This is a genomic window from Hoylesella oralis ATCC 33269, assembly GCF_000185145.2.
GTDB classification, from domain to species: Bacteria; Bacteroidota; Bacteroidia; order Bacteroidales; family Bacteroidaceae; genus Prevotella; species Prevotella phocaeensis.
Window position 1 is genome coordinate 173,015 of record NZ_GL833119.1, and the last position, 115,343, is coordinate 288,357.

General features: G+C 44.7%; 78 protein-coding genes, 1 tRNA gene and 2 pseudogenes (1 of these 81 cut by a window edge). 45 read left to right on the top strand and 36 right to left on the bottom strand.

The features are described 5' to 3' along the window. Positions 1 to 539 carry the 3' end of an alpha/beta hydrolase family protein gene (locus tag HMPREF0663_RS03490; protein ID WP_004368801.1) on the top strand. 697 nt of this gene lie to the left of the window's left edge, so 539 of the gene's 1,236 nt are visible here — the last part of the coding sequence; its start codon lies beyond the left edge, outside the window; its stop codon occupies positions 537 to 539. Positions 540 to 711: 172 nt separating this feature from the next. Here the strand turns inward: HMPREF0663_RS03490 and HMPREF0663_RS03495 are convergent, their stop codons facing one another. Then, on the bottom strand, positions 712 to 987 hold the full coding sequence (locus HMPREF0663_RS03495) for a hypothetical protein (protein WP_004368802.1): 276 nt from the start codon (positions 985 to 987) through the stop codon (positions 712 to 714). A gap of 191 nt (positions 988 to 1,178) precedes the next feature. Beyond that, positions 1,179 to 2,366, bottom strand: coding sequence for an acyltransferase family protein (locus HMPREF0663_RS03500; RefSeq protein WP_004368803.1), 1,188 nt, complete (start codon positions 2,364 to 2,366; stop codon positions 1,179 to 1,181). A gap of 187 nt (positions 2,367 to 2,553) precedes the next feature. Between HMPREF0663_RS03500 and gpmA the strand changes: the two genes are divergently transcribed. Then, on the top strand, positions 2,554 to 3,300 hold the full coding sequence (gene gpmA / locus HMPREF0663_RS03505; RefSeq protein WP_004368804.1) for a 2,3-diphosphoglycerate-dependent phosphoglycerate mutase: 747 nt from the start codon (positions 2,554 to 2,556) through the stop codon (positions 3,298 to 3,300). Between the two features lie 140 nt (positions 3,301 to 3,440). On the opposite strand, the gene HMPREF0663_RS03510 is transcribed toward gpmA, so the two are convergent. Further along, a complete protein-coding gene (locus tag HMPREF0663_RS03510) occupies positions 3,441 to 4,091 on the bottom strand; it encodes an NAD(P)-dependent oxidoreductase (RefSeq protein ID WP_004368805.1) in 651 nt (216 codons plus the stop codon). 272 nt (positions 4,092 to 4,363) lie between these two features. Here HMPREF0663_RS03510 and HMPREF0663_RS03515 point away from each other — a divergent pair, with 272 nt between their 5' ends. The 3 genes from HMPREF0663_RS03515 (at position 4,364) to HMPREF0663_RS03525 (ending at position 8,139) form a co-directional block, all read left to right on the top strand. Beyond that, positions 4,364 to 4,720 (top strand): winged helix-turn-helix transcriptional regulator, encoded by a 357-nt coding sequence (locus HMPREF0663_RS03515; RefSeq protein WP_004368806.1) that lies wholly within the window; start codon positions 4,364 to 4,366, stop codon positions 4,718 to 4,720. Between the two features lie 10 nt (positions 4,721 to 4,730). Beyond that, positions 4,731 to 5,696: a transporter gene (locus HMPREF0663_RS03520; RefSeq protein WP_004368807.1), complete on the top strand. Its 966-nt coding sequence runs from the start codon at positions 4,731 to 4,733 to the stop codon at positions 5,694 to 5,696. A gap of 253 nt (positions 5,697 to 5,949) precedes the next feature. Continuing rightward, positions 5,950 to 8,139, top strand: a complete 2,190-nt coding sequence (locus HMPREF0663_RS03525) for a glutamine synthetase III family protein (RefSeq protein ID WP_016665373.1) — start codon at positions 5,950 to 5,952, stop codon at positions 8,137 to 8,139. Between the two features lie 227 nt (positions 8,140 to 8,366). On the opposite strand, the gene HMPREF0663_RS03530 is transcribed toward HMPREF0663_RS03525, so the two are convergent. After that, positions 8,367 to 8,765, bottom strand: coding sequence for an HU family DNA-binding protein (locus HMPREF0663_RS03530; RefSeq protein ID WP_004368809.1), 399 nt, complete (start codon positions 8,763 to 8,765; stop codon positions 8,367 to 8,369). A 341-nt stretch (positions 8,766 to 9,106) separates the two neighbouring features. Between HMPREF0663_RS03530 and HMPREF0663_RS03540 the strand changes: the two genes are divergently transcribed. The 4 genes from HMPREF0663_RS03540 to HMPREF0663_RS03555 all read left to right on the top strand — a co-directional run bounded on the left by HMPREF0663_RS03540 (position 9,107) and on the right by HMPREF0663_RS03555 (position 15,417). Continuing rightward, the gene (locus HMPREF0663_RS03540) at positions 9,107 to 9,742 is read left to right on the top strand and encodes an HdeD family acid-resistance protein (RefSeq protein WP_004368811.1); all 636 of its coding nucleotides are present in this window, start codon (positions 9,107 to 9,109) and stop codon (positions 9,740 to 9,742) included. 202 nt (positions 9,743 to 9,944) lie between these two features. After that, positions 9,945 to 12,764, top strand: coding sequence for a TonB-dependent receptor domain-containing protein (locus HMPREF0663_RS03545; RefSeq protein ID WP_143150385.1), 2,820 nt, complete (start codon positions 9,945 to 9,947; stop codon positions 12,762 to 12,764). A 17-nt stretch (positions 12,765 to 12,781) separates the two neighbouring features. Next, on the top strand, positions 12,782 to 14,215 hold the full coding sequence (locus HMPREF0663_RS03550; RefSeq protein WP_016665375.1) for a tetratricopeptide repeat protein: 1,434 nt from the start codon (positions 12,782 to 12,784) through the stop codon (positions 14,213 to 14,215). Positions 14,216 to 14,421: 206 nt separating this feature from the next. Then, positions 14,422 to 15,417 carry a YqiA/YcfP family alpha/beta fold hydrolase gene (locus HMPREF0663_RS03555; RefSeq protein ID WP_004368814.1) on the top strand — a complete coding sequence of 332 codons (996 nt, stop codon included), beginning with the start codon at positions 14,422 to 14,424 and terminating at the stop codon, positions 15,415 to 15,417. Positions 15,418 to 15,580: 163 nt separating this feature from the next. On the opposite strand, the gene HMPREF0663_RS03560 is transcribed toward HMPREF0663_RS03555, so the two are convergent. Continuing rightward, a complete protein-coding gene (locus tag HMPREF0663_RS03560) occupies positions 15,581 to 16,885 on the bottom strand; it encodes an MATE family efflux transporter (protein ID WP_004368815.1) in 1,305 nt (434 codons plus the stop codon). Between the two features lie 418 nt (positions 16,886 to 17,303). On the opposite strand from HMPREF0663_RS03560, the gene HMPREF0663_RS03565 reads away from it, so the two are divergent. After that, positions 17,304 to 19,067, top strand: a complete 1,764-nt coding sequence (locus HMPREF0663_RS03565; RefSeq protein ID WP_004368818.1) for a 1-deoxy-D-xylulose-5-phosphate synthase — start codon at positions 17,304 to 17,306, stop codon at positions 19,065 to 19,067. 239 nt (positions 19,068 to 19,306) lie between these two features. Here the strand turns inward: HMPREF0663_RS03565 and HMPREF0663_RS03570 are convergent, their stop codons facing one another. The 9 genes from HMPREF0663_RS03570 to HMPREF0663_RS03610 form a co-directional block, all read right to left on the bottom strand. Next, positions 19,307 to 20,191, bottom strand: coding sequence for a carbohydrate kinase family protein (locus HMPREF0663_RS03570; protein ID WP_004368820.1), 885 nt, complete (start codon positions 20,189 to 20,191; stop codon positions 19,307 to 19,309). A 77-nt stretch (positions 20,192 to 20,268) separates the two neighbouring features. Beyond that, the gene (locus HMPREF0663_RS03575; RefSeq protein WP_004368821.1) at positions 20,269 to 21,426 is read right to left on the bottom strand and encodes an MFS transporter; all 1,158 of its coding nucleotides are present in this window, start codon (positions 21,424 to 21,426) and stop codon (positions 20,269 to 20,271) included. A gap of 13 nt (positions 21,427 to 21,439) precedes the next feature. Further along, positions 21,440 to 23,239 carry a glycoside hydrolase family 32 protein gene (locus HMPREF0663_RS03580; protein ID WP_004368822.1) on the bottom strand — a complete coding sequence of 600 codons (1,800 nt, stop codon included), beginning with the start codon at positions 23,237 to 23,239 and terminating at the stop codon, positions 21,440 to 21,442. Positions 23,240 to 23,425: 186 nt separating this feature from the next. Next, the gene (locus HMPREF0663_RS03585; protein ID WP_004368823.1) at positions 23,426 to 25,021 is read right to left on the bottom strand and encodes a glycoside hydrolase domain-containing protein; all 1,596 of its coding nucleotides are present in this window, start codon (positions 25,019 to 25,021) and stop codon (positions 23,426 to 23,428) included. Positions 25,022 to 25,038: 17 nt separating this feature from the next. Next, the gene (locus HMPREF0663_RS03590) at positions 25,039 to 26,433 is read right to left on the bottom strand and encodes a DUF4960 domain-containing protein (protein ID WP_004368824.1); all 1,395 of its coding nucleotides are present in this window, start codon (positions 26,431 to 26,433) and stop codon (positions 25,039 to 25,041) included. Next, a complete protein-coding gene (locus HMPREF0663_RS03595; RefSeq protein ID WP_004368825.1) occupies positions 26,427 to 28,160 on the bottom strand; it encodes a RagB/SusD family nutrient uptake outer membrane protein in 1,734 nt (577 codons plus the stop codon). Before HMPREF0663_RS03595 ends, HMPREF0663_RS03590 begins: the two co-directional genes overlap by 7 nt. A 15-nt stretch (positions 28,161 to 28,175) precedes the next feature. Continuing rightward, positions 28,176 to 31,280, bottom strand: coding sequence for a SusC/RagA family TonB-linked outer membrane protein (locus tag HMPREF0663_RS03600; RefSeq protein ID WP_016665377.1), 3,105 nt, complete (start codon positions 31,278 to 31,280; stop codon positions 28,176 to 28,178). A gap of 163 nt (positions 31,281 to 31,443) precedes the next feature. Beyond that, positions 31,444 to 34,086: a hybrid sensor histidine kinase/response regulator transcription factor gene (locus HMPREF0663_RS03605; protein ID WP_004368829.1), complete on the bottom strand. Its 2,643-nt coding sequence runs from the start codon at positions 34,084 to 34,086 to the stop codon at positions 31,444 to 31,446. A gap of 172 nt (positions 34,087 to 34,258) precedes the next feature. Next, positions 34,259 to 34,957 carry an alpha/beta hydrolase-fold protein gene (locus HMPREF0663_RS03610; RefSeq protein WP_004368831.1) on the bottom strand — a complete coding sequence of 233 codons (699 nt, stop codon included), beginning with the start codon at positions 34,955 to 34,957 and terminating at the stop codon, positions 34,259 to 34,261. A gap of 262 nt (positions 34,958 to 35,219) precedes the next feature. On the opposite strand from HMPREF0663_RS03610, the gene HMPREF0663_RS03615 reads away from it, so the two are divergent. The 10 genes and pseudogenes from HMPREF0663_RS03615 to HMPREF0663_RS03655 all read left to right on the top strand — a co-directional run bounded on the left by HMPREF0663_RS03615 (position 35,220) and on the right by HMPREF0663_RS03655 (position 58,915). Continuing rightward, a complete protein-coding gene (locus HMPREF0663_RS03615) occupies positions 35,220 to 38,780 on the top strand; it encodes a glycosyl hydrolase 2 galactose-binding domain-containing protein (RefSeq protein WP_016665379.1) in 3,561 nt (1,186 codons plus the stop codon). A 74-nt stretch (positions 38,781 to 38,854) separates the two neighbouring features. Beyond that, a complete protein-coding gene (locus HMPREF0663_RS03620) occupies positions 38,855 to 41,071 on the top strand; it encodes a CotH kinase family protein (RefSeq protein ID WP_231375163.1) in 2,217 nt (738 codons plus the stop codon). A gap of 19 nt (positions 41,072 to 41,090) precedes the next feature. Beyond that, positions 41,091 to 41,340 (top strand): annotated as a pseudogene (locus HMPREF0663_RS11900) (phage integrase SAM-like domain-containing protein); the annotation flags it as partial. Between the two features lie 512 nt (positions 41,341 to 41,852). Further along, positions 41,853 to 45,089 carry a SusC/RagA family TonB-linked outer membrane protein gene (locus HMPREF0663_RS03625; RefSeq protein ID WP_004368843.1) on the top strand — a complete coding sequence of 1,079 codons (3,237 nt, stop codon included), beginning with the start codon at positions 41,853 to 41,855 and terminating at the stop codon, positions 45,087 to 45,089. A 9-nt stretch (positions 45,090 to 45,098) separates the two neighbouring features. Then, on the top strand, positions 45,099 to 46,928 hold the full coding sequence (locus HMPREF0663_RS03630; RefSeq protein WP_004368845.1) for a RagB/SusD family nutrient uptake outer membrane protein: 1,830 nt from the start codon (positions 45,099 to 45,101) through the stop codon (positions 46,926 to 46,928). Between the two features lie 19 nt (positions 46,929 to 46,947). After that, positions 46,948 to 49,989: a SusC/RagA family TonB-linked outer membrane protein gene (locus HMPREF0663_RS03635; RefSeq protein WP_004368846.1), complete on the top strand. Its 3,042-nt coding sequence runs from the start codon at positions 46,948 to 46,950 to the stop codon at positions 49,987 to 49,989. Positions 49,990 to 49,994: 5 nt separating this feature from the next. Then, positions 49,995 to 51,749, top strand: a complete 1,755-nt coding sequence (locus HMPREF0663_RS03640; protein ID WP_004368847.1) for a RagB/SusD family nutrient uptake outer membrane protein — start codon at positions 49,995 to 49,997, stop codon at positions 51,747 to 51,749. Between the two features lie 145 nt (positions 51,750 to 51,894). Further along, a complete protein-coding gene (locus HMPREF0663_RS03645; protein WP_143150384.1) occupies positions 51,895 to 53,910 on the top strand; it encodes a glycoside hydrolase family 71/99 protein in 2,016 nt (671 codons plus the stop codon). 160 nt (positions 53,911 to 54,070) lie between these two features. Further along, positions 54,071 to 55,615: a T9SS type A sorting domain-containing protein gene (locus HMPREF0663_RS03650; protein ID WP_004368849.1), complete on the top strand. Its 1,545-nt coding sequence runs from the start codon at positions 54,071 to 54,073 to the stop codon at positions 55,613 to 55,615. Positions 55,616 to 55,777: 162 nt separating this feature from the next. Continuing rightward, positions 55,778 to 58,915: a glycosyl hydrolase gene (locus tag HMPREF0663_RS03655; protein ID WP_231375165.1), complete on the top strand. Its 3,138-nt coding sequence runs from the start codon at positions 55,778 to 55,780 to the stop codon at positions 58,913 to 58,915. A gap of 181 nt (positions 58,916 to 59,096) precedes the next feature. Here HMPREF0663_RS03655 and HMPREF0663_RS03660 read toward each other — a convergent pair whose 3' ends face one another. After that, positions 59,097 to 63,143: a hybrid sensor histidine kinase/response regulator transcription factor gene (locus HMPREF0663_RS03660; RefSeq protein WP_004368851.1), complete on the bottom strand. Its 4,047-nt coding sequence runs from the start codon at positions 63,141 to 63,143 to the stop codon at positions 59,097 to 59,099. 232 nt (positions 63,144 to 63,375) lie between these two features. Between HMPREF0663_RS03660 and HMPREF0663_RS03665 the strand changes: the two genes are divergently transcribed. Next, positions 63,376 to 65,172 carry an alpha-L-rhamnosidase-related protein gene (locus tag HMPREF0663_RS03665; RefSeq protein ID WP_231375166.1) on the top strand — a complete coding sequence of 599 codons (1,797 nt, stop codon included), beginning with the start codon at positions 63,376 to 63,378 and terminating at the stop codon, positions 65,170 to 65,172. A 1,307-nt stretch (positions 65,173 to 66,479) separates the two neighbouring features. On the opposite strand, the pseudogene HMPREF0663_RS12165 reads toward HMPREF0663_RS03665, so the two are convergent. From HMPREF0663_RS12165 to HMPREF0663_RS12115, 3 genes and pseudogenes are all read right to left on the bottom strand, one after another. Beyond that, positions 66,480 to 66,846, bottom strand: a pseudogene (locus tag HMPREF0663_RS12165) (IS982 family transposase); the annotation flags it as partial. Between the two features lie 203 nt (positions 66,847 to 67,049). Beyond that, on the bottom strand, positions 67,050 to 67,283 hold the full coding sequence (locus HMPREF0663_RS12170) for a hypothetical protein (protein WP_234955547.1): 234 nt from the start codon (positions 67,281 to 67,283) through the stop codon (positions 67,050 to 67,052). Between the two features lie 160 nt (positions 67,284 to 67,443). Further along, complete coding sequence (locus HMPREF0663_RS12115; RefSeq protein WP_200795439.1) at positions 67,444 to 67,611, bottom strand: hypothetical protein; 168 nt, start codon at positions 67,609 to 67,611, stop codon at positions 67,444 to 67,446. Between the two features lie 346 nt (positions 67,612 to 67,957). Between HMPREF0663_RS12115 and HMPREF0663_RS12335 the strand changes: the two genes are divergently transcribed. From HMPREF0663_RS12335 to HMPREF0663_RS03750, 15 genes are all read left to right on the top strand, one after another. Next, the gene (locus HMPREF0663_RS12335; protein ID WP_374188042.1) at positions 67,958 to 68,161 is read left to right on the top strand and encodes a DUF5131 family protein; all 204 of its coding nucleotides are present in this window, start codon (positions 67,958 to 67,960) and stop codon (positions 68,159 to 68,161) included. A gap of 287 nt (positions 68,162 to 68,448) precedes the next feature. Beyond that, entirely contained in the window at positions 68,449 to 68,628 is a 180-nt protein-coding gene (locus HMPREF0663_RS12175; protein WP_374188043.1) for a hypothetical protein, read from the top strand. Positions 68,629 to 68,739: 111 nt separating this feature from the next. Further along, positions 68,740 to 69,042, top strand: a complete 303-nt coding sequence (locus HMPREF0663_RS12180; protein WP_261794061.1) for a transposase — start codon at positions 68,740 to 68,742, stop codon at positions 69,040 to 69,042. Between the two features lie 807 nt (positions 69,043 to 69,849). Beyond that, positions 69,850 to 71,073 (top strand): site-specific integrase, encoded by a 1,224-nt coding sequence (locus HMPREF0663_RS03695; protein WP_004368859.1) that lies wholly within the window; start codon positions 69,850 to 69,852, stop codon positions 71,071 to 71,073. 170 nt (positions 71,074 to 71,243) lie between these two features. Continuing rightward, a complete protein-coding gene (locus tag HMPREF0663_RS03700) occupies positions 71,244 to 71,459 on the top strand; it encodes a helix-turn-helix transcriptional regulator (protein WP_004368860.1) in 216 nt (71 codons plus the stop codon). A 1-nt stretch (position 71,460) separates the two neighbouring features. Beyond that, a complete protein-coding gene (locus tag HMPREF0663_RS03705; RefSeq protein WP_004368861.1) occupies positions 71,461 to 72,333 on the top strand; it encodes a DUF4007 family protein in 873 nt (290 codons plus the stop codon). Further along, positions 72,317 to 75,544, top strand: coding sequence for a hypothetical protein (locus HMPREF0663_RS03710; protein ID WP_004368862.1), 3,228 nt, complete (start codon positions 72,317 to 72,319; stop codon positions 75,542 to 75,544). The genes HMPREF0663_RS03705 and HMPREF0663_RS03710 overlap by 17 nt, the downstream gene beginning before the upstream one ends. Then, positions 75,541 to 76,644 carry an adenine nucleotide alpha hydrolase family protein gene (locus tag HMPREF0663_RS03715; RefSeq protein ID WP_004368863.1) on the top strand — a complete coding sequence of 368 codons (1,104 nt, stop codon included), beginning with the start codon at positions 75,541 to 75,543 and terminating at the stop codon, positions 76,642 to 76,644. Before HMPREF0663_RS03710 ends, HMPREF0663_RS03715 begins: the two co-directional genes overlap by 4 nt. Before the next feature lie 10 nt (positions 76,645 to 76,654). Then, positions 76,655 to 78,931, top strand: coding sequence for a DEAD/DEAH box helicase family protein (locus HMPREF0663_RS03720; protein WP_004368864.1), 2,277 nt, complete (start codon positions 76,655 to 76,657; stop codon positions 78,929 to 78,931). Positions 78,932 to 78,933: 2 nt separating this feature from the next. Continuing rightward, positions 78,934 to 79,161, top strand: a complete 228-nt coding sequence (locus HMPREF0663_RS03725) for a hypothetical protein (protein WP_004368865.1) — start codon at positions 78,934 to 78,936, stop codon at positions 79,159 to 79,161. Further along, a complete protein-coding gene (locus HMPREF0663_RS03730) occupies positions 79,158 to 81,326 on the top strand; it encodes an AAA family ATPase (protein ID WP_004368866.1) in 2,169 nt (722 codons plus the stop codon). Before HMPREF0663_RS03725 ends, HMPREF0663_RS03730 begins: the two co-directional genes overlap by 4 nt. A 1-nt stretch (position 81,327) precedes the next feature. Then, on the top strand, positions 81,328 to 81,900 hold the full coding sequence (locus HMPREF0663_RS03735; RefSeq protein ID WP_004368867.1) for a hypothetical protein: 573 nt from the start codon (positions 81,328 to 81,330) through the stop codon (positions 81,898 to 81,900). Between the two features lie 23 nt (positions 81,901 to 81,923). After that, a complete protein-coding gene (locus tag HMPREF0663_RS03740) occupies positions 81,924 to 82,919 on the top strand; it encodes a DUF262 domain-containing protein (RefSeq protein ID WP_004368868.1) in 996 nt (331 codons plus the stop codon). 102 nt (positions 82,920 to 83,021) lie between these two features. Beyond that, positions 83,022 to 84,008: a protein kinase domain-containing protein gene (locus HMPREF0663_RS03745; protein WP_004368869.1), complete on the top strand. Its 987-nt coding sequence runs from the start codon at positions 83,022 to 83,024 to the stop codon at positions 84,006 to 84,008. 168 nt (positions 84,009 to 84,176) lie between these two features. Beyond that, positions 84,177 to 85,721, top strand: coding sequence for an RNA-binding domain-containing protein (locus HMPREF0663_RS03750; protein WP_004368870.1), 1,545 nt, complete (start codon positions 84,177 to 84,179; stop codon positions 85,719 to 85,721). Positions 85,722 to 85,779: 58 nt separating this feature from the next. On the opposite strand, the gene HMPREF0663_RS03755 is transcribed toward HMPREF0663_RS03750, so the two are convergent. The 8 genes from HMPREF0663_RS03755 to HMPREF0663_RS03790 form a co-directional block, all read right to left on the bottom strand. Continuing rightward, the gene (locus HMPREF0663_RS03755) at positions 85,780 to 86,427 is read right to left on the bottom strand and encodes a hypothetical protein (RefSeq protein ID WP_004368871.1); all 648 of its coding nucleotides are present in this window, start codon (positions 86,425 to 86,427) and stop codon (positions 85,780 to 85,782) included. Positions 86,428 to 86,429: 2 nt separating this feature from the next. Then, on the bottom strand, positions 86,430 to 87,350 hold the full coding sequence (locus HMPREF0663_RS03760) for a relaxase/mobilization nuclease domain-containing protein (protein WP_004368872.1): 921 nt from the start codon (positions 87,348 to 87,350) through the stop codon (positions 86,430 to 86,432). Next, complete coding sequence (locus HMPREF0663_RS03765) at positions 87,347 to 87,700, bottom strand: plasmid mobilization protein (RefSeq protein WP_016665387.1); 354 nt, start codon at positions 87,698 to 87,700, stop codon at positions 87,347 to 87,349. The genes HMPREF0663_RS03760 and HMPREF0663_RS03765 overlap by 4 nt, the downstream gene beginning before the upstream one ends. Before the next feature lie 143 nt (positions 87,701 to 87,843). Continuing rightward, positions 87,844 to 88,755, bottom strand: a complete 912-nt coding sequence (locus HMPREF0663_RS03770) for a toprim domain-containing protein (RefSeq protein ID WP_004368874.1) — start codon at positions 88,753 to 88,755, stop codon at positions 87,844 to 87,846. 258 nt (positions 88,756 to 89,013) lie between these two features. Beyond that, entirely contained in the window at positions 89,014 to 90,204 is a 1,191-nt protein-coding gene (locus HMPREF0663_RS03775) for a primase-helicase family protein (protein WP_004368876.1), read from the bottom strand. 3 nt (positions 90,205 to 90,207) lie between these two features. Further along, on the bottom strand, positions 90,208 to 90,501 hold the full coding sequence (locus HMPREF0663_RS03780) for a helix-turn-helix domain-containing protein (protein ID WP_004368877.1): 294 nt from the start codon (positions 90,499 to 90,501) through the stop codon (positions 90,208 to 90,210). Positions 90,502 to 90,625: 124 nt separating this feature from the next. After that, complete coding sequence (locus HMPREF0663_RS03785) at positions 90,626 to 91,546, bottom strand: hypothetical protein (RefSeq protein WP_004368878.1); 921 nt, start codon at positions 91,544 to 91,546, stop codon at positions 90,626 to 90,628. A 237-nt stretch (positions 91,547 to 91,783) separates the two neighbouring features. Continuing rightward, positions 91,784 to 91,865 (bottom strand) — tRNA-Leu (locus tag HMPREF0663_RS03790). A 203-nt stretch (positions 91,866 to 92,068) separates the two neighbouring features. On the opposite strand from HMPREF0663_RS03790, the gene HMPREF0663_RS03795 reads away from it, so the two are divergent. Then, complete coding sequence (locus HMPREF0663_RS03795) at positions 92,069 to 93,154, top strand: mannose-1-phosphate guanylyltransferase (RefSeq protein ID WP_004368879.1); 1,086 nt, start codon at positions 92,069 to 92,071, stop codon at positions 93,152 to 93,154. 142 nt (positions 93,155 to 93,296) lie between these two features. Here the strand turns inward: HMPREF0663_RS03795 and HMPREF0663_RS03800 are convergent, their stop codons facing one another. From HMPREF0663_RS03800 to HMPREF0663_RS03810, 3 genes are all read right to left on the bottom strand, one after another. Beyond that, the gene (locus HMPREF0663_RS03800; protein WP_016665388.1) at positions 93,297 to 93,689 is read right to left on the bottom strand and encodes an HIT family protein; all 393 of its coding nucleotides are present in this window, start codon (positions 93,687 to 93,689) and stop codon (positions 93,297 to 93,299) included. Between the two features lie 12 nt (positions 93,690 to 93,701). Beyond that, positions 93,702 to 94,169 carry a transcription elongation factor GreA gene (gene greA, locus HMPREF0663_RS03805; RefSeq protein ID WP_004368881.1) on the bottom strand — a complete coding sequence of 156 codons (468 nt, stop codon included), beginning with the start codon at positions 94,167 to 94,169 and terminating at the stop codon, positions 93,702 to 93,704. Between the two features lie 368 nt (positions 94,170 to 94,537). After that, a complete protein-coding gene (locus HMPREF0663_RS03810; RefSeq protein ID WP_004368882.1) occupies positions 94,538 to 96,625 on the bottom strand; it encodes a glycoside hydrolase family 36 protein in 2,088 nt (695 codons plus the stop codon). Positions 96,626 to 97,769: 1,144 nt separating this feature from the next. Here HMPREF0663_RS03810 and HMPREF0663_RS03815 point away from each other — a divergent pair. Beyond that, the gene (locus tag HMPREF0663_RS03815; RefSeq protein WP_004368886.1) at positions 97,770 to 100,121 is read left to right on the top strand and encodes a GH92 family glycosyl hydrolase; all 2,352 of its coding nucleotides are present in this window, start codon (positions 97,770 to 97,772) and stop codon (positions 100,119 to 100,121) included. Between the two features lie 117 nt (positions 100,122 to 100,238). Here the strand turns inward: HMPREF0663_RS03815 and sucD are convergent, their stop codons facing one another. Together sucD and sucC are read right to left on the bottom strand one after the other, a co-directional pair. After that, positions 100,239 to 101,120 carry a succinate--CoA ligase subunit alpha gene (gene sucD / locus HMPREF0663_RS03820; protein WP_004368887.1) on the bottom strand — a complete coding sequence of 294 codons (882 nt, stop codon included), beginning with the start codon at positions 101,118 to 101,120 and terminating at the stop codon, positions 100,239 to 100,241. A gap of 38 nt (positions 101,121 to 101,158) precedes the next feature. Next, entirely contained in the window at positions 101,159 to 102,301 is a 1,143-nt protein-coding gene (gene sucC, locus HMPREF0663_RS03825; RefSeq protein ID WP_004368888.1) for an ADP-forming succinate--CoA ligase subunit beta, read from the bottom strand. Between the two features lie 586 nt (positions 102,302 to 102,887). On the opposite strand from sucC, the gene HMPREF0663_RS03835 reads away from it, so the two are divergent. Both HMPREF0663_RS03835 and HMPREF0663_RS03840 read left to right on the top strand, forming a co-directional pair. Next, positions 102,888 to 103,586, top strand: a complete 699-nt coding sequence (locus tag HMPREF0663_RS03835) for a DUF6563 family protein (RefSeq protein WP_004368894.1) — start codon at positions 102,888 to 102,890, stop codon at positions 103,584 to 103,586. A 142-nt stretch (positions 103,587 to 103,728) separates the two neighbouring features. Then, positions 103,729 to 104,196, top strand: a complete 468-nt coding sequence (locus tag HMPREF0663_RS03840) for a nucleoside deaminase (protein ID WP_016665390.1) — start codon at positions 103,729 to 103,731, stop codon at positions 104,194 to 104,196. Between the two features lie 22 nt (positions 104,197 to 104,218). On the opposite strand, the gene HMPREF0663_RS03845 is transcribed toward HMPREF0663_RS03840, so the two are convergent. Next, complete coding sequence (locus tag HMPREF0663_RS03845) at positions 104,219 to 104,719, bottom strand: hypothetical protein (protein WP_004368903.1); 501 nt, start codon at positions 104,717 to 104,719, stop codon at positions 104,219 to 104,221. A gap of 3 nt (positions 104,720 to 104,722) precedes the next feature. Next, complete coding sequence (locus tag HMPREF0663_RS03850; RefSeq protein ID WP_004368904.1) at positions 104,723 to 105,400, bottom strand: hypothetical protein; 678 nt, start codon at positions 105,398 to 105,400, stop codon at positions 104,723 to 104,725. Between the two features lie 130 nt (positions 105,401 to 105,530). Between HMPREF0663_RS03850 and HMPREF0663_RS03855 the strand changes: the two genes are divergently transcribed. Together HMPREF0663_RS03855 and HMPREF0663_RS03860 are read left to right on the top strand one after the other, a co-directional pair. Continuing rightward, positions 105,531 to 107,015, top strand: coding sequence for an alkaline phosphatase family protein (locus tag HMPREF0663_RS03855; RefSeq protein ID WP_004368906.1), 1,485 nt, complete (start codon positions 105,531 to 105,533; stop codon positions 107,013 to 107,015). 210 nt (positions 107,016 to 107,225) lie between these two features. Then, entirely contained in the window at positions 107,226 to 108,254 is a 1,029-nt protein-coding gene (locus tag HMPREF0663_RS03860; protein ID WP_231375167.1) for a carboxymuconolactone decarboxylase family protein, read from the top strand. Between the two features lie 109 nt (positions 108,255 to 108,363). Here HMPREF0663_RS03860 and HMPREF0663_RS03865 read toward each other — a convergent pair whose 3' ends face one another. Then, a complete protein-coding gene (locus tag HMPREF0663_RS03865; RefSeq protein WP_004368908.1) occupies positions 108,364 to 108,882 on the bottom strand; it encodes an isoprenylcysteine carboxyl methyltransferase family protein in 519 nt (172 codons plus the stop codon). Between the two features lie 565 nt (positions 108,883 to 109,447). Here HMPREF0663_RS03865 and eno point away from each other — a divergent pair. Then, positions 109,448 to 110,755, top strand: a complete 1,308-nt coding sequence (gene eno, locus HMPREF0663_RS03870) for a phosphopyruvate hydratase (protein WP_004368910.1) — start codon at positions 109,448 to 109,450, stop codon at positions 110,753 to 110,755. Between the two features lie 76 nt (positions 110,756 to 110,831). Here the strand turns inward: eno and HMPREF0663_RS03875 are convergent, their stop codons facing one another. Together HMPREF0663_RS03875 and HMPREF0663_RS03880 are read right to left on the bottom strand one after the other, a co-directional pair. Further along, the gene (locus HMPREF0663_RS03875) at positions 110,832 to 111,734 is read right to left on the bottom strand and encodes a YitT family protein (protein ID WP_004368911.1); all 903 of its coding nucleotides are present in this window, start codon (positions 111,732 to 111,734) and stop codon (positions 110,832 to 110,834) included. Between the two features lie 271 nt (positions 111,735 to 112,005). Beyond that, entirely contained in the window at positions 112,006 to 112,332 is a 327-nt protein-coding gene (locus HMPREF0663_RS03880) for a cupin domain-containing protein (protein ID WP_004368912.1), read from the bottom strand. Between the two features lie 132 nt (positions 112,333 to 112,464). Here HMPREF0663_RS03880 and HMPREF0663_RS03885 point away from each other — a divergent pair, with 132 nt between their 5' ends. Continuing rightward, positions 112,465 to 113,133: a Crp/Fnr family transcriptional regulator gene (locus HMPREF0663_RS03885; RefSeq protein WP_004368913.1), complete on the top strand. Its 669-nt coding sequence runs from the start codon at positions 112,465 to 112,467 to the stop codon at positions 113,131 to 113,133. Then, positions 113,130 to 114,851: an RluA family pseudouridine synthase gene (locus HMPREF0663_RS03890; RefSeq protein WP_004368914.1), complete on the top strand. Its 1,722-nt coding sequence runs from the start codon at positions 113,130 to 113,132 to the stop codon at positions 114,849 to 114,851. Before HMPREF0663_RS03885 ends, HMPREF0663_RS03890 begins: the two co-directional genes overlap by 4 nt. Positions 114,852 to 115,343: the final 492 nt, after the last annotated feature.

Here is a 115,343-nt window from a genome sequence, read left to right on the forward strand (position 1 = left end):
GAATGGCCGTTACAGGCAAGGAACTTCTGCTGAAACAGCATCACGACCTGTTGCTCTTACAGGGCACGCCCGAGGAGATAACGAAAGAATACATTGCTCGTCTCGGGCGAATATACAACTATCTCGCGGTCAATCCTCCATGTCAGAACGACAAAGCGGCTATTGCCGACATACTGAAAGGTACCACCTTACCGCCCGACATTGTAGGAAGACTCACGCCGTGGGCCGATGCCAATGTGGGAATACGTGCTTTTATCGCTCTCGATCCTAAGGTTTTTATCGAGAAAACCGCATGCCCTGTGATGGCTATCAATGGCGAGAAAGACACGCAGGTAAACGCTGCGGATAATCTGAACATTATTCGCAGTGCGCTCAAACCCGACAAACGTAATCTGATTAAAGCCTATCCGGAGCTTAATCACATGCAACAGCACTGCACTACAGGCAACATACAGGAGTACGCCACCATAGATGAAACCGTGGCGCCCGAAGTGCTTGCCGATATTGCCACATGGATCAATAGCCTTAAAAACAAATAACCGACAGGCGTACACTCAAGATACACCTGCCGGAAAAACACTAATTGAGCTCGAATAAGGCAGGCTGCACCTCGACAATACGAAACATGTTTCATTGTTTTCGGCCTGCACTGTCTTTATCAGGTACGACCGACGGATGCACCCTGCGTAACATCCGTCGGTCATGCCTTTATTACTCTGTACCGAAATAACGCTGCGCCATCCGTCTGATAGCCTTCATGGAAGGCTTCGAAAAACCGCTGCTATCTTTCATAATAAACATATTCAAATCGTAAAACTCGCACCCGTTGCAATTATCGGGCATATCGATAACGGTCTCGTTGATACCGGGCAACACTGCCAGCTTCACGCCCTTTGGGAAACTGTCGCGGTAAGTAATGTAATTCCATATCAACTCTGTCACGTTTACGATATACGCCTTGATGTCCTGAAATCTTCTTTGTACCATAACATTTATCCTTTTGGTTACGACAAATGTACGGCATTATTCCCGACAGACCAAAGGGGGAACCTATCTTTTCAGATAGTTTTCAAGTCGTTAAGATAAAAAATATAACAGTTCTTAATTATGTTTATCACCTCGCCCTATCGCATCCGAAAGACTTCGGTACGCCATATCGCGCGCATACATTCAGCAAATTACGGCTGTATCTGCTCTCCGTTCTTCTTCGAAACGACAAACAATCTGTTCTTGAGCCACTCGCGCACGGGAACATCGTACAGTTTGTAGGCCGCATAGGCTATGGACACGGACACGACAAACAGTCCTACACCGATTATTATATGTTGCCCCAACGGAGCATTCTCGTGCCCCTGAAGCCACACCAGCTGCAGATAGATCAACGGATAATGGATAATGTAAAGCGGATAGGAGATTTCTCCGAGCAGCTTACAAGCCTTTGCAGTGCGCTTATCCGTAATGTTACTGCCCGCTCCAATGGCCACTATCAGCGGGAACATCGCCAAAATACAGAAACATTCATACAGTCCGTTCAGCCAAGACGTGTCGCCTGTTCCTACATGAGGTATCGCCAAGAGCAGCGAAACGAGACCTGCACACCACCAAAAGCCGCCGCGCAAACTGATTAGCCTGTTCATCCGTGCCAGCAACAAGCCCATAAAGAAGGGATAGAGCAAACGGGTAGCGCCCACAAACAGATGCACCCCATCGAGTCCCCAGCCCCCAATCACGGTATAAGCAGCCCATTCGTGAGGCTTCAGAATACCGAAAACATCGATATTCAGACATAAATTAACCGTAAGAAAGGCAAAGAAAGCCACACAAACTGCAAGACCTATCTTCGACAAACGGCGTATGAACAGGGCGTAGAGCAAGTTCGCAACATACTCATACATCAGCGACCATGCCGGCCCGTCGAGGCTGTATGTCTCTCCCCATCCGCGTATATCCATAGAAGGTGCAGCAGGTATCATCAAACACCCCAAAACATACATCAGCAACACCGTGTACCAAGGCGTTTCGGAGATAAGCGGGAACTTGTCTCCCGCACCTAAATAGAAGCAGAAGAGCCCCAACGTCATGCCGAAAACCACCATGGGATGCAGGCGTACAAGGCGCCTCTTGCAGAAATTCCACACCGACATGCTGCCCCAACGGTCGTCGTATGCGTAGCCTACAACAAAGCCCGAAAGGACGAAAAAGAAATCTACAGCCAGATAACCGTGGTTCACTACGTACTCTTCAACGCCCGAAGCGTAGCCTTCGAAGATATGAAATACAACGACAAGCATTGCAGCAACGCCGCGAAGACCGTCCAATATCTCGTAACGAGGCTTGGATTTTAAATAGATATTGTTCTTGTTCATAGCGGTTACAAAGATAATCAAAAAAACCGGAAACGGTCCGATAGCGTAATAAAAACATACACCTATCCACCACAGGCCGCATACCTGTTCGGGATATCCATATCGTGTAAATGAAACAAAAATACGTTGCAGGTTCTCAAAAAATGATTACCTTTGCAGACAGATATATTTAAAACGCAAATTAAACATGAAAAGAATCGTATTGGTACGTCACGGTGAAAGCCAGTGGAACAAGGAAAATCGTTTTACAGGTTGGACGAATGTAGACCTGAGTGATAAGGGTGTAGAGGAAGCAAGCAATGCCGGTAAGTTGCTCAAAGAGCAGGGCTTTACCTTCCAGATAGCCTACACATCATACCTGAAACGCGCCATCAAGACGCTCAACGGCGTGCTCGACAGCATGGACTTAGACTGGATACCGGTTAAAAAGTCGTGGCGTTTGAACGAAAAGCATTACGGAAATCTGCAAGGTTTGAATAAAAGTGAGACGGCAGCCAAGTTCGGTGATGAGCAAGTTCTTATCTGGCGTCGCAGCTTCGACGTTGCTCCGAACCCGTTAGACGATGCCGATCCCAACAGTGCAACGCGAGATAAGCGCTATGCACAGGTGCCCGACGCCTACATTCCGCGCACGGAATCGCTGAAAGATGCCATCGCTCGCGTGATGCCTTATTGGGAATGTGAGATATTCCCCAGCCTTAAAGAGTACGATAGCATTATCGTTACCGCTCACGGAAACAGTCTCCGTGGCATCGTGAAGCACCTGAAAGGTATCTCGGATAAAGATATAGTGGCACTGAACATACCTACTGCCACGCCTTACGTATTCGAATTCGACGATAACCTGAACCTTGTAAAAGACTATTACCTCGGCGATCAGGATGAAATCCGCCGCAAACAAGAGGCCGTAGCCAAGCAGGGAAGTGCCAAATAAGCACCCGCAAAAAATGCTGCATCGTGTGCCCGTCAACCGCGGAACACCGATGCAGCATTCTTTTTTACCGTATGTCTTTACAGTACAGACATCAAATATTCTTTATTTTTCTTCCGCTCTTCATCCAAGGATAAGCCGGTTTAATAGCCTATGGTAAACCTTTCTTTATGATGGGCGGGCTTTTCGAGTTCGTCGACCATTGCCACCGCATAGTCTTGAACCGAGATATGGCTACGGCCGTCGGCATCTGTAATCAAGTCATCCTTACCCAATCGGAACACTTTCGTACGCTTTCCGTCTTCATCGAAAGCACCTGCAGGCGAGAAGAATACCCAGTCTATTACATTTTCTTTCATCAGATCGTTCAGATAGAAGTCTCCGAGAGGGCGCACGCCATCCATAATTTCCGCAGGTATAGCTCCCGAGTCGACTACACGCAAGCCCGGTTTTACAAACAAAGTTCCGGCACCTCCTACGATCAGAATGCGGGGAACACCGCTCTTCTTCGCTGCATCCAATATCTTCGGATAGTTATTGCGTATCAGTTCGGCAATATTAGGATTGGTCCAACCCGGATTATATGCGCTGATAACAGCATCTTTACCGCGGGCGATATCGGCAATTCTATCCACGTCGGCCACATCGGCTTCTACAGCAATCAGATGTTCGTGTTTCGGCAATTTAGCCACGTTGCGAACTACAGCCGTTACCTGATGTCCGCGTTCAAGCAACTCATTGAGCACCGCAGAACCCACAAAACCGGTGGCACCTATTAGAACTACATTCTTCATAACTTATTTCCTTTCTTTTTATGTTTGTTGTTTATTCCTTTTGTCGAGTACAAAGATAGTACAAAAACATAACTTCTGCAAGAACGAACCGGTAGGTTACATAGTTACCGAACGGTAGGATTTGCCTTGAAAAGAGCATTCCTTGAAAAGAAGTTTAACGCAGATTAACATGGTATCTATTGGTAACTAAGTTCAAAAATGCTACTTTTGCTGTCAACAACTCTAAAAGACGGTGCCGCAAACCGGTGCCTATAATATAATAAGGTGTAGATATGGAACAGATTACAGATACGAGTATAGACTTTCGGGCATGCCCTGTACGCAACGTATTAGGGCGTTTCAGCGACAAATGGTCGATGCTTGTATTGATGGGAATACATGAGAGTAAGACCGGTATTCTGCGGTTCAGCGACCTTAAACGCAGGATACCCGACTGCTCGCAGAAGATGTTGTCGCAAACGTTGAAGAACCTTGAGCGCAATCATCTGGTCAACCGCCGGCAATATCCCGAGGTTCCGCCCCGTGTGGAATATAGTCTTACCGACACAGGGAAGAGCCTCATGCCTCCCGTGAATGCCCTTGTGGAATGGGCATTAGACCATTTCAACGACGTTGTGGGTAACTCCTAACCCCGCCGCCATGAGCATCTCCCGCCTGATCAAGAACTGGACGTTGCCGTTGTCTATGGCTACGGGCGCCATAGTTTACCTCGTCTTTGCCGGCACACCGGCGCTTGCAGGGGCGGCGAGCGCATTGTCTCCCATCCTCGACGCCATCCTTCCGCTGTTTATGTTCTTGGTGCTGTTCGTCACGTTCTGCAAGGTCGACTTTCGCAGACTGATCCCTGTGCGCTGGCATCTGTGGGCTGGAGTGTTCCAAGTGCTGTTCATCGTAATTCTTACAGCCCTCATACTGGGGTTCAACATGCAGGGGCAAAGTCTCATACTTGCCGAAGCAATGCTCACATGCATCATCTCTCCCTGTGCTTCGGCCGCCGCCGTGGTGACACAGAAGCTCGGTGGAAACCTCGAAGAGATGACTACTTACACTTTCATTTCTAACTTTATCACCGCTATCTTTATTCCCATCTGCTTCCCGATGATAGACAAAGCGGCCGACATCAGCTTCATAAGCGCCTTCATGAGCATACTCTACGAGGTGGCTGTGGTGCTGCTGGCGCCCATGCTGCTGGCGTTCATCGTGAAACACTGCATGAAGCGTTTCCATCGTTGGGTAGTAGGAGTGAAAGACCTTTCATACTATTTGTGGGGTTGTTCGCTCGTGCTGGTCACAGGGGCCACGGTGAGAAACATCGTACATGCCGACACCACCGCCGCTTTTCTCATCGTCATCGCCGTGTTGAGCCTGCTGCTGTGCATCATGCAGTTCGCCGTAGGCCGCCGTATAGGGCGCTACTTCGACAGCACGATCAATGCCGGACAGGCGTTAGGGCAAAAGAATACGGCCTTCGCCATCTGGATAGCCTACACATATCTGAACCCGCTATCGTCGGTAGGTCCGGGCTGTTACATTCTTTGGCAGAACTGCATCAACAGCATAGAACTGTGGATATGCCGCCGCAAGGGGCTCGAACGGAGCTCATAGACATGCAGTCTATACCCGTTAAGCGTGCCGTCTACCGGCACTATGCGATGTGTCTGTCGCCGACAGGCATATCACCTGCAATTTGCCGGCCATACCGATATGCGGAATAAAAAATCTGCCCGCAACGGCTCATCTGTTGCCGAAATGTTGTAATTTTGCAAAGGAGCCGCCCGCAGGCATGGTGCACAGCCGCGCAAGGCGTAACCGCAAGGAGAAGAACAATAACACGTTAACGATAAAAGAACCCAAAACAATGGCAAACCTAAGATTTGAAGTAGTGGCCGAAGCATTCAGAAAAAAACCGCTCGAGATAACGGCACCGAGCGAAAGACCGTCGGAATATTTCGGCAAGTACGTATTCAACCGCGCCAAGATGTACAAGTATCTGCCCGTCGGAGTATATGAAAAGCTCACCGATGTGATAGACAACGGCGCCCGACTCGACCGCTCCATAGCCGACGCGGTGGCCGAGGGAATGAAACGCTGGGCCGAAGAAAACGGCGTCACCCACTACACACACTGGTTTCAACCGCTCACCGAAGGCACCGCCGAGAAGCATGATGCCTTCGTAGAGCACGACGGCAAGGGCGGTATGATAGAAGAGTTCTCGGGCAAGCTGCTCGTACAACAGGAACCCGATGCCAGTTCTTTTCCCAGCGGAGGCATACGCAACACCTTCGAGGCCCGCGGCTACTCGGCATGGGATCCCACTTCGCCCGTGTTCATCATCGACGATACGCTCTGCATCCCCACCATCTTCATTTCATACACCGGCGAGGCGCTCGATTACAAAGCCCCTCTGTTGCGCTCGCTCCACGCCGTGGGCAAGGCTGCTGCCGAGGTATGCCGCTATTTTTATCCCGACGTAAAGAAAGTTACCACCAATCTCGGCTGGGAACAAGAATACTTCCTCGTAGACGAGAGTCTCTATTCGGCCCGCCCCGACCTCATGCTGACGGGGCGCACACTGATGGGCCACGATTCCGCAAAGAACCAACAAATGGACGACCATTACTTCGGCACCATCCCCGACCGCGTACAGGCGTTCATGAAAGACCTTGAAGTGCAGGCGCTCGAACTCGGTATACCCTGCAAGACAAGGCACAACGAGGTGGCTCCCAACCAGTTCGAGCTGGCCCCCATCTTTGAAGAATGCAACCTTGCCGTAGACCATAACATGCTTCTCATGTCGCTCATGAAGCGTGTTGCCCGCAAACATGGCTTCCGAGTGCTGCTCCACGAGAAACCTTTCGCTGGTGTCAACGGTTCCGGAAAGCACAACAACTGGTCGCTCTCCACCGACACGGGCATCCTGCTCCACGGTGCCGGCAAAACCGCCGAAGACAACCTGCGTTTTGTGGTCTTCATCGTAGAAACGCTGATGGGTGTGTATCGCCACAACGGCCTGCTCAAAGCCTCCATCATGAGTGCCACCAATGCTCACCGGCTCGGGGCCAACGAGGCGCCTCCCGCCATCATCTCAGCCTTTCTCGGTAAGCATCTGAGCGATCTGCTCGAGCATATCGAGAACAGCCACAAGGCCGACCTCTTCGTATTGCAGGGCAAAAAAGGAATGCAGCTCGATATCCCGCAAATTCCCGAACTTATGATCGACAACACCGACCGTAACCGCACCTCGCCTTTCGCCTTTACCGGCAACCGCTTCGAATTCCGCGCCGTAGGCTCCGAGGCCAACTGCGCATCGGCCATCATCGTGCTCAACGCCGCCGTTGCCGAAGCGCTCGCCGATTTCAAGAAACGCGTAGACGCATTGATAAAGAAAGGAGAAGACAAAGTGTCGGCCATCGTCGACATCGTGCGCGAAGACATAAAAACCTGCAAACCCATCCATTTCGACGGCAACGGATACTCCGACGAATGGATCGAGGAAGCCCGCCGCCGCGGCTTAGATTGCGAAACCAGCTGCCCCCTCGTCTTCGACCGCTATCTCGACGCCGACAGTGTAAGAATGTTTGAAACCGCTAACGTCATGCATCGCAACGAGCTCGAGGCCCGCAACGAAGTGAAATGGGAAACCTATACCAAGAAAATACAGATCGAAGCCCGCGTCATGGGCGACCTCTCCATGAACCACATTATCCCCGTGGCCACCCACTACCAGAGCCGGCTTGCCAAAAACGTGCAGAACATGTATGCCATCTTCGACCAAGCCGAAGCCGCACGCCTCACCGCACGCAACGTAAAAATCATCAAAGAAATCGCCCGCCGCACGCAAACCATAGAAACCGGCGTAGAAGAACTCGTCGACGCACGCAAGGTGGCCAACAAAATCAGCGACGAGCGCGCCAAGGCCATCGCCTACCACGACACTGTGGAGCCCAAGATGAAAGAAATACGCTACCAGATAGACAAGCTCGAACTCCTCGTGGCCGACGAGCTCTGGACACTCCCCAAATACCGCGAACTCCTCTTCATCCGGTAGTTCCGCCCCGTGGCCTCTGCCGCCGGCCGCACCCAAAAAGAAACGGGCAGGCGGTTGCAGACTAAAAAACGGCCGGCGTTTTTCAAAAGATCACCCGATTAATTCTGAAAAAATTCCGAATGCAATTTAAAAAAGCAGGCGACATCTTGAAAAACGGCGGCCGATTTCGCATGTTCCCCGTATCGATAAGAAAAACACGGACGGGGAACAAGAAACAGCGCTCCCCTCTATGCGATGGGCGTGAACTCCTCGAACCCGGTCGAGCGGAGCGAATTTTTGAAGGCGGGCTTGGGCGTGAAGATGATTTTGGCCGGCCGGATGTCCGTCACATTGAACGACTTGACATTCTCCACCGACTTGCTGCCGAACGAGGCGCGGAACGTGCCCAGTTCGCCGCACTCCACGGAAAAACCGCGCTCGGTAAGCCGCGAAATCACCGTGTGCAGCCGGCTCAGAACAGCCTTCACATCGGCCGCGTCTACCGTCGAACCGTCAGACATCTCTTTTACAAAATCCTCGAACCCGATTTTGCCGAGGTTCACGGGCTGTGCAATGTAAACCTCCTTGCCTTTCTGCGCACCAATGTTGAGCTTGCGCTTCACCAGTTTGTACTTTAATTTTGCCATACTCTCAATTATTTAATAATCAAACAATTATCTTTGCAGCAAAGATAGTAAATTTTTCTTGGCGAACAAAATAATTTTTCATCGCGAAGAAAATAAAAATCCTTCGCCAAGAAAATATTTTTTCTTCGCGAAAATCTATAGAAAAGACAAGAATAGCGCTTATTTTCTTGTTTACCCTTAAATCTCTTGCTAACAACATAAGAATGTGAATATCCAACAACTCTCCTATATTAACAACCCTGCGAAATGCAACAAAAGTTAAAATATCGGTCTGCGGAGACAGACTGCATAAAATTTATTGTATATTTGCTTCTATCAATCACCTTATAATAATTTTCATTATGGAGTATTTACTTAAATCATTTACGAAAACCGTAAAACATTGGTACTTCCCGCTGATTTTGGGAGTGTTGTTCATCATCTGCGGACTTTACGTATTTGTCTCGCCTGCGGAAACATATCTTACACTTGCGCTGCTGTTCGCCCTGTCGTTTTTGGTATGGGGACTGTCCGACATGTTCTTTTCCATCGACAACCGTAAGTCGTTGCGCAGCTGGGGATGGTATTTTGTAGGGGGCCTTGTTTCACTTTTGATGGGTTTTTATCTGCTCATCCACCCTGTAGTATCAATGGAAGTGCTGCCATTTGTGGTAGGATTCATGCTGCTTTTCCGCTCATTCGAACTGCTTGGCTTCGCTTTCGAGGTAAAAGAGGCGGGTGTACTAAATTGGGGCAATCTGGCTATCGCGAGCGTATTGGGCATTATTGTTTCGTTCGTACTCCTTGCATGGCCCGTATTTACGGGCGTATGGCTGGTGGTGCTTACGGGGTTGGCGTTCATCTTTACAGGCATAGCATCTATCATACTTTCGCTCAACCTAAAGAAGTTGAAAGCATGGGGCGACAAGCTGTCGGGTGATCTGAAAGATAGAATCGAGAAACTGAATAGCGAAATCAAGGAAGCATTGGGCAAATAATCCTGCAAACCGATGAAGAATATACTCCTCTCCCATAAATGGGAGGGGAGTTTTTGCTACTGCCGAACACAATGAAAAACACGGAACTTTATTTGGCGGTTCCATTTTAAATACCTACATTTGCCCCGCAAAAAGAGAACATTAACGGTAATTATTCACTTATATTAATTGCCCCAATGGGGGTAAAAAGATTGTTATAAACATGAAAATCAAATTATTTTGCTGCATGTGCATCGTGCCATGCGCATCATTGGCTATGTCCGGATTAGGAAAAGGCCATGACGTTATCGCAAAAAGCACACTTACAAAAACGAAAGAAAAGAGTATCCACCTTGAAAAGCCAGACGGCCTAAGCATGGAACTCGATAGTTTCAACCTCGACGAAGTGGTTGTTACGGGGCAGGGAAGTGCCATTCAAAGAAGACGATTGTCATCGAACATCACAAAGATTTCTGCCAAGGAACTGCAGAAGATGCCTTCTTATCGTATCGATCAGATGCTGCAGACGGCACTCCCGAACGTACAGATCACACTTTCGGGCGGACAACCGGGAACAACATCCATCATTAAATCCCGCGGGTTGTCGTCGGCTTTCTCTAATTCTACGCCCGTCATCTACATAGATGGCGTAAGGGTTGACAACCTCAACACGGGCTCCATCCTTAACTATTCCAAAAACGGATACGGTGCAAATCCTCACACTCTGGGCGACATGCCTATGGGCGAAACGGCCGCGTCGGGCTCTATCAGCGATATTCCTCTCGAGAATATCGATCATATAGAGTACGTAACGGGTGGTGCGGCGACTACTCTCTACGGTTCCGATGCTGCAAACGGCGTCATCCAAATATTCACCAAAAAAGGCGGCACGGGCGGTTTTCACGCATCGTTCAGCACACAGTTGGGTATTGATGTGGCCACCACGCAGTTTTATCACTTCCGCAGAACCAAAGATTTGCTCAATCAAACCGGTTTCGAACAGCGCTACCGCATCGGTTTCGACGGCGGTAACGAGAAGTTCGGTTACAGCTTTGGCGCCAGTATGAGCAACAATACGGGCATTGTTATCCATAATACAAACGAGAACAAAAAGTACGACTTGCGCTTCGGCTCCCACATGCGCATCAACAAGATGCTGGAGTATCAAAATTCATTCGGCATGGTTATTGAAGATTTCCGCCGCAGCCGTAACGGAAACCAAGGCTTTTACACTGGCTTATGGTTTACAGAAGGCGCTGCTGCAACCAATTTCAAATACACCGCAGCCGACGGTTCAAGAAAGAACTTCGGTGCCGATATCGATGCAGCCGACGACTATTCGTACAATCAGATGAAAGCTTTTGTCGACAAAGCCGAGGCGCTTCAAAACTACAAAGAGAATATCAAACGCTTTCAGACATCGCAGATGCTGCTCTTCACCCCCATGAACAATCTTACGTTCAAAGGTACTCTGGGCGTAGACTACCGTGCAAACAATAACAAGGAGATTGTTACCAACGCTTATCTCATCCATACACAGGTGAAGCCCGAAGGAACATCCGACGCCGGAAGAATCAACAATTTCGACCGCAACTACTTCGGTCTGACGATCGATCTGAACGGACAATACAAGTATTATTATAAGGAGTGGCTGAGTAATATCCTCACAGCGGGCTTCCAATACTTCAATACAAGAGATCATCAAGCCATATACAACGGCATGAACGTGCGCGATGGAGCGCAGATAATGAGCGGAGCAGGCAAGCAAACAGCCGACGAATGGCTCGGCTATTTGCATAACTACGGCTTCTATGCGCAGAACAATGTCGGCTTTCTGAACCGTTATTATCTCGATTTGGGCCTGCGCATAGATTACAATACAGCTTTCGGCGACAATGTCGGCTGGCAGCTCTATCCTAAGGTAGGCTTATCTTACGTACTCACAGAAGAGCCTTTCATGCAACCTGTTGTACGTAAGGGCACCGTCGACAATCTACGCCTGTTGGCCAATTACGGCGTAGCGGGCAGCTATCCTCCACCCTTCGAATATCAAAAGACCATAGATATACTCTCGTTCCAAGGCAAACAGGCAGCGGCATTCGGTAAATACGGTAACCCCAACCTCGGCCCCGAAAAGAAACACTCGTTCGAAGCAAGTTTCGAAGGCTCATTCTTCAACAATCTCATTTCGCTGGGGTTCACCTATTATTATGCCCGTACGAAGGGCGCACTTTTCAGTGTACCCACACTACCATCATCGGGGCAGTCGTCTTCCTATCTCGCCAATATCGGCAGCATAGAGAACAAAGGGGTGGAAATCACAGTGGGTATCACACCCGTCTGCACGAAGGACTGGACCGTGAGTGCCCGTGCATCGTGCAATACTAACCGCAACAAAGTGCTCAGTACCGGCGGAACGCTACCTTTCAGCATAGGAGGATTTGGCCCGAGCACCATACAAAACGTTGTCGAACAAGGCAAGCCGGTAGGTTTTCTGCGCGGAAATAAAGCCATACTTAACGAAGACGGTACACTCAAAGAGGTGCTCCGTATGCAAGACCTCGGCACAACAATCCCCACGTTCTACGGCAATTTCTCCGTTCAGGCGCGCTACAAGGCATGGCAGTTGTATGCAAGTGGCGATTATCAGGCGGGTTCTTACGTACATTCTTTCGACAGGCAGTTCCGTTTCATGAAGGGGTTAAAAGACACAGCCATACCGGAGACGGCACTTAAAGAGCTGAAACAGAAAAAAGCATGGCTCAACTTTACCAACTATTTTGTAGAGAAAGCCGACTTTCTCAAGGTGCGAAACATCGGTATAGATTATACCCATGCCTTCAACTCCAAGCGTTTTCCAGTGAAAAGTCTGCAAGTAGGCCTCAACGTATATAATCCTTTCTGTCTTACAAAGGCTTCCGTAGATCCGGAAGCCACCATTTCAGGAGCGCACTCGCAGGGTGCTGTCGCCGCCGGAGGGCTGAACTATTCCACCTATTCCTTACCGCGACAGTACGTAATGTCATTAAAATTTGATTTCTAACCGAAAGTTTGCAAACAATGAAAATAATAAATACCATCTTCGCAGCATGTATCTGCGTCTCGTTGTTCTCATGCGATCTCATGAAACCCGAGGGAATTGTCAACCCTAACGTAGACGAAGACGCCTATTTAAATACACCCAATGCCATGGAAACATGGGTAAACGGCACCGAAAAGTCGTTCGCGCAAGCCATCGGCACCTTCTGTCTACACACGGAAATCATGACAGACAACTACTTCAACAACTACACCCGCGAGAGTAAGGTGTTCGATATTCCGCAGCTACTCTATACCGATCCCGACATCGCCACGCTGCAACGTTACGTGGGGAACCTGCGCGAATCGGCCGATTACGGTATCGACAAGGTGCAGAAACACGATACCAACACCACTCGAGCACAGCTTTTCAAGCTGTATTATATCAAGGCTTACTCGTATATTCTTGCCGGAGAAAACTTTCGTGCACTGCCCGTAACCACGGGAGGCGAGCCGAAAACATGGCATGAACAGTTGCAATTGGCGCTGCAAACACTCGACAAAGCGCTCGAATACGCCGTAAGCAACACCGGCAAGGCGTTCATACATACGCTCAAGGCACGTTCCTATTACCGTTTGGGAGATGCAGACAAAGCCATCGAAGAGGCACAATCGTCGCTCAATCTATCGGATAATTTCATCGTACAAGTTACTTTCGACGGCGATAACGGTATATCCAATGCCATGCAAGAAGACATCTGGGGCACCATGTACCAGCCACTACCGCGCTTAGACTTCCTTGATCCCAAGTATTTTCAGCTCACTTCTACCGACCAGAAGCCCATCTGCATCGCCAAGGCAGAAGAAAATTACCTGATACTTGCCGAGGCCGACCTCGCTAAAAGTCGATTGAGCGATGCTAAAAGTCGATTGGTGAAACTTATTTCTTTGGTCAAGACGCGCCCGATACAGCATAATCTGAACGATCAGCTCGAGGGCAGATACAACGGAGGCTTCAAACATTACCCTAACAGTGCCGATTATGTGGTGGCAGCATCTAAGGATGACGCCTATAGAACGGGCCTTGTGCTCGACAGGCGTGCCCCCAACCTTATCAGCGTGCCCACGGTATCGGGCACATCGGTAACGGAAGACATGGTCAGGGCATGTACCACGGTCGATTCCGCACTCGAACTAACGTACCTGATGCGGCAGGAAATATTCATTGCAGAGGGCAGGCGTCTGGCCGATCTCGGCATCCGACTGCCGATAAGCGAGGTAGAAGCGGCCGGTAAACCGTCGTCTGCTCCTTATACACAGGCACTCATTCCTGCCTTCATCCCCTTGGAACAGAGCATGGATGCCTTTGATATGGACGATACAACGCACCGCGTTACCATCAGATATAACATGAACCGAGTGATTGTAGAGAACAAAGCAACGGAATACGTGGCACCGTTCTTTAACAAACCATAAGAGTAAGACCGATAGATCATTGCTCTATGCGGCTTATCAGGCATGCCTAATCGCCGTAGACCTGCTAAATAAGCCGCATAAATATTTTGTATTGTCGGCTATATATGTTACCTTTGCAAAACACAGGCAGAACCTCAACGAATTGAAGCACATTGCTTTGTGTTCGTTTGGCACCGTCTTTGCAACACACAAGCGGCAAGATTTCAATGGAAAACCAGTATATCAAGCAGTATTCCGACATCATGTCGGGCAAGACGATACTATATGTTCACGGCTTCGGATCGTCGGCGCAATCGGGAACGGTAAAGCGCATACAAGACACGCTCCCGCAGTCTAAGGTCGTTGCCTACGACCTGCCGTTGCATCCCGAAGAGGCCATGTCGCTGCTCCGCCGTGTGTGCAGCGAACAAAATCCCGGCCTTATCATCGGCACTTCGATGGGAGGAATGTACACGGAAATGCTCTACGGCTACGACAGAATTATCGTTAATCCGGCTTTCAGAATGGGAGAAACGATGCACGAACACGGTATGATGGGCAAACAGACGTATCAAAATCCACGACAAGACGGCATACAGGAGTTCATCGTGACCAAGGCCTTGGTGAAAGAGTACAAGGAGATAACGGAGCAATGTTTTGCCCATGTAACCGCTGAAGAGCGAAATCGCGTGTACGGACTGTTCGGCGATCAAGACCAAGTGGTGCATACGTTCGACTTGTTTCACGAACATTATCCCAATGCTATCCGCTTTCACGGCGAACACCGCCTGACGGATAAATCGTTCTTCCACAGTGTTATGCCCGTTATCCGCTGGATAGACGACCGGCAGGAAGGCCGCGAGCGTCCCATAGTCTACATACACGACAACACTTTACGCGATGCATACGGCAAACCGAAGTCGAGTTTAAACAAGGCGTATGAGTTCCTGATAGAGAAATACGATGTATATATCGTGGTTCCGGCACCCACCAACAACCACCCGATGATAGATGCGGCGCAGACGTGGACGGAAAATATCCTCGGCACACCGGCCTACGACCGCGTAATCTTCTGCAACCAACGCCGGTTGCTCTATGGCGATTATTTCATCGATGCAGCGCCCTGTAAAGAGTTTATGGGCACTACGATAACCTTCGGTAGCGACGATTTCAAGACTTGGGAAGATGTTATCGTCTTTTTCGAGCGCCTCGGAGGCCAGTAAAAAGACATATAAGAAAAAGACAAACCTTTTATTTAATTATTCAAAACACGCAGGAGTCCGGTTATCACAGCATGGTAATCGGACGCTTTTTTATATCTTTTCTTCTCTCATATATAATGTCCCGCTACAACGTATTTATCGCCTGTTCGGCATGCATGCCCCATCAAGCAGCCCCGCTGCCGCGAACAATGCGGCGCAGATAGCGGCGGTAATAGTAATAATAGAGCACACCGGCAGTGGTAAGACCGAAGGGGAAAGCCGACCAGATGCCCAGAAGTCCCCAACGAAACGTGATGCCGAAGAGATAACCCAGCGGAAGCGAGATGATGAAATAGGCCACGAAAGCCACATACATCAATGGTTTTACATGCGATATACCGCGCAAGGCGTTGGCATAGGTACACTGAAGACCGTCGCCGAACTGGTAAACTACAAGCGGTATGATAACCTGCGACACCATCAAGCAGACCTCGCTGCTGTCGGTAAACCAACTGCCTATGGCTCCTCGCAGCAGCATCACAGGCACCGAAACGGCAAAGGCAATGAGTAAAATCAGATGAAATCCCGCCACCGTAGAGCGGTTCAACGCTTCGTAGTCGCGCTGTCCGGCGAAGTAACTCACGCGGATTGCCACCGCTGCAGCCATGCCGTAATAGACCATATAGAAGAACTGAGACACGGTAAGCATCACCTGATGGGCCGCTAAAGCTGCGGTACCGATCCATCCTACTATCACTGAACTGAGGCTGAACGCCGCCGCTTCCATCCCCATCTGCAATCCCAATGGCACACCGAGCCCGCACAGATGGCGCATATCTCCGCGGTTTATCTGTCCTGCAGCGAAACCTTGGCGGTATATACGGTATCTCTTCGAGCAAAAAACGATAACGGCGAATGCCACAGCCATGAGCATTCGCGACAACATAGTAGATAATCCGGCCCCCAAGAGGCCCATTTCGGGCAGCCCGCACTTGCCGTATATGAGCAGGTAATTGCCGATTATGTTCAACAGGTTGCCGCCCAAGAGTATCCACATGGCCGTTTTAGTATCGGTGGTTCCGTCGGCAAGCTGCTTAAATGTATTGAAACAAGCTACGAAAGGTATCGAAACAAGGTTGACGATGAAGTAAGGCTTCATCAGCGGAAGCAGTTCTTCGGGTTGCCCGAGATGGGCGATATTCAGGTAAAGCAATGCCATTATACCCATCAACACCACCGACAAGAACAGATTGGCCGCCAGACTGTTCTTCAACATAATGCCTATCTTGCCCTTTTCACCCTGCCCGTAAAGGCTCCCCACGATGGGGGTAAGCCCGTAAGAGAAGCCCATCGAAAACAACAGAACCAACACGAACATATTGTTGACGAACGCTGCAGCGGCGAGTTCCGGCATACTATGCCGCCCTATCATCAATGTGTCGGCAAATCCGAGGATAATTGTTCCGAGCTGACCTACTATAATCGGCACACCTAAAGAGGCAAGTGCGCGGTAATGGGTGTAGTATTATTTCATTGAAAATCGTATATCGTATTATAATAAACAATGTGAACTCCGCAAATATTGCTTACAACAGAGAGCGGCAGAAGTAAAACTCCCCGTGCCTGTTGTTATTAACGGATAAATGTATAATTATTGTCTAAAGATTTCGGAACTGCTGTATATTTGCCTCTGAACAGACAGACAAGACTGCCGTTTCCACTACCTCTGCCAAATTCAGAAGCAGTAAAAAAACAATAAAGAACTTACGGAAACGCCATAAATTCAAGGATAACGCAATATTTAAATATTGGTATTCGTGTAAATTGTATTCATCTATCCGTAAAATGTTTAATATGTTTTACGAACAATCGTTCTACCTTTGCACCCAAGATATAACGAATGTATTATGTATATAGAGAAAATTCAGTCACCAAAAGACTTAAAAAAGCTGACGATAGAGCAGCTTAACGTTGTTGCAGATGAGGTTCGTGCCGGAGTGTTGAACCGTGTAAGCCATCATGGAGGGCATGTCGGCCCTAATCTTGGGTTCACCGAAGCCACCGTGGCATTACATTATGTGTTCGATGCGCCCGAAGATAAGATCGTTTTCGATGTGTCGCATCAGAGTTATCCCCATAAGATATTGACGGGAAGAGCCAAAGGTTTCCTCGACGACAACAGCATGGATGCCATTTCGGGCTACAGTTCACCATCGGAATCTCCCGTTTACGATAACTTCGAAATAGGGCACACGTCGACTTCCATCGCGCTTGCATCGGGATTACAGAAAGCCCGCGATATCCTTGGAGGCAAGGAAAACGTGATTGCGGTCATAGGTGACGGCTCGTTAAGTGGCGGAGAAGCCTTCGAAGGACTTGATACCTCAGCGGAATTGGGTACCAATATAATTATCGTTGTCAATGACAACGAGATGAGTATTGCCGAGCCCCACGGCGGCATTTACAGGAATCTGAAACTCCTGCGCGATACGAACGGCAAGGCTGAACTGAACTACTTCAAGGCTTTCGGGTTCGAATATCATTACTTAGAGAACGGGCATGACGTGGCTGCACTCGTAGAAATGTTCCGCAAGGTGAAGGATACGCCGCGCCCGATCGTGGTGCATATCCATACCGAAAAGGGGCACGGTTACAAATATGCCGTAGAAAATAAGGAGGCATGGCACTACAATATGCCTTTCGACCTGCAGACCGGTGAACGGAAGAACCAAGGTACAGGCGGGGAATATATGCCGGTGTTGCTCGGTAAATTCCTACTCGAAGAGATGAAGAACGATCCTAAACTGGTAGCAATTACCGCAGGTGTGCCTATGGCAGTAGGCTTCGGACCTGAACAGAGACGCCAAGCAGGGCGCCAATTTGTCGATGTAGGAATAGCAGAGGAGGAGGCTGTCGCGCTTGCATCGGGCATGGCGAAACGCGGAGCGCACCCCGTATTCAGCACATATGCCACGTTCTTGCAGCGTACATACGACCAAATGGCGCAAGACTTATGCGTTAACGGCAATCCGGCTGTTATCAATGTGCTCGGTGCATCTATTTTCGGAATGAACGATTTCACGCATATATGTTTCTTCGACATACCGATGTTCAGTCATATACCTAACTTGGTTTACCTCGCCCCGACTACTTTCGAGGAGATGATCGCCATGGAGAAATGGGCAATACGGCAAGACAAGTATTCCGTGGCAGTGCGCATACCTGAATGGAACGTGGCGCACAGTGATGAAAAGTACGACGAGGATTACTCGAATTTGAATACTTTCAAGGTGGCACATCGCGGAAGCAAGGTAGCTATTATCGCTGTGGGCGACTTCTATCAGAAAGGTGAAAACGTGCAGAAAGCACTGGCTGCCGACGGTATAGATGCTACGCTGATCAATCCCCGTTACCTTACAGGCACAGACGAAGCACTGCTCAACGACCTTAAACGCGACCACAACCTCGTGGTTACCATAGAAGACGGAAGCCTCGACGGCGGCTTCGGCGAACGCATCGCCCGCTTCTACGGCCCTTCTGCAGTGCGCGTAATGAACTTCGGTGTAAGGAAAGCCCTCTACGACCGCTACGATGTGAACGAATTGATGCGCGAAAATCATCTGACAGACGAGCAGATTACCGCCGACATCAAACGCGAATTGGTTTCGTAAATACGGAGAATTGGATTGTAAGGCTGCAGATATCTCTCTGCAAGTTCGGCAGAACCATGTTCTTGGAAATACCCTATAAAACAGATACACCTGCGGTTCATAGCCGATGGACAGTAGATGTAAGCGTCTTAGGCAGTATGCTTGGGGATAATGGTACTGCCGAATATTTATTATAGGCGAAATAAATGTATAAAGAAAGCGCGGTTTCTATGCATGTAAACCGCGCTTTCTTTCGTCTCTCAACCCTTGATGCGTTCGATAAATTCTTTAGGCAAAACAGGCATAGCCCCGTTCTGTGTGCATACAAAAGCACTCACATCTACCGCCAATCTATGGGCTTCGGCAATAGGAAGTCCGGCAAGTATGGCTGCTGTAAACGAGCCCGTAAACGAGTCGCCCGCCCCTACAGTATCGGCAACCTCTATCTTTGGCGTCTCTCTAAACGACATGCTGCCGGGCGCAAACACATAACTACCGTTCACACCGCACGTAAGTACGAGCATATCCAGATTGTATTTGCCGAGGATGAGCCAACATTTATTCTCGATATCCAATCCGGGATAGCCGAACATACGGCCGATTGTAACAAGTTCTTCATCGTTGATCTTAAGCACATTGCAAAGGCGTAGCGAGCTTTGAATAATCTCCTTGGTGTAAAAGTTCTGCCTCAGATTGATGTCAAATATCTTCAGACAACCTTTCGGAGTACTCTTCAAAAATTTGTTGATGGTATTCTGAGAAACCTCATTCCGTTGTGCCAACGATCCCCAACATACGGCACGACAGTGCTCGGCCGCCTCTTTAATATCGCCGGTAAACGGAATATTGTCCCATGCTACGCCTTCCTTGATGTCGTAGGTGGGCACCCCCTCAACATCGAGTACCACCTGTACCGTTCCTGTAGGGAAATCTACACGCGGCATAATGTACTTCAACCGCTTTCGATCGAACGCTTTTAAGGTCTCGTTTCCCAATTCATCGTTCCCTACAGCGCTGATTGCAAGCGATGGAAGGCCGAACTGTCCGACGTGATAAGCAAAGTTTGCCGGCGCACCTCCTAATTTCTTTCCTTCGGGGAGGCAGTCCCAAAGAGCCTCTCCCAATCCGATAATCAATTGTTCCATATCTTTCGGTTTTAATAGATGTTATTGTTGTAGCAGCCGTTTTTATGCTGTTGCTGCGGCAGAACGGCCGGTTTATTTTATTGCGCCACGCGCTTGATGTAGGTAAAGAGGTAAACCACCCCCACCGCCATTACCGCCACAGCTCCTGCCTGATTGGTTATATCGCTGGCAAAGCCCATGAGCAATGGGAATATCGTACCTCCGAAAAGGCCCATAATCATCAGTCCGGACACTTCGTTCTGCTTGTCGGGTACCGATAACAATGCCTGCGAATAGACGATGGAGAATATATTAGAATTGCCATAGCCTACGAGTGCGATCGATGCATAGAGTACGAATTTCGACGTATCTAAAAACATACCGATCATACTCAGTGCCATCATCGTTACACTGATGATGAAGAAAGTACGGTGCTTCATAACTCTAAGGAAGAAAGAACCCGTAAGACAGCCTATCGTACGGAAGATAAAGTAGAGACTTGTGGCAAAGGCAGCATCGTTGAGCGACATGTGCAACCGTTCTATAAGGAGCTTCGGCGCCGTTGTGTTCGTACCTACGTCGATGCCCACATGGCACATAATGCCGATAAACGACAGGAGTACGATCGGTTTGCCAAGGAGCTTGAAGCATTCAGCGAACGTTGAAGGCTTGCTTTCTGCCTTTTCGTTCTCGATCGGCGTGCCCAACAAAAGCAATGAGGCTATGATTCCGATAATCATATATATGGGAAACAGCACCCGCCAACCGAGCCCGAACGAGGGTATGGCCGACATTGCACCCCACATGGCAATATAGGGTGCCATGAACGAAGCTATGGCCTTGACGAATTGTCCGAAAGTTAGAGTAGAGGCTAAGTTATTGCCTTTGATAACTGAAGATACGAGCGGATTGAGCGATGTCTGCATAAGAGCGTTGCCGATTCCCAGAAGTGAGAAAGACACAAGCATGATGCCGAAGCTCTCACCCAATAAAGGAAGGAATAAAGATACAATGGTTACGACAAGCGAAAGGAGCACTGTATTCTTACGTCCGATCTTGTTCATCAGCATACCCGTAGGAACTGAGAATATCAGGAACCAGAAGAATACGAGCGAAGGGAATATATTTGCCGTGGAATCGTTTAGGGATAAGTCTTTTTTGACGAAGTTCGAAGCAATGCCGACAAGGTCTACAAAGCCCATGGCAAAGAAACATAACATCACTGGGATGAGTGTTAATTTAACGGATTTGCTCATAATTAATTTATTATTATTTCGTTATATTATAGATTGTTGCGGCTGTTTTATTGCCTTTCTCGTTATCAATAATAAGCACGTTGTAAGGCTCCGAGGGGAATACTGTGTTCGTAATGGCAAGACGCCCCTCTGCATCGAGCACCTCAATGCTACTCTTATCGACAAATATACGCAGTGTGGAAAGCTTTCCGCGAACCGGTGCAACCGTAACGGAACTAAAAGATTCATTAAACGAAGTGTCGCCGCTCTTCGTACGGTCTACGGCAAAAGTGCCCGCTTTTACATCATATGTCATAGAAACAGCTTCGCCTTTCCCGTTCTGCAGGGTAATAATGCTTCTCCCATTGATAGCAGATTTTATCTCCACTACTATCTCGTATGCACCGTTACCGGCATTGAAAGTTTTCTTTCCTCTGCCTAAATTCTTGGCTATTGCCTTGCCTCGTAATGCCAAAAGCTCAGGAGAAGGGATGATACCTACGTAAGTTTCGCCTTGATATTCATAGAGGTATAAATCACGGGGCAGAGTATTAGCATTGCGATATTGCTTGGTCGGCACCTGATTAGCGTATTGCCAATTGCTCATCCATGCCATTATGATACGGCGATTATTAGGTGCATTGTCAAACGTAACGGCAGCGTAATGGTCTTTACCGTAATCCATCCACTTCGTAACCTGCGGTTTTGACTCGCATACAAAGCGGTGCCCGTCGAAATATCCAGTAAAATATTGAGTGGCATTTCCACCGAACGGACCTCCCGGATTGATATTGCAAATCAGCATCCATTTCTGTTTATCGGTGTTACGTACCGGCAATTGCATCAGATCAGGGCACTCCCATACCCCCTCATGATTACCGTATTCCTGCCCGAAACTACTCTCGTAAGTCCAGTCTTTTAGATTGGCAGACGAATATAAGCGCATCTCTTGTCCTGCTGCAAGGATAACAATCCACCGTTTGGTGGGCTCATACCAGAACATATGCGGATCGCGGAAGTCCGGTACATCTGCGGTAATGACAGGATTTCTATCGTATTTAACGAACGTTTTTCCATCGTCTGTGCTGTATGCAAGGCTTTGTGTCTGGCTTTCACCGGCCGAAGTGTACATGGCAACAATGGCACCTGCACCAAATCCGGCGGTATTGTTCTTGTCTACAACGGCACTTCCGCTGAACACAGTTCCCAAGGCATCGGGCGATATAGCTATGCCCTCGTCGGTCCAGTCTATCAGATTACGGCTCGTAGAGTGCCCCCAATGCATGTTTTCCCATTGGGATCCGTACGGATTGAATTGGTAATAAAGGTGATAAATGCCATCTTTATAAAACATACCATTAGGATCATTCATCCATCCATAGGCCGGCGAATGATGATAGACGGGGCGAAGACGTTCACGATTTGCCTTGTCAAAGACGTTTGACACCTTGATTTCCTTCCAACATATGAACCCCTTTATGGCACCTTCGTTACGTATATTGCCGTTCACATGTATGTCTAACACCGCACTTTTACCTTGATAAGCCGACAAGTCCAACGGAACGTAATAGTCTACATAGTCGGTTGCCAAGCGTACATTGAGTGTCTGTGTCGCATAGCTGTCGATCAGAACCTTGATATTGCTCATTTCAGCACGCTCTTCTACGGGAAGTAACAGGTACTTTCCGTCCAAAGAAACCCGTAACATGCAATGGTTATTGCTAAGAAACATCATGTCAACAGGCTTCTGACCATGCACAAACAGCGGATTCATTGCCAATAATCCCAGCGCAACCCGACGGAAAATGCGGCTTAAAATCTTGGTCGGTTTCATATTTTTCGATTGTTTATTATGTAGCACCGAACGTTATATACCATTCATCTACAAGGTTATTGTCTGATGCAAATATAGTTTATTTTTTCTATTTTACAGGTTGGGAATATTTATTTTTTTCTTCTGTTTTCGTTATCTTGCGGCACAACACGCATATTATGCCGCAAGAAAACCATTTATGTCATCTTAATATTGGCTCACTTTAATATTGCTAACGGTAATCGAACCACTATAACAGTTGATACTCCAGCAGTTCTTTTGGATACCGTAGATACGATTAGTATAGTTACATATATCGTTGATGTACATTACACATACGCTGTTGTCCGTATAAATCGTTACATTGTAAGTGTTATCCGCAGGGCGCGAGAATATATAACCGTCGATGCCATCGATGAAACCCTTACCGGCTGTTCCCTCTTCTTCGAAGTTTATCTTGCGGTTGGCATCACTTTCAGGGTTGACGACCAATGAATAAAATTTGTTCGAATCCGATCCGCGTACCAGCGATATGCCGAACTTATCTTCATTACCATTGGTTTTTACGGTAAACGTTATCTTATTATGTCTGCCCAAACGATTAAACAATACATGGCTATTACCCGATAAACTATAGCCGTTTTCGTTCTCAGTAACACCGGTATTGCTTTTATCCATCAGCTTTACATCTTGCGAAGAGTCGTATTTTTTGGCTATTCCGCCCACTTCACCCAGCGTAAGAGTGCCGTCGGCATGTTGTATTACGCGCTGTACAACGAGGTTCCCGCCCCATTCGGGCTCATTGGGATATGCCCCGACTGCCGTGTTATCTTCTCCCGAACGCGTGGGACACCACCCCCAGATGTATCTGTCGGTACCGTCGGATGCCGTCTTTCCCGCATAAAAACCGCGGCTGTCGAGGAAACCTTCATGGTTGTCGGGCCACTTACCTGCATCGTTTGCGGTACATGCCTTTAGCTCATCGAGCGTTTTCCCCTTAAAATATTGCACCTTACGTATGGCAGCATGCTTCTCGCTATATACCAAATACCACCAGTCGCCCATCTTGAAAACATCGGTACATTCATAAAATCGGTCCCACATCATGGTCATAAACGTTCCTGCACTGTTCCATGTTTTCAGATCGTTCGATGTAAACTCTGCCAATGTTCCTTTGTTATTTTTCTGCGTAGAAACAAGCATGTGATACACGCCAGCATCGTCTTTGAACACAAAAGGATCGCGGAAATCGTCTTTGCTATAGCCATAATCGATACCTTTCAGGAAGAACGTGCGACTTTTATGCCATGTCTTGAAGTCGGAGGATGTAGCCATCATCACCACTTCCGTACACTCCGAAGAAGACGGTTGATACCTGTGCCCGGTATAAAAAGTATAATAAAGTTTATCGCTCTCCGAATATACGGTAGATCCGGTACCGAGTGCAGCGTCTTGTTCTGCCAGTCCTCCGCAGCTGATGAGTTCTCCTAACGAGGTATAGTCGGCCACATTCTTCGTACAAACACCCCATATAGGGTGATACGTACCCGACGGATTAGGGCGATAGTCTTGCAGATAAAGTATCTTAAAGTCCTTTGCTATGGGATCATAAAACGGCATAGGATCGCCTACATATCCGCTATAAGGCTTATAATAAGTTGTCTGCTGTTGCTCGTCTGCAGAATGGAAATAAGTCGTAGTGTTCCAGTCTTTCTGCTCTGCAACCTCGTCCTCGCTGCTGCAACCGGCAAGAGGAACTGCCATACATGCTACGAATGCTATTGTATTGATCATCTGTTTCATGATGTATATCTTTCGTTTTACTTGTTTTTTAGATAGTTGAACGCATTGAGCGTCATCTTTGCAACATTCTTATGATAGTTCTCCGTTACATCGGCTATGCTGTACCAATCGTAACATCCAGAGCCTATACAAAGAATGGTTCCCTTGTTTGCAGTCGATGGGAACTCCCATACAACGATTGCACCATCGCCTCCGTAAGCCAAATCCTGTGCGCCCGTTTCGTTTCGCCACGTAGCATAATCGGCATAGCCTCCCCAGTCGGTACCGATATGCCACTGCGCTGTAGAATTCGTAATGCGGTAACCGGCATCGCAGGTATATACGTTATTAGGCTCGCTGCTGTTCATGATGAGATTTTGGAATAACGGATGTGCAGTATGTCCTTGTATGGAGAAGCTCCAAGGCGAGCTTACTGTTTCGGCACTGTTTTCTGCCTGTCCCCAGCAGTTGTTAGGACAAGCATCGTTCTTCACGGCTCCTATTTCTGCCGGCATATTGGTTGCGAAGCGGGTAAAGAGGAAAGAACCGCCGTTATCATAATAATCTTTCAGCCTTAGAGCGGCAGCCAAAGCCTCGGGGGCGGCGTTCTCGAAGGCCGATTTGCCGTCTATACCGCCGTCTTTATGGTAATGCCACCATATTACCTTGCACTCACTGAGGTCTACCGTGCCGTTCTTAATATCGGTAAACGAAGCGTAGATGGAGTTCGGAACATTCTCTAACATCCATTTGCAAGCCGTTTGTTCTTCGATGTTCAGTTGATCCATCGTGCTTGCCAGTCCCACATAAACGGCCGAAGGTTTACCTATGGGCGTAACGGTTACGGTATATTCGGCCGATGCCGTATTGTTTTCCACCTTGAATGTTACAGGTCTGCTGAAATCCATGGGCACGCCTGTAGTTGGCGTAATAGTTGCATTGTCGCTGATTTCTACCGTCGGAGTGAGGTTAGAGAGGTCTAATCCTTCGGGTACATATACCGCAATGGCCTTGTTGTTTTCGTCTATGATACCGGTATAGGTATCGTTGATTTTAAACGATTTTATCTTGGCCTCGTCGTGTTTTATAGATATAGTCCAATCAGAGTACACATCTACGTTGGTTACATGTATGGTATGCGGGGCATACATATTAAGTTTGTCGCCGCTCTTTATATCGCTTTGGGCTCCTTCACTGAGACTTAATGCCGTAACTTTCATACTGTCGGTCGCGTAGGTTTCCGGTATACGTACCGTAATAGTGCGGTTCGTGGCATCGATGGTGCCCTCGTAGTTGTCTAAGGCGAAAGCCGTAACCTCGCAGTTGCCGCCGAGTTGCATGTCTGAAACGTCGCTATTGTTGCACGAAGCAGTAGCAAATACGGCAAACAGAGCAAGCATAATGTTCGATACGATTGTCTTCATAATTACCATTCTCCTATGTTTTGTGTGTAATGCCCGTTCGATGCAGCTATCTGTGCATACGGTATCGGTAGGTATTCGTTCTTATTTTTAGTAAATCTGGCCGCACTGTATATGGAGCAGTCATTGGCCTCCTCGGCGTAATATTTGTTGATAACACTGTCGGCTTCTCCCCAACGTACGAGGTCGAAAAAGCGCTCACTCTCCATACCGAGCTCTATTCTACGTTCCATTTTTACTATTTTCAGTGCCTGTGCTTGGTTGTAAGTGCCGGCATAGGTGCTCACATTCATCCTCACGCCATACCTGTTTTCATAGTCTGAAATGACGCTAAGACTCTGTTTGGCCCTTGTGCGAAGCCTGTTAACTATGGCAATGGCCTCTGCTATACGGCCGTCGTTGAGCTGTACAAGTGCCTCCGCACGCTCTAACATAACGTCTGCATAACGGAAAACGATACGGTTCATCGGTGTTCCCCACCACGAACCTTTAATCAGATAGCCGCTTGCAGGATCGACGTTCTGCTTCAACGTTACATAATAACCGTACAAACCATTGGAACGGCTCCACGTTGCACTCTCGTCCATCATATAGTCTTTGTTGAATTCATAGGGCAACCCGGGCAGACCTACCGTAAGGAAAAGGCGCGGATCGGCATAGTCTGTCGACTTGTCATAGTCGTTCTGATTGAACGTATCGATATAAGGAAGTCCGTTCCTATCGGTACGGAAAGCGTTTACAAGGTTCTGACTGGGCTTGTAGAAGTCGCATCCGCCGTCGGTAACTCCCGGGATATTCGGTACAATCAAGCCATAACTCCAATTCAGGTTGCCGTAGGTAGTTCCGTCGTTCATAGAATATTGCATGGCCCAAAGGCTTTCCTTACCGTTCTCGTATTGCGGTTCGGGGCGGAAGTTGTTATGGAAATCGGTCTCCAAACCATATCCCCCTGCGGTGTAAATGGCTTCCTCGGTGTATTCTACCACCTTTTTAAGATCGTCGTTCGATATGCTTGTTACCTCATTAGTGCTTGCATTATCCTGATGATACGCCTTATAGAGGTACACTTTAGCAAGGAATGCGGCGGCAGCAGCCTTGGATGGGCGGCCTACTTCGGCCTGCTTCACGGGCAACACCTTATATGCAGCTTCAAGATCATTAATGATTTGCTGCCATCCCTCGTCGTTCGAATACTCCGTGTTCGACAGGTTATTGTACTCTTGCGTAGTAAGATTTTCGTTCATAATGAAGGGGATGTGCTTATAGAGCCGCTTCAAAAGGAAGTGACCGTAGGCACGTAAGAATTTCATCTCTGCCAAACGCTCTTCTTTCAGCGTATAAGTGGAACCGTCGGTCTGGTCGAGCAGAGCTATTGCAGTATTCACACGTGATATGCAGTTGTACAAACGTTGCCACATATCGCTGATGTTCCAGTTGGTAGTTAGTATGCCTTGCGAGATTTCAAGTTGGTGGAACACGTCTCCGTCGCTCGTTCCGTTTCCGCCTTTATAGGCATCATCGCTTCGTACATCGAAGTTCCACATCGAGAAAGAGGAATTGATGTCTTCGGCAGAAATCCATACGGCGTAGGCAGATATAACGAGATTGTCTACATATTTGGCATCCTTCACCTGATCGTCGCTAAGTGTTCCTTGAGGAACCTGCCTGTCGAGGAAGTCTGAACAGCTGCTGAACGACAGGAGCAATATAGCTGTACATATATATATTATCTTTTTCATATTGGTTTGCAGTTATTAGAATGTAACATTAATTCCGAATGTAACGTTAAGAGGAATAGGATATCCGTAGTTCGGGTTTTCCGGATCTACACCCGTAAAGTTACTGCTATGTATCGTAAACAGGTTTTGTGCGCTTACATACATGCGCAGTCGCTCCATAAAGAGTTTACTTGCAATGCTCTTAGGGAAGTTGTATCCCAGCTGAATAGTACGCAGTTTCAGGTACGATCCGTTCTCTACCCAATAGGTAGATACGCGCTTTTCGTTGTTATTATCAGACAATGTAAGTGCCGGAATGTTGCTTCCTGTGTTCGTCGGACTCCATGCATCGAGCAGACGCGTGCCCTTGTTGAGGAAGCCGATATTAAGACCTGCCCAAAGATCAGTTTCTTTCTTAAGGTCGGAAATGATATCTACACCTTGAACACCTTGCCAAAACATGGTAAAATCAAAGTTCTTGTACTCCAAGTAGATGTTGAAACCGTAAGTAAAATCCGGCACCGGATTGTATATCCAATCTTGATCTGCTTCGGTTATCTTGCCATCATGATTAAGGTCTTTCCAACGAATACGTCCGAGACCTGCACCTTCTTGTGTGGCATGATTGTCTATCTCGTCCTGACTTTTAAATATACCATCGGCAACATAACCTACCTGTGCGCCCATCGGATGGCCGATCACGCTCTTTACACCGTTACCTCCGAATGTGCCGTTAGCAGCTACCGTGTCGGGGAGTTTTGTTATCTTGTTGCGGTATGTACCGATGTTACCGGTAATATCGTATTTAAGTCCGAAGCGTGTAGAGCCCCTATAACCTATGTTAAACTCCAGACCTCGGTTCTCCATCTCGCCTGCATTAATCCATTGAGTACTGCCTTCACCCATCGCGGCAATACCTGCCATCTGCACTAAAATGTCTTTTGTCTTCTTAAAATACCAGTCGAAACTGCCGTAGAGTGTGTTGTTAAGGAAAGCATAATCTAATCCTAAGTTCGTTTGAGTGGTTGTCTCCCACTTGATGTTGTCGTTTCCGATCTGGTTACGTTTAAATCCCGAGCTCAATGTTTTTCCGCCATTGGTGCCTCCGATATCGTAGGAAGTACCGTAACTTTGCCCGCCATTTTCGTTTACACCATAGTTACTCACGTAAATAGTATAGCGTGCAATGTTGGAAATCTCTTGGTTTCCCGTCTGTCCCCATGATGCCCGAAGCTTCAAATCGTCGATCCATGAGGCTTGTTTGAGGAAGTTTTCATGGTTAAGGCGCCATCCTATCGATACGGAAGGGAAGGTGGCATAGCGGTTGTTCTTACCGAAACGCGAAGAACCATCATGGCGTACTGTCAACGATGCCATGTATTTGTCGTCGTAGTTGTAGTTTAGTTTCCCGAAATAGGAAACAAGCGAGTAGCCCGAACCCGTTCCATAGCTCTGCGCAATGCCTACTCCGGCATCGGGCCACATATAGTTCGGGTTAAGTATAATGAAGCCCTCTTTGTAACCGGAGAAGTTTGTATCGTCTTCACGGTTAAGCTCTATACCTAACATGGCATCGGCACGATGCTTACCGATCTCCATGTTATATGTGGCAACAGCATTCCACATCCACTTTGTCCAGTGTTCCTGTTTGGCTTCCACAGCATTAGTAGCCTTGGCAACATTACCCTCTGTGATAGGATAAGTAAAGATACGTTGCATTTTCTGGCTATAATCTAAGCCGAAAGTCGAACGAACATTAAAGCCTTTGAATAGGTTGAGATTGACGAAGGCATCACCGAAAAGACGCCAATATGTATATCTATTGTCACTATTACGCTGCAAACGTGCCACGGGGTTCTCACGGTCAGGGTAACCACCCACAGGACCTGCGTACTCTCCCTTGTTGGTATATATGGGTAAGGAGGGGTTGAATTGCAGCACATTTTCCAGAAATCCGCCGGGTGCCTGTACTTCCGACGTGCGGTTAAGAGTAAAATGTTCGCCCACGGTCAATACATCTCCGACCAGTTTATAGTCCGAATTCATACGGGCAGAGAAGCGTTCGAAGTCGGAACTCTTAATAATTCCCAAGTTTTTGTAGTAGCCCAACGAAAAATAGGAACTACCTTTTTCAGAGCCATTGCTTACGGCTACGTTATATTGTTGTATCACTCCGGTGCGGGTGGTCTCATCAAACCAGTCGGTATCGGCGGCAGGCGTCGTCCTTGCAGCATCCAAATATTTCGACATGGTTATACTATTAAGTACGGGATATCCCTGCGCATCGTAGCCCCAATTGTATGTGTAGCCCAATCCGTTGGTATTCGGATTCATGCCATCGTTCACGTATGCCTGCCACATCACTTGCCCATATTCCTTGGTATTGAGCACTTTCATCTTGTTGGCATACATGGATGCGGAGATCGAAGCGTCCACATCGATCCTAATTCTCCCGCTCTTACCTTTCTTAGTGGTAATGATAATCACGCCATTGGCGGCACGACTACCGTAGATAGATGCCGAAGCTGCATCCTTTAGAATTTGGATACTCTCGATATCATTACCGTTAAGTTCGTGCATACCTGCCTTGGTTGGCACCCCATCAATAATATAAAGAGGATCGTTATTGTTTAGAGTTCCGATGCCTCGAATACGCACCGTGGCACTTCCAGAAGGCGCTCCGTCGGCGGTAATGTTCATTCCCGGCACCCGTCCTTGCAGTGCTTTCATGGGATTATTCTCGTTCTGTTTGGCGATCTCATCCACACTTACTACCGATATAGCACCTGTCAGATCGGCTTTGCGCTGGGTGGTGTAACCGGTAACGATAACTTCATTCAGTGCTTGCGCATCCTCTTTCATGGTGATATTCATATCGGGAGCAGCTTTCACCGTAACAGTTGTGAAACCGACATAAGAGATATTAAGCGTTGCCCCCAACCTGACATTCAGTTTGAAATCGCCATCTACATTGGTCAGAGTGCCATTGCTTGTGCCCTGTTCCATAACAGAAGCCCCGACAATCGGCTCTCCGTCGGCAGCAGACACAACGTGTCCTTTTACTTCCATGCCTTGTGCACTTGCCGAAACACAGCATACAAACAGCATGAAGCTAAATAGTAGTAACTTCACATACTTCATATTGGCATACATTTTTAGATTTAGATATTAGTTTCGTATGCCGCAAAGTTATGATAGAAGGAATAAATTGCAAGAAAGAAATCATTCATACGATGCAACAAATCGTTCATGTAACATTTTTAGGATTATTTGAACGATTTGTTATATCCATGCCCTAAGCTCATTAAACCGACTGCATATCGCCGGGAAGCACCCCGAAATACTCTTTATAGCATTTGGAAAAATAAGACGGAGACGAGAAACCGACATCGTATGAGACCTCTGCAACGGTTTTAGATGTTGACTTGAGCAGCCGTTCGGCATGCTTCAATCGGGTAATGCGGATAATCTCAACAGGGGTAGAGCCTGTAAGTGCCTTGATTTTACGGTAGAGTTGTACGCGACTGAGCCCCATCTCGGCGCTCGCGGTCTCCACACTAAAGTCGGAATTGGCAAGATGTTTCAATACTACAGCCCTGAACTCAGACAGGAACTCATTCTCCGCATCGGCAGCAGATTGCGGCATATCTTCACTGTTGCTGTAGATATATTTCAGATGGCGCCGGCTCTCGAGCAAGTTTTTTACACGAGATTTCATCACTTGACCATTGAACGGTTTGGCTATATAGGCATCGGCACCGCAATCGTACCCCTCGGCTCGTTGCTCTTCAAGTGCGCGTGCGGTAAGCAAAATCACAGGAATATGACTCGTAATGGTATCGGCTTTTACCCGTCGGCAGAATTCCAAGCCGTCCATAACAGGCATCATCACGTCGCAAACAATAATATCCGGCACGCTCGTCATTGCCTTTTTCAATCCCTCTTTGCCATCGGCAGCCTGCGAAATATCATACTCTTCGCCCAATAGAGCCATGATATAAGCGCGAACATCCATATTATCGTCGATCACAAGCAACCTCGGCTTCTCCTTATTATCCGTGTCTGTAACTTTGCTTGTCATCATTTCCGTGGCTGCATCGAGTGCTGTCATATCCTCATTCTCCTCCTCCGTAGGCGTATAAACCGCCTGTGTTTCCACAGTTCCATGATCGTTGTTGGTCAACGGGAGCGTTACCGTGAAAGTAGTGCCCTTCCCCTCTTCACTGTCTACAACGGCCGTACCGTGGTGCAATTCGGCAAAAGATTTCACAATGGCAAGCCCTATTCCCGTGCCTCCTCCATAGGAATCTTTCACCTGATAGAACCTCTCGAAGATACGGCTCAGTTCGTCTTTGGCAATTCCCATGCCCGTATCCGTCACACAGATGCTCACTTTATCGCCGTCGGTTGCAGCTTTGAGCGTTATCCGTCCGCCTTCTTGTGTAAATTTCACGGCATTGCTCAACAGATTATAGCATATTCTTTCCACCTTATATATATCTGCACGCATGCGTATGTCGTCGCTGCATTCGAGTTCCAAGGCAATCTTTTTCTTCCTTGCAGTGGCAGCAAACACATCTATCCACTGTTTCAAGCAGTCCGAAAGATTAAAATCGCTCAACGTGAGCGTCATCTTTCCGTTCTGTATCTTGCGGAAGTCGAGTATTTCTCCCACCAATCGGGTAAGGATATTCACATTACGCCTGACTATTTGCAGCATAGTACGTTGCTGACGGGTAAGATTTTCATCGTCGATAATGTGCTCCACCGGATCGGCAATCAGCGTGAGCGGTGTGCGCAATTCATGACTGATATTGGTGAAAAACTGTAGTTTTGCATTGGTTGCTTCTTCCTCCATACGCCGTTTCATAACGGCTGTACGGTAAATATAGGTAATAAATCCGATGAGCAACAGCGTAATGATACAGAAAAGAACGATATATACTTTCTGATGATTATATTGGGCTAAATAAGTATCCACTCGGTCGTGAAGCGAATAGAGGCGGCTCCTTTGCTTGCTCATCTCCTCGTTTTGCATCAATAGAACGCCAGCATTGTCGCGTGTAACGAGGGCCCCTTTCAGATAGTTGTCGCGTTTATAAGGCTTGCCCTCAAGAATATTCATGGCCAATTGCAACACAAGGTCGCCGCGTGTGGGGTATATATACGAGGCAGAAAGCCATCCGTCGCGCACGTTTTCCAATCCTCCGCCTGCTACAGGCAATGCATCGATGCCCACATACACTATGCTGTCGAGTCCATGTTGCCGTGCCGCTTGCAATGCACCTACGGCCATGCGGTCGTTCTGCCCGAAAACACAGTCGATATTTCGACGTTTCATTAGGATACTGTCCATTGCCGAGTATGCTCTATCTTTCAGCCAATCGGCATAGCGCATATCTATAAGTCTGATATTCGGATATTTGCCAATGGCCTTCATAAAACCTTTATGACGTTCTATAGCCGGTGAAGAGCCGTTGAGGCCTGCTATTTCGACTACGTTTCCCCTTCCACCGAGCTTACGAGATATGTATTCGCCCATTGTACGGCCTGCCTCGAAGTTATCGGCGCCTATAAAAGCGGTGTACTTCTTAGAGTCTGTCTTACGATCAAATAGTATTACGGGTATTCCCCTATCGTATGCTTTGTCGATAGCAGGCGAGATTGTATGCACTTGATTGGGAGATACGATCAATAGGTCTACCCCCTGTCGGATGTATTCGTTGATCTGTTCGATTTGTCTGCGGTCATCATCGTTGGCAGATGCAAATCTGATGCTCACGTTATCATGAAGATACGTCCCCATTTGCAATTCCTCGTTCAGCTTTTCGCGCCATATATCTTCGCTACACTGCGAAACACCTATAACATATTGCCCTTTCCGATTGCCGCATGATGCCATCAAAAGCGAAAGAAGAATACATACTAAGAACTTTTTAAATCCCATCAGACTTTGTTATTGGTTTGCTGTAAGAAAAACGCAGTATGAAAAATACTGTATCGGCGACTTCTTTTTTTATTGTTGTCCGGAAAGATTATCGCCCGAAACCGTCATCGCAAAACTACGAAAAAAATATGATTAATCGAAACATTCTCTATGTAAAAGTAACGAAAGGATATCAAACATTGCCACACTTTCCCATCAGCCACGCAAAAGCCTTTGCCGTTCGTCCACCGGAATCTTTAAAATGATTGCCTTCGTTCCATTCGAGCGTGCATGCAATCCCGTGTGCCCGTAATTGCTCATGCTGCATCCTAATGGCCCCACCCACCTGTGCCATCACCGCATTACGTGCTTTCTCTTCCTTATCGCCGAGGCTTAAATACACGGTTTGCGCCTTCATTCTATGGCTCAGGATATAGCTCTTCCAGCGGGGAAACCATACGGAAGGCGACGCAGCAGCAATACCTTCGAAACACGAACTGTTATAACCTGCCCACAAGGCAAACAGGCCGGCAAGGGAATAGCCCCCGAGCAGACAACGCATGTGCTGCATATCGTATCCGCGGGCAGCCGACAACCACGGCGTAAGCATATTCGTTATAAACGCAAGAGTGCCCTGTGCGCCCTCGCCGAAAGGTATTCTACCGAATACGGCAGGTGCGGCCCACGGCGACAGCTCGCGTTGCCAATCTTCTATTTTTATGGCAACAAACACAAAAGACCTGCTTGTCAGCGAACATATTGTTTCTATTTCGTGCTCCAACGCTGCCAGATCGTGTTCGTCTACTGGTTGCAACAGCAGAAATTCCGGCCGTTCCTGCTCGTACAGAGTGCATGCTCTGTCGCCGATTGTGAATACCGTTTTCTTCATCATACAACATGTGTACGCCTATAATATGCTGCGGCGTGCGGTTACAAAGATACAACAAAGAATTGAAAAAACAAACGGTTTACCGGCTGTGCAACAGCGCATGTCTGCCACAGAAATACTGTTTATTTTCATTGCACGGTACATTTGTCGGCGTCAGGCATACGGTCTGTTCGCATTAAATATCGTATCTGCTCTCGTAAAACGCAGAAAATATTCCGCATTTTCATATTTTTTACTATCTTTGCCACCGATAAACACCTTTTCTATGAAATCAAACCGGCCTTTATACATCATTGCCCTTCTATTGCTGTTTGTCGCTATAAGAACCGTAGGTGCCGACTATACGCGCGGTATAGGTAAATATCCGGGCTCGCCGAAAGAGAACTTTGCCCCCGCGATGCTGGCAGACAATGCCTATCGCAACGTGGCCTTGCACCGCATGGCCTACCATTCGTCGGCCTACGACTATAATCTTACGGCACAATTACTGACCGACGGTATCATCTGCAAAGGTAATGTGGTGAGCATGGACGCCTCGACCAACCGCGGCACATTGCCTGTGCGCGAACGCGAGTGGGCTATAGACGGAGGAGCGTATTCGCGGAATATTCTCTACGGCAGCGATGCCTACCTGCAATACGTGTGGCACGGAATGGCCGTACATGCCGATCGGGTGAAGATACAAGCCACGGTTGCCTATCGTGAAAGCGAGGTCAAGGAAGGTTACGCCATAGAGGCACTTACGCAAGATGCAGACAAGAAATGGCGTGTTGTGGGCAGAGAAACGGGCAAAGGGCTGCCCGGAACAGCATCGAAATATAAGGCTCACAGCGATCCTAATAAGGTAACGGATGACGATATGCTGCCTGTACGACGGATAGAAACCGAAATAGCGTTGAATAAAGAGAAAGGCGTGTTCGATACCTTTAGGTTGCAACTGCGTATGAAAGGGGCTGTACATTGGTCGGTTACCGAAATAAAGTTCTTTAAAGGCACCGAACCCGTAACCGATGTGTTGCCTTCGTCGGCTTTCAGCAGCGCGTGGATGAGCGCCGAAGGCGGCGAACAATGGGCTTACATCGACCTCGGTGCGCCGACAACTTTCGATTGTGTGAACCTTTATTGGTGCGGCAAAGCGGCACAGGGCGCCTTGCAGACATCGGATGATGCTGCGAATTGGACAACCATTGTCTCATTACACGGCGGCAAAAACGGTCTTGAAACGGTGAAATGCAAGGGGCGCGGGCGCTATGTCCGCGTGCTGTTACGAGGTAACAAACCTGATGAACGTTACGTATTGAGTGAAATCGAGGTGTTCGGACGAGGCGGCCTGACGGCCCGACCGCACAGTATAGCGGGAACAAATGGCCATAAATTCATGCTCGACGGCGGCAACTGGCGCTTGCAACGGGCATCGGAAGTAAAGCAAGACGGGGCGCATGTGTCGTCTTTAGGCTTCGACGACAGTCGTTGGATTACGGCTACGGTGCCTGCAACCGTGCTTTCTTCTTATGTCAACATTGGCACCTTGCCCGATCCGAACGCCGCCGATAACCTGTTTTACATATCGGAATCGTTCTTTAATGCAGACTTTTGGTACCGTAATACATTCGAATTGCCTCGACAGATGGTAGGTAAACGACTGTTTCTTAACTTCGACGGCATTAATTGGAAGGCCGATATCTACCTTAACGGCAATAAGATAGACCGCATAGAGGGGGCTTTCGTGCGTGGCAGAACAGATGTTACGCGGCTCTTGCACGCAGGAACAAACGTGCTGGCCGTGCGTATCGTGAAGAATGCACACGCGGGAGCGGTGAAAGAGAAGAACGAAATAAACACAGATTTCAACGGGGGTATTCTCGGCGCAGATAACCCCACGTTCCACGCAACCATAGGTTGGGACTGGATATCTACCATCCGCGGACGTAACATCGGTATATGGAACGATGTTTACCTGACACGCGAGGAGGCCGTAATCCTGCGCGATCCGCTCGTTACGACAACGCTCAACCTGCCCGACACGCTGGCTACGATGACACCGACAGTACGGCTTTGCAACAACGAGTCGCATGCCGTAAAGGGCATACTCCGCGGATGGATCGGCAATATCCGGTTCGAAAAAGAGGTGCGCCTGCCCGCTTCGGCTGAGGTGGAAGAGGCATTCTTGCCCGACAGTTTTGCCATGCTTAGAAACCGGAAGATGCACCTATGGTGGCCGAACGGTTACGGTGCACCTTATTTATATAAGGCGGGGTTCAGCTTTACGATAGACGGAGCGGCGACAGACTCCATCGATTATCGTGCCGGAATAAGGCAGATGAGGTACAAGGATGCTGAAACAAAGCTGAAACTTTATGTGAACGGCAGGCGCGTAGTGCCTTTGGGTGGCAATTGGGGGTTCAGTGAAAACAACCTGAACTACCGCGGAAGAGAGTACGACATAGCGGTGAAGTACCATAGGGATATGAACTTCAACATGATACGCAACTGGGTAGGACAGACAGGCGATGAGGAATTTTACGACGCATGCGACAAATACGGCATCATGGTGTGGCAGGATTTCTGGTTGGCCAACCCGGCCGACGGCCCTGATCCTAAGGACAACCGCATGTTCATGCACAATGCATACAACTATGTGAGCCGTATTCGCAGCCATGCAAGTATTGCCTTGTACTGCGGACGCAACGAAGGATTTCCGCCGGAAACATTGAATAAGGAACTCAGGCAGTGCGTGGAGCAACTCCATCCGGCGATATTGTACATTCAGAGCTCGGCTGACGAAGGCGTAAGCGGGCATGGTCCTTACCATGCATTGCCTGCCAAAGAATATTTCGAGCGGCAAACGGGTAAGCTGCATTCGGAACGCGGCATGCCCAACGTAATGACCTACGAAGGACTGGCACGCACGCTAAGACCGGAAAAGCTATGGCCCCAAGGCGACGCATGGGGCAAACACGACTATACGATGCAGGGTGCGCAGCGCGGAGAAGCATTCAATAAAATTGTTGAAACGGCTTTCGGAACGGTAACGGATGCCCTGCATTTCGCCGCTCTTGCACAGTGGGAGAACTACAATGGCTACCGAGCAATGTTCGAAAGCGGCAGCCATGACCGCATGGGACTGCTCATCTGGATGAGTCATCCGTGCTGGCCGAGCCTGACATGGCAAACGTATGATTATTATTTTGAGCCTACTGCGGCCTTTTTCGGGTGCAAGAAAGCATGCGAAACGGTACATATACAGTGGAATGCCCTTACACATATGGTTGAAGTAGTAAATATAGGAGCCTGTCGCCATGAAGACCTGACGGCGGAAAGCCGTGTACTCGACATGAACGGGAGACCGCTCGATTATCGGATAAACAGGCTGTATTGCGGTGCCGACACCACTATTTTATGTAACAAGGCGGATGCTCCGCAAGGCACGGAAGGTGTGTATTTCATTGATCTGAAGCTGAAAGATGCCCGCAAAAAGGTGGTTTCGGAAAACTTCTACGTATGCAGTACCGCTGACGGAGACTATAGAGAACTGAACAATTTGGTGAAATCGCGCCTGAAGGTGTCGGGTGTATGGAGCGAAAACAGCGTAACGTTGCGGTTGAAAAACACCTCTGAAGTGCCGGCAATGATGCTGAGACTGAACCTGAAAGCAACAGACGGCGAACAGATATTACCCGTATGCTACAGCGACAACTACATTCATCTGATGCCGGACGAAGAGAAAAAGATCGTTATTTCGTGGAAAGAGGAAGATTTGCGCGGGCAGAAAGAGAAAATAGAAATCAGCGGCTTCAACATCGACACGCTGGAACACTCCCGATAGGCATGCTTTACTCTCACCTTTCAAATATATTTCTGAAATAAATTACCATGAAAATAAAATATGCAAATACTAACATGAAGAAAAGATTATTGATATCCTGCGCAGCTTGTCTGGCCTGCCTGTTTGCAACAGCCCAACAATGGGATAATTATAAAAGTAGCCTGCGTAATCGGTATGTGAAGATTTCGAAGACCAATCTGCCAATTGTATTCATCGATGTAGGTGGGAATATCATTCAAAGAAACACCAGAATACTTGCTCGTATGAAAGTAATAGACAACGGAGCAGGGCGGTATAACTACGGCGACACGGCGGCCTACCCCAACCAGACGGTGGATTACGAGGGATATGTGGCACTGAAATACCGAGGAAACTCATCGTTTAACAACTCTGACAAGAAGCCCTATTCTTTCAAGACATTGAAAACGAATGTACTGCCTGATAACGGAGGCAAGAAAAAGAAGGTAAAATTAATGGGCATGACAGCAGATAATGACTGGGCATTGTTGGCGCCTTTCTCTGATAAAAGCATGATGCGCGACGTGTTGACCTTCGAGCTGGCCCGACCATTTTACGATTTCGTGCCTCATGCGAGATATTGCGAACTGATATTGGACGGCACTTACTATGGCATTTTTATACTTACCGAGCGCCCTACGAAAGGAAAAGGACGATTGAATTTGAATGATCCGGGAGCGGTAGACGGCGATCTGACGGGCGATTATCATGTAGAAATCGACCGAAACGATGATCCTTATTATCCGTCCAAGTACCATCCGTTAAACGGAAAGAATGGTTCTGTGCTTGCCGATAAAACCATTAAATATCAGTATAAGGATCCGGAAGAAGAAGATTTTGCGGAACTTCCTGCGGGTACCCAAGCCGCTTTAAACAGTGAGATAGACAAAATGGAGGATGCTTTCCATGCAAGTAACTATAATGAGGCCGACGGCTACCGGAAGTATATCGACGTGACATCGTTCATAGACTATATGCTTGCCACTGAATTTGCGTTCAATATCGATGGTTATCGCTTGAGTACAGGCCTTTATAAGTATAGTTCGGCACGAGCAAACAAAGAGGGTAGCGACGCAAGATGGAAGACTCTTTTGTGGGACTTCAATATTGCATATGGCAATGCCGACTATTATAACGGTGAAACTACTAATCTTTGGCAGTACGACTTTAACAGCAGAGAGCCGTCGGATGGAGAACTTGTTCCGTTTTATTGGTACAGATTGCTGGATGATCCGGCATATATAGCAGAGATGAAAATCCGTTGGAAAGAATATCGCGACGGCTCTTATGCAGATGAAAATATCGTTTCGAAGATTGATTCCATCGCTTCATTGCTGACATCCTGCGGTGCTATGGAGCGTAATCAGCAGGCTTATCAGATTATCGGCAGGAAAGTATGGCCGAATTATTATAACGGTAGCACTTATGCGGCAGAAGTGGAATACTTGAAGGAGTGGATAAAAAGACGTCTGCAGTTTATGGATAAGGCGCTTCTCCCGCACGAACAAAGAGCTTCCGAACCGGTGATGGTGAAAGCAGGCAGCTATACCGACGACATTATAGCAGAAACTTTACCAGCACAAACCTCTACCACAGCGCCTGTAGACCGTGATGTGCGTAGTTTTTATTCAGCAAAGATAAAAGCGGAAGGTGGACTGCCTGTAGACCGTATGATTACCTCTTCTTACGAGGAAATCAAATATCGGTTGGCGCCTTACGACGGTAATAATGTCATCAGACTGCAGGAACAAGGTAAGTCGACGACGATAGAATTCGAGAAACCATTTAGTACAAGCCTGTTATACATGCTTGCTACCAGCGGTGGAGGAACTTCTATTGTAAATATAACCTTGAACTATGCCGACGGCACATCATCTCCGATGACAACACTCGAGATACGCGATTGGTCTGTAAGAAATCCGCAAGGTACCGAGGCGGTAATCGGATTGGGCAATATCAACCGTGACAGCGACGTGATGAGTACCGACAATCACTATTGTCTATTCGATCATTCGATACAGGCCGATAAGAATAAAACGATTATTTCGGCCACCATCACGCTGAACAATGATGCTATCGCTTCGATACTTGCCTTTTCTAAGATCGCGGAAGCATTCACCGATATTGTTCATGTGACAGAAAAAGAAACGATAAAGTCTTGTGCCATAACTGGAATTTTCTCGGTTTCGGGCATAAAGCAACAGAGTCTACAAAAAGGACTTAATATCATCAGATACAATGATGGTACTGTTCAAAAGGTGATGGTGAAATAAGTTTCTTTTCGAAAAATAATACTCACTCTATGAGTTTAGCATTAAATCCGACTTGATAACCAAAGACATGATGGAACACTTTGTTGAATATCTGCAATCAAGAAGTGTGTGTGAAGGGGCAAAAAGCATCTATCAACGTTTTAAGAAAGTTGTGCGTTATGCCATTGACCATGAAATGATGTTAAAGATATTTGTAAGGTATGATGTGTAAGGCGGATGAGCAGACTTTACAAAAAGATGTGTTATCAATGGATGAAATCCAATTCCTTAATCCAATACCATTGTAATATCTCTTTTAGTTGCGTACTATCAATGCAACTTTTCTTTCTCTGAATATTACCAATGAGAATATTGTTGATCTACATAATGCAGTAATTCAACACTTCTTGGATTTTGTCAAGATGTATTTTAGACTGTTATCTTCCATATTGTTATTTCTAAGGTGAATTATACCTGTAAAGATAATATTATAAGGGAAGATAATATTGAGAATTGACAGAAAACAAACAAGGACAAAAGTAATATTAATAAGATTATAACTCGTTATGCTAATAATCATGTATGCAGGCATTTATATTTCATTAAATACATAATAACCGCTTCCAACCTGCAAAATATGATAAATCTGTTAATGACTTTTGAAACATTTGAGGCATAGCCTGTACTGCACTATTACAATATATTTGGAACAAAGATATAAATAATTAAAACATTTGAAAAGCAAAAAAAACTTAGAACAAATTACCTTTGCAACCAGAAAACCTAAATAATTCAAAACCTCATGAACATCAACCACATGTTTAAGAAACGAATTCGTGGCCATACTGGAACGGAATCGTACGTTCCACAGAAGACTTTCAGCCATCCCATAGGATATTTATTACTCATCTTTATGATTTTATTCTGTACGGAAATCTCCGCACAGACACAATCTGCATCGGGTATTGTGACAGACAAAAACGGTGAGCCGCTTATAGGCGCCATCGTAAAAGAAGTAGGAACAAAGAACATGTCGGTTACCGATTCCGACGGCAAGTTCAGTCTCAACATATCAAAGAACAAAGCTATACTGGTATTCACTTATCTTGGATATACGGAAATTCAAGCACCGGCATCCGCTCATATGAGAATAGCAATGAGCCCCGAATCGAAAAATTTGGACGAGGTTGTCGTAGTAGCCTATGGCGCCCAGAAGAAAGAGACCGTGACAGGCTCCATTGCATCCATCGACGACAAAGAGATCATGAAGAGTTCCTCGCCGACAGTTGCAGCAGCCATAGCCGGAAAGATCCCCGGATTGACAACTCTTCAAAGTAACGGCGAGCCGGGTAGGGACAATGTAACGATGTATCTTAGAGGTGTTGGCACAACGAACGGTGCCACCCCGCTGATTCTGGTTGACGGAGTACCACAGGAGAGCATTCGCGCCATTGATGCAAACGAAATAGCAACACTCTCCGTGCTCAAGGACGCATCAGCAACAGCTGTATTCGGCGTAAGAGGTGCCAATGGCGTCATCCTTATCACGACCAAGCGAGGTGAAAAAGGCAAGGCAACGGTGCATGGCTCAACGACATATTCGGTGCAGTCGTTCGTCAGAATGCCTAAGGCGTTAGATTCTTACACCTTTGCCACACTGAATAACGAAGCCCGCTCCAACGAAGGCAAGGCCGTAGAATTCAGCGAGTCAGATCTGGAAAAATTTGCCATGTGGCAGAATGGAGGCCCTACTAACCCCGACGATCGGTACTGGTATCCTAACACAAACTGGCAAAATATTATCTTCAAAGATCATGCTTCCATGACCAGAACCAATGTAAATATCTCAGGAGGTACTGACCGTGTACAATATTTTGTCAATGCGGGTTACCTCTATCAAGGTGGTATGTACAACACAGAGTCAAAAAAACAGTTAGGTTATGATGCCCAGTCGAAAATGAATCGGTATAATTTTCGCTCAAACCTCGACATCAACATCAGCAAATGGGTAAAAGCCTCGGTAGACCTTTCAAGCTTTATAGAGAAAGTAAACCGCAACAACGGCGTGCAAGATGCTATGTGGGCTGACGCATTGACAGCACGGCCCACAGCCCCCGGACCAACCACTGTTTCTAATTATCTTGTCTACGATGGTGTCAACTACCGTCAGGCAAAAGCCGGTCAGGTACTTTTTGATCCTGCACAGAGCGCAAGCTCCTCTTATGGTCAACTCAACCGCAGTGGTTACAGCCTCGCCACCAATTCCGGCGTCAACGCCACAGCCAATGCTACGCTTGACATGGGATTCCTCACGCCGGGCCTTTCTCTGAAAGGACAGGTATCTTTCATTTCTAAGTCGACAAGCGTTACCACTGCCGCAAAGTCGTTTGTGCTTTACTACTATACACGTGAGACTAACGACGAGCAAAAGGTTCCTTACTATACCTTCAAGGGGCAAGATGATGAGGACGGCCAGATAAGTCTGTCAAAATATACCAACAGCAATTGGTTTCTGAACGCTCAATTACAGCTCAATTACGATCACATCTTCGGAAAGAAACATGACGTGAAAGCCATGCTACTTCTACAGCGTGACAAAGAGGAGAAGGCTAGCACCGACCTTTATTATAATATGGTAGGTTTCTCATCCCGCTTCACATACGCTTACGACGGCCGCTATATGGCCGAAGTCAACATGGGTTACAACGGTTCTGAGCAGTTCAGTCCCGACCATCGATTCGGTTTCTTCCCCGCGTTCTCAGTAGGATGGCTTGTCACTAACGAGCACTTCTTCCCTCAGAACAATATCTTGAACAAGATGAAACTCCGCGCTTCCTACGGTAAGGTCGGTAACGACAAGATGGGCAGCGGCAGATTCCTGTATCTGGATAACATCAGCTCAAGCGGAAGCAACTATGACTATCTCTTAACGATGCATAGCTTGGGTAACGGTAAGAAAATCAGCATCTCTTATATTGGCAACAAAAACCTGCAGTGGGAAACAGCATGGAAACAGAACTACGGTATTGATCTCACATTGTTTAAATACCTAAATCTTACCTTCGACTACTTTCGAGAGAATCGTGACAATGTACTTATCAGCCGCCATACCGTACCCATGATCGGTGGACTTACAAGCAGTCAGTTACCCCGCGTAAACATGGGTAAGGTAGAAAACCATGGTTATGAGGCCACTTTGAACCTGATCATGCCCGTTACCAAGAATATTCTGTGGAGCCTTAATGGCAATATGAGCTACAGCAAGAATAAAATCAAAGACTTTGACGAAGCCATTTACGGTGAGGATTATGCTTACCGCACCCGAAGTACAGGCTATTCCGTAGGACAACTGTGGGGATACGAGATTGACTATTCAAAAGATATGAACACAGGGCGTGACGGAACAGGATATTTCTATAGTCAGGAAAGCATCAAGAAAAGCGGACTTACTTACGAGATAGGAAATCCTCTCCCTGGTGATTTTATATACAAGGACCTTAATGGTGACGGAAAAATTAATAACCGTGACATTGCTCCAATAGGATATTCATCGGTATTGCCTCGCATTACCTTCGGTTTCGGTACGAGTATTGAATTATACGGTTTCGACATCTCCATCATGTTCCAGGGCGTTTCCAAATACTCAAAATATTACTCTGGCTGGGGTATTTTTGAAGAGACCGGTGGAAAGTACTTCACAGACATGCATTTAAACAGATGGTCAGCAGAGCGCTACGCCAACGGTGAGAAAATAACCAGCCCGAGACTGGCCAATTCAACCTCTACGAGCCACTGTGCCAATTCCTATTACATCATGGACGCCAGCTACATTCGTTTAAAGAACTTTGAAGTAGGCTATACGCTACCCAAGAGTATTACACGCAAAATCAAGTCAGAGAATATACGCTTCTATTTCTCAGGTGATAACCTGTACACATGGACACACTTACGGACAAAAAGCTTTGACCCCGAGCAAAATAGTCTGCTCACGTATCCCATCATGAGAAACTGGAATTTCGGCTTTAACATACAGTTCTAATCTATATATATGATGAAGAAAATAAAGAAATATGTGAACTACATAAACCTGTGTTTTCTGATAGGCATGATAACAGCATGTAGTGACACTCTGAATATAACCCCTGACGGTCGTTTAACCATGAAAGATGTATGGGCTGACCCTGATCTTTCAGCGCAGTTTATGAGTAATCTCTATAACAACATTCCGCACAAAGGAAGAAGGTATTTCTGGTTTGACAACTACCCTATTGCCCTAAGCGATGAAGCTTGGTCTAACGACGATGTTGAAGGACACGGCGCCGTACTTTGCTATAATGGTCAGGCAAGTGCCTCTTTGCACCCCATTGACTACGAGTATCATGACAGATTTGATGCCGACTACTGGGTAAAATACTGGCAGCAAATACGTTTGTGCAACATTATGCTCGAAAATATTGACCACTGTGCACTTAATAAGGAAGAAGACCGTGAAAGATGGCGCGGAGAGGCTTATACCCTGCGAGCATACTTCTATCTGCAACTTATTAAGTGGTACGGTCCATTACCTTTGGTAGACACCGTACTTCCCACCGACTTTGACTATAGCAAAATGAGAAAGGCTACGGGTGTAGAATGCTGCAAGGCTATTGTAGACGATTGCGAAAAGGCATTATCCTCAGGTATGCCATGGCGCATTACTGCAACCGATGAAAAAATGCGTGTTACCAAAGCCGTAGCGGCAGCCATACGCTCAGAGGCCGCTCTACTGGCTGCCAGCAAGATATTCAACGAAAATAACAACTCTGAACTCTGGAAGTATGCCTATGAGAAGAACGAAGATAGTTTCAACCAGTTAATCAGCAATGGCTACGAACTATACACGACACTGCATAGCACCAACGGAGAATATCCCAACGCATACTGTGAGTATTTTTCACTACTGTTGGATGATGCCCTTTCAAATAACCCCATTGATAAAGAGACAATTTGGGAGAATGACTTTGTACACGAGCCGTATTATTATGTATCCGGATGTCCTCTCCAGTCAAACTACATGACAGGAGATGTACCCTCACAACAGTTGGTAGATGCCTATGATATGTTAAAGACCGGAAAGCCCGTACTTGACCTATCGAAGCCATACAACGATGAATGCTGCCTATACCCCAACTACAATGAAGGCTCAGGATATAATCCAAACAAACCTTACGATGGTCGTGATCCGCGTTTTTACGCTACGGTAAAATATGACGGCTCTAAATTACAGGTTGGTGACGAGATTAAAACGATAGAGACCTATGAAGGCGGAAACTGCTCACGCATGGATGCCAGCCGTACACATACCCGTACAGGATACTACCCATGTAAATATGCTTACTATCGGTCGAGTACAAAATATGCCGGTCGTGACGGAGGTTGGAAATACTATCGATTGGGAGCCGTTTATCTGAACCTTGCAGAAGCAGCCATTGAGGCAGGACACATAGATGAGGGACTAAGACTTATCAATGACATCCGTCATCGAGCTGGTTTCTCACCATCTGTTGACGTTACCTCGTCAAGTCAGGACGAAGCCCGCCTGCTCGTCAGGCATGAACGTCAGGTCGAACTCGCATGGGAAGAATATCGCTTCTTTGACATGCGTCGATGGACCGCTACCAATGAAAACCTTGATAATGAAAAATTTCTGACAGGAATGAGTATCAAGAAAAAAGGACTTAGAAAAACTTATACTCGTATATTAATCGGCACGACCGACTCTTCTAAGCCCAGCAAGATGAGCTATGAAGCCAAATGGCATTGGCTACCTATACCTGCAAAGGAGGCAGCTCTGATGGAAACCAAGACGGGTGTTAAATGGCAGAACGAAGGATGGTAATAAAAAACAAGAATCGATTATGAAAAAGAATATTAGGTTTGCGCTTCTTGCTACAGCTCTTGCATTTCCTACTACTATGATCGAGGCGAAAACCGTTAAGGGTATTGTGACAGACGAACAGGGAAATCCCTTGTCAGGAGTAGTTATTGAAGTTCCTAGCGAATTGGGATATTTTACAACAAATACTGAAGGCATATTTGACTTGAATATCAACAATGACGTCAGGATCCTAACACTCCGCTATCGCGGATACAAAGACACTAAGGTAAAAGTTTCAGAAGACGGAAATGTAAAAATCGTCATGAAAAGTGACCAGTCGCTATCTGACGAAATGATAGACGTTGCTTTGAACCGCAAAGAACGCCGAGAGACCTATACAGGAGCTGTCTCAACGGTAAAGTCTGATGTTATCAGCAGAACACCATCCATTGGCTCCGACGTCACACTAGAAGGACATCTAGCCGGTGTCACACAAATGCAGAATTCAGGGGTAGCTCCAGATGACGGAACAGCATATTACATAAGAGGATTCAACTCTTATACGGGTAATGCCATTCTTGTCGTATTGGATGGTGTTCCGTCGCCCACGCTATCTATCAACTCCCTTGATCCCGGAAGTATCGAATCGATCACCATTTTGAAAGATGCTGCCGCAAAAGCACTTTATGGTCCTGTAGGCGCACAGGGTGTTATCCTCGTCAATACGAAAAAAGGCATATCAGGGAAAAACCAAATAAATGGCAACGCCAACTTCTCGCTGACCTCACCTACTTATCAGCTCTCTACGCGAGATTCTTACAGCTATGCTACCCTGCGTAACCAAGCTCTGATAGCAAACGGATTACCCAAAGCCTTCAACGACAACGAGCTACAGAGTTATCAGGACGGTACGGGAACAGACAATCGCTGGACCGATATCCTACTTAACCATCCTGTGGTCGTACAGAATTACAATGCCAACATCAAGGGCGGAAACAACCGTGTACAATTCTTTGTTCACGGCGGATACATACATCAGGGAAGTATTTACAAAACCAACTTTGACAGCGACAAATACGACCCCACCAATTCCTATCAGCGTTTTTCACTTGTTTCTAATGTAGACGTAAACGTATTTAAGTTTCTTAAAGCCTTCATCTCAACTAACCTGAGATACTCAAACAACAATCAATCGGCAGAAAGTGTATCGAGCATTTACAACGAAATAATCAGGCAACCTGCCACCTTGATCGGACCTACGACTTCCGATGGAAAAGTACTCACCAACGAATATTTTGGAAACCCTGCCTTTGGACAGATTAATCGGACGGGACAGTACACGTATAGGACAACGAATATAAATGCCAACTTCGGTCTCGATCTCGACATGAGTTTCATTACACAGGGACTAAGTACACGAGGGCTGATAGGTTATCAATCAAATTATTATGACGTGTTCAAAAAAAACCGTACCTATGCCCGCTACACATATGACAATACAGGGAATCTCGTGATAATGGGCTCTTCAATAGATAGCCCCATCAGCATCGCCAAATATACGAGCACATTCTATTTCATGAACATTCAGGCTTTCATCGACTACAAGAGAACGTTCGGCATTCATAGCGTAGAAGCCACGGCAGGTTATCTAGCAGAGGACCGCATCTCCGATGGAACCAGTAGAAACTGGAGCCTACCTATGAACAGAATTTCCTGGAACCTACATGCGAAATATGGATTACTTGACCGATATTTCATCCAGTATGATTTCAATCATTCTGGTTCTGAGCAACTCAAAAAAGGTAACCGCTTCCACTCTTCGAATACCATTTCTGGCGCATGGGTAATTTCAAAAGAGCTATTTATGCAGAAGGTCAACTGGTTGAACATGCTCAAACTCAGGAGCTCATACGGAAACCTAACCTACGACAACTTTTATTCTATTGGACGTTTCCTATATCTTGATGACATACGCAACGAACAAGGCGCAGGTGTCATCAACAGCCTCTACACGGCAGCCCTTATCAAGGAATATCAGCGAGGAAATGCCAATCTGCACTGGGAACGCTCCAAGCAGCTGAATATTGGTGTGGACTTCACTCTCTTCAATGCCCTTTCAGTATCATTGGATTACTGGAACAATCAACAGACCGACATGATTGTCCGAAGTGAAATTGTTCCTGAACTCCTCGGAGTATCTAATTCTTATCTGCCATACCAGAATATAGGAAAGATGAACAATAAAGGTATTGATCTGAATATCAATTATCTAATCAAGAAAGGAAAAAACCTGATCATAAACTTTAATGCCAACCTTGGCTATAACAGAAATAAGGTACAGAATATAGATGAGTTAGACCTCTCTGCCGACAATTATGCTTATCCTTATCGTAGAACTGGCTTCTGCCGTGGTCAGAGCTTCGGTTATGAGATCGACTACAGCAACGGTAATGGTTTCTTTAACAGCAAAAGCGAGATTATCAATTCTGGCCTTACTTATTCAGGAACCGCACCCCGTGTCGGTGATTTTATCTACAAGGATCAGAACGGTGATAAAGTAATTGACGAACGCGACTACGTTCCACTTGCTTCTACGAAAGCCGTACCATCTGTCGCCTACGGATTTGGCACTGACGTGACGTACAAAGACTTCGATCTCCACATATTCTTTCAGGGCATTGGCGATTATGCAAGAGTATATAGTGGGCTCGGTATCTATGAAAACCAGTCTCAAGGTGTGTACAACACCCATCATGAACACGCGTGGACGGCAGAGCGCTATGCAGCAGGCGAGAGCATTACCTATCCCACCCTTACAACGACTACATCTTCCAACCTTGTCTCTAATAGTTTCTTCACTTCCAGAAGCGACTTCCTCCGTCTGAAGAATCTGACCTTTGGTTACAGCCTTCCACACAGTCTAGTAAAGAAACTCCATCTCGAAAAAATCAGGGTTTACTTCAGTGGTGAGAATCTCTTCACAACAACAAAGTTAAAGTTCAAAAACATAGATCCCGAAACAGGAACAGTAGGACTGCCTATCAACAAAATATACAATTTCGGTCTTAATATAAATATCTAATCGAAATGAAGAAATTACATAACAAACTTATTGGCGCCTCTGTTCTGCTGACATGTACCATTTGGTCGCTATACGGATGTACAGATGTGGCAGAGCATCCCGATGGTCGTCTCGACATGGAAGAGGTGTTTACTAACCCTACCCGCGTGGCGGGATACCTGAACAGTTGTTATATCGGAATCACAAGAGCACGTGGTGACAACTACGGCAATTACACCATGCTTGCCAGCTGTACGGATGAGGCACATGACGTAAAGGATGTTATCGGTAGCGTAGCTTCTTTATGGAATAACGGCAGTGCAAACGCATTCAGCAATCCGCTTGCCGCACCTGAGATATGGAATTATTATGAATATATTCGTTGCTGCAATGTATTTTTGGAGCACATTCCTACAGCACGAACCTACAGCGAGACTGAGCGTCAAGGCTACGAAGGACAGGCATACGGATTGAGAGCATATTACTACCTGTCGCTTATCAAGAATTATGGCGGTGTACCCCTCATTCTGAAAGATACGAGAGATGATAACTTTGATTATTCCTCTCTCAAGCGTAACACCTTCAGCGAATGCGTTCGTCAGATTATATCCGATTGCAGGCGCGTTGTTAACAACAATATTCTTGGTTACCACTCTGGCGGTTCTGATGCCGAGCGCTCTATGATGTGCAAGGGCATGGCTTATGCCATCATGTCAGAGGCCGCTCTATATGCTGCCAGCCCACTCAACAACGACGGAACGCTCGACTGGAGCGAGGCTGCCAAACTCTGCAAGGAAGCCGTCGACTCTCTTGAAGCGCATGGCTATTCTCTTTACAAGGCAAGCACAAACGATGGCGCCAGCTACAATGCATATGACGCTTACTTCCACTCAAAAAGTGACGTAAAAGGAATATCAGATCCAGAGACTATTCTTGAGGCCCGTAACCAAATGGACATTTGGAAATACCAGGGTATGCCCATCATCTCTGGCCAGACCTATGCTGGCTCGTGTCCCTCACAAGAACTCATCGACTCCTATGAAACTATTGACGGCAAGCAACCCATCTTAGGCTATAGCGACGAGACTCACCTGCATCCTATCATCAACACGGAGGCAACTTTGTATGACGAACACAACCCCTATGCTAACCGTGACCCGAGAATGAGAGCAAGTGTATATTATCATGGAGTACCAACAGTTCCCGAAGGCTCCACATTAGTTAGCACAGCTGACAATGGAAACTGTGCCATATCCCAGAACAATGTAAGATATACAAGAACAGGATACTACCTACGTAAATATATCAACTGCAACTCGAACAGGACATTAAACAGCGACGGTTACTTCAAGATATTCCGCATGGCTGAAATGTACCTCAACTATGCAGAGGCTGCCAACGAAGCCACGGCGTCAGTAGCTCCCAACGAAGCTGTAGACGCCGTGAACAAAGTGAGGTCACGCGTGGGGATGCCTAAGATACCTTATGGTCTCTCTAAAGAAGAATTCAGGACAAAGGTAAGACACGAGCGCCAGATAGAGTTAGCTTTCGAAGAACATCGCTTTTACGACGTAAGACGCTGGAAGATACTGGACGAGACCGGCAAGATTATTACCGGCATGAAACCCATTAAAGAAAATGGAAAAACAACGTTTGAAAGATTCGTTGTTAACAGGCGAAACGCTTACTCAGATAAATATTTGAGATTCGCCATACCTGGAAAAGAAGTTATCAAATTAAAAAACAAGACGGGCCTTAATTTCCAAAATGAAGGCTGGTAATTTATTTTAAATTAAGAACTAGAAGACAGGTCGTATCTTTACGATGCGGTCTCTTATCTTCCCTCTTATTATAAAATTTAAAAGAATGAAACATTATCAATTTATTATCTTAACAGTATTTTTTCCCCTGTTCACCATGAATTGCATGGCTGACGACTGGGATACTTATCCAGACACATGGGTAGCCGTTGACGAACTAGGGCGTGAAGTATACAGTTCTGATACACAAGGTATAACTGCAGATAAAGAGAACGGTCATGGGCATGTCGTTGGATTGTTTTATTACCTATGGCACGGTAGTCATCTGATTAACAATACCGGTCAAATTTACGATGTTACGGAGATATTAAAAAAGAATACCGACAATCCACAGTGGGGCCCTATACATGAAATGCACTGGTGGGGACGCCCTATACTCGATTATTATAAGGCAGGGGATCCCTTCGTCTTAGAAAAACATATGCAAATGATATGTGATGCAGGTGTCGACTTTCTTTTCTTTGACGTGACAAACGCATTTACATATCCGGAAGTTGTCAAACAGATAATGCAGGAGATTGACAGACGGCAAAATTTAGGCATGAAAGTGCCCAAACTCTGCTTTATGGTTCACTCATTTACTCAAAACACAGTTCAGAATCTATATGATGATTTCTACTCAAAGTCACAGTATGACAAATACTGGTACACATTCAAGGGAAAACCTCTAATCTTGGGAAACAAGGCAGAGGTCACCAGTCAGACACTGCTAGATCGTTTTACATGGCGTAATTCATGGGCGTGGATGAACGGTGCGAAATCGGATGAGTGGTCATGGTTAGAATATTACCCGCAGGCACCAGGATGGAGCGGAACAAGACTAAATAAAGAGCAAATATCTGTCAGTACAGCGCAGCATTCTTCAACAAAAGTAGGTAAAAGCTATCATAACGGCACAGAACCGCCCTTACTTCCCAATGCCACAACTCTCTATACTGGTCAGGGGCTCTACTACAGTGAACAATGGAAACAGGCTCATAAGGTAAACCCTCAACACATTATGATCACCCAATTTAATGAGTGGCAGGCGATGAGATTTATTGCAGGTGGAAGTGACGGTTTCGGCGTCAACGATGTACGCCCATGCGGTAAGCATGTCAACGGAGAATCTGTATTCGTAGATACCTATAATGCAGAATTCAATCGTGATATTGAACCTTCTCGTGATTCTACTATGCGTGATAACTACTTGATGCAAACCATCAGTAATATCCGACAATATAAGGGAGTGAGAAATATTCCAATTCCCTCCCCTGCTAAGACGATCACGTTAAACGGGGATATGGCCCAATGGGTAGATGTGGAACCAGAGTACCGAGATGACAAATGTGACGTGGTACACCGTAATTATCAAAACTACACAGGATATACTACTCTCGAAAATAAGACGGGACGTAATGACTTCATAGTAGCCAAGGTGACAAAAGATACCAAAAATATCTATTTTTATATTCAAACCCATGACAATATAAGCAATCTTACAGCATTCACAAAACAGTGGATGATGCTCTATCTGAATACCGATACCTGTTACAAGACCGGCTGGGAAGGATACGACTATATGGTAACCCGCGACAAAGTTACCCGGAAATACTCTCTAATGCGGAACATTAGCAACCAATACAAATGGGAAAATCTCGGTGAGATCACCCGTTATGTGGAAGGCAATAAAATGTATTTTGCAATCAGCCGCAGTTTGCTTGGGATGGATGGTGGAAAAGAATGTGACATTGATTTCAAATGGGCTGATAACACACCTGATAATCCTAATATCCTTGATTTCTATATAGACGGTGACGTAGCCCCCAACGGTCGATTCAACTACCGTTATAAAGGCTCGGCAATCTCTACCACCAGTATAAAAAATATCAATGTAGAGCAGGACATCATCGCGAACATCCGCTCCTGCCACTACAAGAACGGAAAAATCCAATTAAATATACAGGCTCTGAATGATGGCAAAAGTTCTATAACTGTATACAGCCAGAATGGAGAATTAATTAGTCGCAAGAATTTACGCCTCATCCATGGTGACAATGCCGTTTGGCTGAATGCCTCCCGTCAACCTGTCATCGTACAGATCACTCAAAACGGAAAGTCTAAAATTTGTAAGGTCTTGTAGAAAATCCTCACTTTTGTCGACCTGTTCTAATAATGGTGGTAAAACATATTAACGACAAAAAGATATTAATAAGAATACCTAATATTAACAACGTTGTGGGAGGACATAAAAATCATCTAACAACTATTGAACATTTATCAACTTAAAAATCAACATCATTATGAAAGCAAGATTTACATTAATTGCAGCTTTATTTTGCCTGTTCTCAATGAATGTTTTTGCAAATCGTAACTATTATGTCAGATTAGATCTGAGTGACGACTTGACCAAAGACGGCTGGATGTTAGCTGGAGGAACAGGAGAAGGAGAAGCTGGTACAGGTACCATTATTACTGCCACTAGCTCAACCGTGACCCTCACAAAAAACTATTCCGATGTCATTGATGCCGCAAAGGCATACCGTTGCCTGCTCAAAGGGGTTCAGGTTGGAAGTGACAATGCCACCGTTAAAGTGGTATTAGTTGGCGAAGATGGTATAGAAGCCACCTATACGAATACCAGCAAGTTGCCAAATGACGCAGAGAAGACCTTCGATGTTACTCTACTTAATCAAGGTAGCATCACCCCTGAAAAAGTAAAAACTATAAAGATTATCGTCGACGGACTAGTAGAAGATGCTTCCCTTGTCATCAATCATCTTGAGATACAAAGCGATTGGATCTACCCGACAGTCAATGGTGTACTCGGTTCAACGACTCGTGTTGAAGCTGAGGATATAGACGAAGGTGCCGATCCTTCATTCGGATTAGGAACCACATACTATACCACCATGTCAGGAACAGACATGTATCAGCCTTGGCTTAACCGTAAGGTTACTATCCAGAGTAACGCTGATGACTACAACCACTACAGCAACCATTGGGCCTTAATGAATATGGGCGCGGATGACTGGACTGGAAACAAATGGACCAAAGAAGATGCATGGACCGTGGAGAATTGTGTAAGATACTTCGGTAACTGGTATAATTACACCGTCAAAGTAGAGCAGGACTGTGATGTAGATATTACGATGGGTGTAGGATGTCACTGGGGTTCTTATCAGACAATCGCCCAGATAGGCGTACAGGAGAATAACGCTTCTTGCACAGCCACATTAGGTTACAATTGGGTTAAACATTACATTGGAGCCTATACACTTCGACTTGACGGACAAAATCTCAAAGGAACACAAACTAAGCACCCAAATATCTTAGACTGTGAAGGTGGTATCAATGAAGAAACCTGGAAAGCTCTCATCGCCGACGATTCTAAATGGCGTAGCTCACAAGTGTTGAAAGACGGTATGACTACGAACAATGATACCGTATGGGTTTGGCCAAACCTGAACAATGCCGCTGGCAGCATTTCTTCATGGTGGCCTATGCAGACTGACCAGCCCCAGTACACAACCGTCCACCTGACCAAGGGAGAGCACGTATTTACCATGCAAAGTTATGCTCCTCAGTTTTCATTTGACTATTTTGATATCAAGGTTGTGAATAATGGCCCCACCAGTATTGCTGCACTTATTTCCCCAGAGCATCAGGTCATCCGTATGGGACCAGACAAGGCAGAATGGAAAGACAATGCAAGCTATCAGATTTATGAGCTTACGGGACGCAGAGTCGCTCAGGGAATTGGAACCGAAGCTGACTTCTCTAAAATGGCTAATGGCGTATACATCCTTAAAGTCGGAAAGGCAAAAGTCAAATTTATTAAGAAATAAGTTAAAAATCTATGAAAAGGAAAGTGGGGCTACCAAGAAAGCACCCGCTTTCTTCTCTTTTATTCTCTTTACTAATATATGAGACGATTTTTAGTCAATATTCTCTCAATCTTTTTTTTCTCTCTGATTCTTCATGCACAGGGTAACGACAGTTATTCTCTCATGAAAAATACTTTTGCCGTCCCGAAGAACATTACCACCTCCTGCTATTGGTATTGGGTGTCAGGAAACATCAGTAAACAAGGGGTAACAAACGATCTCAAGGCTATGAAAAAAGCCGGAATTAACCGGGCGTTTATCGGAAATCAGGGCCTCTCACCTGAGGACGATCCTCGTGGCACCGTAAAGATACAGTCACAGGAATGGTATGAAATTATACATACAGCCATGAAAACCGCTTCTCAGGAAGGCATTGAGATAGGAGTATTTAATGGCCCGGGCTGGAGCCATGCCGGTGGCCCGTGGAACAAGCCAGGGCAGTCCATGCGTTTTCTCGCGTCCCAGCATGCCATTGTAAAAGGAGGAGAAAAGCAGACCATCACATTCTCTCATCCAGATAATTGGCTGGAGAATGTAAAAGTATTGGCTTTCAGACGCAAGCATAGTGCTGCACGTATTCAGTCTGGGATAGATCATTTGTCTGCTGACGGCGTTGATGATATTGCCGCACTTTTTGACGGCTCCCAAACAACAGTATCTGGATTCAGCACCGATATTCCAACTTTCTATGTCAAAGCCTCGAAAGATAAATTTCAACTAAGATCAGTACGTATAGAGATCGCCTCACCGATAAAGGGAGATATCACAGTCAGCGTAAAACGCAACGGGAAATATGTAAATGTAGCCAATCGTCCACTCGACAGGACGAACATGATGATTGAGATCGGCTACTACATACAAGCTCCCATTGCCATCTCTATACCCGAGACAGAGGGAAATGAATTTAGGCTTGATTTCCATATCAACAAAGACTGCAAGCTTCGTGAGATTACCCTCTCGGAGGACCCTATCGTAGATAATTTCCCCGACAAGATATTAGGCAAGATGGTTCAAATACCTTTACCTACATGGAACGACTACAAATGGAAAAGCAATACAGACTACGAAGATAATAATGTAGTAGCAGAAAAAGACATCATTGACATTACATCTAGTCTGTCAGCCGACGTGCTAACATATACGTTCCCTGAGGGTGATTGGGAAATTGTACGTACCTATATGGCTCCCACCATGATTACCAATGGCCCAACTATTGCAGGAGACGGAAAGGGACTCGAGGTAGACCGGTGGAACCATAATGCCTTGAAACACCATTATGACAGTTTCATTGGCGACCTGATGAAACGTATTCCTGCCTCTGACCGTACCACATGGAAAGTGCTCGTCTGCGACAGTTATGAGAAGGCTACCCAAAACTATGGCGACGACTTCATGGAATATTTCAAGGCACACTTTGGATATGATCCTACACCCTACCTGCTCACCTACGATGGTATCGTTGTAGGAAGTACGGAGAAGAGCGAACGCTTTCTCTGGGATCTCAGGCGTATGATTGCTGACCGGCTTGCCTATGATCATATTGGCAGCCTGCGCGACTTAGGCCATCAGGACGGTCTGAAACTATGGCTTGAATGTTATGGTCACTGGGGATTCCCCGGAGAGTTCCTACAATATGGTGGACAATCTGACGAGGTAGCCGGTGAGTTCTGGAGTGAAGGTTCACTCGGTGATATCGAAAACCGTGCGGCATCATCTGCTGCACACATTTACGGTAAAGGAAAAGTTTCTGCAGAATCGTTCACCTGTGGACCACCAGAATTCTCACGCAGCCCTAGATATATGAAACAACGCGGCGACAAGTTTTTTACCGAAGGCGTCAACAACACGTTGCTTCACTTAATTGTTTCACAGCCTAACGAGAATTCATTCCCCGGATTCAACTGTCCGTTTGGTCAGGAATTTAATCGTAAAAACACATGGTACAGCCATCTCAACCTATTCACGGACTATCTAAAACGTTGCAACTATATGCTGCAACAAGGACAATACGTGGCTGACGTTGCTTATTTTATCGGTGAAGATGCCCCTGTCATGACAGGAATTACCGAACCCAAACTACCACAGGGATATCAATATGACTTCATAAACGCCGAAGTCATAAAAGACAAGCTAACCGCAGGAGAAGATCACTTGCTTAAACTTCCCTACGGCAATCAATATAAACTACTTGTACTTCCACCACTCAAAACCATGCGACTGGATATGCTTCGTCGTCTCAAAACGCTAATTCTGAATGGGGCCGTTGTCCTCGGTCCGAAACCGCTATGCTCTCCAAGTTTAAAAGACTGGGGAGCCGGAGACGCTGAGATCAAGGCTATTGCTGACGAACTTTGGGGACATGGAGATCCTTTCTGCGGAATGAGACGAATAGGAAAAGGTATTTTGTTTACTGGCTATGAGATTGACGATGTATTCCGCATTATCAATAATCATCCAGACGCATCGTTTATCGGAACAAAAGACGTAAAATACGCCCATACGTCGAACGGTAATACCGACATATATTTCATAGCCAATCAAACTGATAAACCAACCGAGTTCATTGCCCAGCTACGTATAACGGGCAAACAGCCTGAGCTATGGACGCCCACAGACGGGGCCATACGACAGCTGCATTCTTTCAGTCAGGAAGGAAAAATCACATCCATCCCCATGCGACTGTCAGGAAACGAAAGTGCTTTTATTGTATTGGCCAAGCCTGCAAAAGTCGTACCCATATCTTTGGATATCAACAAGAATTATCCCCGAGAGAACATTATCAAAACGATCGATTCACCATGGAACGTTTCATTAAGGTCAATGGTTTACAACGGAAAGCGTATCATGTTGAAACAACTAATTGATCTTAGTACTAGCGACGATGAATATGTAAAATATTTCTCTGGAACATCAACTTACAAGACTCTTTTTACGGTATCCGGCTTAAAACAAGGCCTTCTCTATAAATTAGACCTTGGCAAGGTTTATGAAATGGCTAAAGTGAAATTAAACGGGCAATATGTAGGCGGCGTATGGACATCACCCTATACAATAGACATATCCAAATATCTCAAAAATGGGAAGAATGAAATTGAAATAGAGGTCGTAAACAATTGGATGAACCGCCTCATCGGCGATCGCCAGAAACAGGGAAAAGACCGGAAAACATTCTGCAGCCATGCTACATACGACGGAAACACTCCATTGCAGAGCAGCGGATTGATAGGGCCCGTAAGAATCTTAGAGGCTAACTTGAATTAATTTTTTTCATTTCAATTTAAGTTTAAAATCTAATTAAAAAGTATCTTATTCCCTCTCTCATCAAGCTTATATATGAAAGAGAAATAAGATACTTTTTCATATGATTCCATCTATGGGATAAATATACCCAATTATTACTGCAACTTATTGCCTTGATACAAAAGTATGCGCTGGATTCATATCATTTATAGCCGGTAAGATAGTCTTTGGGCGAAATTCCAAAATGCTTCTTGAAACATGATGAGAAGTGCGACTGTGTGCCGAAGCCTACCATGAAGCCTATTTCGTTCAGCGGATACTCCCGCAGTTTTATCAGCTCTACCGAGCGGTTCAACCTGAACACACGCAGAAAGTCATTGGGCATCATACCCGTCAACGACTTCACTTTCCTGTAGAAGTTGGTACGGCTAAAACCCAGGTCACGACCAAGAGTGTTCACATTCAGATCGCTGTCGGCTATGTGCTTGTCAATATAGCTGTTCAGCCTGTCCAGAAAACGCTTGTCGAGGGGGCTCATCTCTGAGTTGATTTTATCCAGTTCCTCCCGTTCCTCCGCCGTATAACCGCCACTGGTGCGGGCTATAAGTTTCTGGTTGTAAGTTGACCGGTGGAAGACATTACCAATCATCGAGAGCAGCAATTCTGGGTTAAACGGTTTGTTGAGATACATGTCAGCACCTTCTTTGTAGCCCTTTATCTTGTCTTTGTCAAGGGTTTTGGCGGTAAGTAGGATGACGGGAATATGGCACAGCATGACGTCTTTCTTGATGGCTCCACAAAGAGCAAAGCCATCCATACGAGGCATCATTACGTCACTGATAACTAAGTCAGGGCCCGACTCCCTTATCCACTCAAGCGCCTCAATACCGTTAGCGGCTGCATCAATGGTATAATGGTCCTGAAGGATATTTCGCAACAGCACTACCATCTCGTTATTGTCTTCTACAACAAGAATACGCTTACGCTCGCCAACGATGAGTTCGTTGGCAGCGTCCGTATCCGTATCGTTGACAAACGGATCATCGCCTGTAAATATGCCGTCCCTCTGCGCCAGAATGCTGTCGGCATCCTTGAAGGTTATCTCGTCAGCCGTGTAAGCCGTCTCGTCTACAGGAATCGTTACAGTGAAGACCATACCCTTTTCGGCTCGGTTGCGGGCCGTGATGGTGCCCTTATGGTTATCTACCAGATGCTTCACGTAGTTCAGTCCCACACCGTTACCCATTATCTTCGAGGTCTCATCCCCCTTTACTAATCTCTTAAAACGATCAAAGATACCGGGCAAGAGCGATTCCTCAACACCGTTACCATCATCTTCTACCTCCAAAACGAGAAAATGCCGCGTAGTACTAGCATCTCCTGATCCAATCAAACGACGCTCCAGCTCTACACTCACGTTAACATGGCCCCCCATGGGAGTATATTTCACGGCGTTGAGAAGTAAATTGTTCAGTATCTTATCCATCTTGTCGGGATCGTAGAACACTACCATTTGCTCGTAGGGACATGTCAGCGATATCGTGATGTTCTTTTCGGCAGCATACAGCTTATAGACATTCACAATGTCGACAATCTGTATGACACAGTCATTATCTGACACACTCAGCTTGAGCGTATCATTCTTCAGCCGGCCGTAGTCTAGAAGTTGGTTTACCAACTTCAGAAGGCGCTCTGAATTCTTGTCTATCAGCGTCAACAGTGACTGGCTCTCGGGGTTATTTATCGTCTTATCCTTCAGAAGAATCTTGATAGGATCATATATCATTGTCAGCGGCGTGCGCAGCTCGTGCGAAATGTTGGTAAAGAAGCTTACCTTCATCTGGGCAAGACGTTTTTCACGCCTTATCTCGTTGCTCTCCATGATGGCACGTTCCTTTTTTAGCTTCAGTCTGATGTACACACGGTTAATCAGGAATAGCACCAAAAAGAACAACGTGATATAAACCATAATAACCCAAGGCGTCATCCACGGACTCGGCAGTACTTTGATTGTCAGCAACGTGTGTTCCCGCTCCCATTCGTCGGCCCCATTCTTTATCTTGACTTTAAACACATAGGTAGCGGCAGGCAGATTGGAATAGCTAGCACGATTATATTCTCCAGTATAGTTCCAGTCCTTATCAAAGCCCTCGAGCTTATAGGCATACTCTATGTTTTTCGGTGTTTCATAAGTTAGGCCGATGAAGTCAATGCTGAACACGTTCTCGTCATGTTTCAGCTCTATCTTACGGGTACGTGAGATATGCCGTGTTAAGATTCCCTTCTCTCCTTCGGTCGAGATGGGCACGCTTTTGTTGAATACCTTCAGGTCGGCCAGCAACACGGGGACGTTACGTGCCGTATTATTGATATTGCGGCACAGCACCTGCGTGACACCGTGGTTGCCACCAAAGAGGATTTCTCCCTCGTCGGTCATACATTCCGATTTCTCGTGATACTGGTCGCCGGCCGTGCCGTCAGTCATGAAATAGGGGCGGACCTTATCAGTAATCAGATTTATCCTGTACAGTCCAAACGAGGAGCTCACCCAAAGGTTGGCCAGTTTATCCTCTTCTATGCCCAGAATATCGTTGCTGCGCAATCCATCCGAATAGCTGAAAACCGCCAATCGGCGCCTCTGAGGATGGTAAACCATGAGACCATTGCCGTAAGTACCTATCACGATACGGTTACCTGATATGCGCTTCATGTTAACCACGTTCTTGAACATGGTCAAATATTTTGGGTCGAGTGCTCGTGTCCTGAGACTGTTTACATCAATATAATAGATATTATCTCCATAGACCGAAAAAAGCATCGTCGATGCTGATAGCGGCACAAGGCATGTAATGTTGTTCGATTTACCTGTAGCCGGCAGAAAACTTTTCTCCATTTGCAAGTCACTGCTGTAGATAGTAATGCCCTTGAACGACGAGCCGGTCCAGATACGACCGCGTGAATCCTCAGCTATGGTAACAATATTGCCAACATCAGCAAACGACTTTTTCAGGCTAAGCGTGCCACCCGTAATATCGAAGACCAACAGACTGTTCTCATTACATACCCAAAGTCTGTTGGAAGAGTCGATGAAAAGAGACTGGATAAAATTTCCGAGCTGCCTGAATATGGCGCTCGTCCGTGAGTTGTACTCCGTGATCGCATGACCGCGCTTGTTATACCTGACAAGCCCACTGTACCGCGTTCCTATCCACAGATTTCCATGATGGTCGTCACGTATGCGAGTCACAAATTTGTCTTTGAGCCCGGCTATGAGGGCCTCGTCGGTGTCGAATATCTTTTTCTGGAAGAGGTATTTCACCCCGTTATTAAACGTTCCCAGCCACAAGTTACCGCTACGGTCGGCATAAGAACACGTCAAATCCATGATACCTGTGTAGAGCGAGGCGTCTGTATTAGGAAAGTGTATGAAGTTGCTCTTGTAGAAGTCAAAGAATTTCAGCTCGTTATCCTTGGTGCCTATTACTACCTTGCCGGGGGCATACCCCTTAATATACTTAACAGACATGTGCATCAGCGCGGGTGGAACAGCCGACGGCAAAAAAGTATAAGTATCCTTGTCAAGGGCCACGAGTCCGTTCTTGGTGCCTAACAGAATATTACAACCCGGTGCCTGATAAATGCTATACACCTCTTTCGTTGCGCCGAAGTCAATCTTCCGACAAAGATTCATGGAGGCATCGAAACACATCACCTCGTTACCGTCACACACCACCCAGATTTGTCCATGCGAGTCGACGATGGCTCTTTGCACCACTTGCCCCTCAAAGTTGATGACCGGCACAAGCCGTCCACTACCCTTCCTCACCTCGTATATGCCGCCATAGCCGTAGGTGTACAGATGCCTGCCGGAGAAAAAGAAACCAAGACAATAGCTTCCCATATGGTGTTTCATGCGATAGTTGGTAAACTGCCAGGTATTCATATCGAACATTGACACCCCGTCACCCGTGGCACACCAAAGGTCCCTGCCATCAAAATAAAGCGCGTTTACGTTGTCAGAACCGATAGAACGAGGTTGCCGCTGCAAGTGATAGAACACATTATAACCCACACCATCATAGCGGCACAGGCCTTTGGCCGTAGCTATCCACATGAACCCCTGGTCGTCCTGCACCAAGTCGTTAACATGCAGGTTCGATATGCTGCTGACCATACGTGACAGCAGAAACTGCGACGCGGCCGACAGAGGGAACAGCACAAGATACAGGATGACAAGGTATTTCTGCATAAATCTTTTCAGATAGGTTTTTCAGTGAACAAAAATACATAAAAATTTCGTGTTTCTTTCATCAATATTCTCGAAAAACACACCCTCTGGGTAATTTTGGAACAAAAGTAAAAATACATGAAACAAATTACAAAATAAATAAATCAATGCTTACATTAAACGGTATAAACGCGAAAGAATGATATGGAAATTATCGTTAATATTGCATTTAGAAATTAAAAAAACAAAAATTTTGAAACCATTTCATCATCTCCTGCTGATAACATATGCCCTGATGCTACCCGCCATGGGTAGGGGCATGCTATCCAACCATGTACTGGACCATGACATAGAAAGTTCCTATAACCTTGTTACCGAACATATCACGCCTCGGCGCGTCCTGTGGGTATCAGACTCTACGGGAAGGAATATCCGCAGAGTCGAAAACCTGACGCGCCCTTTTTCAGGACAGGTATCAGTAGCAGACACGTCCTATACTGTCATGATAAGCCACCGCGAACACAAAGCGGCTATTCTACTCGACTTCGGACGAGAGATACAAGGCGGTATAGAGATTGCATCATCCATTCGCGACACACAGATGCCTGTGTCTCTGAAAGTGCGCTTCGGCGAGTCTGTTACCGAGGCCATGAGTCCCATGACCGACAAAAACAGTGCCTCAAACGACCATGCTCTGCGCGACTTCGTTATTAACGCCCCTTGGCTGGGCACCATACAAGCAGGCAACTCAGGATTCCGCTTTGTTAGCATTGAACTTGAAGACACCGCCATACAGTATAACCTGAAAGCCGTCAGAGCCGTAGCCCACTACCAGAACATTCCTTATCTGGGAAGCTTTGAAACAGATAACCCACAGCTGAACGACATCTGGCGTACTGGCGCATATACCGTTCACCTGTGTATGCAGAAGTACCTCTGGGATGGCATCAAGCGCGACCGTCTCGTGTGGGTAGGAGACCTCCATCCCGAAGTGATGACAGTACTATCAGTCTTCGGACAAAACGACGCCGTAAACCGTAGCCTCGATTTCGCACGTGACGACACGCCACTGCCAGGGTGGATGAATAGCATGTGCTCTTACTCACTTTGGTGGCTCATCATCCAACGCGATCAATATCTCTACCGTGGCAACCTTGACTATCTGAAAGCCCAGCACGCTTATATTAAGGCACTTCTCGGACAGATTTGCCATCTTATTGATAAAAAGGGTAACGAGCACCTTAACGGCACCCGCTTTCTCGACTGGCCCACTTCCGATAACCCCGCAATCATCAACTCGGGCCTCCACTCACTGTGCTACATGGCCGTCAACGCAGGCATCGAGCTAGGACATGCGTTAGCTGACGACGATCTGGTCAGAATGTGTACTGCTACGGCCGCCGACCTGAAGCAAACCAGTCTGCCCAACTGCGACAACAAGGAAGCGGCAGCACTGAAGATAATATCAGGCCTGAGCAAGGGCACCACCGACTGTAATGTCATTCTCAAGGATGGCGCACGCCACTTCTCTACTTTCTATGGCTATTACATGCTGGAGGCGTTGGCCCGTAGCGGAAAATACGATGAAGCCACTGACATCATTACCAAGTACTGGGGCGGCATGCTCAACCTCGGCGCCACCACCTTTTGGGAGGAACTGAACTATGACGACATAGCTCGCGCCGGACGCATTGATGAATTTGTGAACAGCGGGCAGTATGACATTCACGCTGACGGCGGAAACTATTGCTACAAGGGCCTCCGCATGAGCCTTTGCCACGGATGGGCGTCGGGCGTAACTCCCTGGATGACACGTTACATCTTAGGTATCGTGCCTACCGAGCCGGGCTGTCGGGCTGTCACCATAGAGCCCCACCTATGCGGCTGCACGGTAGCCCGGGGTACTTTCCCTACACCACTCGGTATCATTACTGTCAGCCATCGCAAGGATGCCGATGGAACCGTCTACAGCACCATTAAGGCTCCCAAAGGTGTACGCGTCACGCTAAAAAACACCGTGGCCGAAAATGGCTCGTCGCTTACCGAATAACTTTAACATTATATTACAAGGATCTTGAGAATCAGTCCGAAAACTTGTATATCACAAAGGTGAACAACAGCAAGACGGTGAAGACTATCAAGAAATAATCACAGGGGACTGTTATCGGTTCCTGAACAATACGCCAGAAGCCCGAGCTAGAAAACGGCTCTGATTTCTCTTTTTGTTTTTCCATCTGCCCATAAGCATGGCATCAGTAAGCCGACAAAGAGTAAAGTACGAAACACGATCTCCCCTTGCCCCTCCAAAGGCCAGAATACCCCTACACCCTTCCGGAAAGCCCTCTATAACACCATAATAGCGGCTCTATAACACAGAGACCGAGACACAAGCCCACAGACGTCACGATGGTGTAAAGTTGCAGCTCTGGCAACATACAGACCAAAGCCTGACAGTGGAAAAGATTGACAACAATACCGAAAAGATCATAGAATAAAATGTGGCGTAAACATCTTATTATAAAACATTTAAAAACCTTTACGGCGTAATGGTTCTATCATTACGCTGTAAAGGAGCTAAAAGGCGGCCATAAAGACCGTGAACCGTTGAGACGTGCTTCATTACGCTCCTAACCATGTACGTGATGAGGTGATGAGGTAAGGATGTGCGGAGGCGAGAATACAAAGGTCCGTGCCAAAATTATGGGCGTGATAAATCATACCCATATAAACTTACACGTAACAGTATACAGGAATACCATACATCCTCAGGGCCTATTCTACACACTTCCCTTCACTATAAGGATAATAAGTGATTATCTGATAATCACTTTCTTACCGCCAATGATATAAACGCCACAGCTCAGCCTTTGGTATCGGTCTAATTGCCAACAGGAAAGTTCTTATCGAGATACTTCATCATCTCTTTTATCTGGCCGTGCTAACGCACGGCTATTGTTATGGCGCCGCCAAAGATGTTGCCTGATGGATTAATGGTACTTTACTCTTTGTAGTAACCGCGCTTATACTTTGGCTGGAAAGATATTACCTTACCATCGATAGGCGCAGGAATCAGACGGTTCTTCCAGTCGAACTTACCATAAAAAGCCTGCATGAAATAGTTCTAAGCGCTGTTATAGCTTGCTTTACTACTATTAAATATCATATGTTTAGCCTTATAGGTCTAGAAAACGACATTTTTACCCTTAAGTTCCTCGTCAACAAAACGAACGAAGACCATCGTGTATCCAGCGCAGTCTGGGCTCTCACAGAGAGATGGTAACTATAAGGAGGAAACTCTGCGTATAAAGATAAAAATCCTATACAATATTCTGATAGGTATATATAATCCTTCCATTAGATATGGATTCGTTGGTCCTTGCACACACGCAGAAGAATGATATCCACAAAACTGATACCCGTACATCTGCCTAAAAGAACCTTTTTGATGAACAACGCCAAAGGAATGACGACCTCTCTTTCGAGTTCTACAAAGCGATTGTAAGAGACAACTATGGGAACAGATGGCACAGATGATAATAGACTTTATCCGTATAGAAATGTTTCAAACAACGGTAACCGGAATCGTGTAAAAGGATCATGATCAGTATAATTTCTGCATTAGACATCGTGGAATCACGATGAAAACTCCACTTGTTATGAAGTTTCAGGGTATATTTATTTTGCCATCATGGCACCCAAAAAACTTGCAAAAGTCATCTACTATACATGTAAATTCTGTAACTTAACCCTCGGTGATCATAGCGATTATTTTTTGTAATCCTTGGTTTTAGTACCAAAAAGAGACCTAAAAACAGTTCCTTTCTCCTCGCTGATACCTTTGTGCAAGTTCTGTTTAGCTTTTAATTCAACATTAAAAACTTCAAACTCATTGCTGGTATTTGGGATATTTAATTCAGAATAATCATACTATGCCCACAACCACGGCATATCTCTTTTAAAACTTTGGCATGCGCTGTGTGTATTCTTGCGTACATAGTGCGTCTTTCCATCGCAATCCACAACCCGTTCCTTGATGAGCCACGCATTTAAAGTGCCGATGAAGGATTTCCTATCTGTGTGACAGAGTGTCTTTGTGATGGTGAACAGTTCTTGAGAAGCCGGGAGGTTGGAATGCAGTGTGAACTTAGTTTTTATCCTCATTAACTGATGAGACTAGCAATGCTGGAACTTGTAGGGTAAGAACTGTACCCTTAGCCCTTTAAGACGATTACTGACGACGCCTTGTATCTCGTATCCGCAAGTCATCAGATAGTCGATACTTTGGTAATTGTCTACAAGTATTTCCTTCTTCGAGATAAACTTATACTAAAGCATGCGACCTGAAAATGACTACACCAAAGTAACGACTCCAATACGTAACGCCCATCAAAACAAAGGCTTTGCCCAGCTTGGCAAGGGAGAGATTCTTCATAGGTTGACGAGAGATAACGGTGAAAATGGTACGGCAGAAAACGCTGGACTTCTCCACAAGGTCACCCCCGTGGAATTGTCAAACCCAAACGCTGCATTAACCTCCTCGCTGCAGAGTCGATAACGACCAATAAAGTACCGATTTCAATCCTTATAACGCTACCGTTGACGAATATTCTCACGCCTTTTCCTAACCATACGTTTTGAACCGCAATAAAAGCAGATTCTTTGGCATAAAACAATAAATATCACAAAACTACTATAAACAAAAGACACTTGAGATGTTTCAGATATCTTTCTGACACTTAAGTATAATCCTTTGTATTTTAGCAACATAAAGTTACAACAATTTTCGCTAATCACCAAATATACAGATACTTATAATCCGTCTAACTCACATTAAAATAAATTTAAAGGGTATTGATCGGGCTACTGTTGGGGGAGAATGTAACACTCTAGCTCAACTGATGAGGAAAGAATGGGTAGTAAAACTAAAAGAACAAGTAGAAAAGCAGGGTACAACATTCTTTTTTAAGCAGTGGGGAATATGGGAAAGTGATAGTATTAAATACAATAAACACGTAAATAGAAAGATGCTTTATGAGTAAATAATTCAAGAAATGTCAAATGATAAGTAAGCAAAATTAGTTTATATAAAATATTTATTGGCAAATTTCATCTTTCTATTGTGGAAAAACCAAAAGTATTGAGTTAACAGAGACGAAACATTTCTCATTCGCGAAAGGATTTTTCCGGCAAGAAACATTGTTTTCGTATATGCTGTCGAGCAATTCTTCTGAAAGCCGAAAGTCTATCCTCATCGGCAGTTGGGTTACAAACAGGCATGAGTCTTACCAATGTAAACACATGGCTAAAGCGTTTCAAAGCCGAGGGCATGGAAGGGGTGAGAAAACGTTCAGAACAGGAACGCAAGCCTATAATGGATTGCTCGAACAAGGATACTGTCCGTCATGCGATAGAACAAGACAGACAGAGCGTGAGCAAGACAAGGGCAGCATGGGAGCAGGCAAAGAAGCGAGCGGCTCAACTTTCAAACGCTTTTTATCCACATTAACGCAAGATATAAGTGAATAAGAAACGTCCAAGGGGAGTACCTTCTCCACAACTCTATGAACACACAGTCGAGAAGTTGCAAGAACTTGAGAGCTAGGCATTCGAAAGACGAATAAAGCTATATTATGCAGATGAAAGCCACATATGTATCGAAGCATACGTTCCTTATGGCTGTCAACTGAAGGGGGAAGAAGTTTATATTCTATCCCATAGAGTAGTGTATCTCAACATTTTTGGAATGATAAAGTATGACAATCATTACAAAGGTTTTACTACATTTAAAAAAATGACGGCAGTTAAATTTGTCTGCTTCTTTGACGAGCTTTCTTTCGATTTAGAGATGGACACGTTTGTCGTTCTTGACAACGTCACTATTCATAGAAACAAGAAAATCAAGGAGCCTCGAGCCATTTAGGAGAAAACAGGGCTTTTTCTCTTTTACCTTCCACCATATTATCCGCAATTGAACATTGCCGAGACTCTTTGACGAATACTCAAGAGGAAATGGATTAAACCGCAAGACTATGAAACCTCCGACATGTTTTTCTATACCACCAACAGAATATTAGAAGACATCGGTAAAGGGTTACATATAAACTTCTCTAAACATGTTACTTAATTTTGATTAGCTACCTAAGTAATTATACAATAAAAATCACAGGTCGTCTCTTTATTATAGCAAAGATTGCCGACTGTAAACAATTTGGGAACAGTTGCAAAAAGAGAAAAAGCTAAATGTTGAAAAACAATCACTTAGTTTTTACTTGGTACCCAAACTCGATAAAGTACCCAGCAAACAAAGTGTACCCAAAAGAATATAAGTGCAAGATAATCAGAGGTAGCCAAAAGGGTATATTAACCCTTGGTTTCATAAAAAAGATTATATTTTGCCGTTTTGGGCTACCCTTTGGCTACCCGGAAAATAAAAAAGTGCTGTAAACTGTTGATTTACAGCACTTAATTTGTACCCAGACCCGGTACAATGCCGTGAAAACAAGAGAAATTAAAAGAATATATTGTGTTGATAATCATCAATTTACAATTTTCTTGTATTTGCTGATTTTGCTCATTTTTGCCTGTTTTTTTGTCATAAAGTACACTTTTAGTACACTTTGATATTCGGAACTTTTTAGTATCTTTGCAAAATAAGAAAACATCTGAAAATAAATGAGTTAATAATTTTAGTCGGTTTGATACGCATTTAGGTACATAACTATCAATTATGGCAAAATTAGAAAATAAAGCAAAGGAAAACCCGAAATTGGAGCAAAATGTGTTGTCTGATGGTCGGATAAGTCTGTATCTGGAGTATTATCTTGGTAGGGAAGAAACACCGGTTTTAGACGAAAACGGCAATCCCGTTTTGTATGAAACAGGCAAGATGATGGGTAAGCCCAAGGTACACATTAAGCACAACAGGCGAAAAGAAAATTTGCAGTTGTACCTGATCGCTAAGCCTCGTACTCCAGCGGAACGGCAACAGAACAAAGAAACACTCGAACTGGCTGCCAAGATTCGTGCAGAGCGTGAACAGGAGTTTAAGGAGAGCATGCTCGGCTATCGGTTGAAGAAGGATAGGAATATCAATTTCTTGGACTATTATCAGGCGTACATTGACAGTTACACCAAGAAAGACCTGCGAATGATAAAGATAGCCTTGAATCGTTTTAAGGATTTTCTGAAAGAGCAATACCCACTCTATGAGTTTAGCATTAAGCCCGACTTGATAACCAAGGATATGATGGAACAATTTGTGGAGTATCTGCAATCACGAAGTGTTGGTGAAGGAGCAAAGAGCATCTATCAGCGTTTTAAGAAGGTTGTGCGATATGCAATCGACCACGAAGTGATGTTGAAAGACCCTTGTAAGGGTGTGGTGTGTAAGGTAGATGAACAGATTTTACGCAAAGATGTGTTGTCAATGGATGAGATTCAAACCTTGATACAATGTCATTACGAAAACGAAAATCCCAATGTAAGGCGAGCATTTATCTTCTGTCTGTATTGTGGTCTGCGTTTCTGCGATGTGAAAGACCTAACTTATAAGAACATTGATTATACCAACCGCCTATTGAAGTTTGAGCAGAACAAGACTAAAGGGCATTCGGCACATAGTGGTGTCGTCATTCCTTTGAACGATGGTTTACTGTCATTGATTGGTGACGCACCTGACGATTTGAATTCCTCCATTTTCAATCTTCCCTCGTATGAGAGTTGTTGCAAATCGGTAAAACGATGGGTGAAGCGTGCAGGTATTAACAAACACATCAGCTGGCATTGTGCCCGCCATAGCTTTGCAGTAAATATCCTGAATAATGGTGCGAACATCAAGACTGTTGCCAGTCTATTGGGGCATAGCGGATTGAAGCATACCGAGAAATACACCCGTGCAGTGGATAAGCTAAAGTCGGAAGCGATAAATAGTTTACCAGAATTAAAAATGTAGGACTTGATTTATATGGTCTATTCTTAGTCCAAATCTTTTCTAATTGTAATCAGACAGACATGATGAGGAAAACGCCAATTTAGTGATATTTTTGGCTAAACAAAGCCATATTTTGCATTATCTTCAAAAAAATGTGTACTTTTGTATTTATAACAAATCTATAATCCATTATGGACAAAGATATTAATCGCATAAAAGTAGTGCTAGCAGAAAAGAAAAGGACAAATAAATGGTTGGCTGAACAACTTGGATGTGCACCTACTACAGTATCTAAGTGGTGTACCAATGCTTGCCAACCACCTATGGAGACATATCTGAAAATAGCCAAGCTGCTCGAAGTAGATATAGCCGAGTTGCTTAACAAAGAATATTTCAAATCAATATAGTATGGCAACAATCAGTAATAAATATATATTCTCAGGGCATGAATCTTTCCCTTGCAAAAGCCTATGGCTGAAAAAAGGATATGATTTCATAGTCCATGGAAATAATTTCAGCTCCCCTGATGCGGTAATACAATTAGGTGTCGGGAAGAATATGGTTTCTTCTATTCGTTATTGGCTCGGTGTTTTTAGTATATGTGATGGAGACCAGCCAACATGGTTAGGAAACTATCTGTTTAATGAGAATTATGGAAAGGACAAGTACATTGAGGATATGGCAACTCTATGGCTTTTGCACTTTAATCTTGTATTTTTAAGAAAAGCTTCACTATATAACATGTTATTTTGTGGGCTGCAAAAAGAACGCTCTACTTTTGAAAAAGGTATTGTGATGACATATGCGAGATTGAAACTGGCAGAAGTAGGAAAGCTATCAGCATATAACGAAAGTACAATGGGAAAAGACGTAGGAGTTTTCTTGCAAAACTATGCTTTGCCCCGTAAGCCGCAATCCAATGAGGACTTTTCTTCTCTTCTGATAGACCTTGACTTGATTCGCCTAAATTCAGAAAGTAAGGGGTACTACTTTAATGTAGACGGTAAGCGTGAGGTAACAAAGGAGATCTTTCTGTATGGTTTACTAAAATTGAAGGAGCTGGAGGATGACAACAGCTTACCCTTTGATACCATACAAGAAAGAGTAGGCCTAGTCTTCTGTATGCAGAACTTCGAGACAATAGAGATGTTGAAACAACTGGCCAATGAGTACAATCATTTTTTCGTGTATAGTGATGTGGCTGGTATCAAGCAAGTTCAGTTTATTAAGGACTTGGATATAAAACAGGTATTAGACAATTATTATGGTAAAGACATTTAGTTTATCTGCAAACATTGAAAACGGTTTTGCTGAAGGAATGCAATACCTGGTGACACCTAACGCTCAGAATGCAATTCACAATATTGTGAACGACTTCAAGTCTGGTATTCATTCTTTCACGATTATAGGCTCGTACGGAACAGGAAAATCGAGCTTTCTACTGGCATTAGAATCTGATTTGAAGAAGATAGCCAAGCAGAACTATCTATTGGATGCTAGAATTCTATCAGATGCGAAGTCATTCGAGATTATGAATATTGTTGGCGACTATACTGAGATGTCAACACTTCTCAGTAACGCTCTAAATGTGGAGGGCAATACCAACAGTATTCTTGATAACCTGAAGAATCATTATAATCAATGTCAGAAGGAAGGCAAATTCCTGATAATAGTTGTAGATGAGTTCGGCAAGGTATTGGAACATGCTGCCAAAAATAACCCTGAGACGGAGCTGTATTTCTTACAGAAGTTGTCCGAGTTGGTCAATGTACCGACTCGTCAGATGATGCTTCTCACTGTGCTCCATCAAAATTTTGGTGCTTATGCCAAAGGATTGACAGAAACACAGACAAACGAGTGGATTAAAGTAAAAGGCCGCTTCAAGGAAATTACCTTTGTAGAGCCTGTAGAGCAGTTGCTACAACTGGCATCAAAACAGCTAAAGGAAGAAAGGAAGATAAACGATGCGAATAATATTGAACCACTATATAGGTTAGCCAAAGAAACAGGATATGTGTCTAACGATTTTCCTTTGGAAACTGCTAAGCAGCTATTTCCGTTGGATTCGTTCTCAGCCTACACTATTACAACAGCTATTCAGCGATATGGTCAGAATGAGCGTTCTCTTTTCACTTTCTTAGCAGCGAAAGGAAGCAATTCTATTTCCGAATTTGAACCCGTAAAGCAATTAACATATAATCTTCAGAAAGTTTATGACTATATACTATATAATTTCTATTCCTATCTAAAAGATGCCAATGCTGACTCAATGAGCTGGAGCACCATTCAAGTATCTATAGAGCGAGTAGAAGGTCAAGAATGGGACAGCAAGAAAGAGATGTCTCAAGCTGTGAATCTGGTGAAAGCCATTGGCTTGTTGAACCTTTTTGGTACAGCAGGATTTAAGCTGACAGCAGAACACATAGCGACCTACGCTAAGGAAGCCATGGCTATCGACAATGCCAAGGCAATCATACAGAAGCTGACTGCCAAGAAAATAGTTCGATATGCTGTCTACAAAGAACGCCTGATGTTGTTCGAAGGTACAGATGTTGACCTTGAAGCAGAAATACGTAAAGCAGGTTTGATAGTTCCTCGTCCTGTGACCTTTGTTGATGAGCTGAATGTATTTTTCAACAAGCGTATCTCCCAGGTTAAAGCTCACTTCTTTCAGAAAGGCACCCCACGATTCTTTGAATACATGATTTGTGAAGAGCCTCAGGATATTGTTCCTACTGGCGATACAGACGGCTTCATTGAACTAATTATCTCCACGCACAAGAATGTTTTGACAGAAATCAAAAGATTAAGCTTAGAAACAGATCATGCACTTGTCTTTGCTTATTTTACCAATACGAAGGATATCGTCGACCACCTCTACAACATCAAGAAGTATATATATCTGTTGGAGCATGTTTTAGATAAGAGCGACAGGGTGGCTGTAAAAGAAATTCAAAAGTTGAGAGAGTATGAGGAGGCCTTGCTTAATAAGACAATCAACGACAACCTTTTCTCCTATAAAAATTGTGTGGTATGGGTGTTTGGAGGTAAAGAGCAGAAAGTGAATTCACATCGTGATTTTAACCAGTTGCTGTCGAAGGTTTGCAATGAAGTCTACGGTAAGACACCTGTGATGGTTAATGAACTATTCAACAGGCATAAGCTTAGTGGCGCGATTACTCAAGCGAGGAAAAGTTATCTAACATACTTGACGGAGCACTATTCTGAAGACAGAATTGGATTTCCTGAGAACAAATTTCCACCAGAAAAGACAATTTATTTTTCTTTACTTTTGAACACGGGGCTTCATCAAAATGGCGGCTTTGCAGACTCGCCTACTAATAAAGGCTTTATGCCTCTGTGGGAAGCCTGCGAAGAGTTTCTGCAGAGTACGGAAAACAAAGCAAGAAAAGTGTCTGAACTCATCAAGATTCTTTCCACCCAGCCCTATAAATTAAAACATGGATTCCTCGAATTTTGGATTCCAACTTATTTGTTTATCAAGCGTCAGGATTTTGCACTCTATGATGCATCAAGGGGAGCTTTTATACCAAATGTGAACATGGAGTTTTTCGATTTGCTGCAAAAGCATCCGGGTGACTTTGAGGTTAAGAAGTTTGCTATTGATGGTGTAAAGTTGGGATTTTTCAATCAGTATCGGCGCTTCATTAATCTTGGAGAAGAATTTTCTATAACCAACTCCAGCTTCATCGAAACCATCAAGCCTTTTTTAAATTTCTATATGCGGCTGAATGATTATACCAAGCATACTCGCAAATTTAACCACGAGTCAACCATGAAATTCCGTGATGTGCTGGCAAAAGCAAAAGATCCAGAAAAAGCATTCTTCAATGATTTGCCAGAAGCTTTGGGATTTGACCATGCGAAATTGAAACATGAAGAGTTTATTCGTGAATATGGTAATATAATCCAGCGTGCTATCAGAGAATTGCGTTCTTGCTATACGCAGTTGATAGACCGCATAGAAGAAAGATTAGTGGATAAATTTGGTTTGCAAAGCTACGAATACAGTGAGTACATTTTAGAAGTTCGCAAGAGATTAACCAATGTCAAGGTCTATCTACTGACAGACAAACAGCGTGAATTCTACCATCATGTGATGACAGAATACGACAACCGAACCCTATGGTACCAGTCTATATGTTATACCATACTTGAGCAGCGTCTTGATGCGCTCAGAGATGAACAAGAAGACAAGCTCGTAGATGACCTCATCTATTTGTTCCGTGAGTGCGAAAAGTATGCAGATATTTCCAAGAAGGTTGACGATACAGACAAGAATGAGGCCTACTCTTTTGACATGGTTACAAACAATGGTACTAACATTAGGACACAAACTTACGTGCTTCCTGAGAAAGATAAAACGAAAGCTGACAAACTGGAGAAAAAGATTAGTCAGCTGTTATCTGGTGATAGCAATGTAGATATTTGTACATTGCTGTCAATATTGAACAAAAAGATGAATAAATGATAAAAGTAAGACATATATTAGGCATATCAGGCGGTAAAGATAGTGCAGCTCTCGCCATCTATCTGAAAAAAACATACCCATTGCTAAAGATTGAATACTACAATTCAGATACAGGTTGCGAATTGGCAGAAACAGAAGCACTAATTAATCGTTTGGAAGCTTACTTGGGGAAAATTGAACGGTTAAGGGCCGCGGAGGACAGTCCGGAGCCAACGCCATTCCATCACTTTTTGAAAGCTATGGGGGGATTTCTTCCTTCACCACAAGCTCGCTGGTGTACTAAGAAAATGAAACTGGATAAGTTTGAAGAATACGTAGGAAGTGATTATGCTGTTTCATATGTTGGTATCCGTGGCGATGAGGATAGAGACGGTTATATCTCATCGAAGCCCAATATTCAGGCCGTATTCCCATTCCGTAAGAATATATGGAGTATAGATGTTATTAATAAATTCCTACACCATGAGAATTTGGATCAGATAGTTGACATATACGAGAGATTATGTCCAAAAGGATTCCTGCGGGACGAGATTATTGAGATAGTGAAGAGACCTGTCGCTAAGCAGTTCTATTACTCGAAGAAAATGAATACTTTACTTGACTACGACGTAAAGTTGTTTAATCATGCTGTCTTTGAATTCCTGAGAACTACTGATTATCCGGTGGGTAAACTTGACAAATTCCCACTCCTTGACAATACGGATGTGTTAGTAAAAGAAGACATTTTCCGTTTATTGAAAGAGAGTGGTGTGGGTGTTCCTGCCTACTACGAGGAAATCCCTTTCGAGGTAGATGGCGAAAAAGGCACTTATTGCCGTAGTCGTTCTGGTTGTTACTTCTGTTTTTTCCAGCAAAAGATAGAGTGGGTCTGGCTCTATGAGCAACATCCTGATTTATTCAAGAAAGCAATGGAATTTGAGAAAGATGGATATACATGGAATCAGAACGAAAGCCTTGCTGATTTGATAAAGCCTGAGCGAATCCGTCAAATTAAACTTGATATCATCAAGCGACAAAAAGAGAATTGTGCCAACCACAAGGGCACTACTCTTGTGGATATTTTGGGTGACGATATAATGTGTACGAATTGTTTCATATAATTTAAAGTGTATGCTCAAAGCAAATGTACTTTGGCCAGGCAGTCGTCGTTATAAGTCACGAACGGAGTGGGAACCTATCGGTTTCTTTTCCGAGGCATTGTGTAATGCAACTCAGTTTGATATAAAACTGGGCTTCTTTTCTTCATCGGCAATTAACATCTTGTCAGATGGATTTGCAACGTTCCTTTATAATGGTGGACGCATGCGAATGGTTATCAATGATATTCTTTCCATTGAAGACAAGCAAGCTATGATAGCAGGTGAGGCCGGTGACTTAATTCAATATTTTAACCTAAATAACTTGGAGGAAGTTAAACGTACCTTGTCCGAGAGAGATAAACATTTTTTCGAATGTTTGACATGGCTTATTAAGAATGAAAGGCTGGAGATAAAGATTGTAGTACCCAAAGATGGGGAAGGTATTGCCCATTCAAAATGCGGATTGTTCTCTGATGGGTTGAACAGGGTAGCCTTTGAAGGTTCTTGTAATTTTTCCCGTACTGCCCTAATTGATAATTTAGAGAGCCTTACGGCTTTCTGCGATTGGGATGGACAAGGTGATGTGTATAAGATAGATGACATAGTTGAGGATTTTGAAAGGACGTTCTTTGGTAGAGATGATTCTGTCGTCTATCTGAAAGCCGAAGACGTAAAAGCTGGAATCTATGCCAATTTTAAACATAAAGAGATTGGTGAGTTGATGCGTGATGAACAGAATCTTATTTTAAGACGGCTTAATGACAACCTTCCCTTAAGCATTCAAGCTATCTTAAATAAAGCCCAAAAGAAGGTGGAAAGCATCGTTAAAAAGTTAGAGGAACAAAACATTGATGTTTTAAAAGAAAAGGAGCCAAGATTTCCTTTCGATGAGCCACGAGGCTATCAGAAACAAGCATATGAAAATTGGAAAGTAAAACAGAAAGGACTATTCGCGATGGCTACTGGTACAGGCAAGACACTTACCTCGCTGAATTGTCTGCTCAACATCTGGAAGAAATTTCATTTCTATAAAGCAATTATCCTCGTACCTACTATCACGCTTGTTGACCAATGGGAAGATGAGTGTAAAAGGTTTCATTTTAATCATATTACTAAGGTCAGTTCTAAAAATCCCAAATGGAAAACGGAACTTGATAGCATCAAAACAAAGGAGAGTATCAAGATAGACGGTGAAGAATCATCGTTTATTATCATAGCGACATATGCCTCCTTTGCAAGAGAAAACATCTTCCGTGAGCTTGTTGATTTTAACAGGAACACTACCCGACAGATGCTACTTATTGCTGATGAAGCACACAATATGGGAGCAGGAAGGATATTAGACAGATTGGGCGGGGTTAAGTTCGCCCGTCGCATAGGGCTTTCTGCAACACCAGAACGTCAGTTTGATGATAGCGGTAATAAAGCCATCATGGATTTCTTTGGCTGCGAAAATGGCTATACATTTGAGTTTAATATGCAAGAGGCTATTGACAAGGGATATCTTTGCCGATACAAGTATTGTCCACACATAGTCCATCTAAATGATGCTGAGAGGGCTGAATATATGCGTATCTCATTACGATTGGCAAAGTTCTTTAATCTGGAAAAAGAATCATTTCCCAAAGGTGATGATATTTTGATGCGATTGCTGCTGAAACGGAAACGCATTGTCCATAAGGCTCAAGAGAAAGAACTGATATTCCGACAAATCATTCAGGAAAGATATGCCGAGAAAGGGAATTTGAAATATACTTTGGTCTATGTTCCAGAAGGTGCAAGACCTGATGACGAAACGGCTGATATCTTCGACAGCATGGAAAGTGTTAATGACGATGACTTTTCTAATAATTTGATTGACACATACACAAGGATTGTGCAGAATGTCAGCAAAACGACAACTGTAAAAAAGTTCGTATCAGGAATTAAGGAACGAAACGAGATTCTTGATAAGTTTGCTTGTGGTGAGATAGAAGTCCTGACATCAATGAAATGTCTTGACGAGGGTGTTGATGTACCCCGTAGCGAGATGGCTATTTTCTGTGCCAGCACGGGAAATCCAAGGCAATTTATTCAGCGGAGAGGTCGTATATTACGAAAGCATCCCGACAAACATATAGCCATAATACACGATTTAGTCGTGGCTCCCGAAATAAATTCTGCGCAGGAGAACTACAATATGGAACGTAGTCTAATAAAAAGTGAATTAAAAAGAGTTCGTGACTTTGCTGTATTATCGGAAAATGCAGACTTTGCATATAATGAATTAAACGAAATACTATCATATTATAACATATCTTTATTCTGATTATGGCAAGAAATAATGACAACAAAATGCTGCAAGCAGTCTTGCTTGATGAGAATCTGATGAAGTTCGGAGATTATACTCCTTCTGACATCAGCACAATAGAGCAAGCACTTGATTCTGACAATTATGTAATAAATGCTGTTGCACAGATTATCAAACGTACAGGTGAAGGAACTTCTGAAAAAGAACTTTGGAAGGAAATAGACAAATTTTTAATCGATAACGTATGATAATCAAAGAAATCCGAATCAAAAATTTCCGTAGTTACTACGGAGATAATAATATATTTGAGTTTTCAGACGGCCTGACTCTTATTCTGGGAGATAATGGTGACGGTAAAACAACTTTTTTTGATGCTTTGCAGTGGTTGTTCAATACAACTATTGACAAGGGCAATATTGACCATATGTCAGAAATGCGAAAGTCAAAAATGGAAATTGGCGAAAAAGAAGATGTTTCCGTTTCTATGCTTTTTGAACATGATGGTGAAAAGTCGGTAGAAAAGTCTTTTTCCGTTGAACGTGTTAGTGAAGACTTCTTTAGAACCGGTTCACTTGTTTATAGAGGTTATGAGAATTCTGGTTCAGAACGTATTCAGTTGAGTGGAAAGAATCTTATAGACAGATGTTATGACGCCTTTGTTCAGAGATTCAGTATGTTTAAGGGTGAGTCGGAACTTAATGTTTTCGACAACGCTACTGCTTTAAAGGATTTAGTTGACAAATTTTCTGATATAAGAAAGTTCGATGACCTTGTAGAATATACGTCATCTTTTGAGGAAAAAGCAAATGCTGCCTATCTGAAAGAAATGAAATCTGACAGGAAGGTCGCAGGTGAAGCTAAATCATTAGAATTACAGATAAATCGTCTTGCAGAGGAAATCTCAACTAAAAAGAAAGATATCAAAGACAAAACAACATCGTTGGAAGTTTTTTCTAAGAGGTTGGGAGAACTTGAAGAGAATCAGGAAACATCTGAAAGATACAAAGACATACAAAGCAGGTTAAAGAGCAAGGAGGAAAAACGTAGGAAATTAAAAGCCCAGATAAGTTATATTGATTATAACCACGCTCTTCTTGATAAAATGTGGATTCTTTGTGCTTTCCCGAATGTTCTACAAGAGTTCAAGCAAAAATGTTCAGCTCTTAGTAGGGAAAAGAGAAAGCAGGAAAAAGATTATGAGCGTCAAAAGGCTATTGAAATCGGGAAATTGGAGGCAGTTAAGGAAATACAAGGTGCATTGGTAAATGGTGCCCCTGAATTACCTTGGTATCTGCCCAATCAGGAAACGATGGAGGAGATGCTAAATGACCATATCTGCAAGGTGTGTGGGCGTCCGGTTGAAGAAGGGGATGAGGCTTACAACTTTATGTTGCAGAAACTGGAGGAGTATAAGAGGCATATAGCATTGGAGACCGCCAAGAAGAGTCAGAAGGAAGCCATTGAGGAGAAGGAACTATTCAAGTTTAGCAACATTGAGTCTCTGCACAATCTGAGCATTTCGCTTAGCGGCAGCAATGAGCTGCAGGTTTCTGGACTTATCCGTGAAATTAGTGACCGCATGGGGCTGGTGGAGCGTCTGAACGAGGACCTGAAGGAAGTGGAGCAACAGATACAAGATACGATAGACGAAAAAACACGCCTGCTGATTCAGGCCGGAAATGTGTCTGAGGCAATTCTGGAGAAGGATTTCAATGACATCAAAGGGCTGTTTGAACAGAAAGGCAGAGCAGAAGTGAGGCTTACGGAACTGAAGGGTGAGTTAACACAGCTTCAGACGAGGATGGATGGATTGCAGAAACAGATGGATGAATTGAATCCAGACAGTTCACAGGTGAAGGTGTATCGTGATGTCCACCGTGTCCTTGAAGAGATAGCCAAAGCTTTTGCGTTTGCTAAAAAGGAGAATCTTCGACGTTTCCTTGGAGAAATGCAAGACAAGGCAAATGGTTATTTAGAGCAACTCAGTGCAAGCGACTTCCATGGTGAAATTCGTCTTTGGCAGACAGCTGACGACTCGACGGAAATACGCCTATATAGTTCTAACGGTACGGAAATAAAAAAGCCATCTGGCTCGCAATTGACGGTGATGTATATATCCGTCCTGTTTGCCATATCTGACTTTACACAAGAAAAGCGTGACGAGGATTATCCTCTTGTATTTGATGCTGCAACATCATCGTTCGGCGATTCCAAGGAAGAGAACTTTTACAATGTGATTGATAATCTGAAGAAACAATGTATTATTGTAACCAAGGATTTCATCACCAAAGGAAGGGTCCGCTTCTCGGAAATAGAAAAACTGACATGTTCCGTCTATCGTATCAAGAAAGCCGATGGCTTTAATTCAAAGAATATGGCAACTGTTCGTACAACAATAGAAAAAATCAAGTAGTATGGAATCTTTATATGAACTTTGGGGCAAACGTAATCCCGAATGGGAAGAACGTTACCAAGACTCCGTGATAAGTGTGTTCTCGGACTATGGTAAGGGGGTGAATCAGTATCAGGAGGTAAGAGGAAAGATATATGGAGCAGGCTACGAAGTGTTTATATTGGCCTTTTTCATTGGATTGTATAGCAATAAAACTAAACCTTTGATAGAAGATAAAGCCAAAAGGAAACACTTTGGTTGGGCTATCTCCAACTGGGGGACAGGCGAATCACGTCTTGGCCGAACACAATATCCACGTTTGCGTGAATATATGTTTGCTGCATTGATAGCTCGAACGGATATTGACTTCATTGCTTTAGATAAAGGCGAAATCACTCAGCGCAAGGTCGTGGATGACCTCATTACCAAAATGGAGGAATACGCTAACTATGGCTTTGACTTTATTAAGGAGAAACTGGAGGAAAATCCTAATTATTTCTTCAAAGAAACAGCATTCCTCCGTGTATTCTTAGACTTCTTGAAAAAGGATGAAGAGGATGATGCAATGGATGATGTACCGGAGTCGTTGGATTAATAAATTAATTATTCTTTATAATTATGGAATACAAGAATAAAGAACTAAGAATTAGAGATTTAATAAGCCTCATAGAGAGTAAGTCTATAAATTTGCGTCCTCCATATCAGCGTAATTTCATATGGACACCTAAAGAACAAAGACTACTTATTGATTCAATTTATAAAGGATACCCGCTCCCAAATTTTTTTATACTAAAAAATGAGAATGGAAAATATGAAATGGTGGATGGACAACAGCGTGCGACAACTATCTATAAATACTATCATAATGAGTTTAAGGATAATCAAAAGAAGTTCTTTAAAGAATACGACCCGGAATTTTTCTTAGATTATCGACTTAATATTGTCGAGATTGAAAATTTTGATTCTTCAAAAGGAGAATCAAAAGAAGAGTTCTTTTATCTGGTAAATAAAAGAGGCATTCAACTTAACCCTGCGGAAGTAAATCAAGCATATCATCATGATTCTGATTTCCTTAAGTTAGTTTACAGGATTATGGATATTCAACAACTCATAGAACTGGATATTTTTACAGATAAGACAAAACTTCGCATGAATGACCGAGGACTTATAGAAGAAATTGTCGCATACCTGTTCTATGGTATTACAGAAAAAAGGAATGCTGTCGAGAATTTATTTGAGGCAAAATTAAGTGAAGAAGTGGTAAATGAAAAACATGCCCGTTTTTCAATGGTAATAAATAAAATATATGCCTTAAACGACATAAAGCCAATAAATCAAACAAGATATAAACAAAAGAATGATTTTTATACTCTTTTTTGTTTCATAAACGAACATATCGATGAAAAGTTTGAAGTTCTTCAGTATCAATACAAGATATTGACTTTCATTAGTGAAAACGATTTTATTACTCCCTCAAATGAAGATTGTCGTCCTTTTATGGATTATGCTATTAATTGTGTTAGTCAGTCCAATTCGAAAAGAGCCCGTGAAATGCGTCTACAATTTTTTGAACAATTATTATGTAATAAGAAAGAGAACGGGGGGATGTGGTGAATGAAATCATAGATTATCTTTCAAAGGAATACGGATTAGATAAAATAGAACTAAATCCTATAGGAAAGTATTGGTTAATAGATCTGTCAAACTTGGAATAGTATGGATATGCTTGTAGTAACAAATTTTGTTTCTAAGGGGAATGCTATTTGTCTAAACGATGAACCTCGTAATAATCAACTAAGCATAAACAATATAGATTATTATGCTTATTCCGTAAGCCCGCAATTTAAACGGAATAAAGGTGCACATTCGTATATTTTGGCGTTATATCCAAGTCAAGATTTTATTGATATTTACAAATCCCAACCTCAGAAAGTTATAAAAATATCAAATGTGCGTGATTCTTTTAGAGATGGTGATTATGTTGGAAGTGATGCCAATGAAAGATTCCGCACAGAGATTAGTGCTTTGGAGGTCTGTAAAAGGAACCATATACCCAACATAATAGAAATTGACCTTCAAGGATATGTACAATGTACAGAATCATACAAAACTAGAAAAGGCGAAGAAAAAGAAAGGAAAGAATTCTTTCCTTTCTATATGATGGATTATGCAGATAGTGACCTTAAGCAGTACTTAGAGGAGCATGATATTGATAAATCAGAAAAGTTGAATTTATGCCTGCAACTTGCGGAAGGGCTGAATGATTTAAATGAGTTAGGTTATTACCACCGAGATATAAAACCAGATAATATTTTGATTTTTCATGAAAGTCAATGGAAAATTGGAGATTTAGGTCTTGTAACACGTAGAGATTTGGATTATGATAGGCAAAATGAATTCATTGGTCCCAAAGGGTGGCTTTCTCCTGAGGCTATGAATAAGTATCTTGCAGAAGGAAGAGGCGAAAAAAAAATTGATTGCAAAATAGACAACCAATCAGATGTTTTTCAGTTAGGCAAAGTTTTTTGGTATATTTTTCAAGGAAATGCTCCCATAGGATGTATCTGTAGGGAGGATTTCTTTGAAAGAGAAGAATCTATATACGTTCTTATTCGTACAATGATAAATCATTCGAAAAAGAAAAGAATCAGAAATATGGCAGACGTTGTAAAAGAGTTACGTAGAATAATTGATACACTATAAAAGAATATTAAGTATTAAAAGTATGTGGAAGTTTCGAAAAATCTCATGAGTGTAACGGAATATGTATGCAGATCCAATTATATGGAGCCCATATTTAGTATATAAAACTCGAGTCTGAAAAAATAACAACATAGATTTTTCCATTATTAAACAATAAAACAATGATATATGACCATACAAGAGATACGAGCTCGCAAGGAAGATCAGACGTTTGATTGCAAAAGCATTCAAATTGATCCGAAAGCATTGGCTATTACCATCGTGGCATTTGCTAATGCTGATGGTGGAACGATTGCTATTGGTGTGTCTGATAAGAAGAGGAAGATAGAAGGCATAGATCAACATACAGAGAAACTGAATGAGTTACTACGTGTTCCTTTAGATTTCTGTAATCCTTCTGTGCCTATTACCAGCGACCTGCTACCCTGTACTGACAAGGATGGGAACGACAACCATATCTTGTTAATGTATATCCCTGCAAGTTCGGAGCTTCACGCCAATCAGGCGGACGAAGCCTATATGCGTGTTGGAGATAAGAGCCGTAAACTATCTTTTGAAGAACGCATACAGTTGATGTATGACAAGGGTGAGCGTTACTATGAAGATACGGCTGTGTATGGTGCTACGATAGATGATATTGATATGACTGCTGTCGAAAGATATACAGAATTGATTGGTTATACCAAATCGGCAAAGCAATATCTACATGAGAATAATGACTTCATGACTACCAATTCAAAGGGAGAGGAGCAAGTCAGTGTGGCTTGTGTCCTGTTGTTTGGTAAATATCCTCAAAAGTTCTTTCCTCGTGGGCGTACTCGCTTTATCCGTTATAAAGGTACAGAAGAGAGAGTGGGCGCAGAAATGAACGTGATTAAGGACGTAACCTTTGGAGGAACGATACTTGACCAGGTGAAAGCTACGATTGCTTATCTTGAGACCCAAGTAGAGGAACATACATTCCTTGGACAGCATGGGCAATTTATAACCAATAGAGATTACCCAAAGTTTGTGATTCAGGAAATGGTTGTCAATGCTTGTTGCCACCGTGCCTACAATATCAAGGGTACTGAAATTCAAATTAAGATGTTTGACAATCGTTTGGTATTTGAGTCGCCGGGCAGGCTGCCTGGAACGGTCAAGCCCTCTAACATTCGTCATACACATTTCTCGCGTAATCCAAAAATAGCCCAATTCCTTAAAACATACGACTTTGTAAAGGAGTTTGGTGAAGGTGTGGATCGTATGTGTAGGGAGTTAGAAGCTAATGGTACATCACATTTATCCTTCCATCTTGATGATTTTATTTTGAAAATCACAGTGCCGAAGGTTGTGTCGGAGCAAGAGAAGTCTATGAAAGAGAATGCGGACAAGGTGACTGATAATCACCTAAAGGTATCTGAAAAGGTTACTGATGAACAGCCAAAGGTATCTGATAGGGTGACCGATAAGCAAACCAAGGTGACTGATAAACGAAAGGTAATAGTGGAGAAAGTTGTAGCTAAAGCATTAGAAAATGGTGATAAATTAACATCAAATCGTATTACCATCTTGCAATTAATGGCTGAAAATCCATATATTACCAAGATTGAACTTGCTGCTGCCGTAGGGATTAGTGCCACCTCTATCATGCGTAACATCGAATATATGCGTAACAAGTACCTCCGTCGTGTTGGACCAGATAATGGTGGCTTTTGGGAAATCATAGACTAATATGCAGCGCACAAGCCCAACCAAGCGAGAATTTTGGTTGGGCTTGCTTCATATAGGGTTATTTCAATTTCATTTGCATCAAACTATCGGCCTTTTGCTTCAGTTCCATGTCGTAACTATCAGTTGCCTTCTTAATTTTTCTGATTGTGTCTTCATTGCGATGAATATCAAACACATCGTTGAGCCATAGAATATCCTTGGAGCTACAGCCCCGCCACACTCTGATGATACGGAACTTCAAGGCATCGTCTTTGTTTTGCTGTTTGCTTTGCCATAGGAAGTAGTTACCGACCAAAGAAACAAAACAAAGGATAGACACTGCCACCACAGAAGTAAAGACTTTAGATGACTTGATGTCAAAGCTATGCCTGTGAATATGTTCCTGAGGTTGCGGATGCTCTTTCTGCTCCTGCCACTCGTGCAGCATGGTCAGGACACTTGCCACCAATTTGTCTATGGATTTAGCCTCCTCGTCCTTGATGCGCACTTGCACACCAATATACTTGTTAATCACGGATTTTATCCGCTGTTCATACTGATTGAGCAATTCCTGTTCCTGCTGGTCGTCACGTTGTACAGGTGTGGAGGGAACAGGAGGAGAGACCGAACAGTTCTCCTTTTCTTTCAACTCTTTTAGTTCCCTGTAAATTGTCTCCAGCTTGTTTTTGATTTCCTCGAAGAGGACAAATGTATTATTATCTGCCATAATTATAAATGTATTTTACGTTTTTTCTTTTTCTTCTTTTTGTTGAGTGTGTTGTAAACTTCCGCAGGGACAGTGCCATGAGTCTGGAACAATCCCAATCCTCCTTCTATAAGGTCGTTGGCAAATTCGCTCGTAACATCTGCAATGTTAGATATAAGGCTTATCGTTCCTTGCATCTGTTGTTCGTGTTCCCTGTCATTCTGTTGCAGGACAAAGTCAATCTTGGAATAGCTGAAACTCCTGTCCACCTTCGAGCCATTGAAATGATAGCTGTTCTTTTCAAAGATGATACCCTGCACTTCCTGTGAGTTACCTTTATACTTGAAACGGACATCAATATCTTGTTCTTTCAAGTGAGTAAGGAGGGTTTTCCAATCCCTGCACCGAGCTATCTCTGCTTTCAATGCCTGATAGATTTCATATTTTGTCTTATCGGGTTCTTTCAGGCGGTGTTCCTTGACGTTCTCCTTGCCATCGGCAAAGTATAAACCATATTTGGCGGTCAGTTCCTTACAAATCTTCTCACTTCTGAATCGGTCGTTACGGTCAGAAATAGTCTTGCCGTTATTATCTATCCGATTGAAAGTGATATGAACGTGCGGATGTTCCTTGTCGAAATGGCGACCGATGATGTACTGTGTATCTTTTACTCCCATTTTATCCATGTACTCACGAGCCACTTTCGCCATCCATTCATTGTTGAGTTTGGGAGAGTCCTGTGCGGAGAAACTCAGGGAGATATGTCCCACAACCTTACTTACTCGTGGATTTAGTTCCGTCTGGTCGATGAAACTCTGGATAATATGGCTGATGCTGTCTGTTCTCACTCCAGAACTGTCTATGAGTATCGTTCCTTTCTTCGGGTCAAGGATGTAATTGATGACACCCTTGAAGCCCGAACCTTTCATTATCTTGGCAATCATCTTCGTATCAGATTTAGGATTTCGTCAATCTTGCCAATGATGGTTTTGTGAAAAGGACCAACGGCATGAAACCCTTCCGCATTGGCACGATATGCCAACTGGTTGAGATTGTTTGTCATGCCACACAGCTTGCGAATGAAGTCTGCTTGCTCTATGGTTAGCCGTTCAATGACATTTCCTTTCTCAAGAACTTTTCTTGCAAACTCACTCATGGATATCCCTGTGTTCTTGGCTTTACCTTTGAGCGTGTAGTAATCTTCTGTGGTGAGTTTTACCGTGATGCGGTATTTCTTCTTTTCGGCTGCGCCCTTAGTCGGTCGACCGCCTTTATTGTATTCTGATTTAGTCATATTCGTTTCTTTATTTTGTTTTGATGGAGACCGGCGGGATAATCCTCTGCGCCGAGTGTCAGGAGGTGGAGCAAGTGGTTTTGGTATGCCCAAAACATAAACTTGCTCTCCGAAAAACAGATCATGCAGAGCTGTGTCTGTAATCATAGCTTAATCCCTTTGGTTTTCTTGATTTCAGCTCTCTCTGAATGCTTGGATTCTGCACACAGATACTCGTTCAAGTCTTTGTAGCCATTATATAAAATTGATGCATCCATAACAGATTTTCCCAAATTCTTTGATAATTGCAGATAGGCATTTCTTCCTGCATCGTCATTGTCCAAGAAGCATTGAGCGCTATCATAGCCTGATAATCTCTTTGCAGCCTTATGAATATTCGTTACAGAATTGAGTACCAAATAATCTTGCCGTTTCAGTCCGTCATTCTCCCTTCTTCGAAGCGTCATAAATGAAAGAAAGTCCATGAATCCCTCGAAAACAAAACATACTTTCTTCGGTTCTTCTGCATAGAAATGGCTGATGTCTTTTGGTGCAATGCAGCCTTTGAAGAACGGATTACGTATTTCGTAACCACCTGCAATATTGGGGCAACCAATACCAAAGTAATGCTTGCCCCTTGTGTCAAAGTGTAGTTCCTTACACACAGAGGTTGCCACTTCTATATCAATACACCTTTCCTTAAGATATTTGATAAGGGCTGGATGAATGAGGGGAAACACTTGAAGATGTTCAAAGGAGTTCTTCTGTAGAGTAGGTTGGGCTGTGGACAGACTGGCTGACACGCTGCTTGGTGCGTTACGCTCTATCTGATGGATGAGATAAGACACGTCCGAAGAGTTGTAAAGCAACTCTGCAAGGGCGATGATATTGCCACCTCTGCCAATACCGAAGTCATACCATTGATTGATTTCTGTATTTACCTTGAACGATGCGTGTTTCTCCGTCCTTAATGGAGAAAGGTACATGAGGTTGACACCATATTGTTTTACGGGTTTACAGCCCATTGATGCAAGAAAGTCCTGCAACTTAATTTGTTTGATTTCCTTTATATTCATAATTGTAGGAAGTTAAAGTGATGAAAAATTTGATGAATTTGATTTTATCTATATGGTTATCAGATGGTTTTGCACTCATCGCACCCTCATCATACTACTCAACAAAATGGAGTTGCTGCCGAAAAGAAAAACACAATCCTTTTCTTTTTTCATCAGCAGAATATCCATGATGAGCAAAATATGAAAACGTAAACAACTTGTACTGAATACTTTATAGGTCTATTCATCATTTCATCAAAATAATGGATATAAAATTGTTTAGAGACTCTTAAGCTGCTCCTTGGTAATAGTATGGAATCTGCCGGTCCTTCGGATAGGAGAGTAATACTGCGGAGCGTTGTAACTGAGTTGGTAGGTGGTGTAGGTCAGCGTATTGGACACAGGCGTGAGTTTCCAGATGTCCTGAACAATCCTCCTTATCTGCCCTTTGTCGTACTTGCATTGCGTATTACTCAAAAGTGGCATCATGTCATTGATGCAGAAAGAGACTTCCTCAACGTTATTCATTTCCATGATGTCAAGACACAGCTCGGACATTTCAAGTTTCAACTTGTTTTGGTTACTGCGGATGATGCGCTGCAAGGCTGGTGTAAAGGTCAGCTTGGGTGCAAACCACATACGGCTTTCCTTATGGGTGGACAGAGTTCGGTGCTGCAGGAAATAGAGAAAGGCAGGAATCTCGGCTTTCAGCTTTTGCAGAAAGTCGGTATCATCGCTGTCAAGACGTTCTATCTTCCTAACCCAATATCTGGTTTCTCCCACATCTATGATGACGGGGAGCAACTCGTTGTTGGAGCATAGCACGAACTTGGCAAAGAAGGAGATTTCGTTTCGGTCTTTGCCTTTCACTTCCACCTTGTAGGAAAGTGTTGTACTGAGATTTTTCAATCGTTCACTGTCTTCCCTGCGGTTGAGCAATACCTCGTCCACCACAATAAGCAGTTTACTTGCCCAATCCGCATTGAACTGACTGCGAAAATCCTCGTTGGTGTTGAAGGTTACGTTGTTCTGAAAAACGGATTTGAGAAAGTTTAGGAACGTACTTTTGCCTGTATTGCGTTCCTCTGATACCATCAGGAGGATGGGGAGTTTCTGCACGGGTTGGAGATAGAGCAACTGCAAGTAGTCCATACCCAACTCGTACTGTTCCCCAAAGATGTGTTTTATCAGTGATTCAACGTGTGGAAACTCTCCTCCTTTTGGTTGGTGTCCTATTGGCTCGTAGAGATTCAGGAACTTGTCGACCACAGGCTGATAATCCACATGATTAGGGACTGTGCAGAATCCATCGTACTTCGGGACAGTGGCAATAAAGTCCTTTCCATAGTCCTGCCGTAGCGTCTCATTGTTCCACACGATACGCTTCTTGACAAAACCGCCATTGATGCGTAGTTGGTTCACGATCTTGTATAAGGTCGTGCCAACACGAATGAAATCTTCCTGTGCCATGAGCTACTTCTGCATTAAAGGTTTGTTGCCCATGATATACCGCTGCGCTTCTTGCGTTATCTGCGCAGAAGTTTTAATGGGATTCTGTCGTAGCCATGCTTCAAGTTCTGCCTTCTCAAAGTAAAGCATTTTGCCTTGTGGCTTGTAATGTGGTATCAGATTACCCGATGTGAGTTTGTAGAGATAACTCTTTGAGAGGTTTAAGAACCTGCTGGCTTCTTCAAAACTCAGCACATTCTTATTCATGAATACCATTTGTTCGAGTTCTTCAACTCGGGTTTCTAATGTTTTTTTCATATTGCAAATATTTTGAATTAAACAATATGAAGGTGCACCTTCGCTAATTATTCGTTAACGAGGGCAAAATTAGAAACGATAAAAGTAATTGGCATTGAGCAATGTTTGAGGTGTCAACCTATGCTCAACCTTTTTTCAGTTGTTTGATGTATTTATCAATGATTTCCCATCCTTTCGGCTGCTTCATATTGATTTGGTCTGTTGCTGTGGAAAGGTCGGTGCGTGTCAGTGGTGTATCTTTTGTTTTCCCCAAGACAAGTTCATTACGAGCAATCGCAGATTGCCATTCATCAGTAATGAACCCTCGAAGATTAAGACTTTGCATGAGATATGCCAGCTGGCGGTTATTGTTTGATTTCAGAACCCCTTTGAGTTTGCAAGCAAAAAAGTCTTTGAGTATCTTAGAAGATATGTGGGTCGTGAATAATTGAATTTCGTTGATGCAAGCGGTAAGAATCTCAATTTGCTCATCTGTAAACTCGGATTGAAATGGATTTGTTCCTTTACCAACGATGACCGGTTTCTTTTTCAGCTCACATGGTTCATCGTTTATCAAAATTGAAGAGCGAGACTGGACGGTTTGTACCTCTGTCAATTCAATTCGTTCTATTTCTGCCATGAGATATTTTGCATAGCGTTCATATAGAATCGCATCAACAAGATACGAGAACATCGGCAGAGCATCATTATATGAGGTGTGTTGGTCAATGTACTTCGCATATTCAAATGAAGATACGGAGAAGGAGGTATATTTCTGTTTTTGTTCTTTGGTCAGTGATTCGAAAAAAGTACTTTCCCACAAAAAGTCATCATAGTTGTAATATTCCTCTACGCATGCAAGGGCTGGATGATTCAGATAAATGGAAGAAAGTTCGTCAGTTATTCGGATATATTCTTTTTGCAAAATCTCTTTGAGTTGTATATAGCTAATACAACTCTTCTTTCTCATAATGTCCCCAATGAGCACATTGTAGGTCTGGGTAATGCAGTAGTTTAATATTCGTTGAATACTGTCAAACTGTATCTTTAGACTATCATTTTCCATTTTTGTAATTTATAAGGTGAGTACTGTTTGCAAAGGTATGGCATTCGTTGGAGAAAAGGCCAAGAAAGGGAAACAAACAGAATAAAAGGGAAAAGTTGTCGTTAATTAAATATAAAACTAAGTATCGAAAAATGATAAAAGTACACTTTTCTCATAGTATTGTTACATAGTACACTTTTAGTACATGTTGAAAAAGAAAAATCCCTTGCAAATCAAGGATTTACAAGGGGATTTTAGTACCCAGACCCGGGCTCGAACCGGGATGGATTGCTCCACTGGTGTTTGAGACCAGCGCGTCTACCTATTCCGCCATCTGGGCTTAGTGTGTGCAAAGATACTGTGTTTTTTCGTTTCATGCAAACTTTTCGCCCGAAAACTTCTTTGTGAAACTTTTTAATTTCTTTTAGTTTGTGGTCGTACACACATTTCCTTTCCTATAAATTATACTAAAACGTTGGAACTGTCGTATTATTTTTGTAACTTCGGATGCTATTTTAAAAGTTTATAATCAATATTCGCAAGATGGCTATAAAGAACAATTATTGTGTAATATTAGCCGGTGGCAAAGGCAGAAGATTATGGCCTTCGAGCCGGGAACAATATCCCAAACAATTCGTAGATTTTTTCGGTAAAGGACGTACACAACTGCAACAGACATACGACAGATTTGTAAAAATACTCCCAAAAGACCATATTTATGTCAGTACGAACCAAACATATTTGCATTTAGTGCAGGAGCAGTTGCCTGAACTTTCACCCGATAACATTCTTGCAGAGCCTATTTACCGTAATACGGCCCCCAGTGTAGCATGGGCGGTTCACCGTATCATGCACATAGATAAAGATGCTAACCTTATTGTAACGCCTTCCGACCAAGATGTGTATAACGAAGATGCTTTCCGCATGAATGTGATCGATGGATTAGAATTTGTGGAAAATCACGATGCATTGCTTACTATGGGTGTGAAGCCTACGCGTGCGGAGCCGGGGTACGGCTATATTCAGCTCGGCGATCCGGCAGGGCATGATGTATATAAGGTACAATCGTTTACAGAAAAGCCCGAGCGAAACTTTGCCGAAGTCTTTGTCGAAAGCGGAGAATTCTATTGGAACACCGGCTTATTCCTTTCGAACGTGCGCCATCTGCAGCACTGTTTCACAACATTGTTACCCGTTGTTTTACAAAATCTTGATGAGATTAATCCCGATTGGACGGTAGAGGAAGAGAACGAATTCATACGTGATAACTTTCCATCTTATCCGAATATCTCGATGGATTACGGTGTTTTAGAGAAATCAGAGCACGTATATGTGATGAAATGCAGCTTTGGTTGGGCCGATTTAGGTACGTGGCACAGCATCTATGAGACGATGCGAAAAGGCGAGGAAGATAATGTGGTGGTGAACTCGAATGTGATCATCGACGACAGTCGCAATAATATCATCAAACTTCCCAAAGGAAAGTTGGCGGTAATCAATGGGCTCGACGGTTTTATTGTGGCTGAAGAAGGCGACATATTGCTCATTTGTAAGAAAGAAGACTCTTCGGCTCTCATCAGAAAATACGTGAATGAAGTGCGGATGAAGAAAGGCGAAGAGTTCGTATGAGCATGTTCAAGATGAAAGAGTAGGAAAGAACGATGAAGGTCTAATGGCCGTTCGGGCGTTATGTAATTCATAAGAAAAGGGTGGAAATGCAAAAAACAAATGTGCACTCCCACCCTTTTATCGTTTCAACACAGAATCTGTTCTATTCGAAAGCGTTCCTTATTTTTTCGGCGATCGCTTTAAATTCCTCTTCCGCAAGTTCCAAGTGTTTCTTACGGAAGTCCACATCGCCCTCACTGTTGATAGGCAGAAGATGGATATGTGCATGAGGTACCTCCAAACCGAGCACTACTTGTGCCACCTTTTTGCATGGGAAAGCTTTCTTGATAGCCTGTGCCACACGCTTTGCAAATACTTGAAACTCGGCCAATTCGTTATCTTCCATATCGAAAATATAGTCTACCTCGCGACGCGGAATTACGAGAGTATGCCCTTTGGCGAGCGGGTTAATATCAAGAAATGCGTAAAAATTATCGTTTTCGGCGCACTTATAGCTGGGAATTTCGCCGGCAGCAATTTTACTGAATATATCCATCATCGTCCTTTTTTATTCCACCGTAATCTTGTCTATTCTCAGTCTGATAACGCCGCGCGGTATCTTTATTTCCACCTCGTCGCCCACTTTTTTGTTGAGCAGTCCCTGTGCAATCGGCGTTTTAATAGATATCTTGCCTTGTTTCAGATCGGCCTCGCTCTCACTAACGATCGTGTAAGACATCTTGCTCTTTGTCGTCATGTTGGTCATGTCGACTTTCGACAATATCTGAACGGCATCCGTACTCAAACGAGAGGTATCAACGATCTTTGCTTCGGCGATGGTCAACTTCAGACGATTTATCTTATCTTCGAGATGAGCTTGCGCCTCTTTTGCAGCATCATATTCCGAATTTTCACTCAAATCGCCCTTATCACGAGCCTCAGCTATAGCAGCTGATGCCTTTGGGCGTTCAATAGATTCGAGCTGTCTAAGCTCTGCTACGAGCTTATCGTAGCCTTCTTGTGACATATAAGCCATAACCTAATGTATTTTAATTATTTATATTTGTCTTTCTTGGAGACTATAAAATACAGAATTCCGACATCTCACACTGGTGTCGGAATCCTGTCTTTCTTTTTCCTTGTTATGATATTTCTGTTTGCAAAGGTAGATATTATTATTCAAAGTGCCAAGTATTTAGCTAATTTTAGCTTTTGCCGTCAGCTATAAAGATTACAATAATGTGCTGAATATCAATCATCTTATTGGCTATCCCATCTTTGCAATCAAATATATATAAAGGCAATATCCACTCATTGGAATATTTGTATATACATTAATTTCATGCTATCGACGGATAAGACCGGCATTTTTATACGCAGGAAACCGTGTTATACGCCCTATCATTATTCTGCCTGTATCTTGATCAGCAAACTACTTTGCGGAACATCTAAAGTTAGTGTCAGCCCATCCATTAGCTCCTTGCCTGTTTTCTTTTCCACTCTACCGGTATCTTTGTTAATTAGTGTATACGTTTTCATGGCATTCAATCCGCGCAATTTAACCGTATAATTGTGATTGGAATTATCTTTTCTTCTAAATGCTACTACGTATCCGCTGTCGTCTGAAGGACGGTAAAGCTGATAAGCCAGCCAGACGTCGTCTTTTGTCAGGTTGATGTATTCACCTTCGCTAAGCGGGTAAAAGTCTTCGTAAAAGTAAGGTCTTACCTCTTTAAACTCTGCCTGACGCTCACGCATATCATATATATTGAAGTCAGATTGCGTAATTTTCCAGTTATAAACAACCGATGTTCCAAGACTTGACCTAAAAGTAAACTTGTCTTCTTTAACTGTTCCGGTGCCATGCAAAGGCAGATATTGATGTAATCCGTACGTGTGGCATTGATAACCGATAGGTTCTCCGTAGTTATAATCGGTACGCCACATCGGTGCACTTCGCGATATCGTCTCTAAATCTATACGTCGTCCGCCGCTGGCACAGTTATCTATCAAAAGTCCGGGGAAGCGCTTCAACAGATATTCCCAAAAGCCATAAAGGCCTTCTATATAATGTATCTCGCACATACCTTGCCGCCCGGGCTCGTCGTTGGCCTGCCAAAAGCCTTCAGGTTCTATGTTAAAGTCTTGTCGATAATAATCTATGCCGTTCTGTTCTATAAAGTCTCCGATATATTTACTCACCCATTGGCAGGCTTCCGGATTACCAAGATTAAAGAGATACGAGTCGTGTTCATCGTCTATCGGCCGTTCTTTCTGCTTCTGTTTACCGCGAATATCAAGCATCCATTGCGGATGTTGCAGCGCCCAATCCGATCCTTTCGCCACTCGTTCGGGCTCAAACCACACCATAAACTTAGCTCCTACCCGATGAATTTCATCGGCAATGGGACGGAAACCGTTGGGGAAACGAACAGAATCTACCGTCCAATTGCCTACTGTATTGCCCCAACTCTTATGATTTTCCACGTCGGCAGCGTTCTTATACCAACCGGCATCCAGCCAAAACACTTCGGGAATCAGCTTAAACTGCTTGTATCTTTTAACCATGGCAATGGCATAATCATCGGTCAGACATGTATATTCGTTGCACGGGGCGGGATCTCCGTAATTGAAACTTGTAGACACCGGATAGACTGTTGGCCTGCCATTGACCTTCCAAGTGTGGTGATTAAGCACGAAACGTCGAAACATATTATGCCCTATCATGCGGTCCTTGCCCTGCCAGAAGAGTAAACAAACGCTCGATGTACGTATCTTTTCTTGCGGATAAAGATAGGTTTTCAACCGTTCTATACCTGTAAAAAGCGAGATATTACGTGCATCTACGCATCGCAAACGGGCATACCACGTGCCTGTCCACCCTATAGCGGCCATCACTCCTTGATGGTTAACAGACTCGATATTAAAGAATGGCATCATCATTTGCGATGAACGACCGCCCTCGGGACGCATGTTAAAGGTGTCACCTGTATGTAGCGTCTTTGCATGAGGACTGAAATCGGTCTTCGAGGCATGGCTTCCTTCAGGATAATGCAGTGTAAAATCGCCCGCTTTTCGGTAATTGAACGTTACGTCGGAGACCTTAACGTTGGCTATTTCGGGTGTGTTTTGCTGCCCCGTATTGCAGAAACGCAACATCCATTCCACCGCTCTATAATCGGTAAAGGCCGTCACTTCGCATGTTACTTGCAGGCCGGTGGCATTGTCGAAATAGGTATATAAGCGTTTAATAACCCGCGAATTGTCCGACGACAGATTATCAACTCGATATTTCCACCGAGTAATAAAGCCTGAAGAATGCCTGCCTCCGTACTCGAAAGAGAACGGAGGAACCGTGCCATGAGCAAAATGTGTGCTGATCCACCGCACCACATCGACCGGCTTTTCGGCCATACGAACCACGGTCTGTGCCGCACTTAGCACCGGTACCAACAACAAATAGAACAACGAATAAATAATCTTTGTTTTCATTTTTTGAGGACAAATCTTTAATAGGTTTTTATTTCAACAGAACAAGAGCCGCAAAGTTGCGGCATTATTAACAGCGCTCCTCTCTGCCGTTTGTTATGGCCATAAGGATAAACCGCACAAAGTTATAAGGTAATCATTATGTGTTATGCACCGGATAGTAAACTTTTCAACCGAACATTAATGCTGCCTTGAATAAATAAAGGGTATATAAAGCATGTTTCATCAGGGTTCTTATACAAAGATTTTTACCTAAACGATAATTAAGTCTCCCTACAAAAATAAACAAAAAATATATATCTTCCAATAATATCGCTACTTTTTATTTATCTTGCGATTTATCGACATCGGTTTCAGAAACATCAAAAAACATCACCACGCAATTGACTTAAGTCAAGAAAAAACGCCATTTATCGATACTGTTCGCGCAAACATTTGTATTTATTCCATAAATCTGTTATCTTTGCATCGTGTTTTTCATAGTATTAGATTTAAGGTTAACAAAGGTTGGGACTCAGCGGAGCCCCTTTTTTATTGCCTATATGTTATCCTGATACGCCACTGCCATCCGATTCGCACAACGGGAACGACACTGCAATTTCTTTTGTCCGGCACCGACGAAAAATATCTGTAACCGAGCCGTATAATATAGCTGTTTGTCGGGGAATATCATCTCGGACCGGATAGATAGCATACCCATGCTCGATACATGGCATGTCTACGACCGATAGATAATTTTCCTGTTACCGACAGATGGCATATCTATTTGCAGCACCACTTACGACTGGCAATTCCGGCAGGATAACATGTTGCCCATTCGCCCGCCGTTTAAGACTCTTTCTCCTACCGGAAAATCCGCACAGCAACCTCGGTCACAAGTATAGAAAAATCGTTTTACCGTAAGCACCCGTTATCGGCAACACCGCTGTTTCGGAGCAATTGCCGTCGCGGCTGTTGGCTGTATTGTTGCTATTCGCCGTAAAGTCGAGGGGTAAGAAAGCGGCAAAAGTCCGTTACAGGCATGCCGTTTTAGTTAATAATTCCCAATATATACCAAATAACGAGCATGCACATCGGCCTTTCATGTATTATTTTCTACATTTGTAGGAAATACTAATTCTAAATAAATCATTTTTACATTTCATTCATGAAGAAAACATTATTTCTGCTGTTAGGCATTGCAGGTATGCTGCTTGCATCGTGCAACGGCCGAGAAACGGCGAAAGAGGAGAATTTAACGCAGTATGTAGAGCCGCGAATAGGCACGGCTCATTGTCGTTATTTCCACTTCGCACCCGGCGCAATGCCCTTTGGAATGGCGAAGCCCGGCCCTTCTACCAATGGTTCTCTGGGCAACAAGTCGGGCTGGGAGGCCACGGGATACGACTATCGCGATAAATCTATCGAGGGTTTTCCCTGCCTGCACGAGTTTCAGGTGGGCGGTGTGGTGCTCATGCCTACCACGGGCAAGCTCGTAACAGTGCCCGGATTGCCCACCGATACATTACGGAAAACGGGCTACCGCTCGGCATTCAGCCACGACGAAGAGGTGGCTACGGCGGGCTACTACTCCGTTATGTTGAAAGATTACGACATAAAGGCCGAAGTTACAGCTACCGAACGTGTGGCTTTCCAGCGTTATGTGTTCCCCGAAAGTAGCGAGAGCCATATCCTTTTCGACATAGGAAATCGGCAAGGAGAGAGCGGGGCTGTCGCCGATGCATCGGTAACCTACGACGATAATGGGCGCATTGAAGGCTGGGTAATCACCGAACCTGAATACGTTAAGAAGTATCAGCCCGGGGCTAATGTGCCTATTTATTTCTCGGCAGTGCTCGATAAAAAGCCCGATACAGTGGGCACTTTCGTAGGCGACAAGGTTACTCAAGGAGCCAAAAAGGTAACGGGCAAAGGTGCCGGACTGTATCTCACGTTCAAGACTTCTAAAGATGAAGCCGTAACAGTAAAGGTGGGTGTTTCTTATACATCTGTGGAAAATGCTCGCCTGAATTTGGAAACGGAGGTCAAAGACCTTACTTTCGACGAAGCTAAAAAGCGGTCGCACGACACGTGGCAGGAGTATCTGAGCCGCATTGCCGTAGAAACTAAGGTGAAAGAAGATAAGGTGAAATTCTATACGGGGCTGTATCATGCGCTGCTCGGTCGTGGTGTTGCCAGCGACGTGAACGGCGCCTACCCGCGGCACGACGGCAAAATCGGACAGATAGAGCTGAAAGACGGCAAACCCGCTTTCAATCTCTATAACACCGATGCCATGTGGGGAGGGCAATGGAACCTTACGCAAGTGTGGATTATGGCATATCCCGAACACATGAGCGACTTCATAAGTAGCCACTTACAGATATATAAGGATTGCGGTTGGTTGGCCGATGGTGTGGCCAACAGCCGCTATGTATCGGGCGTAGGCACCAATCAATTGAGCAATATGATTGTGGCTGCCTACATGTGCGGCATACGTGATTTCGACATAAAGCTGGCATACGAGGCTTGTCTGAAGAACGAACTCGAGGGACGGAACCGCCCCTTAGGCGCCGGAAAGGTAGATGCCGACAAGTTCGTGAAATACGGCTATGTGCCTCATGAAGAAACCGGAGAGGGCCCCGACGAGGCGTTTATGTTCTCTGCATCCCACACCTTGGAGTATTCTTACAGCGCTTGGGCGGTGGCACAGTTTGCCAAAGCGCTCGGTAAGAACGACGACTATAAGAAGCTGATGAACCTTTCGAAGGGCTGGGAACGTATCTACGACGATAAAGCCAACTTCGTTCATCCCAAGAAGGCCGACGGTACGTTTGTAGAAAACTTCGATCCGTTGCAGGTATGGCGTGGTTTTCAGGAGGGTAACGCATGGCAATATACATTCTATGTGCCTCACGATCCGCAGGCACTTGTGGCAAAGGTAGGCGCTGAAGAGTTCACCAACCGCTTGGACAGCATCTTTACACTATCGCAAAAGAAGATATTCAGCGGCGGTACAGAGGTCGGTGCGTTCGCCGGTTTGGAGACCTTGTACAATCAGGGCAACCAACCATGCCTGCATATCTCATGGCTTTTCAACGATGCAGGTAAGCCCTCGCGCACACAGAAGTGGGTTCGAGCCATCTTAGACGAGTTTTACGGCACCGAAGGAATTCATGGTTACGGCTACGGACAGGACGAAGATCAAGGACAGTTGGGCGCTTGGTTCGTCATATCTTCTATAGGTCTCTTCGACGTACATGGCCTCGACGCCTCCGATCCGACGTTTGCGTTGGGCAGTCCGCTATTCGATAAGGTCTCTATTCGCCTGAGCGACAAGTATTACAACGGCGGTACGTTCAACATACGTGTCAACGGTAACAGCAAAAAGAATATCTTTGTGCAGGATTATAGGCTGAACGGAGAAACGCTGAAAACGCCCTATTTGCCGTTTAAAACATTCATCAAAGGGGGCACACTCGAGATGAATATGGGTGATACACCGAAAGATCGTTATTGACAGAACGGTGAAATAAGATACAAAGAATAACGGGATGCCCACGAAGAGCATCCCGTTCTCTTTTCGTATTTTATGCAGACGGGCGGGGTTGTGTGCCCGTTCGTCGCACACGACTCTTTATCCTTTCCGCTTTTCCAGCTGCTTTTTCAAGAGCAAGGGTATCTCGCTTGTCTCGTTGGCTACGGGAACTCCCGCCGCTTCAAAGGCTGCAATCTTCTCTGAGGCAGTACCCGAACCGCTCGAAATGATGGCACCTGCATGCCCCATTTGCTTGCCCGGAGGTGCCTGACGGCCAGATATAAACACGGCAACCGGCTTGGTTACGTGGGCTTTAATGTACTCCGCAGCACGTTCTTCGGCATCTCCACCGATCTCACCTATCAGGGCTATGCTGTCTGTTTGGGGATCTTTCTCGAACATTTCCAGCAAGTCTTGGAAATAGAGCCCCACAACAGGATCGCCGCCCACGCCGACTGCCGTAGACTGTCCTAAGCCATTCACGGTAAGATTGTACACAACTTCGTAGGTAAGCGTACCGCTTCGGCTGATTACACCCGTATGGCCTTTCTTGAAAATGTTAGTGGGCATGATGCCGACCATGCTCTCTTCCGGCGATATGAGGCCCGGACAATTCGGCCCTATCAACCGTGCACCTTTCATACGGATATAGCGTTGCGCGATTACAGCATCCATCGTGGGCACTCCTTCGGTAATGCAAACAATGAGTTTTATACCGCCATCCGCCGCTTCCATCATAGCATCTTTGGCAAAGGGTGCAGGAACGAAGATGACAGACGTATCAGCTCCCGTGGCTGCAACGGCATCCTTCACGGTGTTGAACACCGGAATACCGTCTACTGTTTGTCCCGCCTTGCCCGGCGAGGTGCCGCCCACAACGTTGGTACCATAGCTTTTCATTTTCGACGCATGGAAACTCCCGTCGCGTCCGGTGATACCTTGTACAATCAATTTCGTATCTTTATTGATCAATATACTCATAATCTTTCAATGTTAAATGGTTCTGTAAACGATGTTTCTTAGGCGAGCGACCGAGCGAGTTCCACGGCCTTATGCCCGGCATCCGCCATGCTTGTGCCCACTGTGAAGCGGGTTCCGTGCAGCAGTTCGCGCCCTTCGACCTCGTTAGTTCCCGTAAGTCGTATTACAATAGGTATCTTTGTGTTCAATTGTTCGAATGCTTCGATCAAGCCTTTTGCCACATCATCGCAGCGTGTAATGCCACCAAAGATGTTGATGAGCACCACCCTGACATGCTTATCGCTAAGGAGCAGTTTCATTGCCTCGACGATCTTCTCCGGATTAGAGCTGCCTCCGATGTCTAAAAAGTTGGCAGGTTCGCCGCCATAAAGCTTGATCATGTCCATCGTGGCCATAGCTAAACCGGCGCCGTTTACCATACATCCGATACTTCCACCGAGGTTTATGTAGCTGAACCCCTTATCTTTAGCGGCCTGTTCCTTACGCTCTTCCTCTGTTGGTTCGAACAATTTAAACACGTCTTCGTGGCGGTAAAGCGCGTTATTATCAAAGGTCATCTTGGCATCGATGGCCTTCAACCGGCCGTCTTCGGTCAGAACGAGCGGATTGATTTCGGCAAGCGAGGCATCTTTCTCGGTAAACAAGCGGTAGAGATTCTTAAATATAGGCACGGCTTGCTTTACCTCTGTCATGTCGTCGAATAGCTTGAAGGCCGCTTCTCTTGCCAAATAATCGGTCATACCCACAAGCGGATCGATCGTTATTTTATGTATCTTCTCGGGCGTTTCGCGGGCTACTTGTTCGATATCCATGCCCCCTTCGCGGCTCAACATCAGCAAAGGCGACTTCGATTTGCGGTCGATAAGGATGCTCACGTAATATTCCGACGCGATTGCAACGGCCTCTCCGACGAGTATTCTGTCTACCGTAAAGCCTTTAATAGTCATACCCAATATCTTCGAGGCATACTCGCGAACCTCTTCTTCGCCGTTGGCAACCTTCACGCCACCAGCCTTTCCGCGCCCTCCGGTGTGCACCTGTGCTTTTATAACCGCCCGATCAACGCCGAGAGTGCGGTAGGCTGTCACCGCTTCTTCTACCGTACGGCACAGGATACTCCTGTCTACGGGCAGCCCGTAATCGGCAAAAAACGCCTTTGCCTGATACTCATGAACCTTCATAGTAATATATGTTTTAGATGTTATTGAATGTTTCGTTCTTCTTTGCAAACTTACATATTTTTTTTCTATTTTGCATATTCTTGCGACAAAAAGTTCGAGTGGTAAAAATAAATGGGGTGTACAAGTGTTGCAAAGGAAATGGGAACGGGCGTTTTCGGATAGATATAAACCGAAGAAACGGGTACCAAAAGCGCATCGATAGCAGAAAATATTTTATTTGTTGCTAACAGATATTCCGATAATTCGGCACATCTATCGCCGATAGGCAGCCTGCCTGTCGGGCTTGTACGGGCATTCTATCGAAGACAGAAACGCCATGTACGAACGGTACCAATATTTTTCTCTGAAAATAGACAAGGCGGATGCAATTCTAAAAAGCGCCCTCTGCCATACCTGCAATAGCTTTCCGCCCGCTGTTCAGCAACAATATTTTCCGCATGATAATTTTGTTTTCTTGATAAATATCTATAACTTTGCAAAGGTTCGAATCAAGAAAAACATGAACAGAACTGTTTTGCGTGCACCGCAGGCATAAACTATATATTCTGAAAACATAATGTAAAACGATGTTTAATTCCAAGTTATCATGAAAAAAATATTTATAGTAAAGGCGGTAGTCATACTTGCCGTTGTCCTTTTCGTAGTCTCTATGCCCGTGCAGGCCGGCAATACAGACACTATAAAAGTGGTTCAAAAAGTACCCACCTGCATAAAATATTGTACGAATTACGACGATATGATGGCCGAAAAATGGCAACAAGCAGACTCTGTTCAGGTGTTTACCAAGAGTCGTGCCAAACAAATGTGGTGGGGAGGAAATGACTTTAAGTTCGATACGGGTAACAAACACACTAATAAACTGCTGAAGAAATATGCTTTCGCCGTTATGTATAACGATACTTTACTTCTCAACACCGGCCTTTATACAGACCGCGGAGTGCGTTTTAACACGGGTTATACCCGTGGTTACCGCATGAAAGACGGCAGATTGCTGATTACTTATTTTAATGTAAAGGAGGCTGGAAGCCGAGCTATGATGGGAGGAGCGTTCGGATTGGTTGGTTCTCTAATTGCATCGGCATCGAACAGTAAGCTGATTAAACAGGATGTTTGTTATATCATTATGCACGGAGAAAAGAAAGCATTCATTATAGACGACAAGCAGATGAGCACTCTGTTGGCCGGACGGCAAGACCTGCTAAGCGAGTATTATGCCGTGGAAAAGAAAAACAGATTGCATGCAGATGTGATAATGCCCCTATTGGAAAAGGCCGGAATACTATAAACTACGGTCCTCCCTCGTAGCTTTAACTTTTACTCTTACGCCTGTCTGCCGAGAATATATTGGCGGTCTGTCTGCCGATATGGGTATTTTTTTGTACCTTTGTGGGCTTGTTTGAAACGACAAGACCTAAAAACAATTTATGATGAAACAAACAGATTTGATGCGCAGAGCTATTGCGTTGTCCGAACAGAGTGTAAGAAACGGGGGCGGACCTTTCGGGGCTGTTGTCGCAAGGAATGGCGAAATCATCGCCGAGGCATCCAACCGTGTAACCATAGACCATGATCCTACAGCGCATGCAGAAGTGAACGCCATCCGCAAGGCTGCCCGCGAACTCGATACGTTCGATCTTTCCGGCTGCGATATCTACACCAGTTGCGAGCCTTGCCCTATGTGTCTCGGCGCCATTTATTGGGCACATCTCAACCGTATTTATTATGCCAACGATCGTAAGGATGCCGCAAGGATTGGCTTCGACGACGACTTTATTTACAAAGAAATTGCTCTGAAACCGGCCGACAGGCATAAACAAATGTCGATACTCCTGCCCGATGAGGCCCGCAAAGCCTTCGAACTGTGGGAACAAAATGCGGAGAAAACGGAGTATTAAGTACAGAGAAAGGGCGGAATATTTACGGGTTCGCGGGTTCGATACGCTGGAATGCCAAGCGTTCATCGCCATTCTGCAAGTAGATGATGCCGCAGTATTCGAAGTTATGTTTTAGCAGAATGTGTTGCATAATGAGGTTGTCGCGATGGGTGTCTATGCGGATATTGTCGGTAAAGCCCCTTGAAAAGTCGACAACAGCCTTGAAGATACCGTGGCACTCCGGCATTCCGACAATGCGATGAATTACATAATAAGGCTTTTCGTCATCGATCCAAGCTCCCTCGTAGATGTGTTTATAAGTGCTTTCCGGCCCCTCCACCAGTACGAAAGTGCCCACCGTGCGCCCTTCTTCGGTGCAGATATAGCTGTCGCCTCGCTCTATATCGCGGATAACCGTACGTATATCAGGGCTTCCATCTGCCCACTGTTGCCGGTTGCCGCTACGTCTCATAATGCCGCGCCCTATATCTATCAACCGCATAACAGACTGCAAGTCGCCCTTTTCGGCTTTTCTAATGTGCATGATTTACCGTGCTATGAACTTTCCGTCGTTATCGATAAGGCCTTTTACCTTACCTTTAACGGCCTCGAAATAAGGAGGTTCATCGCGCAGAGAGATATTGTTGTACACGAAATCGGCCACAATAGTATCTTTGCCGTCGGGAAGTATCAGCCCCATCTTACCGTTCTTTTCTACGATGATGGGCATTGTACGAAGATCATCCACGTAAACATAGCATGTTCGGATGAAGTCGTAATAAGGATGAACGAGCACTCTACCCCGATGATCCTTTATGCCGAACTTGCCTTCCTCTTCGAAAACCTGATGATATTGCACATATTTACTTTTGATACGGTTTAGGTAAAACACCATTTTACGCTTATCGTTGACAAGTTTCAGCATATATATAAAGGTGTCGCAATAATTGGCCATGGCCCGCGTCAGTACGATCTTGAAGTCTAATCCGCTCAATACTTTACGGTTTAAATCTATATATCGCGCAATCGCTTCTTCCTTCTGTGGCACCGAGAGCTGCGATAATTGTTGTTCAAAACGCTCCATCATGCGCTTTGTACCCGACATCCCTTTGATATATCTATGTATCTGACGGGACATCTCATCACATACAAACTTGTCTATTTGCTGTACCTCTATGCTGTCTACATACCGGTCGTCGAAGTTTTCTTGTGTTATCTTTTCCATGGAATATTACTCCTTTTTGCCAAAGGTACGGCATTTTCTGCACTCAACAAAACGAAATATCATATTTTTTCCGTTTTTACAATAATTATAGGTACCTTTGTGATGTTCAACATTATATTTTAATAACGATATGAAAAAGATTATCCTCACTGCTTTTTTGTGCCTCGTAACATCGATAGGTTATGCACAAATCGAAAGACCTAAGCTCGTTGTAGGCCTCGTAATAGACCAAATGAGATGGGATTACCTATATTATTATTACGATAAATATCGAAACGACGGGCTTAAACGGATGTTGCGCGAGGGTTACAGTTGCGAAAATACGATGATTAACTATATACCTTCCGTTACCGCAATAGGCCACGCGAGCATTTATACCGGCACTGTACCGGCGTTACATGGCATTGCCGGCAATAATTTCATGATAAACAACAAGTGGAGTTACTGCTGTTCAGACTCTCTAGTTAAGAGTGTAGGAAGCACAAACAGTGCAGGTAAGATGTCTCCACGCAATATGTGGGCCACCACAATAGGCGATGTACTGCGCATAGCCACCGATTATAAGTCGCGTGTATTCGGTGTTGCGATCAAAGACCGTGCCGCTATATTGCCGGCAGGCCTTAATGCTAATGCCGCTTATTGGTGGGACCAAGAGGCCGGAAACTTCGTTTCGAGCACTTATTACATGGATGAACTGCCGAAATGGGTACAGGATTTCAACCGTAGGAACCACACCAAGCCCGGATATGATATAAAAACAAGCAACGAAGGAGTAACGATGACCTTCAAAATGGCGCAAGCTATCCTTGATAACGAGAAGCTCGGACAAGGTGATGTTACTGATATGCTTTGCGTAAGCATATCGTCTACCGATGCTATCGGGCACACTTACAGCACAAGGGGTAAGGAGAATTACGAGGTATATATGCAACTTGACAGGGATATAGCGCAATTTCTCAATGTTCTCGATACCAAAATCGGGCGAAACAACTATCTGCTGTTTCTCACAGCCGACCATGGCGCCGTGCATAACCCTAACCAGATGGCCGCCCACAGAATGCCTGTAGACGGATGGGATGTAACAAAAACGACAAACGAGCTGAACACCTATCTGAAAAATAAGTTCGGTGTAGATAAATTGGTTACACGTGCTTACATGAATTTTCTTTATCTCGATCACGACGCAATCGGGCATGCAGGGCTGGAACTCGGTGAAGTAAGGACCGCTGCAGCCAACTTCTTGAAAGCCGACACCCAATTCCTATATGCCTTCGATCTCGAAAAATCAGCCATAGAGCCCTTGCCTGAGCCTATTAAAGAGCGCGCCATCAATGGATATTGCCACAACCGAAGCGGCGATTTAGCCGTGATTTTAAGAAACGGATATTTTGACTGGCCATATAAACCCGACTATAAAGGAACTACGCACGGTGCATGGAATCCTTATGATACGCATATCCCGCTCGTGTTTATGGGCTGGAATATCAAGCATGGAGAAACGTCTGTACCCGTTAAGATGGTAGATATCGCCCCCACAGTGTGCGCTATGCTCCACATACAGATGCCCAACGCCTGCATAGGCAATGCCATATTGCCCGTGAAAGACCGCCAATAACACCTTTCATATCTACCGAATAAAGTACTGCAAAGCCATGTTTTTCCGTAATTGTGGTACTTTATTCGGTAATTTTTTTAGCTATCTCTATTTCTTTTTACCCTATCTTTGCAAACATAAAAAGTACAAATTATGGACATAAAAAGAACATTTGGGACTGTAATAACGGCACTCTTATGCATTTGCAGCCCCATTAAAGCACAAAAGAACATGGAACTGACAGCACGACATCAAAGTCTTTCGGCCATTGCAGGCTTGGAAGCAAAGGGAGATTTGGAACGTCTGTACACGACAATTGATGAAGGTTTGAACCGCGGACTTACCGTTGCAGAGATCAAAGAGGCACTTTCACAGCTGTATGCTTACACGGGTTTCCCGCGTTCTCTTAATGCCTTGGGGCAGTTGCAGAAGGTTGTAACCGACCGAAAGGCAAAGGGTATATCCACTGAATTGGGAAACGACGGCGATATACTGCCCAAAGACTTCAATTCTCTGCAGGAAGGAACGAAGATACAGACACAACTTACGGGCAAGCCATTTAGCTATGACTTCAGCAAACGCGAAGACTATTACCTCAAGGCCCACCTTTTCGGCGACATATTTGCAAGTCCTGTACTCAGTCATGCCGACAGAGAAGTTGTAACATTGAGTGCCATAGCTTCGCTGAAAGGTTGCGAGAGCCAACTTAGAGCACATGTCCGCGGGGCTTACAACATGGGTGTAAGCCTCGAAGAGTTACGGTCTATCCCCGATATACTGGCTACCTATGTGGGCGATATGGAAGCCTACCGCGCACGCAAGGCCATTGCAGCGGTGATGAACGAACCGTTCAGCGAGGGCGCACCGATAGAAAATCCGCTCTATCCCGTGGGAACTCCCAACACGGCATACGCCAAATACTTCATCGGAAATAGCTATTTGCAACGCATTGGCGAGGGTGAAATACCGATGGCCAACGTAACTTTCGAACCCAAATGCCGCAACAACTGGCACATTCACCACAAAACAGGACAGATACTTATTGCTGTGGGCGGCCGCGGATGGTATCAGGAGTGGGGCAAGGAACCCGTAGAAATGAAACCGGGCACGGTTATCGAGATACCTGCAGAGGTAAAACACTGGCACGGGGCGGCCAAAGACAGCTGGTTCCAGCACATTGCATTCTCGATACCCGTAGAAGGTGCTTCCACTGAATGGCTCGAAGAAGTGGACGATACCTACTATAATAAGCTGCCGTAACCACCTTATTAATATATAAGGTGCTCCAATATTGGAGCACAGGCATAACTCGTATACCGGCATCGGCGCCCGTCTGAAAAGAATACGGCAGGCACCGATGCCGGTATTATTATTCTTGTTTCCACAATGCTTTCATGGCATTCTCTTCCTGACGGATGCGTATTGCCAGCAAACAGCCATATAACGGCAACCCTACTGCCACGGTGTACCATGCGTTACAGAGTAAACTAACGCCGATAAGCTCGGGAATAATATTAAGATAATAGTTAGGATGACGGACTTTTCTGAATAAGAAACTCCTTTCAATTCGATGGTTAGGAACGATATACAGCTTTACCGTCCATACATCATGCAGCTTGTAAATTACGTAGAATAGCATTGCATACGCGAAGGTCATCACACCTACGCCCCACATAGATAGCGCATTGAAGTCTGTTTCGGAGATATAAGCCTCATACAAAGCAGAGAAATAAAAAGCAATGTGGGCAAGCGTAAGCAAAAGAGAATTGAATTTGCCATATTGCACGGCACCTTTCTTTCGAATATGTTTCTCGTTTCGGATAGAATAAGACAACGAAATCAAGCGCAAGGCAAAGAATACAATGAATGTAAAAATAATGTACCGCATAACCGGTTGTGGTTTTTAAGAAATTAATACTGTTTATGTTCACACAAAACAGACCATTCCAAGGTCTGCTTTTATTCTATTTCAGCTTATCGATCAGGTTCCCCTGAAACCGTAATATCCTGAATAATCTCCTTTCGGATTGCAAAGATACATAATTTCAATCCTGCTTCCAAATATTTAAACCGGTAGTTGCAATTGCCGTATAAAAGTCGGCAACTTCTTAAAAACGCATTTGCAGACAACCTTAGCTGTCCGCTCTGTATGAATTACATGTAATGCCTGTTCCCGTTAGGCATACCGTGTATTACGAATACACAGCTTGTCTATCGCCGCTACCCGTAACCATGCCGTATGCCATCTCTACTTTGCATTCGATTTAAGTGCAGAATTTACGACCGCGCAAAGGGGTTAATTATTACAAAATAGCCTATTAATATTAGAAACAAGATTTCGTTTTTCGGAAATTTGGCATTATCTTTGCAAATGAAACAGCAATGGCCTGCCGCAGCAAGTTTATAGAAACAGCAACGACAATATTTTATTTAATTAAATAAAAACAATAATTATGGTAATTGAAAAAGTTCACGCTAGAGAGATTTTAGACTCTCGTGGAAACCCTACAGTAGAGGTTGAAGTAACATTGGATAATGGCGTTGTCGGTCGTGCAAGCGTACCATCAGGCGCCTCAACGGGCGAGAATGAAGCGTTAGAGCTTCGTGACGGCGATAAAAAACGCTTCGGCGGGAAGGGCGTTCTTAAGGCTGTAGAGAACGTAAACAACGTTATCGCTCCTGCTTTGAAGGGCGACTGTGTGCTGAATCAGCGTGCTATAGACTACAAAATGCTGGCACTCGACGGCACTCCTACTAAGAGCAAGCTCGGCGCAAATGCCATCCTCGGCGTATCGCTTGCCGTAGCTCACACTGCTGCACAGGCCCTTGGTCTGCCGTTGTATCGCTATATAGGCGGTGCAAACACATATACTTTGCCCGTTCCAATGATGAATATCATCAACGGAGGTGCCCATTCAGATGCGCCAATTGCATTCCAAGAGTTCATGATACGGCCCGTCGGCGCTCCTTCAGAGAAAGAGGCAATCCGCATGGGTGCCGAGGTTTTCCATGCTCTTGCTAAGCTCTTGAAGAAACGCGGGCTATCTACAGCAGTGGGAGACGAGGGAGGTTTCGCTCCTAAGTTCGATGGAATAGAAGACGCACTCGATAGTATAATCCAATCAATCAAGGATGCTGGCTACGAACCCGGTAAGGATGTCAAGATCGCGATGGACTGTGCAGCATCGGAATTCGCAGTACAGGAGAACGGTAAATGGTATTACGACTACCGCCAACTGAAGAACGGAATGCCGAAAGATCCTAACGGAAAGAAGCTCACAGCGGCAGAGCAGATCAAATATCTTGAAGACCTGATTACAAGATACCCCATCGATTCCATCGAAGACGGACTCGATGAAAACGACTGGGAGAACTGGGTAGAACTGACAAAGGCCATCGGCGACCGCTGTCAGTTGGTAGGCGACGACCTGTTCGTTACCAACACAAAGTTCTTGGAGAAAGGTATCAAGATGGGTGCAGCTAACTCTATCCTGATCAAGGTGAACCAAATCGGTTCGTTGACAGAGACGCTCGAGGCTATCGAAATGGCTCATCGTCACGGTTACACCACGGTTACGTCTCACCGTTCCGGCGAAACAGAAGACACAACCATTGCCGATATCGCCGTTGCAACCAACTCGGGCCAGATCAAGACAGGTTCTATGAGCCGCACAGACCGTATGGCTAAGTACAACCAACTCATCCGCATAGAGGAAGAACTCGGCAGCACTTCCAAGTACGGTTATACCAAACTGAAGTAATACATTACTCCATAAGCAACAAAAGCGGGAAGACCTTTAACAGGTTTTCCCGCTTTCTATTTTATGTAGACAGGAACTATACTGTTTTCGAATGCGATTTATGGCGCACTTTGAACTTATCGAAACCCTCGCCATACACGCCGATAACCGCGCTTTGAGATACGAAAGCGGCGGGATCTATTTCATCGATAAGGCTGAAAATCTTATCGGATTCGCTCTTTTTAGCCAACACAAAAAGCATTTTCACCTCACGTCCGGAATAGAAACCGCTGGCATTTATGACCGTACAACCGCGGTGCGGGTTCTCATTGATACGGTGCCCGATTTCCTCATACTTATCGGATATGATGAAAAACTGTACCGAACGTCGCATGGAATTGACCACTTGATCTACGCAAAAAGCCGTTACGAAAAGCACTACATAGCCATAGATCACCTTTTCCCAGTCGTGCAAAACGAAATAACTCGAAGAGATAATAAAGATATCGCAAATCAATATCACCCGTCCCAGCGATATGTCGCGATACTTGTTTACGATGGCAGCGATGATATCCGTACCGCCCGTGCTGCCATTAGCCGATAAACCGAGCCCTACCCCCGTACCGCAAAAGGCAGCACCTATAACACTTGCCATAAACGGTTGGTTCTTCAACAGCACTACCCCCTTCATTGTTTGCGTGGCAAACGTGGTAAGAAGCGTAAGTACCAGTATGGCAAAAATGGTTTTGACACAAAATTTAAGGCCCAAGATACGCAGGGCAAACACCATTAGAATGGCATTAATGACGAAATAGGATACCTCTACATGGGTACCGGTCCACCAAAATATGACGGAAGAAATGCCGGGTACACCACCCGTGGCAATACTGTTGGGCAGCAAGAACACATTCCAACCGATGCAATAGAACATCATCGCGATGCCTATAAAGATATAATCGCGCAGCTCTTTAAACAGTGTAGCTTTATCAAACGCCTTCATCAACGGTCATTAAGATTTATGGAAGCAAAGTTAAGCGAAGAAAAGGAGATGGCAAAATAAATTTATTAAAATGTTCATCCTGCCTTGATAACTTTTTTATCTTCATGGCCTGTCGGCGATAGAAGCACTGCTTGTCTGCCTTATACCTTATGCCTATCCTCCCTACACAGGCATCCTATCGGGCACATTCTTGCATTCTGTTGCAAACACAGGCGGTACTCCGCATGAGAATACCGCCTGTATTTCCATCTCAAGCATGCCGTTCGCACCGTTAACCTCGTATCATCGTAATCAACATTTTGAAGCGGTGAACCGCATTCACGGCATGGGGATGATTGGCAGGAAGGATAATCATTTCGCCTGCCTTGGGGTGATAAAGTTCACCATCGATCATTACTTCGGCCTCACCGTCTATAATCAACAGCGTTGCATCGTAGGGTGCGCTATGCTCACTCAACCGTTGACCTTCATCAAAGGCAAAGAGCGTTATACTTCCGGCATTGCTGTGTTCAAACTCCTTGCTTACAATACCGCCCGCAGCATAATCTATCAATTCGTTCGGGCGCAGTACCTTTTTCTTTTCAATCACCTTATCCATATCGTTATTTGTTAGTTAAGAGCATGATGTCTTATCAGCCTGTTTACGAACAAATGCCGTGCCAAGCGCGATTATGATAACAAATGTTACCGCCGTTTGCACGTTTCGGCCAAAATAAGTATCTTTGTCGCCATGAATGATAGAATTACCAAAGCTCTTCGCCTGTGCCCCCTATTTGCGGGAATGGAGCCTTTCGAAATAGAAATGACGCTATCCGGCATCGATTATCGTATCGTTAATTACAACAAACACGACGTTTATGCGCTCGCAGGCATGCCATGTAAGTATGCCGATATCGTAATCAACGGCGAACTGGTATGCCGAATGGTGAGCCTGAGCGGCAAGCAGGTGGAAGTTAGTCGGTTGAGAGAAGGCAACATAGTGGCACCTGCGTTCATCTTTGCCAAGCACAACAGCATGGCTGTAAGCGTAGAAACAGAGGGCGAAACGGCCGTTTTGCGAATGTTACCGGCCACTCTACTGCGCTTACTCGACCAAGATGATAAGATCAGAATGAATTTTATCCGCGTTCTTTCTAACATAGACGTCTTCTTAACCCACAAGATGAAGGTGTTATCCCTATTCACTGTGCGCGAGAAAGTGACTTACATGCTCCTTGAACAGGCCGGTCGGCAAGGTTCCGACGTAATTAAATTAGACAAATCGCGGCAGGAAATCGCCGATAGCTTCGGCATACAGAAGTATTCGCTGCTGCGTGTATTGGCGGAACTGGCCAAGAACGAGGCCATCAGGATAGAGGGAAAAACCATCACGATACTCGACAGAAAGAAAATGAAATGACCTTTCACCGGCTTTATACCGACATTCTTCCACCCGATACATTTACCGATCCGTTCTGCTATGAGCCCCATCCGTTGTGCCTGATGGCCGTAAACGATTTGATCGGCCGCATTGAAAAGCCGGAGAATACGAGCAATACGGCTTTCCTGAACGAGGCAAGACAGGGCAAAATGTTCGGTGTATTGGTAGCGCAGAAGCCCCAGCCAAGCGCATCGGGAGCAATGCCTATCGGCTACATAGCGGCTTATTCCGGACAAATATGCGGCAAGAGCAACTGGCAGGGGTTTGTTCCAGCGGCGTTCGACTATCTGCAAACCGGCGGTTATTTCAAGCTCCATGAGCAGGAAATATCCGATATAAATAAAAAGGTGGAGACTCTCGAGACCGACAACCATTATCTGCAACAGCAACAAGAGCTGCATTTGTTGCACCGAGAAGCCGAAAGAACGATCGAAGAATATAAAAACACCATCAGAAAAGCCAAGGAAAAACGCGACCGCCTGCGCCTTCAAACTCCGACAAATGCCACAGACGAAACTAACATGATACGCGAAAGCCAGTTCATGAAAGCCGAACTGAAGCGCATGAAGCAGCGGTTCCGCGCTGCTATAGCCGAGAAAGAAACACTGTTGAAGGATAAAGAAGCGGAGATAGAACTGCTGAAGAAAGCACGTAAACAGAAGTCTGATGCTCTTCAGCGGTGGCTCTTCGAGCATTTCACCATGCTCAATGCCGAAGGAGAACGGCGCAATTTGATCGATATATTTGCCGAAGAAGCGGGAAAGATGCCGCCCGCAGGCAGCGGAGAGTGCTGCGAACCCAAGCTCTTGCAGTATGCCTACCGCCACCGGCTGCACCCTCTGTGCATGGCAATGTTTTGGTATGGAGCCTCTCCGAAAGACGAAATCCGCCATCATCTGCACTATTATCCGGCCTGTAACGGCAAGTGTAAGCCTATTCTCTCGTGGATGCTTCGCGGACTGCCCGTAGCCCCGTCTGCCACACACTTTGCGACTACCCCCAACAGACCTACAACTTGTGCTCCTTACACCATAGCCCTATCGCCGACAAACGCCACATCTGTGCCAGATATACCTATTGTCTACGAAGATGAAGCGATAGTTGTAATCAACAAACCCGCAGGAATGTTGAGCGTTCCGGGCAAAGCCTGTGCGCTTTCGGTGTACGACCTGATGCGCATGCGCTATCCCGACAGCAACAGTCCGCTTATCGTTCATCGCCTCGACATGGCCACGAGCGGGCTCCTCATCATAGCCAAAACCAAGAATGCCCACCGCATATTGCAGCGACAATTCGCCGAACACACCATACGGAAGCAATATATAGCCGTGCTCGATGGCGTGCCCGACAGTTGCAGATGGCCTTCTGCCGGCATTATCTCACTGCCCTTGCGCCCCGACTTAGCTGACCGACCTCGACAGCTCGTCGACTTTGAACATGGTAAAGAGGCTGTTACGGAGTACAAGATATTGCGAACTGCGGGCGAAGAAACGCGCATCGCGCTCTTTCCCCATACGGGGCGAACGCATCAGTTGCGCATTCACTGCGCTCATCCTTATGGTCTGAACTGCCCGATCAAAGGCGATAATCTCTACGGCACGCGTTCGCAGCGGCTCTACCTGCATGCCGAAAGTATGGAGTTTATACACCCTGTAAGCGGCAGATGCATAAAATTAAGCGCCGAGGCGGAGTTTTGAAAGGGGAAAAGGTAAAAAAGTAAAGGGGTAAAAAGGCAAAAGAACAATGTTAACGATGCAGTCTATAACAGACAGATGCACCGTTTAAGAGTAAAACTCCTATGATTTATGTCAGGTAAATATGTTATATAAAATCGGCGATAGTCTATTTGTGGGGCATAGATATGAGATTTTTTGCAAATAGGTGTTCCGCATAAATCCGCTTTTCTCTCCGCTCGACCTCATTTCTTACAAGGACTTATAACTGTCAAATCCCCACATAATCATCTTCCAATGTCTTTCTATCTTCTCTTCTTGCTCCCCTTTCCTCTTTCCTCTGTACCCTTTATCTTTCCTCCATGTTTCCCTCTCTTCCTTTCCTCAATTCCCCTATTTTATCTAAAAAACGCTTAAAATTATCCTAAATGTCTTATTTATTTTGAGATATTTCCATTTTTTCGTATCTTTGCAAGCAAATCAAACATATCGATATGGATGATTTATCAATATTAA

What these genes read in the sequence shown, in the direction of transcription:
- HMPREF0663_RS03495 (WP_004368802.1), bottom strand. Translation starts at nt 987, where the DNA reads ATGGTACAAAGAAGATTTCAGGACATCAAGGCGTATATCGTAAACGTG.
- HMPREF0663_RS03500 (WP_004368803.1), bottom strand. Translation starts at nt 2,366, where the DNA reads ATGAACAAGAACAATATCTATTTAAAATCCAAGCCTCGTTACGAGATA.
- gpmA (WP_004368804.1), top strand. Translation starts at nt 2,554, where the DNA reads ATGAAAAGAATCGTATTGGTACGTCACGGTGAAAGCCAGTGGAACAAG.
- HMPREF0663_RS03510 (WP_004368805.1), bottom strand. Translation starts at nt 4,091, where the DNA reads ATGAAGAATGTAGTTCTAATAGGTGCCACCGGTTTTGTGGGTTCTGCG.
- HMPREF0663_RS03515 (WP_004368806.1), top strand. Translation starts at nt 4,364, where the DNA reads ATGGAACAGATTACAGATACGAGTATAGACTTTCGGGCATGCCCTGTA.
- HMPREF0663_RS03520 (WP_004368807.1), top strand. Translation starts at nt 4,731, where the DNA reads ATGAGCATCTCCCGCCTGATCAAGAACTGGACGTTGCCGTTGTCTATG.
- HMPREF0663_RS03525 (WP_016665373.1), top strand. Translation starts at nt 5,950, where the DNA reads ATGGCAAACCTAAGATTTGAAGTAGTGGCCGAAGCATTCAGAAAAAAA.
- HMPREF0663_RS03530 (WP_004368809.1), bottom strand. Translation starts at nt 8,765, where the DNA reads ATGGCAAAATTAAAGTACAAACTGGTGAAGCGCAAGCTCAACATTGGT.
- HMPREF0663_RS03540 (WP_004368811.1), top strand. Translation starts at nt 9,107, where the DNA reads ATGGAGTATTTACTTAAATCATTTACGAAAACCGTAAAACATTGGTAC.
- HMPREF0663_RS03545 (WP_143150385.1), top strand. Translation starts at nt 9,945, where the DNA reads ATGAAAATCAAATTATTTTGCTGCATGTGCATCGTGCCATGCGCATCA.
- HMPREF0663_RS03550 (WP_016665375.1), top strand. Translation starts at nt 12,782, where the DNA reads ATGAAAATAATAAATACCATCTTCGCAGCATGTATCTGCGTCTCGTTG.
- HMPREF0663_RS03555 (WP_004368814.1), top strand. Translation starts at nt 14,422, where the DNA reads ATGGAAAACCAGTATATCAAGCAGTATTCCGACATCATGTCGGGCAAG.
- HMPREF0663_RS03565 (WP_004368818.1), top strand. Translation starts at nt 17,304, where the DNA reads ATGTATATAGAGAAAATTCAGTCACCAAAAGACTTAAAAAAGCTGACG.
- HMPREF0663_RS03570 (WP_004368820.1), bottom strand. Translation starts at nt 20,191, where the DNA reads ATGGAACAATTGATTATCGGATTGGGAGAGGCTCTTTGGGACTGCCTC.
- HMPREF0663_RS03575 (WP_004368821.1), bottom strand. Translation starts at nt 21,426, where the DNA reads ATGAGCAAATCCGTTAAATTAACACTCATCCCAGTGATGTTATGTTTC.
- HMPREF0663_RS03580 (WP_004368822.1), bottom strand. Translation starts at nt 23,239, where the DNA reads ATGAAACCGACCAAGATTTTAAGCCGCATTTTCCGTCGGGTTGCGCTG.
- HMPREF0663_RS03585 (WP_004368823.1), bottom strand. Translation starts at nt 25,021, where the DNA reads ATGAAACAGATGATCAATACAATAGCATTCGTAGCATGTATGGCAGTT.
- HMPREF0663_RS03590 (WP_004368824.1), bottom strand. Translation starts at nt 26,433, where the DNA reads ATGGTAATTATGAAGACAATCGTATCGAACATTATGCTTGCTCTGTTT.
- HMPREF0663_RS03595 (WP_004368825.1), bottom strand. Translation starts at nt 28,160, where the DNA reads ATGAAAAAGATAATATATATATGTACAGCTATATTGCTCCTGTCGTTC.
- HMPREF0663_RS03600 (WP_016665377.1), bottom strand. Translation starts at nt 31,280, where the DNA reads ATGAAGTATGTGAAGTTACTACTATTTAGCTTCATGCTGTTTGTATGC.
- HMPREF0663_RS03605 (WP_004368829.1), bottom strand. Translation starts at nt 34,086, where the DNA reads ATGGGATTTAAAAAGTTCTTAGTATGTATTCTTCTTTCGCTTTTGATG.
- HMPREF0663_RS03610 (WP_004368831.1), bottom strand. Translation starts at nt 34,957, where the DNA reads ATGATGAAGAAAACGGTATTCACAATCGGCGACAGAGCATGCACTCTG.
- HMPREF0663_RS03615 (WP_016665379.1), top strand. Translation starts at nt 35,220, where the DNA reads ATGAAATCAAACCGGCCTTTATACATCATTGCCCTTCTATTGCTGTTT.
- HMPREF0663_RS03620 (WP_231375163.1), top strand. Translation starts at nt 38,855, where the DNA reads ATGAAGAAAAGATTATTGATATCCTGCGCAGCTTGTCTGGCCTGCCTG.
- HMPREF0663_RS03625 (WP_004368843.1), top strand. Translation starts at nt 41,853, where the DNA reads ATGAACATCAACCACATGTTTAAGAAACGAATTCGTGGCCATACTGGA.
- HMPREF0663_RS03630 (WP_004368845.1), top strand. Translation starts at nt 45,099, where the DNA reads ATGATGAAGAAAATAAAGAAATATGTGAACTACATAAACCTGTGTTTT.
- HMPREF0663_RS03635 (WP_004368846.1), top strand. Translation starts at nt 46,948, where the DNA reads ATGAAAAAGAATATTAGGTTTGCGCTTCTTGCTACAGCTCTTGCATTT.
- HMPREF0663_RS03640 (WP_004368847.1), top strand. Translation starts at nt 49,995, where the DNA reads ATGAAGAAATTACATAACAAACTTATTGGCGCCTCTGTTCTGCTGACA.
- HMPREF0663_RS03645 (WP_143150384.1), top strand. Translation starts at nt 51,895, where the DNA reads ATGGCTGACGACTGGGATACTTATCCAGACACATGGGTAGCCGTTGAC.
- HMPREF0663_RS03650 (WP_004368849.1), top strand. Translation starts at nt 54,071, where the DNA reads ATGAAAGCAAGATTTACATTAATTGCAGCTTTATTTTGCCTGTTCTCA.
- HMPREF0663_RS03655 (WP_231375165.1), top strand. Translation starts at nt 55,778, where the DNA reads ATGAAAAATACTTTTGCCGTCCCGAAGAACATTACCACCTCCTGCTAT.
- HMPREF0663_RS03660 (WP_004368851.1), bottom strand. Translation starts at nt 63,143, where the DNA reads ATGCAGAAATACCTTGTCATCCTGTATCTTGTGCTGTTCCCTCTGTCG.
- HMPREF0663_RS12170 (WP_234955547.1), bottom strand. Translation starts at nt 67,283, where the DNA reads ATGAGGATAAAAACTAAGTTCACACTGCATTCCAACCTCCCGGCTTCT.
- HMPREF0663_RS12175 (WP_374188043.1), top strand. Translation starts at nt 68,449, where the DNA reads ATGGAAGGGGTGAGAAAACGTTCAGAACAGGAACGCAAGCCTATAATG.
- HMPREF0663_RS03695 (WP_004368859.1), top strand. Translation starts at nt 69,850, where the DNA reads ATGGCAAAATTAGAAAATAAAGCAAAGGAAAACCCGAAATTGGAGCAA.
- HMPREF0663_RS03700 (WP_004368860.1), top strand. Translation starts at nt 71,244, where the DNA reads ATGGACAAAGATATTAATCGCATAAAAGTAGTGCTAGCAGAAAAGAAA.
- HMPREF0663_RS03705 (WP_004368861.1), top strand. Translation starts at nt 71,461, where the DNA reads ATGGCAACAATCAGTAATAAATATATATTCTCAGGGCATGAATCTTTC.
- HMPREF0663_RS03710 (WP_004368862.1), top strand. Translation starts at nt 72,317, where the DNA reads ATGGTAAAGACATTTAGTTTATCTGCAAACATTGAAAACGGTTTTGCT.
- HMPREF0663_RS03715 (WP_004368863.1), top strand. Translation starts at nt 75,541, where the DNA reads ATGATAAAAGTAAGACATATATTAGGCATATCAGGCGGTAAAGATAGT.
- HMPREF0663_RS03720 (WP_004368864.1), top strand. Translation starts at nt 76,655, where the DNA reads ATGCTCAAAGCAAATGTACTTTGGCCAGGCAGTCGTCGTTATAAGTCA.
- HMPREF0663_RS03725 (WP_004368865.1), top strand. Translation starts at nt 78,934, where the DNA reads ATGGCAAGAAATAATGACAACAAAATGCTGCAAGCAGTCTTGCTTGAT.
- HMPREF0663_RS03730 (WP_004368866.1), top strand. Translation starts at nt 79,158, where the DNA reads ATGATAATCAAAGAAATCCGAATCAAAAATTTCCGTAGTTACTACGGA.
- HMPREF0663_RS03735 (WP_004368867.1), top strand. Translation starts at nt 81,328, where the DNA reads ATGGAATCTTTATATGAACTTTGGGGCAAACGTAATCCCGAATGGGAA.
- HMPREF0663_RS03740 (WP_004368868.1), top strand. Translation starts at nt 81,924, where the DNA reads ATGGAATACAAGAATAAAGAACTAAGAATTAGAGATTTAATAAGCCTC.
- HMPREF0663_RS03745 (WP_004368869.1), top strand. Translation starts at nt 83,022, where the DNA reads ATGGATATGCTTGTAGTAACAAATTTTGTTTCTAAGGGGAATGCTATT.
- HMPREF0663_RS03750 (WP_004368870.1), top strand. Translation starts at nt 84,177, where the DNA reads ATGACCATACAAGAGATACGAGCTCGCAAGGAAGATCAGACGTTTGAT.
- HMPREF0663_RS03755 (WP_004368871.1), bottom strand. Translation starts at nt 86,427, where the DNA reads ATGGCAGATAATAATACATTTGTCCTCTTCGAGGAAATCAAAAACAAG.
- HMPREF0663_RS03760 (WP_004368872.1), bottom strand. Translation starts at nt 87,350, where the DNA reads ATGATTGCCAAGATAATGAAAGGTTCGGGCTTCAAGGGTGTCATCAAT.
- HMPREF0663_RS03765 (WP_016665387.1), bottom strand. Translation starts at nt 87,700, where the DNA reads ATGACTAAATCAGAATACAATAAAGGCGGTCGACCGACTAAGGGCGCA.
- HMPREF0663_RS03770 (WP_004368874.1), bottom strand. Translation starts at nt 88,755, where the DNA reads ATGAATATAAAGGAAATCAAACAAATTAAGTTGCAGGACTTTCTTGCA.
- HMPREF0663_RS03775 (WP_004368876.1), bottom strand. Translation starts at nt 90,204, where the DNA reads ATGGCACAGGAAGATTTCATTCGTGTTGGCACGACCTTATACAAGATC.
- HMPREF0663_RS03780 (WP_004368877.1), bottom strand. Translation starts at nt 90,501, where the DNA reads ATGAAAAAAACATTAGAAACCCGAGTTGAAGAACTCGAACAAATGGTA.
- HMPREF0663_RS03785 (WP_004368878.1), bottom strand. Translation starts at nt 91,546, where the DNA reads ATGGAAAATGATAGTCTAAAGATACAGTTTGACAGTATTCAACGAATA.
- HMPREF0663_RS03795 (WP_004368879.1), top strand. Translation starts at nt 92,069, where the DNA reads ATGGCTATAAAGAACAATTATTGTGTAATATTAGCCGGTGGCAAAGGC.
- HMPREF0663_RS03800 (WP_016665388.1), bottom strand. Translation starts at nt 93,689, where the DNA reads ATGGATATATTCAGTAAAATTGCTGCCGGCGAAATTCCCAGCTATAAG.
- greA (WP_004368881.1), bottom strand. Translation starts at nt 94,169, where the DNA reads ATGGCTTATATGTCACAAGAAGGCTACGATAAGCTCGTAGCAGAGCTT.
- HMPREF0663_RS03810 (WP_004368882.1), bottom strand. Translation starts at nt 96,625, where the DNA reads ATGAAAACAAAGATTATTTATTCGTTGTTCTATTTGTTGTTGGTACCG.
- HMPREF0663_RS03815 (WP_004368886.1), top strand. Translation starts at nt 97,770, where the DNA reads ATGAAGAAAACATTATTTCTGCTGTTAGGCATTGCAGGTATGCTGCTT.
- sucD (WP_004368887.1), bottom strand. Translation starts at nt 101,120, where the DNA reads ATGAGTATATTGATCAATAAAGATACGAAATTGATTGTACAAGGTATC.
- sucC (WP_004368888.1), bottom strand. Translation starts at nt 102,301, where the DNA reads ATGAAGGTTCATGAGTATCAGGCAAAGGCGTTTTTTGCCGATTACGGG.
- HMPREF0663_RS03835 (WP_004368894.1), top strand. Translation starts at nt 102,888, where the DNA reads ATGAAAAAAATATTTATAGTAAAGGCGGTAGTCATACTTGCCGTTGTC.
- HMPREF0663_RS03840 (WP_016665390.1), top strand. Translation starts at nt 103,729, where the DNA reads ATGAAACAAACAGATTTGATGCGCAGAGCTATTGCGTTGTCCGAACAG.
- HMPREF0663_RS03845 (WP_004368903.1), bottom strand. Translation starts at nt 104,719, where the DNA reads ATGCACATTAGAAAAGCCGAAAAGGGCGACTTGCAGTCTGTTATGCGG.
- HMPREF0663_RS03850 (WP_004368904.1), bottom strand. Translation starts at nt 105,400, where the DNA reads ATGGAAAAGATAACACAAGAAAACTTCGACGACCGGTATGTAGACAGC.
- HMPREF0663_RS03855 (WP_004368906.1), top strand. Translation starts at nt 105,531, where the DNA reads ATGAAAAAGATTATCCTCACTGCTTTTTTGTGCCTCGTAACATCGATA.
- HMPREF0663_RS03860 (WP_231375167.1), top strand. Translation starts at nt 107,226, where the DNA reads ATGGAACTGACAGCACGACATCAAAGTCTTTCGGCCATTGCAGGCTTG.
- HMPREF0663_RS03865 (WP_004368908.1), bottom strand. Translation starts at nt 108,882, where the DNA reads ATGCGGTACATTATTTTTACATTCATTGTATTCTTTGCCTTGCGCTTG.
- eno (WP_004368910.1), top strand. Translation starts at nt 109,448, where the DNA reads ATGGTAATTGAAAAAGTTCACGCTAGAGAGATTTTAGACTCTCGTGGA.
- HMPREF0663_RS03875 (WP_004368911.1), bottom strand. Translation starts at nt 111,734, where the DNA reads ATGAAGGCGTTTGATAAAGCTACACTGTTTAAAGAGCTGCGCGATTAT.
- HMPREF0663_RS03880 (WP_004368912.1), bottom strand. Translation starts at nt 112,332, where the DNA reads ATGGATAAGGTGATTGAAAAGAAAAAGGTACTGCGCCCGAACGAATTG.
- HMPREF0663_RS03885 (WP_004368913.1), top strand. Translation starts at nt 112,465, where the DNA reads ATGAATGATAGAATTACCAAAGCTCTTCGCCTGTGCCCCCTATTTGCG.
- HMPREF0663_RS03890 (WP_004368914.1), top strand. Translation starts at nt 113,130, where the DNA reads ATGACCTTTCACCGGCTTTATACCGACATTCTTCCACCCGATACATTT.